Raw genomic sequence first — 115,343 nt, forward strand, 5'->3', positions numbered from 1 at the left:
TCTAAAGCATATGCTGTTAAAGATCCTGATACTGTTCCTGTTTTAAATGCTTCATCTATTGTATCTGCAGCAAATGCAAAACTCGAAGATAATATTACCGCGCTTGTAATAAAACTTAATTTTTTATTCATTTATTTTTTCCTTTTTTTATGTTGAATTTTAGGAGAAAAATTCAATATGTGTGGAATAATAATGAAGTAAAGTTAAAAGTTAGCTTATAATGATTATGATTATCAATATATTAAATATAATGGATAGAAAAAGAATAGATTTGTAGGTCTATTCTTTTTTATTATTTTGAGGTGAGTATTTGAAAAAAACATATAAAACAGCTAGCATAACTACAACTGTCATAATTGACATAAAACTCAGCTCCACTTCTGGACCTGTTCCTCTTTGGTAATTCTTAGGCATAAATAAAAACATCGTAGATAGAAGCATAAACGATGATGTTATAACTGCAATTAAATGTGCAAAGACTTTATGTAATTTTTTAATATAAAAATCTTTTACCATTTTCCAAGTTAAAAAACCTGCTGTAAATACTATAACTAATACTACAATTTTTTGATATTGTGGATCCAATATTTTATCCTTTTAAATAAGTTTATTATTTTATGTATTGTGTACTTAAAAAGTACTTATTTTTCTAAATTAAGATTTTTAATAAAATCTTTTAAAATGTCACTATGATCAAAAACTAATTTTTCATATGGAATATCTTCTAATTTATAAATGTATACTTCTTTTGCATCATCGGCAGCTTTTGGTATTCCATAAGCCTTACATATAAAAACACATGAAACACAATGAAATCTTACATCTCTATTAGGGTTTGAGTATACACCTAAAAGTTGTTCGATTTTTACATCAAGTGTAACTTCCTCTTTCATTTCTCTTACAACTGCTTGTTCTACACTTTCTCCAATATCAACAAAGCCACCAGGAATTGCTATCCCTTTTGGTTCATTTAATCTTTGTATTAAAACTATACCTTGAAATTCTTCTTTATCATTATAAAGTTTTATTATTCCATCTGCTGCTAAATAGGGTGTTTTTAATTCAAAATTTGCGATTTTATATCCTTTTTTTAATAACATATTATTATATCTATGTATTTATTAATTATTGACAATTATTTACAATATAATAAATTATATAAAAAGATAAATAATTGTAATATACTATAAAATATTATATATAGATAAAAAGTAGGTCGTTTTTTTTAGTAATTGCCTTAACTTTTTAAGTTAGAAAAAACAATAGATACAAATGAATAAAAAAGGATTTTTATGGAAGAAATGAATATACAATGTCCATATTGCTTACAAGCAATTACTATCTTACTTGATACAGGTGTTTATGAATACACAACATTAATTGATGATTGTGAAGTATGCTGTAGACCTATTGAAATATCATACAATGTTGAAGATGGTGTAGTTTCAAGTATTTCTTATACTAGTATGGATGGTAATGAATACTAATTTTTAAGTTGCTAAAATAAGTCAACACTTGAAACTTGTTCTGTTTTGAATCTTACTACTTGATTTCTTCCTTGATTTTTTGCCTCATATAAGGCTATATCTGCATTTTTAATAACAGATTCAAATGTAGATGAATCTTCAGGATACATTGATAAACCTATACTTACTGTTTTTCTTAATTTAGTTCCTGCGTATATGTCAATCTCATTATCTTGTACTCTTATTCTTATTTTTTCAGCTACATTAAATGCATCTTCTTCTGTTTTAACATTTACAAGTAAAATAACAAATTCTTCACCACCATATCTTATAACAATATCAGATTCTCTTACTGTTTCATTTAATATTCTAGATAACTCTTTTAATACTTTATCTCCAATATCATGGCCATATTCATCATTTACAGCTTTGAAATGATCCATATCAAGTAATAAAACACCAATATTAAAATTCTCTCTTTTTGCTTGTAAAATTAATTTTTTACTATGTTCTTCTAAGAATTTTCTATTATAAAGTCCAGTTAAACTATCTTGAAATGCTGATTCTTGTAAAGCATTCATAAGAAGTTTAACTTCAATTGAAGGAGTAGATTCATTTATATAACTTTTGATATAAGAAATCTTTTCTTTTAATTCTTCTAATTCTTCTTTTGAATCTAATACAAAATTTATAACCAATTGTATATTTTCTATAATTTCATTACTCAAACAATAATGGAATTTCTCTTTTTCTTCAAAAAAAGCACAACTTGAATGAAAATCAATTGATAATACATCATTTTTTGTTCGAACTGCTCTACATTGTTGAGGATTTTCTTCTAAATGTTTTCTACAATAAAAAGTATCTCCTTGTTGTTTTACAATTTCCATTTTTCTTTTTTGAGTATTAATTTCTATAAATGTGAAATTACTAATGTGAAATTGATTTTGTAATATTTCAGATATTCTATTATATATTTCTTCTTTAGTATTATCTTGTTCAATTTCTTTTTTAAATTGATACAGTGCAGATAAGTTCGTAATTATCTTTTTTGAATCTTCTAAAGAATTACTCTCATTATTAGATTCTTTTCCAATAAAACCTTTTAATTTTTTATCAATATCAGTTGAAGTTTCTTTTAAAGAAACAATTAAGCAATTAAATTTATCCATTAAAGTCATTACATCAGTTGATAGATTCTGAGGATATGAAATTTTTTCAAATTTACCATTAATTGCTAAAGTCAAGCTTGTAGTTAAATTTTCAAATATTTCTAAATATTGATTTAAATTTTTTCTAAAAATAAAATAAATAAATAATAATCCAAGAAAAATAATGAGTGGTATTAAATATAACTCTTCAAACTTAGATTGTTTAATATTAGTTATATCAAATTCTAAAGATATTGCACCTAGAGTATCTCCAGTTAAAACATTATGACACCTAGTACAATCTACTCCATTTTCCCATACGGCTTTGTAGGGAATAGTTATACGAACAAATGATTTGTCTAAGGTATCATTAAAACTATAAATAGTTTTTCCTGTCTTTAATACTTCCTTATCAATATCATCTCTTGGTTTTTTCTTTTCATTTAGTCCAAATTGTTTATTTATTGATTGATTACGTACCATCCATAATTCATTAATATTTTTCATACTAGCAACAGAATTAATAAATGTATCAGATCTATGCATATTTTTATCTATCATATATGCAGTTAAACCATTTTTTATAACCTGAGCAGTAGCTTCTGCACTATTAACTGCAATTTTTATATTATTATTTTTTAAACTGTAAAAACTTAAGACACTAATAGAAACAATTAAAAGTATAGAAATAATTGTAAATTGATAAATAATTTTTTTATTCATTTAAATAACTTTCTTTAAATAATTTGTTGAATTCTTAGATTATAGTCAAAGCTAGATAAATAATGGGTGATTTTAAAAAAAGAATCTTGAATAAAAAAAAGATTTTTTCGAAGATAATGAGTATTAAAATTAATGTAAGAAAAGAAAAAGAGAATAATTGCTAGAATAATAGAAAGCTATTGGATTATTTTGAAAAAATTTATTTTCTATTCTTTTACGACATTTATAATATTGTCAACTATAAGTTTTATACAAATTTATCATAACTTAGATAAATATGAAGTCTCAAGTTACAATAAAAAACAAAAGCAATTAAATCTTATTATAAATGATACGCACAGATTATCAAATGCTTTATTTGATAATGTTATTAATACAAAAAAAGTTATTGATGTATTTAAAAAAGCAAATAAATCCTCAGATGAAGAAAAAATAAAAATTAGAGAAGAATTACATACCTTATTAGTCGATAATTATAATAATTTTAAAAATTATGGTATTCAACAATTGCATTTTCATCTTCCTAATAATGATAGTTTTCTTAGACTACATAAGCCATCAAAATTTGGAGATAGTTTAACAGATGTACGAGCAAGTGTAAAGTTTGTTAGTGAAAATAAAATTCCTATAATAGGTTTTGAAGAGGGTAGAATTTTTAATGGTTATAGATTTGTTTATCCTCTTTTTGATGAAAATGAAGATTATATTGGTAGTGTTGAAATTTCATCATCATTATTGAATTTTAAAATATTGTTTGAAAAAAATAATAATACACATATTGATTATATTTTAAGAAAAGATATTGTTGAAAAAAAAGTTTTTAAAGATCAATTAATAAATTATAAAAAATACTTTTTATTTGATAATTTTTTAATACAAAAAATTATTGCTGATTATAATGTAAATTGTATACATGAAGTTGAAAGAAATATCATATTTAAGAAACTCTCAAAAAATAAAGAGTTTTTGAATAAAATGAATAATCTAGAAAATTTTTATGATATTTATTTTTATGATTTTAAAGTATATTCAATAAAATTAACTCCTTTAATTAATGATTTTACATCTAAAAAAGTTGGATATATTATAATGTTTTCAGAATCTGATTATTTTAAATATATTTTGGATTCATATATAATTATTATATTAATTATTGGAATGTTATCAATTTTAATTGCTTATATTGCTTATAAAAAAGATAAAGAAAAAAAGTTAACTGTCGGACTAGCAATGCATGATCAATTAACTAATATTTATAATAGACACTATTTTAATATAAAAATTAAACAAGAATTTAAAAAAATGCAAAAGCAAAATATTCAATTGTCTCTTATAATGTTTGATATTGACCATTTTAAATTAATAAATGATACTTATGGACATAATATTGGAGATGAGTCATTAATTTATTTAGCCAATCTTATACAAAATAATATTAGAGTAAATGATATTTTTTGTAGATGGGGAGGAGAAGAATTTGTAATCCTTTCTAAAAAACCATTTGATAAAACAATTATTATGGCTGAATATCTTAGAAATACAATTGATAATAAAACAAAAGACAATGAGAAAATACCTCACTTTACTTGTAGTTTTGGAGTTAGCTCATTAAATAATGTAACTAGTATAAATGAAGGACTTGAAATAGTTGATAAACTACTTTATAAATCTAAAAAAAATGGTAGAAATAAAGTAAGCTTTTAAATTATAAATTTGCATCTTTATATATGTTTTTATATGTGTTTTTGCTAAAATAGTTATAATATTATATTTAAAAATTTTATTTGTAATTTAAAGTAGAGGAAGATAAAAAATATGAGTTTTGAAGAACAAGGTTTTTTTGATAAAGTTTATCATAAAGACGGTAGATTATATAAAAAAGTAAATAAAGAAAGTATACAAGAAATGATTGATAGGGTTAATGATAAATCATTTTCAAATAAAGATTTGTTAATTGTAGATATTACTGATGAAAAAATTAGAAACTATAAAAAAATGTTAGAAATATTAGAATCCAATAATATTGAAGAATTATCAGTTAAATTGGATAGATTAAAATATAAAGTATATTTGAGATTAAAAATTAAAGATTAAAATAATGAAATATTTTTAAAGAATTTAAAGAAATTGGCATAATTTAATATGGATTAATTTATATGGGTATTACACTTTAACTGTGAATTGATATTTGGTAAAATATAAAGGAAGCAAGTAGTTATAATCTTTGTTAGATTAAATTGAATCATATATTGGTGGAGATGTCCGGGATTAAAGTTTACCTATATGTAGGATTTGTTCAGAGTATTTTAAAAATATATCCCTAAAAAATACCCTAAAATAAAGAATGATATATTAAATTTTCTAGATTTTTATTTTATATCTAGAATAATTTTATTAACAATATCTATCAGTTTTTGAATTTCATTTTTTGAAACTTTATAAATAATTTCTGCATCCATATCAAAATAATGATGAGATAATATATCTCTAATTCCTTTTACTTCTTTCCATGGAATCTGTGGATAGTTCTGCAAAAGAGTGTTATTGGAAAGTTTATCAATATTTTTAAAACCTTCTCCAATAGCTACTAATCTCATAGAAATACTATCAAGTTTTTCTAAACCAGATTCATTAGTTAAAAAGTCATCTGATGAGTTTATATCTTTAACTCTATTTTGGATTAATTTTAGTGAATATTGAATATCTTCTAGTGTAGAAAGAATTAATGCTTTGTTATGCATTAATTAAATCTTTTTTTATAGTTTGAAGTAGAAAAGGTTTGATATTTTTATGTTCTCTTATGATATCAACTTTTTTATCTAAATCATGCTCAATTTGATTTTTAATAGCTACCATATCAAATAAAGATGGCTTCATTTTTACAAAAATATCTATATCACTATCTTCTGTTGCTTCATCTCTTGCATAGCTTCCAAATAGTCCTATTTGTTCTACACTATATTTATCTTTAAATTCGGAATAATGCTCTTTTAAATAGTTTAATATATTTGTTTTATTAACATTTTGTGACATATTCATTATCCTTTATTCTAATTTTTATAAATAATTATAGCATAAAATTTTTTATAGTTTTTCTTTCATCCAATAATCAATTCTTGCTTCTTCCCAAACTGTAATTCTGGGACTTAATTTAATTGGTTTAGGAAATTTATTTTCACTAACCCAAAGCCATATAGTACTTTTAGCAATACCCGTTTTTTTCATAACTTCTTTTATTCTTAAAAAATTGTTCATAATTCTTTTTCCCTTTCTTTTAATATTTAAAAGAGGGAACTAAATCCCTCTTTCTCTTATAATCCATAAATAAATAAAATGCTATTTTCTTCAATAGCAAATACATATTCTTCATAACTTTTTATATAATGCTTATGTCCATAAATGCACTCTGCATATAGTTTATTTTTTCTTATTGCTTTATCAATTTTTAACTTATGAGAGATAGCAAACTTCTCTAGTTTTTCTATTAATTCTTCATCATTCATTTTAGTACCTTTCATTTGCTTCATGAGGACTAATATCTAAAACTAATCCTCTTTTCATAGCTTCTTTCAAAGCAACCTCATAGATATGTTTATTCTTAGTTGATAAGTTTTGTTTTTCTCTTACTTTGTCTAAGTAAGTTAATAGATCATAATTTTGTAAATTAGCAACTGTTTCAATTGATAAGGGTTTAATTAAATTACCATCTTCTAGTAATCTAAACTTCTCAATATTTCCTTCTTTATCTATTATCTCAACTTCTGTATATCTTTTTTTCATACTTGTATTTGTTTGAGTTTTATTAAGTGATTCTTTTCCCTCTTGGTAGAGTTCTTCTAAATAATCAGTATTAATGTTCAATCTATTAACTAAAGCACGTCTTATCAAAGCTATGTACTCTAATTTAAACTTATAATCATCATATACAGATACAGCTCTTTTAACTTTTGTTAATGGCAATTGTATTTGTAAAAAATCTTTTAATTCATATTCTTGTTTTATCTCTTCCCATATAGCTAAAGTTTCACCTCTATGTTTATTATTATGCTCAACTGCATTTTCAGAAAGAGTTGTAATATCTATTAGCCGTATATCGTCCATAGATGACTTAAATAGATTAACTGCATTAGTAAGTAAATCTTCAATAGTTAAAATACTAAAGGTCTTTAAATAGCTTCTATGCATCTCAAACTCAACATTAAAAATGTCTGCTTCTAAATCAAAGTCATTATTTGCAAAGTACTCATACATTAAGTCTTTTTTCCTTGATTTTTTTAACTCTTCTTTCTTATTGTAAAGTCTTAATTTAAAAGGCTCTTTACCTACATATATTGTTTGTAACTGTGTTGAACTTCCAATCTCACTAATAGTTGAATATTGTTTCTTTCTTGATACAAACATTTCTTTTGTAACAAAGCTAAAATCATATTGAATAAAACAATTTAAATCTGCTCTTGTAATTGGATAATATCCTGTAACTACATCTTTTAATAAGATGTTATTAATAAAATCAATTAAACTTTTTATACCAATAGTATAAATACCAATTCCTAATAGTTGGACTCTAATATCATTTAAACCTCTGTTTTTATACTTATCTTTAAAACCTATTTTAAAGTAATCATTAATATCTTTAAACCAATGGTAACCTTCTGCGCGACCAAGAAAATTTAAAGGAATATCATTTAAGTTTATATGAATATCATTATTTTCAAACTCAATATCTTTCTTCTCAAAATTACCTTTTACTTCTTCTACCTGGTCTAACATTTCTATATAATAATCATCATAATTTTCATTTGATTCACAAAAGTAATAAAGTGAATCTATACCAAATATCTTTTTAGTACTTGTCATTTATTTTCCTTTTGACGTATAGTAAGGGGTATTACTAATAACCCCTTTTAAACTATTTGTTGTCACAAAGAAAAAAACATTGCATCCGTCCCTCCGCAATGTTTCTTTTCTTTTTAGACACCGTAATATTTAACATCTCCAATTACAGCAACATCTACTTCTACAATTTTTCCAATTCTATCTTTTGTGAAAAGGTTTACTTTTTCATTTGGAATACTTACATCTAGTAAAGTAATCTTTGTAGAACCATTTTTCATAACTTGTTTACTTAGTAATTGTAATTTTGTTTTACCTATTGTAATAACACCTGTATTTTTATCTGTAAAATCATTTGATTTATAGATTCCCATTAACTCTGCTTTTAAAACTAACATTTTTTATCCTTAAAGGATTTATCTATTTGTTTAAATAGAAAGTTTAGTAAACGTCTTTACTGTTATATAAATTTATATGACATTGTTTGTCAATTGATAGGGGAAGTTTAATTGGTTTTGATTTTTTTTGAAAGTGAATTTCACTAGTTGGTCAATAGTGAATTTATAATTCTTTAAATATTGGATGTTCTTTATAGTTTCTTTTCGTTCTAAATTCTAGTATTTCTAAGTCATTAAAAGTATCTTTTAATTGGATTTCTTTTTTTAAATGGCTTGCATTTAAATTAGATTCAAACTCATAATCAAAGAATGAATTCATTAGAATATTAATATATTTAACTAAGTTCTTATCTTGAATAGTATCATTTATATTTAATGACTTATTTATTAAATTTATATCTTTATAGATAGAAAAACTATGTATTTGACAACTTTTAAATATATGAGTATCTTGTAGTTTTGTAGCTGAATTAAGATAAGTTTCTTGCTTTAATATAGTATCTACTAACTCTTTTTCTTCTCCTATAAAAGTAGGTTTTGGAATGGAATTAATACTTTGATACATTGCTCTTATTTCTAATGGATTTTTTAAGAAGTCTTCATATAGATTTATCATTAGTTTAGATTCTTTTGAATCATTAAATTGTTGATAATCTTTAAATGTTTTTATTCTTGGAATAATTGCATCTTTTACAATTGGATGACTAGTTTTGGCAATACCTTTTTTTTTAATATCTTCTTCATATTCTAAATTATTTAAAACTTCTAAAGTGTATAAATGTTCGAATATCTTTACTAATAATATATTTAATCTATAAAATATTTTATATTTATCATATATTATAGATTTATCATATTTAATTAGTTCTTTAAATACTTTTATTTGTTCATCTTGAAATTTATAATCAAATTGATTTAGTGTGCTAGATAATATTTCTTTTTCTTCCTTTTTGTCTTGTACTTGTGTAAGTGTTTTTGAGGCTTTTATTTGAGAGAATACAATTGTTTTTAATTTTGAAAAATCTATTTCTCCTTCAAGTTCTTTTATTTGATTATCAAAAAAAATTTCTACTACTTTTTCTATATCTTTTGTTTTAATATATAATCTAGCTATATCTTCAATTATTTTTTTTATATTGATTTTATCATTCATAATAAATTATATAGAAAACTTAATTAGTAAAAAGAACTTTGTGAAGTTTTTAAATTAATTTTTTCCATAGTTTTAATAATTATAGAGATATCTTCTATTTTAATCTACTGGATAGTAATAATAAATCATAAATTGACAATGTAATAACCAACATAGTAATAAAAACTGATATAAAACCAGTAATATTTAATATAAAATTCATTGAACAAATATTTGAACTTGATAGTAGCATATAAAATAAACTAATTGTAATTGATGTGAAGATTAAAATTACACTCATTTCTACATTTGTAATCAAAAATTTCTTATAATCAATATTACTGTTTGGCAAATTCTTAATACCTTGAGTTAGTAGTACTGTTAAAGATAAGACAAGAAACGCGGTAATTACAGAGTTTGTGGATACTAGTATTGTTGCTATATCTTTATGATTTATTTTATCCGCAAAATTATAAAAAATTACATTTACAGAAATTGCGAAAATAAGTGGAAAGAGAATTTTCCAAAAATAATGAAAAAAATTGTGAACATTCAACTCTTTTCTAAATTGAATATAGTCTTTAAATATTTTATTTATCATAATTAATTCCTTAAAAAGTCAAATAACTCCGTTACATAATTTGCACTCTGAATCTCAATTTCACGTCTTGCAGGTTGTTCCCAGCTATTTGTATTAGCATTATTTTCTAGTGTTGCAATTCTACCATTTGAATCTTCACATTTAATTACATATCTTGCAATACCTCTACCTCTTATTCTATTTTGAGCAAATTCTAATACATTTGCAAATGCACTATCTATTTTAATACTATACAAGGTTCTACCACTATTAATAATTTCTCCACCTTCTGTATTTGAATCCATGTATAAAACTATTTGCTTACTTCTTGTTGATGTATCAAAAACTTCTTCATAATCTGTTGTATTAAAATCCATACCAAATTCAAAGTCATCACTATTAAATACATTATCTAAGACATCTATGTTTAAAAAAGCCTCTTGAACAATATTTCTTAGAAGTTTATAAATAATTGCGTTTGGCAATGCATGATACTGATATTCAAATCCAAACTTTATCATATTATCATATAATACACAAAAGACATTTAATGTATAAGCTGGTCCTTCTTCATTATTTAGTTGGTTAAGTTCATTCCAGTTAGTCACATTTACAATTGCCTGATTATCACTTGTTTTAGCATATATTATTTTAAACTTAAATAATTTTCTATTTTCTCTTTCATCAATTAAAATAGGTTTCGTATATGTTGCAATTATATATTGATATGAGGCATAGTCCAAATCATATTCAAGTGGTGCTTGATTATAAATATCTAAATCCTCATTTGATATTGTTTTTTGTGTATATAGCTCATTATCAATATTATCAGAACTAAATACACCTTCCATTTCATTATCTCTTGTTCTTAAAAGATATCTTTCAAAGTACATAAATCTCCTAATAAATTATTTTAAAAATATTATATATTATATTTATAAAATTTAGAATTAAGTTCTCATTTTTTTCTTTTAGCTTTTAACAGAGTCTACTTTTTCTAAAAAATCATTATCAATATATAATGGTTCATAATAAAAATCACTTTCTAAAGATTCTTTCCATATTAAAGAAGGATTATTTATATCTATGGAGCTATTCAATAATCCTTTGTTTTTTAAAGTAGACATAATTGTTAAGTCTAGGATACTCATATCATATAATGTAATCCATACATGAACATCTAGTTCTTTATTTAATGATTTTCCTTCATTTATTATTCTTTTTAGTTTTTGTTTTGATAGATTATATATATTTTCTTTTTTATAGTAAACGTTCCCTACTGTTATATATGCGTACTCTTCCATATCATAATAGGAAAGTAGTTCTCTAAAATTATCGGAATGTAGATGACATTTATTGACTAGATTTATTAATCCAACACTTTGATAATAAATAATAACTAGTTCCTTAATCATTTTTTTAAAGTCTAAGTTTTTATTATTGTAGTTTAATAATAATTCATTTTTAACTTCATCAAAATTTGAAAACTGTTTTTTCATTTGTTTATTAGCTTTTATTGAGTTAATAAAATTGTTTATATAGTTAATTTCCATTTTTTACCCTTTTAGTAATTGTTAAGTATTTTTCATACCATTCAATTAATCCTCTCATAGATTTTTTATAAGAGGCACGATTATAGGCCTCTTTAACTTTATTAGATTCTTTATGAGAAAGTAAAGCTTCAATAACTTCTCCACTATATCCATGTTCTTCCATATTCTCATAAGCAATCGTTGAAAACATAGCTCTAAAACTGTGAGGTACGAACTCTTCTTTTGTATATCCCATTCTTCTTAATGCTCCAATAAGAGTATTATCACTCATTGGTTTGTCTTTTGCTCTAAAGCTTGGAAATACATATTGACCATTTCCCGTAAATTGTTTTACTTCTTCTAGTATTTCAATTACTTGATTTGGTAGTGGAAGTATAAATTCTGTTTTAGTTTTCATTTTTGAAGCTGGTATTATCCATTCTTTTTTATCAAAGTCTATTTCAATCCATTCACAGTATCTAATATTATAACTTCGTACAAATACATAAGGAAGCATTTTTAAAGCCATCTTAGTTGTGTAATCTCCTGAATAATCATCAATAGCTAATAGTAAGCCTTTTATATCTTTTTCTTTTGTGAAAGTAGGGTAGTGTTTCTTTTCTCTTTTTCCTAAGATATTCTTTTGTTCTATATCTGCTACTATATTATGAGGTACATATTCTAAAGTAACTGCATACTTATATATTTTATTTATTATCATTAGAACTCTACTTGCAGTATCTTGTAAATCTCTTTCTTTTAGTATTTTAAGTATTTCAATTAAGTCTAATCTTGTTACATCTTCGATTGGTTTATCTTTCATATATTTATATACATAGTTTTCTAATGCACGACCTAGTTTTATATGATAGTTTTCTGATACTTCTGTTTGATAATTTTCGTGCCATTCTTGAGAAACTTTATAAAATGTATTTTCTTTTTTCTTTTCTACTTTTAGTATCTCTTCTTTTTTTTGTTTCTTTTGTTCATTTGGGTCTATATCATTTGCTATTAAAGATTTATACTCTTCTCTTTTTGCTCTTGCATCTTTTAGAGATAAACTTGGATATGTTCCTAGAGCTATAATTTTTTCTTTATTGTTAAACCTATATTTGAATCGCCATCTTTTACCACCAGTTTTTGCTACTAATAAAAAAAGTCCTCCACCATCAAAAAGTTTATAATCTTTTTCTTTTGGTTTAGTAGTCTTAATTTGTGTTGCAGTTAGTGGTAGGGTACTTCTTGCCATTTGATGATTCCTTTTAGGGGTACTTTTTTATTTGCTTAGGGGTATTTTATCATTGTATCCCTAAATATGCCCCTAAAGGTTTTAGATTTGATGGTATTTGCTTAGACTGTATTGGTTGACAAAGTGGTTAAAGTATCGATAAATTGGTGTCTGAATAGACTTTGTGAGGTTTCTTTAGATTATATATTGGTGGAGATGTCCGGGATTGAACCGGAGTCTTAAAACATATCCGCATAGCGTCTACATGCTTAGAAGAGGTTGATTAATTTCACTTTACAAAAACTCAACCTGCAAGGCTTCTGTAAAGCTAAGATTTGAAATGTCTCTTTAAAAGTAAATCACCTTTTTAAAGATAAGCTATTAGGGTGAGCCCATTTAGATCTACTTATATAGCATCAGTAGAATGAGCCTCCTAGTCTCGACCCAATTAAGGGGAGTCTAAATTAAAACTTACGCTGCTGCGTAAGCTGGAGAATAATTAGTATTATTTGCGTTTAAAAATTATGAACCGTATAACGGCGTGTTCAGGCCGACATGCAACTAGACTTCAATGCTCTAATCGAAGCCAAATCATCCCCATATATTGTTTGCAACTTTAACAAATTTTTACTTAAAATATAATATAATCAATACAATATTAAATAAAAGAGGTAAAGATGACAAATACTAATACTGGTATTTTAATTATTGGAGCTGGTGGCGTAAGTCGTGTAGCAACTACAAAGTGTGCTATGAACATAGATACATTTGAAAAGATTACTTTAGCATCAAGAACTGTTTCTAAATGTGAAACAATTGCAAATGATATTAAAAAAAATCAAAATGTAGTTATAAATGTTGCATCAGTTGATGCTGATGATGTTCCTTCTTTAGTAAAACTTATAAAAGAAGTAAACCCAAGAGTTGTGTTAAATGTTGCTTTACCTTATCAAGATTTAACAATTATGGATGCGTGTACTCAAGCTGGTGTTGATTATGTTGATACTGCTAACTATGAGCATCCAGATGAGGCAAAGTTTGAATACAAAGAACAATGGGCAAAACAAGAGCAATTTGAAAAAGCGAATGTAAAAGCATTATTAGGTTCTGGTTTTGATCCAGGTGTTACAGGTGTATTTTGTGCTTATGCTCAACAAAACTTATTTGATGAGATTAATTATATAGATATTATGGACTGTAACGCAGGTGACCATGGTTATCCTTTTGCTACAAACTTTAATCCTGAAATAAATTTACGAGAAGTTTCTGCAAACGGTAGATATTGGGAAGAGGGTAAATGGATTGAAACAAAACCTTTAGAAATAAAAGTTGAACACGATTATCCAGAAGTTGGAGTAAAACCATCTTATCTTTTATATCATGAAGAGTTAGAATCTTTATGTAAAAATATCAAAGGTCTTAAAAGAATTAGATTTTTTATGACATTTGGAGAATCATATATTCAACATATGAATTGTTTAGAAAATGTAGGAATGTTAGGTATTAAACCTATTATGCACAAAGGTGTAGAAATTATTCCTATTGAGTTTTTAGCAACATTATTGCCAGATCCTGCATCACTTGGTCCAAGAACTGTTGGGAAAACAAATATTGGTTGTATTATTGAAGGTTATAAAGACGGTAAAAAGAAAAAAGTATATATTTATAATACTTGTGACCATCAAGAGTGTTACAAAGAAACAGGAGCTCAAGCTGTTTCATATACTACAGGAGTTCCTGCAATGATTGGAACTAAGATGATTTATCAGGGTATTTGGGATGGAAAAGGTGTGTTTAATATTGAAGAATTTGATGCTAAACCATTTATGGATGAATTAATGATTCAAGGTTTACCTTGGAAAATATTAGATTTACCTGTTATTTAAGAAAAAATAAAATAAAATTATAAAACTAGTTTTTTAATTAAGTGCTTTTAAAATTAATAAACTTGTATAATATTTAAATTAAAAAGTAGGAGTTATTATGCAAAAATATATATGTACAGTATGTGATTATATCTATGATCCAGCGATTGGTGACCCTGATTCTGGGATTGAACCTGGAACAGCTTTTGAAGATCTTCCAGAAGATTGGGAATGTCCAGATTGTGGTGTATCAAAAGAGGAATTCGAACCTTTTGAAGAAAATTAAAAAAATTGTAGATAGTTTTGATAAATTACCAAGTCCTAGTTTTGTATGTGAACAAGATTTACTTGAAAAGAATTTAAAATTATTAAAAAGAGTTCAAGATGAAGCCGATGTTAATATTCTTTTAGCATTAAAAGGCTTTTCATTATATTCAACATTTGATTTATGTAAAAAATACTTAAAAGGATGCTGTGCTTCAGGACTTAATGAAGCTATTTTAGCTCGCGAAGAGTTTGGTGGAGAAGTACATACTTATTCACCTGCATTCAAAGAAGAAGAATTTGATCAAATAGTAGGACTATCAGATCACATTGTTTTCAACTCTTTTAATCAATTAAATCAATTTAGAGAAAAAGCAAAAGATAACGTTTCAATAGGTTTACGTATTAATCCTGAATACTCAAGTGTTGAAGTAGACTTATATAATCCTTGTGCTGTAAACTCAAGGTTAGGTATCACAAAAGTAAACTTTGATGAAAATAATCTTGATGATGTTGAAGGTTTACATTTTCATGCACTTTGTGAACAAAATGTAGATGCTCTTGAAGGTGCATTAAATGCATTTGAAAAAAACTTTTCTCAATATTTTTCTCAATTAAAATGGGTAAATTTTGGAGGAGGTCATCATATTACAAGAAGTGATTATGATGTTGAAGGTTTAATTAAATTATTAAAAGAATTTAAAATTAGATATCCACATTTAAAAGTATTCCTAGAACCAGGTGAAGCAGTAGGTTGGCAAACGGGTTACCTTGTTGCAACAGTTTTGGATGTAATTAAAAATGGAATGAATTTAGCAATACTAGATACTTCAGCAGAAGCACATATGCCTGATACTCTTGCAATGCCGTATCGAGCAGAAATTAGAAATAGTGGCATTGCAAATGAAAAAGAGTTTACCTATAGACTTGGTGGAAACACGTGTTTAGCAGGAGACATTATTGGAGATTATTCTTTTGATAAGCCCCTAAAAATTGGTGATAAAATCATATTAGAAGATATGATACATTATACAATGGTTAAAACAACAACCTTCAATGGGATTAAGTTACCTGCAATTGTAATAAAGGTATCCAACAAGTGTTATCAAATTGTAAACATCTTTGGCTATAATGAATATAAAAGCAGACTTTCATAAAGGATAGAAATTAATGATGGGGAAAGACAGAGATATTATAGGTGATGAGATAAAAGATTTAGAAGATTTAAACTCTTCTTTAGAAAAAGAAGATTGTAAAGATAGTACTCCTGATATAAAAAAGAAAAAGCCTAAAAAAGTCCAAATTTGGGTTAAAAAAGAAACTTTAGAATATGAACAAGAGCTTACAAAATTACAAATTGAATTATTAAAATTGCAAAATCATGTAAAAGAACAAGGTCTAAAAGTTCTTATGATTTTTGAAGGTAGGGATGCTGCTGGTAAAGGTGGAACTATCAAGAGAATTACTGAGCATTTAAATCCTAGGGGTGCAAGAGTTGTTGCATTAGAAAAACCTAGTGATATTGAAACATCTCAATGGTATTTTCAAAGATACACACAATATCTTCCAAGTGCAGGAGAGATAGTATTATTTGATAGATCATGGTATAACAGAGGTGGTGTTGAACCAGTAATGGGATTTTGTACAACAGTAGAACATCATGAATTTTTAAAAGAAGTTCCAGAATTTGAGCAAATGCTTGTAAAATCAGGAATTATTTTAATGAAATTTTATTTTTCTGTATCTAAAAAAGAACAAGCAAAGAGATTTAAAAAAAGAGAAGTAGATCCGCTTAAACAATATAAACTTTCACCTGTAGATAAAGAATCTCAAAAATTATGGGATAAGTATACAATTGCAAAATTTTCTATGCTTATGGCTTCAAATACTGATATTTCACCTTGGACAGTTATAAAAAGTGATAATAAAAAACAAGCAAGAATTAATTGTATCAAGCATATTCTAACTCATGTTGATTATCCAAATAAAATTGATGTGAATGATATAAAAACTGATGATAATATTTTAATATCTGGTACTGAAGAGATTGAAAATATGGAACAAGAAAATAAATTTGCAAGGTCTATTTGATTATGAATTTAAGTGATTTCGAAAGAACGAACCATAGTGGATTATATATTTCTAAAGTTGCTCATCCTATCTTTGGGAAAAAATATATAGCAAGATTCCAATATGAAAGAAAAAGATATGTTAAAGTTTTAGGTTATACAAAAAAAGATAATTTAACTAAGAAATCTGCATTAGATTTAATGCAAAAATTTAAAGATTCTATAATGTTAAAAGAGGATAAAATCGAAACTGTAATAAATAAACCAGTTGCTACTAAAGAAAATAGTTTTGAAAATGAACAATTATCAAAACTAATTAAAGAAAATGAACAATTATTATCAATATTAGGTGATTATAAAAAACTCGATACTGATATTTTAAAAGAGGGTGTACAAAAGATATATGATCTTGAAGAGTTAAAAAGATATCAAATTGAATTAATTAAGCTTCAAAATCATTTAGAATCAAATAATCAAAGAATGATTGTTCTTTTTGAAGGAAGAGATGCTTCTGGAAAAGGTGGTGCTATTAGACGAATGACTAGGTATATGAATAATAAACATTACCGTATCGTTGCGCTTGGTAAACCAAATGATACACAAAGAACACAATGGTTCTTCCAACGATATATTGAACATTTTCCTACAGGTGGAGAAATAGTTTTATTTGATAGATCTTGGTATAACAGAGCTATGGTTGAGCCGATTTTTGGATTTTGTACAAAAGAAGAACATGAAATTTTTATGGAAGATGTTGTAAATTTTGAGCAAGATTTAGTAAGACAAGGAATGATTCTAGTTAAACTTTATTTTTCTGTTTCAAAAGAAGAGCAAAAAAGAAGATTTGATAGAAGAATTCAAGATCCATTAAGACAATGGAAATTCTCAGAAGTTGATATGCAAGCACAAGATTTATGGGATGAATTCTCTGAAAAAAAATATGAAATGCTTAGACGTACAACTTCGCGATCTGCTCCATGGCATATTGTAAGAAGTGATAATAAACATAAAGCTAGACTTGAAGCTATGAAAATTATTTTAAATTCTGTTGATTATGATGGTAGAAATTATTCACTTGATTATGAACCAGATGAAGCAGTTAATATTTCTGTTCAAAGAGAGTTACTTCAAATGAGAAAATCTAAAAACTATTAGTTTTTAGATTTTTCCATCTTTATATTTTTTAGGAAATTCTTACCAAGGATTTCCTTCTAACTCATTCCCTTCTTTTTTAGATTCCATTTTTTTCATAAGTGGATTTGTTTTTTGATTTTCTAATTGTTCTAACCATTTTTTTTCTTCTAAATCTGATATTTCATTTTGTTTTGTTTTTTGGATATTTTTTTCTTTAGTATTTTTTTGTTCTTTTTTCTTTTGTTCTTTTTGCTTTTGTTTATTTTGCTTTTTATTTTCTTGCTTCTTTCTATCTTGACTTTTATTTTCTTCTGGTTCTCTTAATGCTTTTTTCACTAATTCTAAATTTTCTTTTGTTTGTTTATCATTTTTTAATTTTAAGGCATTTTCATAAGCTTTTTTTGCTTCTTGTAGATTTTGTGTTTTTACATATGCATTTCCAAGATTGTGAAATCTTTTATAGTTTAAATCTTTATCATCACTTTCTATACTCTTGTAGATATTTATTGCTTCTTTAAATTTTTTATCTTTATATAATGAACAAGCTTGATTATATTTAGCTTGAGGACTTTTATTAACTTTCTTGTACTCTTCTACTGCTTTTTCATAATCTTTAGCTTTATAGGCTTTATTTGCATCTTCAATTGTCTGAAAATCAAATGTTGCAGCATTTATTTTATCTAGGTTGAAAAATAAGATTAAGAAAAGAATTGATTGTATAGTTTTTTTATTTTTGAAAGATAATTTAGGTAAAGATGAAAATGCAATTAAAAGTAAAAATATTCCAAAACTAAGAGGATAATAAAATAATTCAGTATAAGTTTTAAATCTTTTTTCTTTAAACTCTTGTTTTTTTGATTTAGAATTTATTTCATTTAAAATTTGAGAAATATCATTTGAATCAAGTGAATAATTTATATAAGCTCCATTTGTTTTTAAACTTAGATTTTTTATATGTTCATTTAATCTAACAGTTACAATATTACCTTTTTTATCAACTAAATAATTTCCATTTTTTAACTTTATCGCAGCTCCTTTTTTTGTAGCTGTTGCAATGATATAAATATTTATATTGTTTTTATTTGCAAAGTCTATTTCTTTTTTGAACTCTTTTTTATCAGCACCATCTGTTAATAAAATAAGATTTTTATTTTTGAAGTTTTTTAATAATTTATTTGTTGTTTCAAGTGTTGAATAGATATTTGTACCATTATCAAAATTCATTCCACTGTCTAAATTTTCAATTAATATCTTTAATGATGTAAAATCTTGTGTAACAGGAGATAAAATAAAAGAAGATTTTGCAAATAAAATTATTCCAAATGCATTTGTCTTTGATAATTTAATTATATCTAGTAGTTTTTTCTTTGCAAACTCTAATCTTGTAGGATATATATCATTTGCAAGCATTGATTTTGAAAGATCAATTGCAATTATTACAGCGTTTAATTTTTGTTTTGATTTATGCTCTTTTTCATTAATTACAGGGCGTGCGAGTGCTACTATCATAAATAATAAAGAAATAAATAAAATAATATTTCTTGTTTTATTTGAAAAATATTGATTAGAAACTGAAAGCTTTTCTAATACTTCTTTTGAAAAGTATTTATCAAATGAATTCTTCTTGGTAATTATAAAAAACATTAAAATAAAAGTAGGTATTAGCATTAAATAAATCACATTTATGTATAGAAATTGCAAGTAAAAACTCCTTTAAATATATATTTTATTAAAGCTTTAGTAATTCTTAGATAAAATCACGGTTAAAATTATAACAATCGGAGTAAATTTGATGGAATTCAAAGCAAATAGAGTAGATGAAGCAAATGCAGTAGTATCTGCAACGATTACAAAAGAAACAATTGAAACAAACTTAGACAAAGTAGCTAAACAAGCTGCTAAAACAATGGATATTCAAGGTTTTAGAAAAGGTAAAGTTCCTGTTGCAGTTGTAAAACAAAGATATGCAGATAAATTAAGAGAAGATGCTGAAGGTGATGCATTAAGAGCTATTTTAGCTGATGGTTTAAAAGAATTAAATATTTCTAATGAAGATTTAGTAGGTGAGCCTTCAATTTCTAAATTTGATAAAAAAGAAGATGGTTCAATTGATATTGAAGTATCAGTAGCTTGTAAACCAGTTGTTGATTTAGGTGATTATAAATCATTATTACCAGAAGTTGAAGATAAAGCTGTTGATACAAAAGAAATTGATTCTAAATTAGAAGAAATGGCTGCACAATCTGCTCCTTTAACTGCAATTGAAACACCAAGAGAAGTTCAAGATAAAGATCATGCTTTAATTGATTTTGAAGGTTTTGTTGATGGTGTTGCATTTGAAGGTGGAAAAGCTGAAAAATTCGCATTACAAGTTGGTTCAGGTTCATTTATCCCAGGATTTGAAGAACAAATCATTGGTATGACTTATGGTGAAGCTAAAGATATTACTGTTACTTTCCCAGCAGAATATCAATCAAAAGATTTAGCTGGTAAAGAAGCTGTATTTAAAGTTCTTTTACACGAAATTCAAGAAAAAGCTGCTGCTGAATTAACAGATGAATTTGCTGCTAAAATGTTACCAGGTGAAGAAAATGCAACTGTTGCAACATTAAAAGAAAAACTTGAAGAACAAATGAAAGCTGAAGCAAAAAATAAATATTACAGAGAAGAATTAAAACCTGCATATTTAGAAACTTTAGTTGAAAAATTAACTTTTGCATTACCTGCAACTGTTGTTGATCAAGAAATTAATCAAGCTTTAAATAATAAAGTTAGAGAATTAAGTGAAGATGAAATCAAAGCTTTACAAGAAAATCCTGCTAAAGTTGAAGAAATGAGAGAAGAATTAAGAGAAGATGCGCAAAATTCTGTTAAAGCTACATTTATTGTTGATGCATTAGCAAAAGCAGAATCTGTAGAAGTTTCTGATCAAGAAGTTTCTCAAGTATTATACTATGAAGCAATGCAAATGGGACAAAATCCTCAAGATGTATTAAAACAATACCAAGAAGCAGGATACCTTCCAGCAATTAAAATGTCAATGATTGAAGAAAAAGTTATTTCTAAATTATTAGACGAAAAATTAGGAAAATAAACCTTATAATAGGATAAAAAATGAGTTATATACCATACGTAGTTGAAAAAAGTGGAAGAGGTGAGCGAAGTTACGATATTTACTCAAGACTTCTTAAAGATAGAATCATCATGTTAAGTGGTGAAGTAAATGATCAAGTAGCATCAACTATTGTTGCTCAATTACTTTTTTTAGAAGCAGAAGATCCAGATAAAGATATTTATCTTTATATAAACTCTCCAGGTGGAGTTATTACTAGTGGAATGTCTATTTATGACACTATGAATTATATTAAACCTGATGTTTGTACTATTTGTATAGGACAAGCTGCTTCTATGGGTGCATTTTTATTATCAGCTGGAGTTAAAGGTAAGAGATATTCTCTTCCTAACTCTAGAATAATGATTCACCAACCATCAGGTGGTGCTCAAGGGCAATCAACTGATATTCAAATTCAAGCAAAAGAGATTCAAAGAATGAAAGATAGTTTAAATGCAATGATTGCAGAACAAACTGGAAAAAAAGTTGAAACTATTGCTAATGATACAGAAAGAGATAACTTTATGAGTGCTGATGAAGCTTGTGCTTATGGTCTTATTGATGAAGTTATTGCTAAACATAAGTAGTTTGTAAAATGCTTAGAGAAGTTATAACTTATCCTAATAAATTACTTCGATTAAAATCAGAAGATGTAGTGGAGTTCAATGAAGAACTTCACACTCTTCTAGATGATATGTATGAAACTATGATGGATCATGCAGGTGTAGGACTTGCAGCTATTCAAGTAGGAATTCCTTTAAATGTATTAATAATTTCTTTACCAGATGATGAAGATATTCAAAATAAAGAAGACTTAATTGAAGCTATTAATCCAGTTATTACACATAAAGATGGAGTACAAGTTTTTACAGAAGGTTGTTTAAGCGTTCCAGGTTTTACAGAAGATGTTACAAGAGCTCAACATATTATAGTTGAATATTATGATAGACATGGACAAAAGCAAACAATGGAATCAGAAGATTTCCTAGCAGTTGCATGGCAACATGAAATGGAACATTTATCTGGTCATTTATTTATTGAACATTTATCTTTTTTAAAAAGAAAAAAGTTTGAAAAAGAGTGGAAACGAAAATTAAAAGAAGAGAAAAAATAAATTAATATTTTTTCTTATCTTTTATACTAATTGTAGTTTATGAACTAAATTATATATCATAGTAATAAGTAAACTATTTACTAATATCCAAACTAACCAAAAGAAAAACTTTTCAAATTTTGTAATAAATAAGTTCCTATAGAAATATGGACAAGATTTATATGCAATAACTATAAATACAATCACACCAAAAGCAAAGCTTATTTTATTCATTGATGTTATAACAATAGTTAAAAAAGATATAAATGGTAAAAATACACTAAGTGCAAAAAACTTAGCATATTTAGGTCTTTTATTTGTTCCATTAAAATATCCAACTGTATATCCACAATTTGGACAAACTGTTCCTAATTGTTCTTTTATTTCATGCTGACACTCAGGACATGGCATTAATTTCATAAATTGTTCTCCCTAAAATATATTAAATCATTAGATATATTTATACCTTTTTGTAGTTTGTATTGATATTAAAATTGATTAAATTATAAAATATTTACAGAAATTAGAAAAACAGTTGCTTTTTGACTTTATATAGTATTTTATATTTAAGATTGAAAGATTAAATAACTTGTTATAATAACTATATATATTATTAAAGGAGTTCTATTGAAAATTATAAACTCAGCATCACTAGATGGCATAGATGCTTTAAGTATTAGTGTTGAATCTTCTTTTACAAAAGGTTTGCCTTCTTTTACTATTGTTGGATTGATCTCAACAAGTATTCAAGAGTCAAAAGATAGAGTGAAATCAGCATTATTAATGAATGGTTATAAGTTCCCTCCTTTAAAAATCACGATTAATTTATCACCTTCTGATATAAAAAAGAAAGGTACTCATTTTGATTTAGCTATTGCTTTACAAATTGCACTTTATGATGTAACAAAAGATGTTTTCAAAGATTTTTATGTTTTTGGAGAACTTAGTTTAAATGGTGAAATAAAAGATACAAGTACAATATTTCCAATTGTATTATCTCTTGCTAAAAATAAAAAAATAAAAAAGATATTAGTATGTGAAGATAGTGCTAAGAAAATCTCAAATATTCCAGATTTAGAAATATATGTTGTGAAAAATATAGATGAGGCATTAATATTTTTTAGTAAAGATGATAAAGAACACAGAGAAAAATACAGATATAAATCTTCAAAATTAGACTATGAAACAATAAAAATAAATGATGAAAAATTTTATTATGAAAAAAAATATACAGAAGATTTTATAGATGTAATAGGGCAAGAAAATGCAAAGTTTGCAGCTTTGATTTGTGCTGCTGGTAACCATAATCTTATTTTTGAAGGCTCACCTGGTTGTGGAAAAAGTATGATAAGTAAAAGAATAAAATATATACTTCCTCCAATGTCACTTGAAGAGATTTTGGAAAAAGCAAAACTTCTAGCTTTGGATTATAAAGAAATAGATTTTGTACCAATTCGTGCATTTAGAAATCCTCATCATAGTTCAACAAAATCATCAATTTTTGGTGGTGGAAGTGCAAATGCAAAAATAGGTGAAATAGCACTTAGTAATAATGGTATTTTATTCTTTGATGAGTTACCACATTTCTCAAAATCAATACTTGAAGCTATGCGAGAGCCATTAGAAGATAATAAAATATTAATATCAAGAGTAAATAGTAAAACAGAATATGAAACAAAATTTATATTTATAGCTTCAATGAATCCTTGTCCTTGTGGTAACCTTTTATCAAGTATTAAAAATTGTAGATGTAATGAAGCAGAAATCCAAAGGTATAAAAATCGCCTTTCTGATCCTTTTCTTGATAGAATTGATTTATATGTGGTTATGAATGATACTTCAAATGATTCTAAAAATACAGTTAGCTCAGAAGAATTACATACAAATGTGATTAATGCTTTTAAAAGACAAAAACAAAGAGGGCAAAGTGAATTAAATGGTAAGTTAAAAGATGAAGATATTAAAAAATATTGTCTTTTGGATAATGAATCAAAACCATTACTTGAAAAAGCGATTATCTCTTATGAGCTTACGTTTAGAAGTATAAATAAAGTGCTAAAAGTTGCAAGAACAATTGCCGATTTAAATGATAATGAAAATATAACAAAGAATGATTTATTAAAGAGTTTAAGTTTTAGGAGAAGATAAAATATATAAATAATTAATATAACAATATATTACACTGCCTCATATCGTAAGACTATTTATAGTGATGAATATCGCTCCTATTTTTGTGAAGAGGTTGCAGAGATACACTTTTGAATTTATTGTATAACTTCTAAAAATATTTCTGAAAAAGCTTCTATAGCATTTGGTATCTCTTCATCTAAGAATCCTCCAAATCCCATACATAGAGCATCAAATGTGGCAGTAGAATCATAATGAATATAATAAAGTTTTATTTTTTTGTCATTTGCTAGCTCTTGAAGTTTTTTCCAATTTATGTTTACTGTAGGGATAATAACTAGTGAGAGTCCACTTCCTTCTCTTAATATTTTAATTTTAGTATCTAAATAAAATAATAAAGATTTTTTCATAATATCATGTTTCTTTTTATTTAACATTCGAGTTTTACGAATATGCTTTTCCCAATATCCCTCTTTTATAAAAAGTTCAAGTGTTTTTTGTGTATCAATAGATACCCCAGAAAAGGGATAAGTGAAAATCTTTTTATATATTGATAGTAACTTTGTGGGCAAGACCAGATAACTTACTCTAAGTGCAGGGGAGAGAGATTTTGAAAAGGTCCCTGAATATATAACACAATGATTATCATTAATTCCCTGAAGTGCTGGAATGGGACGATTATTATAACTTAATTCACTATCATAGTCATCTTCTATAATATAGGCATTGTTTTTAGTTGCCCATTGAATAAGTTTAAAACGGTTTGAAATAGGGATAGTTACACCTGTTGGGTATTGGTGTGATGGTGTAACATATAAAAGTTTGCAGTGACTTTTTTCTATATTTTCTAAACGAATTCCATTTGAATCAATAGCTATATTTTCAATTGAATAACCAAGATTTTTAAACACTTGTCTGACTACGGTATATCCTGGAAATTCAATGGCTAGTTGAGTTGTAAAAGATTTTAAAAGAGTTGCAATAATAAACATAGAATCTGCAAAGCCACTAGATACTATGATTTGTTCTGGATTACATTGTACTCCTCGATTGTGGCTTAAATATTTTGATATTTGTAGTCTTAGTGTGAATTCTCCTTGTTTATCAGGATAGCTTCCAAAATCAATTTTGTCTTTCATAATCTTATTGTGTAAGCTAGACCATAGTTTAGTTGGGAAATTATTATTATGCAATTGTGCTGGATAAAAATTATATAATAAATGGGGTATCTTTGGTAAAGCAGTTTGCTTTATTGTTTTTGTAAGTGGTAAATAATTTTTTATATCGCTACTTACAAAATAGCCACTTTGTGGACGACTTTCAATATACCCTTCTGCAAATAATTGGCTGTATGCTGACTCTACTGTATTCTTACTTATTTGATAATCTTGAGCCATCTTTCGTATAGAAGGAAGTTTTGATCCTGCGGATAAATTTTTTTCGATTTCAACTTTCATTTGAGTATATAATTGGATGTATAAAGGTACTGATGAATTGATAAGTTTATAGATAATTGTCCTTTAAAATTATATAAATCTGTACCTTGTCAAAGAGACAGTTGTTTGTTATTATAACACCTGAAAACTTAAATTAATAGTGTTAATGGAGAAATATTTGAAAACAACAATAGCAAAAGTATTATTTATTAAAATAGGGAAAGTCACAACAACAAAGCTAGAAAATAGTAAAAGAAAAGAGATGCTTTCTGGAATAAAAAAACAGCCAGTGTCAAAAGCATTTCTTACAAAAGTAGGTTTTCTAGGAGATAAACAAGCTGATTTATTACATCATGGAGGAGAGAATAAGGCACTTTTCATGTTTTCCCAACAAACTTATGAGGAGATAAATAAACAGTGTAAAACTTCATTTGAAATTGATGGTGTTGCACATTTTGGAGAAAATATTATTCTCTCAAATATTTCAGAAAATGATATTTGTATCGGAGATATTTATAGTATTGGAGAATCAAAAATACAAATAACACAGCCAAGACAAGCATGTTGGAAACTAAGTGCAAACACAAATAAAAATGAGATGACAAAATTTATTTTTGAAAGTGGTTTAACTGGTTGGTATGCAAAGGTTTTAAAAGAGGGAAGTATTTCAAAAAATGATGAAATGAAATTTATAAAAAGAGAAGAATCTGACTTATCAATAAAGATTTTAAATAAGTTGATTGTAAACCCAAGTTTAAATATAAATTTAGCAAAAAAAGCTATTGAATCAGAGTTTCTAGGGAAACCTTTTAAAGAGTCTTTGGGAAAAAGATATAAATTAAAAGAAAAAGATAAACAATTTGAAATCTATCATACTTAAGGAAAGAAATTGAATAAATATTTACTAGATGGATATATAAAATATGATAAGGTGATGGAAATAGCAAATGCTGTTTGTGGTATAAGGAAATGAACAAATTTTTAAAACAATTTAAAAAGATTAATTCAGAACCATTAAAAAAAGCAAATATATTTTGGACTTGGATAGGCTCTTTTTTAGGTATATTAGCTGTTGGATATTTTCATTTGGATATGTTACAAGGAACTGATTTGTCATTGATTATTGGTTCTTTTGGGGCAAGTGCTGTACTTATTTATGGTGCGGTAAACTCACCTCTATCACAACCGCGAAATTTAGTTGGAGGACATTTAGTATCTGCATTTATTGGAGTAAGCGTATATAAAATTTTACCAGATCATATGATTTTATCTTCTGCATTAGCGGTGTCTTTATCTATAATTGTAATGGAATTAACTCTAACACTTCATCCACCAGGTGGAGCAACAGCACTCATTGCTATAATTGGTGGAGAAGGGATACACGATTTGGGATATATGTATATTTTAGCTCCTGTATTAACAGGCTGTGTTATTTTATTGATTATTGCAATTATTGTAAATAATATACCTAAACATAGACACTACCCAGAATCCTTGATAAAGTTTAATAAGAAGTGGTTTTCTGATGAGTAAGCTTATTCATATTTCTGAAAAATTAATCACATACATAAATTTATTTTACCACATTGTAATCACAAAGATGCTAATATTGCGATATATTAGAGCAAAAAAATTGCTTAAGGAGAAAAAATGACTAAATGTGGTTATGTATCAGTAGTAGGACGACCAAATGCTGGGAAAAGTTCACTATTAAACTGGCTTGTTGGTGAAAAAATTGCGATGGTTTCACACAAGGCTAATGCTACTAGAAAAAGATCAAATATAATTGTAATGCATGAAGATGATCAAATTGTATTTGTAGATACACCAGGAATTCATGAAACTGAAAAACTTATAAATAAATTTATGTTAGATGAAGCATTAAAAGCAATGGGTGATTGTGATTTAATTTTATTTTTGGCACCTGTTACTGACCAATTAAAATATTATGAAGATTTCTTAGTTAAAAATAAGAAAAATATAAAACATATTTTATTACTTACAAAAATTGATAATGTTTCAAATGCAGAAGTTTTATCAAAAATGGAAGAGTATGGAAAATATTCAGATAGATATGAATCAATTATTCCTGTATCTATTAAAAAAGCTACAACGCATGCTGATATCTTAGATTCTGTTGTAAAACATTTACCAGAACATCCATATTTATTTGATCCTGAAATTATGACTACTGAACATATGAGAGATATTTTTAAAGAGTTTATTAGAGAATCAATTTTTGAGAATATTTCAGATGAAATTCCTTATGAAACTGATGTTTTAATTAATAAAGTTGAAGAAAAACCAAAAGTTGATGTAATCAAAGCCACTATTATTGTTCAAAAAGGAACACAAAAAGGTATGATTATTGGTAAAAATGCAGAAGCAATTAAACGAATTGGTAAAGATGCAAGATTAAAAATTGAAAAACTAACTGGTAGAAAATGTTTCTTAGAGCTTTTTGTATCAATTAAAAAAGGTTGGACAAAAGATAGACAAGGTCTTAAAGATCTTGGTTATGACATAACATTATAAAGAGAACTTTCTCTTTATAATCAATTCTTAAAATAATAAACTAATATATTTTTTTAATTGAATATATATATTTTTACATTATTATAATTATAAAGATTATTATGATGGTTTAAAAATGGAAAATATTGCAAAAAATTCAGAAATAAAAAGTATACTTGTTGGTGTTTCTGAAAAAATTAGAGATAAAAATATTCTAAATTTTGCAATAACATCTCTAGATTTAAATAATATTGAACATAGTCCTAACGATAAAATTTATTGCACCTTCCTTAAACATTCAAATCAATACCAAATTTTTGTTTTTGATAATAGTTTTAAATATATGATATTTGAACTAATTTATGATGAAAATCCCAATGATGATAATACTTTTACACTTTATATAACAAAAGATTTCTTTGTTATATTTAATGACAATCATTTATATACATACCAAAAAATAAATCAGCAATATTCAAAAGAAGAACTAATTGAGTATATAAGTAAAAGTTTTAATATTACAATTACTAAAGTAAAAGAGATTGATGAAATAAGACTACATGAAATTATGCAAAAGAAAGAACCTAGTATAGATATTTCTTATTTACAAAATATAAATATAAAAGGTAAAAAATCATTTTATTTTTACCTATTTTATTTGCTTATATGTGTATTAAGTATGTTTATTTATAAAAATTATGAAGAAGAAAATTTTAATAAACAAAATCTACATAAACTTCAAGAATCTAAAGAAAAATACTTCAAAATACTTAAGGTACTCAAATATGCTCCTTTTGAAATTGAATATACAAAATTAATTCAGACAATTAAAGAACTTGATTTAAAACTTATATCTTTTAGTTTTACTTCTAAAAATATAAATATTAAGGTAAGTTCAAATAATAAAGACAATATATATTTACTTTTAAATCATTATAGAAAGAGCTTATTAGGAAATAGTATACGTAAGTCTGATTCTTCTGAAAATATATTTATAGGTGTTTTAAATGTTAAAATCAATAGGTAATAATTTTGTAAATAGTAGTATAAAGGTAAAAATACAATTGTATATTTTACCTTTGTTCTTTATATATTTTTATATTTATTTCTACACTGGGACTAATAAGGAATATATTCAAGATAATAGATCTAAATTAGATGGTTTATTAACTAAGAAATTTAATAAATCATATCTAGAAATAATAAAAAAAATAGAAAATTATTCTAATTTAGAAAAAATAAAAATTATTTCAATAGAGTATAAAAATAAGAATCTTTTGATTAAAGGAAAAACAACACTTCTTAAAATTAAAAGTTTAATTAGGAAACTAGAAATTATAAATAACTATTCTAATATTATTTTGGTAAATATTTTAACTAAAGGAAAACGCAATGAGTATAGTTTTGAAATCAATACAGAGTTTAAAAAATATTATATAAAAGATAAAAATAAAACAGAAAAAAAAGATAAAGTTCAAGTAGTAAAAAAGATAAGTAAAGATATTTTTAAACTTAATGCTATTGTTTCAAATTATATATTGTTAAATAATAAGTGGTATACATTAAAAGAGAGAGTTGGAAAATATAAAATTATTGAAATTAAAGAAAAAAGTGTAATTTTAGACTATAAAGGAACAAATTTGAATTTAAAGTTGTATAAAAATGAATAATATACTTATTGATTATAATTTATTTACAATATATGGTAAAGAATATTTTTTAAAGCATAAGATTGTACCTATAAAAGAAGATGATATCTCTTTAGACTTATTAGTGTGTAAAGAATCAAAATTAACAAATATAAATAATGATTTTAACAAAGTGTTAAAATTTAAAGAAATAGAAATTAATGATTTATTATTTTTATTGAGTTTTATAGATATAAAAATAAATTTGTATGAACTTGCCAAAAATTCAATAAGTAAGATTAATAGTAATGATCTATTTGTAGAAAAGTTTTTAAAAGTAATAGTAAATTTATGTATTGAAACAAGAGCAAGTGATATCCACATAGAGAAATACTCTAAGTTAGTATTATTTAGGTTTAGAGTAGATGGAAAACTTAAAATATTTTTTACTTTTAATATAGAATTATTAAAAGTACTATCTTCTCATATCAAACTTATTTCAAATCTAGATATTACACAAACAAGATTGCCTCAAGATTCTAGATTTTCAATTAATATTAATAATGATATTTATGACTTTAGAGTTTCAACAATGCCAACAATTGATTCTGAATCAATTGTTATTAGAATATTGGATAAAAAGAATATTAATAAATCAATAGAAGATTTAGGCTTATCAACAAATGTATTTTCAATATTAAAAGATGCTTTGAAATTAACGCAAGGCTTAATTCTTATAACAGGACCAACGGGTGCTGGTAAAACAACAACTTTATATTCAATATTACAAGAATTAAACTCAAATGAAAAGAAAATTATAACAGTTGAAGATCCAATAGAATATAAAATTGATTCAATATCACAAATTGCAGTTAATACAAAAGTAGGGCTTAGTTTTGAACTGATTTTAAGAAATATTCTAAGACAAGATCCTGATATTATATTCATAGGTGAAATACGAGATAAGTTTTCTTTAGATATGGCTTTACAAGCTTCTTTAACTGGGCACTTAGTATTAGCTAGTATTCATTCAAATAATGCAGTAGAAACAATCTCACGGCTTATGGATTTAAATGCAGACCCTTTTTTGATTTCATCTACATTAAAATTAGTACTTGCACAAAGACTTGTTTTAAATTATTGTAAGTTTTGTGATGCTAAAGGATGTGAAAAGTGTAATTATACAAAATATTATGATAGATCTTGTCTTGCTGAGGTCTTAAGCATAGATGAAAATATCTCATCAATGATATTTAAAAAAGAAGATATAAATGAAATTAAAAAATATTTAAAAAGTATAAATTTTAAAACTATGATTGATGATGGAAAGCAAAAAGTTTCACTAAATATTACATCTATTGAAGAAGTATTTAAAGCAGTGAATTACTAATGAAAAAGTATAAAATCAGTTATCAAAGTAATATTGGAATTGAAACTATAATAATTGAAACAGAAGATATTTCAAAAGAAAAATTACCTACAAATATATTAAGTATAAAAGAGATAAAAGATTTTAATTTAGCTGAGTTATTTCAAAATAAAAAAGTAATAAAAGAAAAAGATTTAATCAATATTTTTTATGAATTAAATCTTATGTTATCTTCAAATATTACACTTTCTGATAGCTTAAATATACTAATTAAAAATAGAAAAGATAAAAATATTTTAGCTTTTCTTAACACTTTAAAAAACTCTTTAACAAGTAGCAAAAAGATTTCAGAAGAATTAAAAATATATAAAATCAATTATTTAGTAGGTTCTTTTTTTGATATATCTCAAGAAAATGGAAATATTGCAGCAAATGTAAAAGCATTATATGAATTATTAAAAGAATCAAGTGAAATAAAGAAGAACTTTTTAAAATCAATTACTTATCCAATAATTTTATTAATAAGCTTTTTCTTTTCGCTTATTTCAATTTTTTATTTTGTAATACCAAAGTTCAAACTAATTTTTGAACAAACAAAAGCAGAATTACCTTTGGCTACAAAAATTTTATTAAATGTACAATATTTATTTGAAAACTACTTGGTACTTATTTTAATTATAATGTCACTTATTTGTTTCAGTATTTTTTTATTTTACAAAAAAGATGAAAAATTTCAATATTTTATTCATAAGATTTTAGTCAGAAATATTTATATAATAAAAGATGTTTATCTAAATATGCAACTTTACAAATTCTTTTTACTTTTAGATATTATGCTTAAATCAAAGTATGAATTTCATAAGTCTTTAATCTCAACAAAAGTTTTAATAAAAAATAAATACCTTTTAGATAAAATATCGCTTATTGATAATTTACTACAAAATGGTAAAACTATTAATTTCTCTTTTTCAAAAGCAGATATATTTGATGACATAGTTTTAAATTTAATTAATACTGGTGAAATATCAAATTCATTAGATATTACAGTTGCTGAAATAAAGAAAATATATAAAAATAGATTTAATGAAAAAATTAATTTATTAACATCGATAATTGAGCCATTTTTTTTACTTGGTATTATGAGTTTAATTCTGTGGATAGTTCTTGCAGTTTTTGTACCAATTTGGGATATGGGAAATTTGATAAAAGGTTAAAGGAAATATTTTATGGATAAAAATGTAGAGTTCGAAAATTCTATTAAAAAAATACTAGAGCATTTAGGTGAAGATCCAAATAGAGAAGGTTTATTAGATACTCCAAGTAGGGTGAGGAAATCACTTGAGTTTTTATGTAGTGGTTATAAAGAAGACCCAAAAGAAATTCTTCAAAAAGCACTTTTCACTTCTACAAATGATGAAATGGTTGTAATAAAAGATATAGAATTTTATTCTCAATGTGAACATCATATGCTTCCAATTATTGGAAAAGTACATGTTGCATATATTCCAAATGGAAAAGTTGTTGGACTTTCTAAAATTCCACGAGTTATTGATGTATTTGCACGTCGTCTTCAAATACAAGAGCAATTAACTGAGCAAATTTGTGATGCTTTAAATGAACATTTACAACCAAAAGGTGTTGCTGTTATGATTGATGCAAGACATATGTGCATGGAAATGAGAGGTGTTCAAAAGATTCGTTCTACTACTGTTACTTCAGCATTAAGAGGATTATTTAAATCTAATAAGAAAACAAAAGATGAATTTTTATCTATTGTTTCTTCTTCTTTAAGAAAATAAGTATTTATATATTATAGTAGAGAGTTTTAACTCACTACTATAATAAAATCACTTTTGCTAACATCAAAAATGAGAAAAACCCAACTATATCAGTTACTGTTGTAAGTAAAACAGTACTTCCTACAGCTGGGTCTATATCAAACTTTTTAAGTACTAATGGAATTGATGCTCCAAAGAATCCTGCTGAGAATAAGTTTAAAATCATTGATATCCCAATTACTAAACCTAAGAGTTTTTCATCGAACCAAATCCATGCAATTATTCCCATTAAAATTGCAAATAATAATCCATTAAATAAAGAAACAATTACTTCTTTTTTAACTGCATCTTTTGCATTATCAAGTTCAATATCACCTAAGGCTAATTGTCTAACCATAACAGCTAGTGTTTGAGTCCCTGCATTTCCACCCATTGATGCAACTATTGGCATTAAAATAGCAAGAGCAACATATGATTGAATTGTTTCATCAAAAATTCCAATTACTAAGGAAGCTAAAATAGCAGTACATAGATTTAAACAAAGCCACATAGCTCTTTTTTTTGCAGTTGAAAAAAGATTATCATCATTTTCAAAATCGTGATCAACACCTGCTAATTGGTACATTTGCTCTGTTGCATTATCTTCAATTACATCTAATATATCATCAGATGTAATTCTTCCCATTAGCATTCCTTGATATCCTGTAACTGCAACAACATTTAAATCATATTTTTCAAATATTTTTGCAACATTATCAATATCATCTTTATCTTGTACATCAAATGCTTTAAATTTATTTTCATCATATTCACTTAAAACTTCTTCATAAGTTTTTTTAAAATCAATAATGATTAAATCTTCTAATAATATTGATGCAATTAATTTTTTATCATCATTTACAATATATACTTGGTGAATATTTTCTAATTCATCTGATGCTTTACCTTGCGTTAATCGATCAAGTGATTCTTTAATAGTTTCTTTTAAGTTTGCTGAGAAAAGCTCGGTTTGCATATATGAACCAGCTTGATCTTCTTCATATGTTTTAAGCCAATGAATCTCTTTTTGATCTTCAACTTCAAGACCATCAAAAACTTCTTTAGCTTTTTTTTCATTATGTTCTTCGAGTTCTTGAATAATATCTGTTTGGTCATCAGATTCTAGTTCGTCAAGGGCATCTGTTAATTGTTCACTTGAAAGTTCAGCATAGGCATCATCTCTTAAATTATCAGGTAATTCAAGTAGTACTTCTCCTAATATTTCATCAGGAAGTTTTTTAAGAACAAAGAAAAAGTCATCTTCACTGTCTTTTTCAATTTTTTTAAGACTATTAGCTATATCACTTGGATGTAGAGCCTCAAGTTCTTCTAAAAGTTTATTAGGGTCTTTTATTATTACATCTTGAGGCATGGACTTTTATCCTTATATTTTTTTTAGGTCACTTTTATATGCTATTCTATCTAATTTTATTACTTTTGTTTTATTTCCATTTGTTATTTCATCTTCAAATTGATTAATTATTTTCTTTGCATTTGCAATAAAAGTTACTTTTCTTTGTCCTTTTAGTCCATTAGTTTTAGGTCTTTTTATTACTTTCATAGGATCTATTGCATTTCCATTTTTATAAAGTCCTAAGTGTAAATGAGGTCCAGAACTAAGACCTGTAGTCCCAACATATCCTATATGTTGACCTTTTTTTACTTTTTGACCTCTTCTTAAGCCTTTTTTGAAACCATTTTGATGTGCGTATAATGTCTTATATCCATTATGATGATTGATAATTATAGTATTACCATATCCACCTTTACGACCTTTAAATTCAACTGTACCATTTGCTGCTGCATAGATTTTTCTACCTCTTGGTGCTGCAAAATCAGTACCTAAATGAGCTCTATATCTTTTTAATACAGGATGCCATCTTTTTCTTGTAAATTTACTTGAAATTCTTTTATAAGTTAAAGGAATTCTAAAAAAATATGTTTTTGTGAAACCTTTTGCTTTTTCATTATAATATTTGTCATCTTTTTTATTTTTGATTCTATAATACTTCTTCCCTCTAACTTCAACCATTGCTGCATCTATTTCAGGTAATCCAAGACGTCTACCTAGAAGACTTTTTTTAGTATATTTCAAGGCAATAAAATCACCTTTTCTCATCTTTCTAAAATCGACTGAGCCTTTAAATAAAGATTGTAATTGTATTGCTAAGGTTACATCTCCTGTTGCTTTTTTTATATCATATGATACAGATTTAGTTATTGGAATGGCTATTGATTCTGTATATTCTTTGTAATTAATAGGTAGAGTTTGGAATTTGTATTTTCCATTACTTTGTTGATAAATATGAATTTGTATATCTTCTGATACTGGAATTAATACTTGATTAAAAGTTCCATCATCTTCGGTATAAAGATAAAATCTTCTATTTGCAACAATCTCTGAACATAACTCTTTATCTTCTTTCTCAAGGTCAAAATATAGTTTTTGAGGAATAGAATATTTCTCTAAAAATGTAAGAAAGCTTTCGCCTTTGGGCCACGATAGTTCTTTTACTTCTGCAGAATGCAAAAAGCTTAAGAAAATAATAATACTTAGGATGATTTTTTTCACTGGTAATTCACTTTTTATTTAGAAATTAGTACAAGTATTATACAATTGCACAACTTAAAAAAGAATATGGAGAAGCAATTGAATAAAATCATAATTTTATTATGTATGGTTATAAATATTTTTGCAACTGATTTAGTAGATTTATATAGATTAAAAGGTCTTAATGCAGTTGAAGAAAAACTTGAAAACAGCTTAAGAGATAAAGAATATTGGGATTCCTATTTAAAAAATAAAGATGTAGAATTAGGTTACTATGAAACTAAAAAATACATTATATTAACACATAAAGAAGAGTCAGAACTAGAACTATACAAAATTGATAATAACAGACTAAATCTTATAACAAGAAATAGTGTTATTGTTGGTGAAAAAGAGGGTGATAAATATTTAGAAGGTGATAAAAGAACTCCTGAAGGAGTATATGACTTAATTAGTAAAAAAACAAAATTAGATCAATTTTATGGTCCTTTTGCACTAGTAACTTCTTATCCTAATACTTTTGATAAATCATTAAATAAAAAAGGATATGGTATTTGGATTCACGGAATGCCATTAGAAAATGTAGAAAGAGAAAAATATACAAAAGGATGTATTGCTTTAGATAATCATGAACTTGAGAAACTTGATAAAAATATTGATTTAAAAAATGCAATTTTATTAACAAGTGATAGAGAATTTAAAAAAGCAAAAAGAGAAGAAATATCTTTAGTTTTATCATCTATTTATAAATGGAAAGATTCTTGGAAGAAATCGGATATTAAAAGATATCTAAAATATTATTCTCCAGAGTTTAAAAAAGATGATGGAAGTGATTTTAAAATATTTTCTGAGTATAAACATAGAGTATTCTCAAAAAAAGAAAGAAAAAAAATCAAGTTTTCAAATATTAATATAACTCCATATCCAAATTCATTAAATAAAAGAATGTTTAAAATAATAATGGATGAAAGATATGTAAGTCCATCAGTTAATTTTAAAGGTAAAAAAGAACTCTTTTTAGAAATTGTAAATAATGAAATTAAAATTTTAGCCGAAGGTTAAAAGAAAACTTAACTCTTTTTTAGATATAATCGCCTTAACTATAATAACCATATTTAAGGCTAAAGATGCAAAAAAAAGACATGAACCTAGAAGAGTTAGCACTTGCTCACTCTTTAACACTTGAAGAATTAGATAATATTAAAGAAATTTTAGGAAGAGAACCAAACTATGTAGAAATTGGTATCTTCTCTGCTATGTGGTCTGAACATTGTTCATACAAATCAAGTAAAAAATACTTAAATGGTTTTCCTACAAAAGCTCCATGGGTAATCCAAGGTCCAGGTGAAAACGCTGGTGTTATTGACATTGGTGATGGATATGCTGCTGTATTTAAAATGGAATCTCATAATCACCCTTCATTTATTGAACCTTATCAAGGTGCAGCAACTGGTGTTGGTGGAATTTTAAGAGATGTATTTACAATGGGTGCAAGACCAATTGCAAATATGAATTCAATTAGATTTGCAGGTATTGAAGGCGATAGCGAAATTGCACAAAAACATAGATTCCTTTTACGTGGTGTAGTAGCTGGTATTGGTGGATATGGTAACTGTATGGGAGTTCCTACTATTGGTGGAGAAACTACATTTGAAGAATGTTATGCTGGTAATAACCTTGTAAATGCATTTACTATTGGTTTAGCAAAAGCTGATGAAATTTTCTTAGGACTTGCAGAAGGTCTTGGAAATCCTGTAATGTATGTTGGTTCTAAAACAGGTAGAGATGGTTTAGGTGGTGCAGTAATGTCATCAGCTGCATTTACAGAAGATAATGAAGCAAAAAGACCAACTGTTCAAGTTGGAGATCCTTTCACTGAAAAATTACTTTTAGAAGCTTGTTTAGAATTATTTAAAGCTGATTTAATTATTGGTATTCAGGATATGGGTGCTGCGGGACTTACATCTTCTGCATTTGAAATGGCAGGACGAAGTGATTCTGGAATGATTATGCATTTAGATAAAGTTCCAGCACGTGAAGAAGGAATGACTCCTTATGATTTCATGCTTTCAGAATCTCAAGAAAGAATGCTTATTTGTGCAAAAAAAGGTAGTGAACAAGCTATTATTGATATTTTTGAAAAATGGGAATTAGATGTTGCAGTAATTGGTGAAGTTACAGCTACTGGAAATATGGAATTATTCTGGCATGGTGAAAAATGTGCGGAAGTTCCTGTTCAACCAGTATCAGAACAAGCTCCTATTTTAGATAGACCAATTAGTAAACCAGCTTATTTAGATGGTTTAGATCAAATTAAACTTGATAGAGAAATTTCAAATCAAGTTGCATTTGATGATTTATTTTCTGATATGGAAGTAGTTGATAAATCTTGGGTTTATTCTCAATATGATTCAATGGTACAAACAAATACTATTAAAGGACCTGGTTCGCTAGATGGTTCATCTATTAGAATTAAAGAAACAGGAAAAGCATTAGCAATGAGTGCTGATTGTAATACAAGACTTTGTTATATCGATCCAGAATTAGGAGCAGCAGCTGCTGTTATGGAATCAGGAAGAAATGTAGCAATGAGTGGTGCTGTTCCAAAAGCAATCACTGATTGTCTTAACTTTGGTAATCCAGAAAATCCAGAAGTAATGTGGCAATTTGCAAACTCTTGTGAGGGTATTAAAACTGCTTGTAAAGAATTAAATACTCCTGTAATTGGTGGAAATGTTTCACTTTATAATGAAACAAATGGTGTGGGTGTTTTCCCAACTCCTTCAATTGCAATGGTTGGTGTTAATGAAGATGCAAATAAAGTTTTACCTTCTTGTATTCAAGAAGAAGGAAATATTTTATATATTTTAGGAGATACTAAAAGTGAATTTGGTGGATCTTTATATATGAAAAAAATGTATTCAGTAGTAGCTGGTTCTCATCCTGAGGTTAACTATGAGAATGAGTTAAAATTATGGGATACAGTAATTGAAGCAAATAAAGCTTCATTATTAGAATCTGCAAAAGATGTTAATGTTGGTGGAATTGCAATTGCATTAGCAAAAATGGCAGTTGTTGGTAAACATGGAGTTGAAGCTAGTATTTCATTAAATGATTCAAAAGATATTTTCTCTGAAACATTAAGTAGAGCAATTGTTGAAGTTAAACCAGAAAATTGTGAAGCATTTGAAAAACTTGCTAATAGTAAAAATATTTCTTGTTCTAAATTAGGTTTAGTTCAAGGTGATAAAATTTCTATTAATGATGTATATAAAGAATTAGATGTTGCATCTGATATTTATTTTAATAAATTCCAAAGAGTTATTGAACAAGATTTATAAAAAACAAAAGAGCATAAGCTCTTTTGTTTTTTTATAATTAAAGTTTCTAAAATCATAATCTTCATTACTTACATAATCCAATAATTATAGCTACAACTATTTCTTCAAAAAAATAAAGTGAATAAAAAGGCTTAATAATGCAATTACAAAACACAACTCAATATGCAATTAGAATATTAAGTTATATAGCAAAATATGGGAATTCTAGATTGTATTCTGCAAAAGAGTTATCAGAAATATTAAATATTTCGTATAAATTTTTGACAAAAATTATGGCTAAATTAGTTAAATCGGGTTTTGTATATTCAATAAAAGGAAGAGAAGGTGGATATAAATTATCAAAACCTTCCAAAGAAATTAATGTTTATGATATCTTAGCAGCTTTTAGAGAACTTGAAGATGATACAAAATGTGTTTTGGGTATAGGTGAGTGTGATAGTAATGATAAATGTGCTTTACATGACCAATGGATTAAACCAAGAGATCTAATTCGTAAAATGTACAAAGATACTAGCTTAGATAAATTAGATGGACAGGAGTTTAAAATGTAAATACTTTATTCCTTCCATTCTCTTTTGCTTCATATAATGCATTATCCGCATTTTTAAACACTTCTTCAAATGTCTGTTCTTTTGTTTTAAAATTACTAATACCAAATGAAGCTGTAATTTTTCCTACTATAGGAAATTTTTCTTCTTGGATATCCTTTCTTATTTTTTCAGCTATATTTTCTACTATTTCTAATTGCAGAATATTGATTATTAGTATAAATTCTTCTCCTCCCCATCTTGCAAATATATCATTTTTACGAATTCTTTTAGATACGACAACTGCTAAATGTTTTAGAACTTTATCTCCAATATTATGACCATAGGTGTCATTAACTAATTTAAATTTATCAATATCAATTATAACAATAGAATATTTATAATCTAAGAGTTTAGTTTTCAAGTATTCTAATAAACCTCTTCTATTTAAAATTCCTGTTAATGAATCATTATAAGCTTTTTTTTGTAAATTTTTATTTGAACTTATAAGTACTTCATTTTTTTGTCTTAATTGACCTAATAAATGATTAAAAAATTTTGCAACAATACCAACTTCTGTATCTCTTTCAACGTAAACTTTTTTTTGTATATTACCTGTTTTCATAATAGTAATAATACTTTCAATAGTTTCAACCCATGGGAGTTTAGCATGATGCTCACTTACATTTAGTCCTATAACTTCATGTTTTTTTCTAACTCTTAATAAATTAAGTTTAAATAAAATAAAAAATAAAATTAATCCTAAAATAAAGGCAAAAGCAAAGGCTGTAATTACACCTATCATTTGCACATAAATAAATTCCAATCTAGTTAATTCTTCTGGAACTTTTGCAAATATACCAACTGCAATCGTTCCCCAAACACCTGCTATTCCATGTATACTAACTACACTTAGTGGATCATCAATTTTAAGTTTTTTGCTAATAAATTGATCAGAATAATACATAAAAATTGCAGATGAAAATCCTACAATTGCAGATTGTACTAATGTAAATTCAAAACATCCAGCTGTTATTCCTACAAGACCAGATAATATACCAAAACTAAACACTTCAACTGCAACTTTTTCTTTGTAAAAGAGTGTAATTATCCAAGAAGCAAAACCACCAAAAACTCCAGATATTAAAGTATTTAATAAAATCGAAGTAGTATTAAAATCAAATTTGAATAAACTTCCTGCATTAAAACCAAACCATGAAAAAAATAATATAAAAACACCAAATACAATAAAATTGTGATTACTAGGTGCAAAATGTTTGACTTTCCCATTTTTGAATTTTCCTAGTCTTGGACCTAATATTATAGTTCCAGCTAGTCCAACCCAAGCACCAACAGAATGAACTACTGTCGAACCTGCAAAATCTATAAATCCCATTTGAGCTAACCAACCGTTCTCATTCCATGCCCAATGACCATATAAAGGATAGATAATAGCACTAACAATTATAGAAACAATAATATAGCCATTAAATTTAATTCTCTCTGCAACTGCACCTGAGACTATTGTAATAGCAGTTGCTGCAAACATAGCTTGAAAGAAAAAAAGTGCATTTTCTTCTAAATCTTTGCCATTTATTAAATAACTAGTTGTACCAAATAATCCAAAATTATCAGCTCCAAACATTATTCCAAAGCCAATTATCCAAAAAAAGATAATTCCAAAAACTGTATCAATTAGATTTTTCATAGCTACATTTATTGTATTTTTTGTTCGTACAGTTCCTGTTTCAATTAATGCAAATCCTAATTGCATTAAAAAAACTAGAAAAGAACTAATTAAAATCCATAATAAATCAATATTTGTTAATGTATACATTTATTAACTCCATAGTGTTAAATATAGTTATTTTATCAAAATACATAAGGATATTTACTCTTTTTCTAGTTATTATATAGTCAATTATTTTTTTAAAATTAATATACATAAATTATAATATTTTATTGTAAAAGCAAGTACTAACTAATAATTTTATATAATCGCATAAACAAAGACAAGTATTTTAATATATCAAAGGGATAGGTGTACATGAGAGCATTAATTAGTGTAAGTGATAAAAGTGGTGTAGAAAACTTTGCAAAAGAGTTAGTATCATTAGGTTATGAAATTATATCAACAGGCGGAACATATAAAAAACTTCAAAGTGCTGGAGTGGAAGTAATTGAAGCAAATGAAGTTACAAAATTTCCTGAATGTTTTGAAGGTAGAGTTAAAACTTTAAACCCATATATTCATGGTGGAATTTTACACAGACGTGATAAACAATCACACTTAGATGAAGCTAAAGAATTAGGTGTTGAAGGCATTGATTTAGTATGTGTAAATCTTTATCCTTTTAAAGCAACTATTGAAAAAACGAATGATTTTGAAGAAATTATTGAAAATATTGATATTGGTGGACCTGCTATGGTTAGATCTGCTGCAAAAAATCATGATTCTGTAATTATTGTAACTGATGTTGTTGATTATGACTTAGTTTTAAATAATCTTAAAAATGATACAAATACACCTGAATTTAGACGTGATTTAATGATTAAAGCTTATGAGCATACAGCTGCTTATGATTCTATGATTGCTAACTATATGAATAAAAGATTCAATAATGGTATGGGTGCTAAACAATTTATTGTTGGTTCTAAAGTATTTGATACAAGATATGGTGAAAACCCACATCAAAAAGGTGCTTTATACGAATTTGATAATCACTTATCAAATAAATTTATTACATTAAAAGGTGAAGCAAGTTTCAACAATATGGGTGATATTAGTGGAGCTGCTAAAATCGCATCTGCATTTGGTGATGATAATGCTGTTTGTATTGTTAAACATGGTAATCCTTGTGGTTTTGCTATTAAAGATACTTTATTTGAATCATACACTAGTGCATTAAGATGTGATCCAATTTCTGCTTTTGGTGGAGTTGTTGCGGTTAATGGTGTAATTGATTTAGAACTAGCTGTTAAAATGAATGAAATTTTCTTAGAAGTTGTATTTGCTGCTGATTTTACTCCTGAAGCGGAAGTTGAATTAAATAAAAAGAAAAGAATCAAATTATTTAAACAAGGTACTAAAAAACTTGAATTATCAAATGATGCATTTAACTTTAAAATGCTTGATGGTGGATTTGTATATCAAGATGCTGATAAAGTTGAAGATGATGAAGTTGCAAACAGCGAATTAAAATCAACAAGAACAGCTACAGCACAAGAAGTAAAAGATATGGAAATAGCTTATAAAGTTGCATCTTTAACAAAATCTAACTGTGTTGTATATGTAAAAGATTCAGCAATGGTAGCTGTTGGAATGGGTATGACTTCAAGAGTTGATGCGGCAAAAGCAGCATTAAGAAAAGCAGAAGATTTAGGTATTGATGTATCTGGTTCTGTTTTAGCTTCTGAAGCATTCTTCCCATTTAGAGATAGTATCGATGCTGCTCAAGAAGCAGGTGTTAAATGTGTGATTGAACCAGGTGGTTCTATTAGAGATGATGAAATTATTGATGCTGCTAATGAATTTGGTATGGCTTTATACTTCTCAGGGAAAAGACACTTTTTACATTAATAAATATAAAAAAGGCATCTTTATTATTTAAGATGTCTTTTTAACTTCAAAATTACTTTAATTAATTAAATAAATGGTAAAGTCTATATATTTAATCATGTTTTATTAAACATGATATATATGATTTTATAAAAAGGTATTTATTTGTTTTTAAAGTCTTCATTTTTAATTTTACTCCTTACATGTTCTTCGTTATTTTCTAAAGAATTAAAATCTGTAACTATACAATTATCCTGGTTTAATCAATTTCAATTTGCAGGTTATTATATGGCAAAAGAAAAAGGATTTTATAAAGACGCAGGACTTGATGTAACAATTAAACCTTTTGTATTTGGTATTAATATTCCAAAAGAAGTAAGTCTAGGTAATATAGATTTTGCTGTAGGACGAGAAACATTACTTCTAGAAAGTAAACAAGAACAAAAAATTGTTGCTCTTTATGCTCTCTTTCAAGCGACACCACTAATATTATTAAGTACAAAAGAATCTAATATTAATAAAATAGAAGATTTTGTTGGTAAAAGAATAATGACAACAATTGATGATGGAAGTGAAGTCTCTTTAAAATCGATGATAAGTTCTCATAATATAAAAATTGATGATTTAAATTTTATAAAACATACTCATAATATAGAAGATTTAATTAATAAACATACTGATGTTATATCAGGCTATTTATCCAAATCACCATTTGAATTAGAAAAAAGAGGTATTAAATATAATATATTTGATCCTAAAAAATATGGTTTTGATATGTATAGTGATTTTTTATATACAAGTGAAAAATTAATTAATGAAGATATTTCAACTGTTGATGCATTTAAAGAAGCGTCATTAAAAGGTTGGGAGTATGCTTATTCAAATATATCCCAAAGTGCTGATGTAATTATTGATAAATATAATACTTTAAAATTAAGTAAAGAAGCTTTAATTTTTGAAGCTAATGAGTTAAAAAAACTATCTTATTTTAAAACAAGTAAACTAGGGGATATTAAAAAAGAAAAAATACAAAGAATCTATGATTTATATAATGTTTTAGGCTTAACTACGGATGATATATCTATTGATGATTTTGTTTATTATGATAAAAAAATAGAAAATTTGAAGTTTACAGAAAGTGAAAAAGAGTATTTATCAAATAAAAAACAAATAAAGATTTGTACTGTTACTAATATGATGCCTTATACTGATTTCAAAAATGGGAAATTAATTGGTATCACTTCTGATTATATTAATTTGATTGAAGATAAACTAGGTATACCAATATTTCCTGTAAAAACTGAATCTTTTAGTCAAAGTTTGGAATATATTAAAACAAAAAAATGTGATTTTATTCCAGGTATAGCAAAATCAGAAGAAAGAGAGAAAGTTCTTGATTTCACACAAGGTTATACAGATATACCTTATGTATTAATTACTAAAAAATCTATTCCTTTTATTTCTGATGTTAAAAATATACATAATAAAAAAATTGCAGTGATAAAAGATTTTTCTATTTTTGATATTGTAAAAAATAAATATAAGAATATAAACTTAATTGGAGTTTCAAATTTACAAGAGGGTTTACAAAAAGTGCAGAATAAAGAGGTATTCGCATATATTGGAACAAATGCAACTATATGGTACAAATTACAAACTGAATTGATAGATGGTTTGAAAATATCAGGAAAGCTTGATGAACGTTCTGTTCTTAGAATTGGAGTATCAAAAGATGAAAAAACTCTAAGTAAAATTTTAAATAAATTAGTTATGTATATTGATAAAGATACAAAAGAAGCTATTTTAAATAAATGGTTAAGTCTTCAATATGAAAAAGAGTTTAACTTTATGATTATTTGGGAAATAGTAGCAGTTATTTCTCTAATATTATTAGCTATTTTATATAGACAAAGACTTTTAAGTAAAATGAATAAATCTTTAAGTATAAAAGTTGATAAAAAAACAAAAGAATTAATATCTATTAATAATGAATTAGAGCTTAGAATTAAAAAAGCTGTTGATGAAAATATTAAAAAAGATAGAATCTTATCTCAGCAATCCAAAATGGCAGCTATTGGTGAGATGATGGAAAATATTGCTCATCAATGGAGACAGCCTTTATCGTTGATAACTACAGCTTCAAGTGGTTTAAAAATTAAAAAAGAACTTGCTATTTTAGAAGACAAATTTTTATTAGAAACATTAGATACAATAATTAGTTCTGCAACTGACCTTTCAACTACTATTGATGATTTCAGAGACTTTTTTAAACCTACTAGAGATAAAGAGGAATTTTCAATATTTGAGTGTTGCAATAAAACATTAGATTTATTAGATTCTAAATTAAAATATAAAAATATAAAAATAATAAAAAATATTGAAAATATAAATATTGTAGCTTTTGAGAATGAATTAATTCAAGTTATAATGAGTATTCTTAATAATTCTAAGGATGCTTTTGGTAATAAAGAAAATTATTTAAGAATTATTTTTCTAGATATAAGCAAAGATAAGGATAAAGTACTTATAAAAATAAAAGATAATGCAGGTGGAATTAAAGAGGAATTATTGCAAAAGGTTTATGAACCTTATTTTACTACTAAACATAGATCTCAAGGGATAGGAATTGCATTATATATGTGTGAAGAGATTATTACAAAACATATGAATGGAAAAATAGAATCATTAAATAGAAAATATATATATGAAGATATAGAATATAAAGGTTTAGAAACTATAATCACCTTACCTAGGTAAAGTAATTATAGTTTTGAAAATAATTTAATACTATGCCATCGCATTCATAATAAACTCTAAGCCATTTACTCCACCAAATATTAACCAAATAAATAAAATAAATGCTAAGTAAAATGGTTTAGCTCCTACTTCTTTAAATTTTGAAATATGTGTTTGTAAACCTAAAGCAAACATTGCCATTGTTAATAAGAAAGTATCAAAATCATTGATTACTTCAATATATTTTCCAGATATAAATCCAAAAGAATTAAAGCAAATTACTACACAAAAGATTACAGCAAACCAAGGTATTACAATTTTTCTTTTTACAGCTTTTCCACCTTCTTTTGAATCATTTTTCATCCAAAAGAAACTTAAAACAATTAAAAATGGTGCAAGTAAAATAACTCTTATCATTTTCTCAATTACAGCACTATTTGCTACATCTGTATTTACTGCATTTCCTGCTGCAACTACGTGAGCTACTTCATGTAAAGTTCCACCTATATAAATACCAAATGTATTTAAATCAAGATTGAAAACATTATATTCATATAAAAGCGGATATAAAACCATTGCAATACTTCCAAAAATAACTACAGTCGAAACAGCAACTGCACTTTTATAAGCAGGTGTTTTTATAACAGATTCTGTTGCTAATACAGCAGCGGCTCCACAAATTGAGCTTCCTACACTCGTTAAAATTGTGATTTCTTTATCCATTTTTAGAAATTTTGTACCTATTATATAACCTATGATAAAGGTACTTGATACAATAAAAATAGCAAATATTAAACCTTCTAATCCTACTTCTGTTAAGTTTTGTAAAGTTAATCTAAATCCATATAAAATAATACCAAATCTCAAAACGTACTTCGTACTAAAATTAATAGAATCATTTAAATATTCTTTAAAACTATGTTTAAAAAGATGTGATAAAACTGTACCTAATACAATAGCAATAATTAATGGACTAATATGTATTTGTTTTATTACTTCAATTTGTGTACTTAATACTGAAATTTCAGTAAAAATTCCTAAAATTATTAAACCATAGATTAAGTTATTCTTTATTTTCATTGTTTCCCTTTATTTTTTGTAAGTATATGCTTTTAAATTTAATTAGTAAAATATATTAAATATAATATAATCATTAATATTTTTAATAAGGAAAAATATGACATTCAAAGAATTAAACTTTTTTTATCACCTTTGTGAGAAACCACAAGTAACAAATTTAGCAAAAGAATTAAATATAAGCCAATCAGCAATTTCTTTAGCAATAAAATCATTAGAAGAAAAACTAAATGAAACGCTATTTGATAGAATTGGTAAAAAACTTATTTTAAATGAAAGAGGGCGATATTTTAAAGAGCAAACTTATGAACATTATTTAGCTCTAAAAGATGCTCAAACAATTTTCCAAAAAAATAAATTAGCAGGAACATTAAAAATATGTGCAAGTAAAACAATTTCAAATTATATTATGCCAGATATATATTATGATTTTTTGACATTACATCCTGAAGTTTCTTTTGAAATTGATTCGTTTAATTCAACACGTATTATAAATGAAGTAGTAGAAGGAAATATTGATATTGGACTAATTGAAACCAATCTAAGTCATTCTAATATCATAAAAAAACACTTATGTGATGATGAATTAATAATTGTAACATCAGATGAAAAATATCCTAAAAATAAATATGTTGATACAATAGATAAAAAATGGATTTTAAGAGAATCAGGTTCAGGAACAAAAGAGATATTTATAGATTGTTTAGGTGCAAAAGCTTTGGATTTAAATATTTTCATGCAACTTAATAGCTTTGAAGAGATAAAAAAAATTGTCCTAGATAATACTGATACAATAACTGCAATATCAAGAGTTGTCGTAAATAAAGAATTAAAAGAAAAAGAACTTTTTGAAATAAAACTTATTAATATTTCATTTAAAAGAGAATTTTCATTAATCTATAATAAAGCTAAAACACCAAATCTTTTATTTTTAGATTTTGTTACTTTTATTGAGCATAGAATTTCTTCTAATTATAAGGATATGAATTAACTTTTGCTATAATATTTAGATAATTTTAGAAGATAGGACAATATTTGAATTGGTTAGAAATAGATAAAAAACACGTTTGGCATCCATATAATTCGCTTCCTTCAAGGAATGAACTTCTTCCTGTAAAATCTACTAATAAAACTAGTATTTTTTTACAAACAGGTGAAGAATTAATTGATGGTATGAGCTCGTGGTGGAGTGCTATCCATGGATATAATAACCCAAGATTAAATGAGGCTTTAAAATCACAAATAGATATTATGCCACATATTATGTTTGGTGGAATTGCACATGAAAAAGCATCAATACTTTGTGAAAAACTAGCAAAACTTACAGGACTAAATAGTGTGTTTTTATGTGATAGTGGTTCTGTATCTGTTGAGGTTGCTTTAAAAACTACAATTCAATATCAAGAAGCAAAGGGACTTAAAAAATATAAGTTTATAGCACTAAAAAATGCTTATCATGGAGATACATTAGCTGCCATGAGTGTATGTGACCCTGATAATTCAATGCATAGTATTTATGGTTCATATTTACCAAAGCATATTTTTACACAAGCACCAAAACTTGGCTTTGATGCTGATTGTTCGGAGTCTTTAAAAGCTTTGGAAGATACATTTGAAAAACATCATAACGAAGTTGCTGGTTTTATTCTAGAACCAATTGTTCAAGGTGCGGGAGGAATGAGGATTTATAATCCTGATTTCTTGAAAAAAGCTAGAGAATTGTGTACTAAATATGATATTTTATTAATTGCTGATGAAATAGCAACAGGATTTGGTCATACAGGTAAAATGTTTGCTTGTGAATGGGCAGATATTAAACCTGATATTATGACAGTTGGAAAAGGCTTAACAGGTGGTTATATGACAATGGCTGCGATGATTACATCAAAAAAAATATCAGATACAATTAGTAATTCACAGCTTGGTATTTTAATGCATGGACCAACTTTTATGGGAAATCCATTAGCTTGTAGTGTAGCAATTGAAAGTTTAAATTTATTAGAAGAGGGTTCTTGGAAAAGAAATGTTCAAAGAATTGAAGAAATATTTACAAAAGAGTTAGAAAATGCTAAAGAATTAACTTTGGTAAAAGATATTAGAAATATAGGAGCAATTGGAGTTATTGAATTAGAAGATGACTGCTATGCCCAAGAAATACAAGACTATTGTGTTAAAAATGGTGTATGGATAAGACCTTTTGGTAAGTTAATTTATTCAATAGTTTCATATACTATAAAAGAAGAAGATTTAACAAGAATTATAAGAACTATGATTCAAGCAATCAAATCAATAAAGATAAAATAATGAAAAAAGAAAATATAAAAAAATTAGCACTTAATTTACCCAAAAGACCTGGAGTATTAGGACGAGATAGATTTTTTAATTCAGCTGTGTTAATACCACTTATTAAAATAAAAGGTGAGTATTTCTTACTTTTTCAAAAAAGAGCAGCGCATATTAGACAAGGTGGAGATATTTGTTTCCCAGGTGGTGGATTTGAAAAAGGAATTGATAAAAACTTTAAGCAAACAGCTCTTCGAGAAACCTATGAAGAGTTAGGAATAAAAGCAAAAGACATTAAAATAATTGGAAGACTTGATACTTATGTTGCACCAATTGGAGCAATTATTGAGCCTTTTGTTGCAAAAATAAAGAAAAAAGTATTAAAAAAAATGATTGTAGATAAAAATGAAGTAGAAAAAACTTTGTTAATTCCTATATCTTTTTTCAAAAATACACAAGCTACAGAATATACATTAGCCCATGAAATACATCCTTATAAAATAAATGATAAAGGTGAAAAAGAGATTTATTTTCCAGCAGATGAATTAGGTTTACCATTAATGTATAAAAAACCATGGGGAAATAAAAGGCATAAAGTTTGGGTTTACAAATATGAAGGTGAAACTATTTGGGGGATAACTTCTGTTATTATAAATGATCTGTTAGAAAAATATTAATAAAAGTTTATTTACTACACAATAAGTAAATATTGTTTTTATATAATTTGGAATATTAATTAGCATAAAGGACAGATTATGATTAACAAAATCAATAATATTTCAGAAAAAATTCTACAAAACTTTCAAAGTATATTCTTATTACTTGCAAGACTTGTAATAGCTTATGGTTTTTTTGAACCTGCATTAAATAAATGGAAAAGTATAGAAGATACTGCTGCGTGGTATGGAACTTTAGGTATTCCTTTTCCTTTATTAAATGTTTATATTTCAGCTACTGTTGAAACACTTGGAGTTGTTTTATTAGCACTTGGTCTATTAACAAGAGTTATTTCTCTACCATTAATTGGAACAATGGTTGTTGCAATTTTAACTGTACATATTGGTAATGGATTTAGTTCAGGTGATAATGGTTTTGAAATACCATTATATTTCTTATTATTCTTAGGAATCTTTGCTTCATTTGGAGCTGGTAAATTCTCACTAGATAACTTTTTTTCTAAAAAGTAATTTATTTAGCAGTTTAACTCTTAGTAATTATGACTATTTTGATAAAATGAATAGTTATAATTATGAAAAGAGGTTAAGAAAAAAATGAATAAAATATTAATAGATAATAAAGAGATATATCCTTCAAAAGTTTTTTGTATCGGTCGAAACTATACAGAACATATAGCCGAACTAAACAATGAAACACCAGATGAAATGGTTTTTTTTATAAAACCAAATTCAGCAATCTCAAATACTTTAGTTTTTCCAAAAGGAAATGAATCTTGTCATTATGAAGCAGAAATTTCTTTTGTACTAGAAAAAAATCAAATAGTAGCAGTTAGTTTTGGTTTAGATTTAACATTAAGAGAAATTCAAACGAAACTAAAAACAAAAGGTCTACCATGGGAGAGAGCAAAAGCTTTTGATGGAGCAGCTGTTTTTTCAGAGTTTAAAGCTTTTAATGGTGATATTAATAAACTATCAATACAATTATTTATAAATGGTGAGTTAAAACAAGATGGAAATGTTTCAATGATGATAAATAAACCTTCTGAAATAATAAAAGAAGCTAATACTTTTTTAAGTTTTGAAGATGGTGATATTATAATGTCAGGAACTCCAAAAGGTGTTGGAAAATTTGAAATAGGGGATAAATTCCTAGGGAAAATTTTGTATGAAGATAAAGTATTAATTCAAAAAGAATTTATAGTTTCATAAAAGGAAAAAAAATGAGTTTTAATAAATTAACAGAAGAAGAAATAAGAGTAATAGAAAACAAAGGTACAGAAATGCCTTTTACTGGAAAGTTCAACGATTTTAAAGAAGAAGGAACATTTATATGTAAAAAATGTAATACACCTTTATACAGATCAGACAGTAAATTTTCTTCAGGATGTGGATGGCCAAGTTTTGATGATAACTTAGAAAATGCAGTAAAAAGAGTACCAGATAAAGATGGAAGAAGAGTAGAAATAGTTTGTAGTAACTGTGGTGGACACCTAGGTCATGTATTTGAAGGTGAGGGCTTTACAGCTAAAAATACAAGACACTGTGTAAATTCTGTATCACTTGATTTTCAAAAGTAGAATATAAATTTAAAATATCCTAAATGTATTTGAACTATTTAGGGTATTTCAAATCATAGATTAAATAAAATAGTACTCCAAGAAACAACAAATATTACAATACTAAAAAATACAGCGGTACTTCCTGCATCTTTAGCACGTCCTGCCATATCATGGTGTTTTAGCGTTACTAAATCTACAACTCTTTCAATTGCACTGTTTAAAGCTTCCATAAGTGGCATAAGCATAAGAGTAATAAACATTATTAGTTTGTTTGTTATTGTTGTATCAATAAAGATGATTATAGGAATTAATAAAATAACTATAAGTAATTCAATTTTAAATGAACTCTCAGTTTTCAGTAAATCTTTTAATCCTTTTAGTGCATATGTTGTATTTTTAAAAAAGTTGTATTTAGGTTGATTTCTCACTTTTGTTTCCTTTATATTTATATATGATTTTAGCAATAATTAAAATTTCAATCCACGCAATAAGCATAGTAATAATTGTATGACTTAAAAAATGATCACCAATTAGCATTTTATATAATCCCATACTCCAAGCTAAAACAAAAGAAAATGAAACAATTAAAATTTTATTCTTTCTCTTTTTAAATAAGAAAAATAAAGATAACAATGCAAAACCACCAGAAGCATGACCAGCAGGCCAGCACTTTGCTTTTTTCTCTTGTACAAAATTTGAAGGATATGAATCAAAAACTTTGATATTTGGATAATTTCCTCCAAAAAATTCAATGTTTTTAGGACATGGAGTATTTGAAACAGCTTTTAATGAACCAATTGTAATAGGAACAATAATAGCAGATAATAAAACAATAATTAAGCCTTTTTTATATTTTTCAATTGTTTTATTTTTTCTTAAGAAAATAAGCATAAAAAGAATTGAAACAGCAAATAATATTAATGCTTTTTTTAATCCATCATAAAGTAAAAACTTTAATATAGGTTCATTTTTATCTAGTATCCATTTTGAAGTATCAAAATTATAAAAATAGTTTTGAATAAATATATCGAGATTTGTTAACTCAAAAAGTGAAATCACCACTATTAATAAAATAGCGGTGATTATAATCTGAAAATTAATCGATTTTTGAGTCATAAAGAATATCCATATCTTTTTTGTAAACTTCACTATTTACTTCAAATAAACCAAGTAAGGTATGAAAAAGGTTATCATGTGAAAACTTTTTATTTGAAATAGATTTTAATTTATTTATATCATAATCATTTCTCATATCACCATCACCCAACCATAAAATAGCTGGAATATGTGTTTGTTCTTCAGGAGCCATAAAATAAGGCATTCCATGTAAATATAGTCCATTTTCACCTAGGCTTTCACCGTGATCACTCATATAAAGCATAGCAGTTTCATGAGTATTAGAATATGGTTTTAAAAAGTTAATAACTTTTGATAAAAAATAATCAGTATACAAAATCGCATTATCATAAGCATTACTAACTTCTTCTTTTGTACAATCTTCTAGTTGATTTGTTTTACAAACGGGAGTAAATTTTTCAAACTCTTTTGGATATCTTTTATAATAAGCAGGTCCATGATTTCCCATTTGGTGTAAGATGATTAATATGTCTTCATTTTTATGTTTTTTAATATATTCATCAAGCCCTACAATCATTCCTTCATCTCTACATTCTCCATTTTCACAGATTGTATTTGTTTTAGGTGTTTTATAATCTTCATAATCAACTCTAAGTGCAACACCTTTTGAAGATGAGTTATTATCTCTCCATAAAATATTTATATCTTTTGTATTTTTTAATACATCAACAATATTATTTGTAGAAACACCTTTTTTATAATCATAATCATCAATATCAAATACTGAAAACATACAAGGAACAGAAACAGCTGTTGAAGTACCACATGAAGACATATTGGAGAAATTTATTATTTCTTCTTTTTTTAATAATGGATTAGTTTCTTTTTCATATCCATTTAAAGAAAATCTATCCGCTCTTGCAGTTTCACCTACAACCATAATAATTAACTCTTTTTTATGATCTTGTTCTTCTATTACCTTTGAATCTTTTCCTATTTCTTTCATAATAATAGGACCAGAACTAGCCGTTTTACTTATATATTTTCCTACACTATACATCCAATAAATAGGATTTACTGTATATCTTAATGGTTTATGCTCTCTAAAAAATGATGCATAAAATTTACTAAAAGATAATATAACTAAGATAATAACAAGTAAAGAAAGAATAAGTGTTTTTACTTTAGAAAATAACTCTTTTTTAAAAGGTTTGTATGAAATCTTCATTTTATATATTAAAAAAGAAGGTATTAATCCTAAAAATATAATATAAGCCAATAATTTTAAACTAAATAAATCAGAGGATTCTGATAAATTTGTTTGAAGAGTATTTCTAATCATTTCAACATCAATGACCAAATGATACGTATCCATAAAATAAGCACAAACAGATGAAACAATAAGTATTAAAATCAAAATAGCTTTTGTTGTATATTTTGAAGAAAAAAGAGTAAATAAAAATACCAATAAAGCATATAAAACAATAGCAATTGAAAGTATATAAATAGCATTCATATTTTCAAAGCCATAATTGCCTAATAGATTTTTAAAAAAAGAGAAATTGAAAAAAAGTGTAAGTAAAAGTGATGTAGTTAAAATTAGTTTTAACTGAGAGATTTTCATTGATAACCTTTGTTTTAGTAAGTTAATTATAATTGTAATTATTTAATAATCAGTTAATAATTAGTAAATGAAAAAAGATGATTAGATGAAAAAGAAATGATTGAAAATGTTATTAAAGAATTAACTAATAAAGGTTTTAAAGTAGCAACATCAGTATATGAGATGGTTCCATTTTATGAAGCTGAAGATTATCATCAAAATTACTATGAAAGACACCAAAAGGTGCCTTATTGTCATAGTTATAGAAAAATATTTTAAACTGTTCCCAAAATATAATAAATAGGTTTTTTATCTAATTGTTGAAGTTTTACATTGTATTTATTTGCCCAATTTGAAACTTCTTCGTGAAATCCTTTTAGAACTTCAGCTGCATCGTTTTCGTCACATTTGATTTTTAAATAGTCTGTTTTATTTGATAATCCAACATATGCATTCATTTTTTTTAAATTGTCATTAAGCGATAAAATGTGTTTTGAAAATTTATCAAAATTATCTGTAGATGAGATCATTCTTTCTGCTTGTTGTAATGATGAATCACTTTTAGAGTAACCAAGTTGAGATAATATTACCTCTGGTGATACAGTTATTTGCATTTATATTCCTTTTTATTTATGTAAGTATATTTTATCAAATTATATTAAAAAATAGTTGAATTTTCATTTTATAATATATACAATATTTTCTTGAAATTTTTATTTAAAACTTATTATATTTATTATAAGGGATTAAAAGACTATAATATTCTGAATTATTTCAGTAGAGTATAAATTATTAATAAAAGGGCATAAAATGAGTGTATTATTAAATATGGCAATGTTTCCATTAGATAATAGTGAAAACAAAAGTAAAAGCAAAGAAGTATCAGAGATTATACAAATTATAAGAGACAGTGGTTTTAAATATCAATTAACATCAATGGCTACGAATATCGAAACAAATACATTACGTCAAGCTTTAGATTTGATTGAGAAGTGTTATAACAAACTAGAAGAAATAGGTTGCAAAAGAGTTTATTCTACATTAACTTTTGATATTAGAAAAGATTGTGATAATAGAATTGAAGGCAAAGTCAAATCAGTTGAAGAACATATTGGGAAAGTATCAAAGTAACTCAAAACAACTTAAAATAAGTTCTTTTGAGTACCAATTTTTTCTTCACCTAAGGCTTTGAGCCTAAAAGTATATCGGTGTTCTTCACACCTTCCAAACTCTTTGATTTTTTCAACATGGGCTTTTGTTCCATAGCCTTTATGTTTGTCAAAATCATAGTTTGGATATTTGGGAGAGATTTCACACATATATCTATCTCGACTAACTTTTGCAAGAATTGAAGCAGCACTTACTTGTTCAACTGTTGCATCAGCTTTTATTTTATGTTGTAAAGTACTTATGCCAAATGAAGTATTTCCATCCATTAGATATTCATCTGCTTTTACATTTTTCATAATTTCTTCAATAGAAGACTTTAAACAATAGCTTAAACCTTTTTCATCAATTTCTTTGGCACTTTTAAATACTATATGATAATCACAAGCTTCAATAATAAGAGGAAATAACTCTTCTCTTTTCTTTTGGCTTAATTTTTTTGAGTCATTTAATCCCTTAACTTCTTTTTTTATGACAACTCCAGCAACAACTAAAGGTCCAGATAAAGGTCCCCGACCTGCCTCATCAATACCACATAACATATAAAATCCTATTTTTTTGTAATAGTATATTATCTTTAATAAAAAGGTGCTTTAAATTTTTTTATTAAAAACACTTGACAAACAAGCACTCAAGGTGCTATAATTTTATTAGCAGTTAAACTAAAGGAGTGCTAAATGAATAAATTATTTGAGAAACTAACAAACCAATTAAGTGAAACGATAGATTCATCTATTGCTTTGGCCTTACATAATAAAAATCAAGAAGTAGAAGTAATCCATTTACTTTGGGCTTTATTAACAAATACAAACTCTGTATTAAACCAATTATTAAATAAAATGAATGTGGATAAAGCAGCAATTGAATTAGAAGCTAAGTCACATGCTTCAAAATTACCAGCAGTATCTTCTGTAACTAAAGAGACTATAAAATTATCAAGAAATGTAGTTAGAAGTATAGAAAAAGCTGAAGGACAAGCAGCGAAACTTGGTGATAAATTTATTGCTATTGATTCATGGCTTATTGCAAATTTTGATTCAAAAGAGTTAAAAGAAGTATTAGGTAAATATATAGATTTAAGAGAAGCCGCAAAAGAGCTTGAAGCTATGAGAGCTGGAAGTACTATTGATAGTGCAAGTAGTGATGATAACTTAGAAGCTTTAAATAAATATGGAATTGATTTAAATAAAATGGCTATTGATGGAGAACTAGATCCCGTAATTGGTAGAGATGAACAAATTACAAGAATGATGCAAATCCTGATTAGAAAAACAAAAAACAATCCTATATTATTAGGAGAACCAGGAACTGGTAAAACAGCAATTGCAGAAGGCTTAGCTCAAAGAATTGTAAATAAAGATGTTCCTACAAGTTTATTAAATAAAAGAGTAGTTACGCTCGATATGAGTTCACTAATAGCAGGAGCAAAATATAGAGGTGAATTTGAAGATAGATTAAAATCTGTAATTGATGAAGTTAAAAAAGCTGGAAATATTATACTTTTTATTGATGAAATTCATACAATAATTGGAGCAGGTGCTTCTGAAGGTTCTATGGATGCAGCAAATATTTTAAAACCAAGTTTAGCACGTGGTGAATTACATACTATTGGGGCAACAACTTTAAAAGAGTATAGAAAGTATTTTGAAAAAGATACAGCAATGCAAAGAAGATTCCAACCTGTAAACGTAGATGAACCAAGTGTTAATGAAGCTTTACAAATTTTAAGAGGTATTAAACAAAAATTAGAAACTCATCATAATGTAACTATTAATGATTCAGCTCTAATAGCAGCAGCAAAATTATCAAATAGATATATAACAGATAGATTTTTACCTGATAAAGCTATAGATTTAATTGATGAAGCAGCAGCAGAGTTAAAAATGCAAATAGAATCAGAACCAACTGTTCTTTCAAAATTAAAAAGAGAAATTCAAACTATTAACGTAGAAAAAGAAGCTCTAAAAATGGAAAAAAGTAAAAAGAATGATGAAAGATTAGAAGAAATAGGAAAAGAGCTTGCAAATTTAAGTGAAGAAAGACAAAATCTTGAAGCAAGATTTGAAAATGAAAAACAAACTTTTAACGCAGCAAGTGATTTAAAAGTAAAAATTGATGAGTTAAGAACAAAAGCAGAACGAGCAAAAAGAGAATCAAAATTTGAAGAAGCAGCTTCTATTGAATATGGAGAAATTCCAAGTTTAGAAGCTAAAATCAAAGAGAATGAAGAAAAATGGAATAGAATGCAAAAAGAAGGAACACTTCTTAGAAATTCTGTTGACGAAGATGCAATAGCAAGTATTGTTTCAAGATGGACTGGAATTCCTGTAAATAAAATGATGGATTCAGAAAAAGAAAAAGTTTTAAAAGTTGAATCAGTATTAAAACAAGATGTAGTAGGGCAAGATGAAGCTTTAAAAGCAATTTCAAGAGCAATTAAAAGAAATAAAGCAGGTTTAAGTGATGATTCACGACCTATTGGTTCATTTATGTTCTTAGGACCTACAGGTGTTGGTAAAACAGAAGCTGCTAAAACTCTTGCTAAATTCTTATTTGATGATCCAAAATCATTACTTAGATTTGATATGAGTGAATATATGGAAAAACACGCAGTTTCAAGATTAATTGGTGCAGCTCCTGGGTATGTTGGATATGATGAGGGTGGACAGTTAACTGAAGCAGTTAGAAGAAAACCTTATTCTGTAATATTATTTGATGAAATTGAAAAAGCTCATCCTGATGTATTTAATATTTTATTACAAGTTCTTGATGATGGAAGATTAACAGATAACAAAGGTGTTACTATTGATTTTAAAAATACTATCATTATTTTAACTTCAAATATCGGAAGTGCTAAGATTATTGAAATTTCTGATAAAGAAGAGCGAAGAAAAGAAGTATTAAATGATTTAAAATCATATTTTAAACCAGAGTTTTTAAATAGACTTGATGATATTGTAATTTTTGAACAATTAAACTTAGAAGCAATTACAAATATTGTAGATATTATGTTTAATACTATAAAAGAAAAATTAGAACAAAAAGATATTCATATTTCTTTAACTGCAAATGCAAAAGCATATGTTGCAAAAGCAGGATTTGACCCCGTTTATGGAGCAAGACCACTTAAAAGAGCAATCTATGAAATTGTTGAAGATAGACTTGCTGATTTAATTCTTGAAGATAAAATAACAGAAGGTTCAAAAGTAGAATTTGATGTAGTAAATGATGAGGTAATTGTAAATATACTTAATTAATAAGTGATTATAATATTGAAGTATAAGTATGCTTTTTATAAGTATGCTTATACTAATTTCATTAAAAAAATAAAAAAATACATAAAACTAAAGAATACTTAAGCTTCATTTAACTATAATCCCCAACTTAATTAGTGAATATACATAGAGGAACTACTAACATGAAAAGAACATATCAACCGCATAACACTCCTAGAAAGAGAACGCATGGTTTTAGAATCAGAATGGCTACTAAAAATGGTAGAAAAGTTATCAAAGCAAGAAGAGCTAAAGGTAGAAAAAGATTAGCTGTTTAAGTAAAAGATATCGACTAAATAGCTCGAGAGATTTTAATAAACTATATAAAAGCGATAAACGATGGCATACGTCATCATTTATCGCTTTTTTTGGTTCTAATAACAACTTACAAGCTGCTTTTGTAACTTCAAAAAAAGTTGGGAATGCTGTTTTAAGAAATAAAGCTAGACGAAGAATGAGAGCTTTATTTGCTACATATGAAAATCAAATCAAATCAGGTAAATATATTTTTGTTGTTAAAAATACAATACATGATAAAAGTTTTTTACAATTAAAAAAAGATTTTGATTTTGCACTAAAAAGACTTGAATTACTAAAATGAAGATAATTTTTAAATACTTAATTAAATTTTATCAAAGGTATTTAAGCGTAATTTCATTTGGATCTTGTAGATATTATCCCACTTGTTCACAATATGCCCTGTGGCAACTTGATAATAATACATTTTTTAAGGCTATTTATTTTACAATAACACGCGTATTAAAATGTAATCAACTTTTTGCTGGAGGAATAGACTATCCAGTAATAAAGTTGAACAAACTTCAAAATGTAAATTTTGAAAAAATCAAAATAATCTACTGGTATGTACCAGCAAAAAACAACAAATATTTTGTAGTTAAAAACCGGGAGTGGAAAGAGAAGAATGAACAATATGAATCAAAATAATGGTATGCAAAAACGAATGTTAATAATGACAGTAGTTGTTTTTGTATTTTTTATTGCTTATGAGTTTTTAGTATTAAAACCGCAGCAAGAAGCTAAAGCAGCACAAGCTAAACAAGAGCAAGTTCAAAAACAAAATAGTGCTCCTGATGTAAATACAACATCAAATAAAATGGTAACAACAGATGTAAATGGAAATTCACTTGTTTCATTATCACCAAAAGCAATTACTAGTTCTGAAATAGTTTCTGTTATTAAAACAGCTAAAAATATAATTGAAATTGATACTTTAGGTAGAGTTGCACAAGTAACTTTAACTCAAGAAAAATATAAAGATGAAGATTTAAATCAAATCAAATTATTTGAAGCTAATCAATTAAGACCATTAGAGGTTAGATTCGCAGATAGAAACTTAAATACAGAAGCTTTTAAAGTTTCAACTATTGCTAGTTCTTCAAGTGTTGATGCAACAACTAGTGTTCAAGAACTAGTGTTAACTCAAACTTTAAGTAATACAGTTTTAACTAAAAAGTTTACTATTTATCCTGATGGACATTATGATTTAAATGTTACTTCTACAAATGATAAACAATTCTTTATTACAAATGGTTTTAGACCAAATGTATTAGCTGATATGTACGCAGTTCATGGTTTTATTGCAAAATTAAATGATAGCACATTAGAAACAATTCATGATGGTGACTTAGAAAATACTAAAGATATTACAGGTGCAAAATTTATCTCTAATTTTGATAGATATTATACAAGTGTTATTTATAATTTTGATAATTCTTTAAATGTTTCTTTAATGCCTGATTCAGAATCTAATGTTCAAGCATTTATTCATGGTGGAAATAATATTAGTTTTTCTGGTTTTATGGGACCTAAAAATCATAGAGATTTAGAAGCTTTAAATCCTGAATTAACTGATGTTATTGATTATGGTTTCTTTACATTTATTGCTAAACCAATGTTCTTATTATTACAGTTTTTACAAGGTTATATTGGAAACTGGGGTTGGACAATTGTTGCATTAACTATTTTAATTAAATTAGTACTTTATCCTTTATCATACAAAGGTATGGTATCTATGCAAAAATTAAAAGATTTAGCACCAAAAATGAAAGATATTCAAGCTAAATATAAAGATGACAAACAAAAACAATCAATGCATATGATGGAATTATATAAAAAACATGGTGCCAACCCAATGGGTGGATGTTTACCATTAATTTTACAAATTCCTGTATTTTTTGCAATCTATAGAGTTTTATTAAATGCAATTGAGTTAAAAGGTGCACCTTGGATGTTCTGGGTACATGATTTAGCTGAAATGGATCCATATTTTGTATTACCTATTTTAATGGGTGCAACTATGTTCTTACAACAAAAAATTACACCAAATACTATGCAAGATGAAATGCAAAAGAAAATATTCCAAATGTTACCAGTTATTTTCACATTCTTCTTCTTATGGTTCCCAGCTGGACTTACATTATACTGGTTCGTGAATAACTTATTTACAATCTCACAACAGTATTATATAAATAAAGTATTTGAAAGAAAAAGAGCTGAGAAACAATAGGGATTTATAATGAAAAAATTTGAAGCTAAATGTTTAGAGGAAGTTTACGAATTAGCTACAGCTGATTTTAAATGTTCAATTACTGAATTAGATATTGATGTTATCCAACAGCCAAGCAAGGGATTCCTTGGCTTTGGAAAAAAAACAGCAATTATAAAAGTTTGTTACAAAAATGATTGTAATAAATATGAAAAGAAATCTACAAAACATACATTTAGAAAAAAAGATATAAATATAGAAGAAGTTTCTACTAGAATTGAAAATTCAAATAAAAATGACCAAAAAGCAAAAAATACTAATAAAACAAAAGAGAAAACTATTTTAAATGAAGTTCCAAAAGATACTTCAAAGAATAAAATATTTGAAAACTTTTATAATGAAGAAAAGACTCAAACTGAAATGTCTTCAATTGTTGTAAAAAAATCTAAAGAAGAAATTATTAATGAAATTAGAATTGGTATAGATTCATTATTTAAAAATACTTGTTATTCAATTGATAATATAAAAATAGATTTTTATGATGAAGAAACATTATATATAGAGTTTACAGGTAAAGATTGTGCTTTATTAATTGGAAAAGAAGGCTATAGATATAAGGCCTTATCTTATATCTTATTTAACTGGATTAATGAAAAATATGGATTAATGTTAAGACTTGAAGTTGCAGAATTTCTTAAAAATCAAGAAGCTTCAATTTATGCATATTTAGAGCCAGTAATTGAAATAATAAAAGAAAAAGGTACTTTTAAAACTAAACCTTTAGATGGTATTTTAGTTCATATTGCACTTAAAAAATTAAGAGAAGAGTTTCCAAATAAATATGTTGCTGTAAAAACAAATGTTAGAGGCGATAAATACGTACTTGTAAATGAGTACAGAAGTAAAGAGCAATAATGTTTGATGATGGTACTATTGTAGCTATTGCTACAGCAAATGGAATAGGCTCAATTTCTATAGTTAGACTTTCAGGAATAAATGCACTAAGTATTGCTTCTAAAATTACAAAAAGAACAAATCTAAAACCAAGACTAGCATCTTTGTCTTCTTTATATAGTGTTGAAGATGAAGTAATTGATGAAGCACTTATTATTTATTTTAAAGCTCCATATTCATTTACAGGTGAAGATGTAGTAGAGTTTCAATGTCACGGTGGTTTTGCAATTGCAAATATGATTGTTAATGAGACACTAAAACTTGGTGCTAGATTTGCCAATCCTGGCGAATTTTCAAAGAGAGCTTTTTTAAATAATAAAATTGATTTAACTAAAGCTGAAGCAATTGCTAAGATAATAGAAGCAAGAAGCGAAGATGCTGTTAAGTTGTTAGCACGACAGTTAAAAGGTGAATTAACTACTTTTGTAAATGATATTAGAGAAGATTTATTATTTATGTTAGCTTATACAGAAGTTTCAATTGATTATGCAGAAGATGATTTACCATCAGATATTTTTGAACAGATTAAAAGTAAGATGGAAAAAATTATTGTAAAACTTACAAATACATTAGAAGCTAGTAAAAGACGTGAAGGAATGATTGAAGGCTTTAAAGTTGCAATCATAGGTAAGCCTAATGTTGGTAAGTCTTCACTTCTTAACAAGCTTTTAAACTATGATAGAGCTATTATTTCAGATATTGCAGGAACAACTAGAGATACTATTGAAGAGTCTGTTAAAATAGGAACTCATATTATTAAAATAGTTGATACAGCAGGTATTAGAGATGCTAGTGATACTATTGAACAAATTGGTATTGAAAAATCAATTGAAGCTATTAATGAATCTGATATTGTAATAGCATTATTTGATAATAGTAAAATTTGTGATAGTGAAGATGAAAAAATTATAGAGTTAATATCTAATAATGAAAAAAGAGAGATTATTAAAGTTATAAATAAATCTGATTTACAAAGTAATTTTGATAAATCATTATTAAGTGACTTTATAGAGTTATCTACTAAAGAAGATATTAATCCACTTATAAAAAAAGTTGAACTTATTTTAGATTCAAACACACATAATGATGAAATGACTTTAGTTTCAAAAAGACAAGTTTTTTCAGTAGAAGAGACTTTGTCTCATATAAAACAATCTATACAACCACTTAATACTGGTGAATTAGAGTTTTTTGCTCATCATATCACAGAAGCATTAGAAAATATTTCTAATATTACAAGACCTTACGATAATGACCAAATGTTAGATGTAATGTTTGGAGAATTTTGTTTAGGTAAATAAAAGTATTTATACTTTTATTTACTTATCTGGATAAATATAAGAAACTAATCTAGCATTTTCTTTTGAAATGTCAATCCATGAATTACAATCAAATTCTATTTCCATAATTCCACCTATTTGAAACTTTTCTTTAAAATCAACTAATGTAATTGCTAAAGCTGTTAATGATGGATTATGACCAATTAATATCATATTTTCTACAGTATCAAATGTATATGAAATAGTTTCAAGTAATTCATTTACAAATGCCATATACAAAACTTCATTATACATAATTGATTTATTGTAATCTAATACATCAGCAAATATTTCAGCTGTTTGTTTTGTCCTAAGTGCTGGACTTGATACAATTAAATCTGTCTTTTCAATTTTATTAGAGAGTTGTATAGCCATTTTCTTAGCTTCATCTAAACCTTGTTGACTTAATTCTCTATCATAATCATCTTGACCTGATTTTGCTTCTGCTTTATTTGTATGTCTTACAATATATAATTTTTTCATATTAAATCTCTTTATAGTTAGTAACCTTGATTTTAAATGAAAAAACCTTTTTTTATTATAAAAGATAAAAACTATTCTAGATAATCAATTGCAGTGTGTAATTTTTACAAGTTTTCATCAGAAAAATTAACAATTATTTTATTATTTACAAATAATAACATCTATTTTTTCTTTTTTAATATATTCTCTTAAAAATATTTATTTTATAGTTTAATATTTGTATAATACTAAAAAAATTAAAGTTAATAGAATTGTAATATAATTTATAATTATATTTACAAAAAATTTATCGTATAAAATAAATAAAAGGAAAAATTATGGAACAAGCAAAAACAGTATTTTTACTAACATCATTAACAGTGTTATTTGTATTTATTGGATTCTCTTTTGGTGGAACTTCAGGTATGCTAATTGCTTTTTTATTAGCAGGAGGAATGAATTTTTATGTATATTATTATTCGGATGAACAAGTTTTAAAACATTATAATGCAACACCTCTAGAAGATAAGCGTCATAGAGTTTATCAAATTACACAAAAACTTGTTAAAAAAGCAGGTTTACCAATGCCAAAGGTTTATTTAATAGCTGATCATACACCAAATGCTTTTGCTACAGGAAGAAATTATGAACATGCAGCAGTTGCTGTTACTACAGGTTTATATGAGATGTTAAATGAAAAAGAACTTGAAGGTGTAATTGCTCACGAATTATCACATATTAAACATTATGATATTTTAATTGGAACTATTGCAGCTGTATTTGCAGGAGCTATTGCGATGATTGCAAATATGATGCAATTTGGTGCAATGTTTGGAAATAATAGACAAAACTCAAATCCTATTATGATGATTATAATGGCTATTCTTTTGCCCTTGGCAGCTTCCATTATTCAAATGACTGTAAGTAGAAGTAGAGAGTTTATGGCTGATGAAGGATCTGCTAGAATGACTGGAAATCCTGCTGCTTTACAAAGTGCATTATCTAAGTTGGAAAATTATGCAAGAAGTGGTCATCAAATACATAATGCAACAGAAGAAACAGCGCATATGTTTATTATTAATCCATTTTCAGGCTTAAAATCAACATTTGGTTCATTATTTAGAACACATCCAACAACAGAAGATAGAATAGCAAGACTTGAAGAATTAAAAGAAGAACTTTAATAATAGATATAAATAAAAATTAGACATAAAAAAAGCAACCCTTGACCAAAGAGTTGCTTAAGAATTTGATTATATATAAAAGTGGTTTAAACTATTCTTTATTTAGAATATACTTTTTTTACATTTTCAATTTTTGAAGACATATTTAGTAAAGCCATATCAGCTAATACTAAAGCCATCATTGATTCAGCAACCACTGAACCACGAACAGCAACACAAGGATCATGTCTTCCTTTTAATTCACAATCAACTTCATCGTTATGAATATCTACTGTTTCTTGTTTAATAAAAATTGATGGAGTTGATTTAAAATAAACTTTTACATTAATATCATCACCATTTGAAATTCCACCAAGAATTCCACCACTATGATTTGTTTTAAATCCATCTTTTCTTATTTGGTCATTATTATCATAACCTCTAACTTTTGAGCTAAGAGTTCCATCACCAATTTCTACAGCTTTAACTGCATTTATACTCATCATAGCATTTGCTATTTGTGAATCTAATTTAAAATAAAGTGGTTCACCTAAACCTATGGGTGCATTTTTAACATTTATAAGAGCAACTCCACCAACAGAATTGTGTTTATTTTTTGCTGCTAAAATAGCATCTTTTTGCTCTTGTTCAATATTTTTATCTAAAGAAAATATTTCTGATTCAGTAACACTTGAAAAATCATACTCTTTTGCTTCAATTCCATCAATAGCACAAATACCACTTTGAACTTGAATATCTAATTCTTTAAGCATTAATTTTGCAATGGCACCAGCTGCAACTCTTGCAGCTGTTTCTCTAGCACTTGATCTTCCACCACCTCTATAATCTCTTGTTCCATATTTATTGAAATAAGTAAAATCAGCATGACCTGGTCTAAATAAATCTTTTACATTTGTATAATCTTTACTTTTTTGGTTTTCATTAAAAATTATCATAGAAATAGAAGTACCTGTTGTAATTCCTTCAAATACACCTGAAAGTATTTCAACTTTATCACCTTCTTTTCTAGATGTTGCATATTTGTTTTTACCTGGTTTTCTTCTATCCATTTCATTTTGGATAAATTCTTCATCAATTTTTATTCCAGCTGGTACTCCATCAACGATACAACCTAAGGCTTTACCATGACTCTCTCCAAATGTGGTAAATCTGAATCTATGTCCAAAAGTATTCATTATTCACTACCCTTTAAAATATCTATTGCAATTTTAGCAACAGCTTGCTGTGCTAATTTTTTACTTTTACCTTTTGCTTTTCCATAAGTTTTATTATCAATCCAAATTGATACTTCAAACTCTTTTTTATGGTCAGGACCAAAAGATGCTTCAATTCTATATTCAGGAATAGAAGCAAATCTAGCTTGTGTAATTTCTTGAAGTGCTGTTTTATAATCAGAAAATAAAACATCTAAATTTATTTTCTCATATGATTCATCTAATAATTTTAGAATAATTGGTTTTAAAGCATCTAATCCAGATTCTAAATAAATCGCCCCCATGATTGCTTCAAAAGCATCTGATAATATAGAAGCTTTTGTTCTTCCTTTATTTCTTTCTTCAGCACTTGAAATAAAAATATAATCACCTAGTTTTATATCATTTGCTAATCTTGTGAAACCAGTCTCATTTACAAGTGATGCCCTTATTTTTGACAATTCACCTTCATTAGATTTTGGAAATTTTAAAAATAAAAACTCTCCTACAATTAAATTTAAAACTGCATCGCCTAAAAATTCTAATCTTTCATTATTATATGGTTTTTTAAAACTTTTATGTGTAAGTGCTTCGATTATCAGGTTTTTATCTCTAAACTGATAATCCAAACACTTTTCTAATTTTGAATAATCACTCATTGTACTACTTTCCTTAATTTTTACATTATTATTAATTTTATAATTAATCGCAAGATTATAGCACATCTTTTATTATGAAAATAACAAAAGAAGATTTTTGTTTTATTATTGTAATGATTGAACAGCTTGATCTAATGATTTACTTAGCGTATGATTTACGCTAAAAGTTAAAATATTATGACAGTGTGGACATCTATTCTCATAAATAGGGTGTGTTTGTTTACATGATGAACATACAAATTCAAAATCTAAAGTTGCTTTTACTTTTTTTGAATGTTTATGTAATAATATTAAAATATCAAAAATAAAATCTTCACTATGCTCTAAATTATTTAAATAACCTTTAGCATTGTATAATTCAAGTAAAAAATCATTTGTAGAAACTTTTTTGAAATTAATATCATCATAATTTAGATACCACATTAAATCAATAAATGATTTAGGGTTAAATTCTTCTAGATGATTCCAAAAATATGTGCTATTAAACTGTAATAAAAATTGTACAAACAATCTTTGAATACTTTTATCCTTTTTATATATTTTATGAAGAAGTTCAATTCTTTTATCATAAGAAGAAAGAGGATCATTTAATATGATGAGTGCATCTAAATAAGTTTCATCTTTTGATACATTTTTATCTAATTCTTTTAAACAAGATGTTATTTCTTTAGCTTTTTTGAAATCTTTTAATTTTTCATGGATTATTAGTAAATATGTTAAGGCTTTTTTATTTCTTGGAGAAAATTTTAATATTCGCATAAATACATCTTTTGATCTTTGTAAAAAACCACATTTGAAATATGTAATTCCAAGTAATTCTAAAAGTTCTTCTTTTTTCACTCTATCATTTACATGTTCTAGAAGTGTTAAATATACATTAATTGCTTTATTGTAATCACCTTTATGTAAAAAAGATGAAGCTAATAAAAGTATTGAGTCAAAAGGGAGATTATAAGTTTTATATAAATGTACATAATCTTCTTCTTTTAATTTTCCAAGTTCAAATCTGCGGGATAGTTTTCTATAGTCTTTTCGTGCTATTCGTTCTCTATATATTCCATAAGAATACGCAAAAAATGATATGACAAATACAAGTGCAACAAGTATTATTATACTAAACAATGGGTCTCTATATTCTAAAACTATATTATCCATTAAAAGCCTTGTTCTTTATCTTTTTAAGAAGTGATATTATCATAAAAGTACATATAAAAAAATAAAGTGATATAATCCGAAATGATAAAAAAAGAGTCAATTGAAAATTTAAAAAATAATCTTGATATTGTTGATGTTATTTCACAATTTATAGAAGTTAAAAAATCAGGTGCTAATTTTAAAGCATGTTGTCCTTTTCATGGAGAATCGACACCTTCTTTTGTAGTAAGTCCCGCAAAACAAATATATCATTGTTTTGGATGTGGAGCAGGTGGTGATTCTATTAAGTTTGTGATGGAATATGAAAAACTATCTTATCCAGAAGCTATCGAAAAATTAGCTTCAATGAATAATATAAATCTTGAATATGATAATGTTAATACAAAAAAACAAGATATTAGAGTATTAGAAGATGTTAATAAATTTTATCAAAGATTATTTGTAAATAATCAAAAAGCAAAAGAGTATATTTTAAGTAGGGGAATTTCAGAATTCTCAATTGAAAAATTTGAAATAGGTTATGCTCCTGCATCTGCTGATACAATTAAATATTTAAAATCAAATCATTATAATTTACCTGATGCTATTGATTTAGGAATTATTGATACGGGTGCAAATGGATTATATTCAAGATTTATTGAAAGAATTACTTTTCCTATTTATGGAATAAATGGGAAAATGGTTGGTTTTGGTGGACGAACAATTACTGGACACAATGCAAAATATGTAAATTCTCCTCAAACAAAGGTATTTAATAAGTCAAGACTTTTATATGGGTATCACTTAGCAAAAGAGTTTATTTATAAAAAAAATGAATTAATTGTTTGTGAAGGTTATCTCGATGTAATAATGTTACACCAAGCAGGTTTCAACACAGCAGTAGCAACACTAGGAACTGCATTAACAAAAGACCATTTACCACTTATAAGAAGAGGCGAACCTAAAATTATATTAGCTTATGATGGAGACAAACCAGGACTTGCTGCTGCTTTTAAGGCTTCAGTTATGTTATCTCAAAGTGAGTTTGAAGGTGGCGTTGTAATCTTTGGAGAAGGTATAGATCCAGCTGATATGGTAAAAGATGGAAAAACTGAAGAATTAAATAATATATTTAAAACACCAATACCTTTTATTCCCTATGCAATTGATTATATTATTTCTAAATATGAAATAAACAATCCATCACAAAAACAAAAAGCTTTAATAGAAGCTAATGATTATTTACAGTCATTAGGTGTGATTTATCAAGATGAGTATAAAAGATATATTGCACAAAAATTAAATATACGAGAAAACTTAGTAAAAGTAAGTAATAATTCTTTTGAACGAAGAGATGATGCAAATTTATCAAAAATTGATATAGCTGAATTATGTATTATTAAATCAATTTTAGAAAAACCATCAAGATTAGATGCTGTTTTAGATATTGTTGATTCATCAATGTTTGAAACACATAGAAATCAATTTGAGTTATTATTAAATGATATAGATAATATTTCATTAAATGCTATTAGTTTAAATGAAAAACTAGAAAATTATGATGATGAAAGATTAAATAAAGAGTTACTTACATTACTATATAAATTTTATACAAATAAATTAACTGCCATATCATATGATAAAAATTATGAGTTTAGAGAAAAAGTGAATATGATTAGAAAAATAAAAGATAATATTTACCAATTAAGACATGGGAAATTAGTTAGTTATAATTTATAATTTATAATTAATTTATAAGTTTAATTTCTATTCTAGATTGTTTTTTGTAGAATACGAAAAAAGTTTTTAAAAATTAAAGAGGAAATAATATGAAATTAATTCAAAGTGATAATTTACCCTCAGCAATAGGTCCTTATTCGCCTGCTGTTAAAGTTAATGGTTTGGTATATACATCAGCGCAAGTTCCTATAACTTTAGATGGTACAATGGTTGAAAGAGATATTAAAATTCAAACTAGACAGGTATTATCAAATTTAAGAACATTACTAGAAGATTCAGATAGTGGAATGGAAGAAGTAATAAAAGTATCAGTATATTTAGAGAATATTGATGATTTTGGTGTTGTTAATGTATTATTTGCAGAAGCTTTTGGTGATCATAAGCCAGCAAGAAGTACAATCTCAACAAATGGATTACCAATTGGATCGATGATTATGGTTGATTGTATTGCAACTGCATCAGATTATAGATAAAAGGTAATTGTCTTAAAGAAAGTTTAAACTAACTTTAGATACTATTCACGTTCAAAATAAAGTTAGCATTAATAAAAATGAAGTTAACACAAGAGAAGTTAATTTAGAGGAAAAAAAATGTACGCAATTATCAAATGTGGTGGAAAACAGTATAAAGTTTCTGAAGGTGATATTTTAGATATTGATTATACTGGTAAAGCTGCAAAAGAAACACTAGAAATTACTGATGTATTAGCTGTAAACAATGGTGAGTTAGTTACAGGTGATGCTGTATCAAATGCAAAAGTTGAAGCAGAAGTAGTATTAGATGGTACAGGTGTAAATAGAGACAGAAAAGTTATCATTTACAAAAAAAGAAGAAGAAAAGATTCTAAGTTAAAAAGAGGTTTCAGAAAAAGCTTCACTAAAATTAGAATTACTAAAATCGCTGCATAAGCATAAATAAGTTAAAGGAGATAAACTATGGCACATAAGAAAGGTCAAGGAAGTACGCAGAATAATAGAGATTCAGCAGGTAGAAGACTTGGTGTTAAGAAATATGGTGGTGAAGTAGTAAGATCTGGTAATATTATTATTAGACAAAGAGGTACTAAAGTTCATGTTGGACAAAATGTTGGTATCGGAAAAGACCACACAATTTATGCTTTAATTGACGGTGTAGTTAAATTTGAGATTAAAGATAAAAAAAGAAAAAAAGTTTCAGTTTACGCTTCGTAATTCTGAACTTTTTTGGTTTTTTAAAAGGGTGTTGGCAAATTTGCTAGCACCCTTTTTTTATATGTATAATATGGAAAATAAAAAGTTAATAGAGTATTGATTTTTTATTTTTCACAAAGGTGAGGTTAAAATGTTTATAGATAATGCTAGATTCGTAGTTCATTCGGGAAAAGGTGGACAAGGTTGTTCATCATTCAGAAGAGAAAAGTTTGTTACAAAAGGTGGTCCTGATGGTGGGGATGGTGGAAAAGGTGGAGATGTTTACTTTTTAGTAGATTCTAATACTGATACATTATCAAACTATAAAGGGCGAAAATTATTTAAAGCTGATAACGGTAAAGCAGGTATGGGATCAAGAATGACTGGTAAATCTGCTGATGAGTTAGTTTTAGTTGTACCACCTGGGACACAAGTTATTGATGATGATTCAGGTGAAGTTTTACTTGATTTATTAGAAGAAGGTCAAAAAGTTAAAATTCTTGAAGGTGGGAAAGGTGGACTTGGAAATGTTCATTTTAAAAACTCAAGAAATCAAAGACCGACATATTTTCAACCAGGTCTTCCAGGACTTAGTAAAAATATTAGATTAGAATTAAAATTAATTGCAGATGTTGGACTTGTTGGTTATCCAAATGTTGGAAAATCAACATTAATTTCTACTACATCAAATGCAAATCCTGAAATTGCAAATTATGAATTTACAACTTTAACTCCTAAGTTAGGTGTTGTTGAAGTTGGAGATTATAATTCATTTGTAATGGCAGATATTCCAGGAATTATTGATGGAGCAGCTGATGGTAAAGGATTAGGATTAGAGTTTTTAAAACATATTGAAAGAACTAAAACTTTACTATTTATGATTGATGTTGCAAATCATAGAACTATGCTTGATCAATATACTGTATTGAAACAAGAAGTTTCTAAATTTTCAAATGAATTAGCTGGAAGAAACTATGCAATTGCTTTAAGTAAAATTGATGGATATTATGGTGAAGATTTAGAAGGTGAAATTAAACAATTTATTACAGATATTGGACTTGAATGTTCAACATCAAATGAGTTTGGTTTTGATAAAGAATATCCATATTATGCTCAAGATTTAACTTATTCAAGATTTGATAATAGTAAACCATTTTTTGTATTACCAATTTCTTCAGTAACAAGAAAAAATACAAAATCAATTACTTATGCACTTTATAATTTATTGGAACAAAACAAATGAAACGATTAGTTATAAAAGTTGGTAGTGCAGTATTAAGAGAAGGTACTGAATTAGCTATTGATAGACTAAATAACTTGGTTGATTTTATAGCTAAACTAAAAAAAGAGAAAAATTTTGAAGTGATTTTAGTATCTTCAGGCGCCGTAGCTTCTGGAAATACTAAGTTAAATTTAGATAGAACAAAAATTTTAAATAGACAAGCATTGGCTGCAATTGGTCAACCTTTGTTAATGAAATATTATAAAAAAAGATTTGCACAACATAATATTAATTGTGCTCAAATGCTTTTAGTTGCAGATGATTTTGATTCACGTAAAAGGTCAGCAAATGCAAAATCTGTAATGGAAATATTATTAGAAAATAATGTTGTTCCTATTGTAAATGAAAATGATGTTATTGCAAATGAAGAGCTTTTATTTGGTGATAATGATCAATTAGGTGCTCATGCAGCATATTTTTTTGATGCAGATATGCTAGCAATTTTAAGTGATGTTGATGGATTTTATGATTCAAATCCTCATGAAAATGAAAATGCCAAAATGATAAAAATCATAAATTCTATAGATGAAGAAGAACTTAAAGTAAAACATAATCCAAATTCAGAATTTGCAACAGGTGGAATTGTTACTAAATTAAAAGCTGCAAATTTTTTAATTAAAAGAAATAAAAAGATGTATTTATCATCTGGATTTGATTTGAAAAATGCTTATGATTATTTACTTTATGATAATCATAATAGTGGAACTCTTTTTCAAGCTAAAACTTCAATTTAAGGAAAAATAATGAGTAAAAAAATACTTTTTATGGGTACTCCAGATTATGCAACTAGAATATTTCAAGAATTAATTAATAGTTCTTATGAAATTGTAGGACTTTTTACTCAACCTGACAAGCCAGTTGGAAGAAAACAAGTTTTAACAGCTCCTCATATTAAACAATTTTGTATTGATAAAAATTTAGAATTTCCAATTTTTCAAGCAGAAAGATTAAGAGGAAATAATGAAGCTGTTTTACAAATAAAAGAGTTAAAACCAGATTTTATAATTGTTGCTGCTTATGGGCAAATATTACCAAAAGAGATTTTAGATATAGCTCCTTGTATAAATCTTCATGCTTCACTATTACCTAAATATAGAGGAGCATCTCCTATTCAAGAGTCACTTTTAAATGATGATTATTTTACAGGTGTTACTTCTATGTTTATGGAAGAGGGTTTAGATTCAGGTGATATTTTAGGCTTACAATATTTAAAAATCACTCCTACTATGGAAGTTGATGTTGCATTTGATAAATTATCAGATATTGCAGCTAAACTTACTATTACAACTTTAGATAATTTTGAAAATATACAACCAAAAAAACAAGATGAAACTGAAGTTAGTTTTTGTAAAAAAATTAAGAAAGATGATGGTTTAGTTGATTTTTCATCAGCAAAAGCACTTTTTTTGAAATATAAAGCTTATTCTTATTGGCCTGGAGTTTTTCTAGCTTCTGGATTAAAATTAAAAAATATTGAATTTATTGAAAATGAATCTTCTAATATTGAAGGTTCAATTTTACAAATTGAAAAAGATTTTGTTTTAATTGGATGTACAAAAGGTAGTTTAAAAATAAAAACTTTACAAGCTCCATCTAAAAAAGCTTTGAATTCTTCTGATTATATTAGAGGTCAAAGATTAGAAAAAGACGATATTTTAAAATAAATATCGTTTTTCATCTTTTATCCTAAATAACTTGTATATGCAGTTATTGTTAAAAGACTTGCTAATACTCCTAATACAAGAGAATTTATAGCAACATTCTCATCTAATCCACCTTTTATAGCTAAAACAGTTGCCATAGTCATAGGTGGCATTGCAACTTCAATAATTGTAACTTTTACCCAAGTTTGATCTATTCCATAGAAAAGCTGAAATCCAATAAGTACAATAATTGGAACAATTACCATTTTTAATATCATTGCCATTGAAACAATATGAAATTTTACAAAAATATGTTTAAGTTCAAGTTTCATACCAATTGCAATCATAGCAATAGGAACAAGTGTTGCTCCTAAAGTTTGACTTGTTAAAATTAAAAAATTTGGTACTTCAAAATTCTTAGCTATTATTGTTATAAAAAACATAAGTGATGGCGGAAATAGTAAAACACTTTTAAATATTGATTTAGTATCATTTTTTCTTCCACTTCCCCAAGTAATAATAAACATACCAACTGAAACTAGTAATAAAAATGAACCAAATAAATCATAAATAAGACCATATACAATATAATCTTGTCCATAAAAAGCATCAATATATGAAAAACCAATAAAAGAGGTATTCCCAAAAGTGGACATAATCATAAAAGTTGCTAACAATAATTTATTTAGCTTCATTAATCTACCAATAAAATAAGAAAGTGCTAAATTGAATAAAATAAAACATATAAACATTAAAATTAATCCAAATATTTTTTCATCTAATGTTAATGGATAAATTTTTGAGAATACAATAGCAGGAAGAGAAAAATATATTATAAACTCAATTAATTGTTTTGAATTATCGTGAAAAACTAGTTTAAATAAATAACCTAGAAGAAGATATATTGCAATTGGTAAAACTGGATCTAACATAATAGCCTTTTTGTAATTATATTTAATATTATCTTGTAAAGTTATTATGTATACTTTTACAATGAGAATAATTAAATTAAATGAAATTGATTCAACACATAGATATTTGAAAGATTATATAAAAAATAATTCTTTTTCACAAACACTTTGTATACAAACAGATAATCAAACTAATGGAATAGGAAGTCGAGGAAATTCTTGGCAGGGAACAAAAGGTAATTTATTTTTTTCTTTTGTTATATCTAAAAATGATTTACCAAATGATTTACCAATTCAAAGTGCATCAATATATTTTTCTTATCTATTAAAACAAGTTTTAAAAGAAAATAAATCAAATGTATGGTTAAAATGGCCAAATGATTTTTATATTAATGATAAGAAAATTGGTGGAACAATTACAACAATTTCTAATGATTTAATTTATTGTGGAATTGGATTAAATTTAATATCTGTAAGTGAAGATTTTGGTAAGTTAGATATAAATATAAATTCAAATAAAATTTTAGAATTATACTTCGATAAATTAGAAAGAAAATATTCATGGAAGCAAGTTTTTAGCGATTTTAAGATAGAATTCGAAAACAGTAAAAAGTACCAAGCTAGCATTGATAATCAAAAAGTTTCATTAGAAAATGCGATATTAAATGAAGATGGGTCAATAGAAGTCAACAATAAAAAGGTATTCAGTTTAAGATGACAGAAATTATAGCAATAGCTAATCAAAAAGGTGGAGTAGGTAAAACTACTACTGCTGTTAATTTAAGTGCTGCACTAGCGTTAGAAGGTAAGAGGGTATTACTAATTGATGCTGATCCTCAAGCTAATGCAACAACATCTCTAGGTTTCCATAGGGATACTTATGAGTACAATATTTATCATGTAATGTTAGGAACTAAAGAGTTAAATGAAATTATTCTAGATTCAGAAATTGAAAACTTAAAAGTTGCACCATCGAATATTGGACTAGTAGGAATTGAAAAAGAGTTTTATAAAAATACAAAAGAGAGAGAATTAGTCCTAAAAAGGAAAATCGATCCAATTAAAAAAGATTTTGATTATATTATTATTGATTCACCTCCTGCTCTTGGACCAATTACAATTAATACATTAAGTGCTTCAAATTCTGTACTTATTCCAATCCAATGTGAGTTTTTTGCATTAGAAGGTTTAGCACAATTATTAAGTACTATTAAATTGGTAAAACAAACAATAAATAAAACTTTACAAATAAGAGGTTTCCTTCCTACAATGTATTCTTCACAGAATAATTTATCAAAACAAGTGTTCGCAGATTTAGCACAGCATTTTGAAAATAAATTATTTAAAATAGATGAAAGTTCATATGTAGTAATTCCCCGAAATGTTAAACTTGCAGAAAGTCCAAGTTTTGGGAAACCAATTATGTTATATGATGCAAGTGCAAGTGGTACTAAGGCGTATATAAATCTTGCTCGTGCAATTACTGCATAGTTTATAAAATTAAAATTAATATTACAACTAGGAAAACTCATGGCATTAGGTAGAGGATTAGGAGAGTTATTAGGTGAAGTAGAATCAGCTTATGGAAATAATAATAAATATGATTATACTTCAAAAGTAATAGATTTAGATGTGTCTTTAATACAAGCTAACCCAAATCAACCCCGAAAAATATTTGATGAAGAAAAACTAGAAGAATTAAGTTCTTCTATTCTTGAACATGGTTTATTACAACCAATTACAGTAATTCCAAATGATGATGATACTTTTACTTTAGTTTCAGGGGAAAGAAGATTAAGAGCTCATAAATTAGCAAATCTAGAAACTGTAAAATCTATTGTTTTAGATATTGATACTTTTAAATTAAGAGAATATGCATTAATTGAAAATATTCAAAGAGATGATTTAAATATTGTTGAATTAGCATATTCATATGCTCAGTTAATAAATGAACATAATATTACACATGAAGAATTATCAAAAAAAGTTTTTAAAAGCAGAACCTCAATAACAAACACTTTAAGATTGTTACAATTAGACTCATACGTACAGCAGTTTCTTGCAAATAATAAGATTACTGCAGGGCATGCTAAAATTATGTTAGGTTTAAGCTCAAATGAACAGAAAATGGTATGTGATTCTATAATTGGACAGAAGTTGTCAGTTAGAGAGACAGAGAAGCTTGTAAAAGAGTTAAAAGAAAAGAATAACCCTAAAGTTAAGAAAAGCAATAAAAAGGCTAATTTTGATTTTAAACCATTAAGTAATGTATTATCAAAACTTCAATCAAATAACCTAAAAGTCAAGGCTGAGAAGAATTATTTTAAAATAGAAATAAATTCACAAGATGATATTGAAAAGATTTCGTCTTACTTTAAGTTACAATAGTAACAAAATCTAAAAATTTATAATCTAATTTTTTCCTTTAATAAAATTTTATAGTTAACTTTGCTAAAATATATAAGTTTTAGTTAAACTAAACTGTAAAAAATATGGAGGAATGAATGTTAGACATAAGTCCTGTATTATTGCTTAGCTCTGGTGTGATCTTTCTTTTAGTTCTTGCTAGACTGAACAGCTGTCTATTCAAACCATTACTTAAGCATATGGATGAAAGAGCAGCTTCTATTTCTCAAGATTTAGAAGATGCAAAATCAAACGGTGCTAATGTTGATGGAATGATTGCCGAAGCAAACAATGTGATTGCTCAAGCAAAAAAAGAAGCAGCTATTATTAGAGAACAAGCATATAAGGAAGCCAAAGAGAGTGCTGATGCAAAACTTGCAAGTGCTAAATCTGATTTAGAAGCAAAATCTTCGGAATTTGCTAAAAACTTACAAGATGAAACTAAAGCTCTAAGAGATTCTTTAGTATCTACTATGCCTCAATTTAATGAGAGCCTAAAAGCTAAGCTTAGCTCAATTTAAAGGGAAATGGAAATATGAAAAGAATTTTATTACTTGGATTCGCTTTAGCCCCTCTTGCATTATTTGCAAGTAGCGAAGGTGCGGTTGAAACAGATATTGTTCAAAGAACCGTTAACTTTATAATATTTGCTGGAATTTTATGGTATTTACTTGCCGATAAAATTAAAGCATATTTTGCTGAAAGATCTTTATCTATTCAAGCAGAACTTGATAAAGTACAAGATACTTTAAAAGCTTCTGAAGATAAAGTAAATGAAGCTAAAAAACAATTAGAAGATGCGAATAAAATTGCAGCAGAAATTGTTGAAAATGCAAAAAAAGATATAGATTCTGTTAAAGAAAAAGTATCTGTAGCTGTTAATGCTGATATTGTTAATCTAGAAAAAAATTTAGAAGAGATGATAAAAGTTGAAACGTCAAAAGCTAAGAAAGAAGTTGTTAGAGAAGTTCTTGAAGAGTTATTAAAATCTGATAATATCAAATTATCTCAAGATGAGTTAGTTAATATTGTTTTAAAAAAGGTAGCTTAATATGAATGATTTAGTAGCAAAAAAATATGTTAAAGCTTTAGTTGATGGAAGAGAAGCTAAAAATATTACTTTAATTAGTAATAATTTAAATAGTATTTCTACAGCATTTTCTAATGCAAAATTTAATTCGATTATGTCTTCTCCTGAAGTAAAAGATAGTAAAAAAGTTGAATTAGTTCTTTCTCTTGTAGGAAAAGCTGATAAAACTTTAACAAATTTTGTTAAATTACTTGGTGAAAAAAGAAGATTAGAATTATTACCATTTATTGCAGATGAACTTAATGTTCAAATAGCAAAAATGAATAATACTTATGTTGGTGTTGTTTATACAAATAAAGAACTTAGTTCTGATTATGTATCTTCAATTGAAAACCAATTTAGTAAAAAATTTGATGTTAAATTATCATTATCTCAAGATGTTTGTGATTATGATGGTATTAAAGTAGATATTGATGGATTAGGTGTTGAAATTTCTTTCTCGAAAGAGAGATTAAAATCACAAATGATTGATCATATTTTAAAAGCAGTTTAGAACTTAACAAAGGAGAAATTGAATGGGTACAAAAATTCAAGCTGATGAAATCAGTTCGATCATAAAAGAAAGAATTGATAACTTTGAATTAAACGTAGATGTAAATGAAACTGGTAAAATCATCTCTTATGCAGATGGTGTTGCACAAATTTATGGTCTAAAAAATGTTATGGCTGGTGAGATTGTTGAGTTTGAAAATGGAGACAAAGGTCTTACATTAAACTTAGAAGAATCTTCAGTTGGTGTTGTTGTTCTTGGTAGAGGTAATGGTTTAAGAGAAGGAAGTTCTTGTAAAAGACTTGGTTCTTTATTATCTACTCCTGTAGGTGCAGCAATGGCTGGTAGAGTTGTTAATGCAATTGGTGAACCAATTGATGGAAAAGGTGCAATTGAATCAACTGAAGATAGATTAGTTGAAGAAAAAGCTCCTGGAATTATGGCTAGAAAATCAGTTCATGAACCATTACAAACTGGTATTAAAGCAATTGATGCACTTGTTCCAATTGGAAGAGGTCAAAGAGAGCTTATTATTGGTGATAGACAAACTGGTAAAACTACAGTTGCTATTGATACTATTCTTAACCAAAAAGGTGAGAATGTTCAATGTATCTATGTTGCAATTGGTCAAAAAGCATCAACTGTTGCATCTGTTGTAAGAACATTAGAAGAAGCTGGAGCAATGGAATATACTACTATTGTAAACGCTGGAGCTGCTGATTCTGCTGCATTACAATTTTTAGCACCATATACAGGTGTTACTATTGGTGAATTCTTCAGAGATAATGGTCAACATGCATTAATCGTTTATGATGACTTAACTAAACATGCCGTAGCTTATAGAGAAATGTCTTTATTATTACGAAGACCTCCAGGTCGAGAAGCATTCCCAGGGGATGTATTTTACCTTCACTCAAGATTACTTGAAAGAGCTGCTAAAATGTCAGATGAAAATGGTGCTGGTTCTATGACTGCATTACCAATCATTGAAACACAAGCAGGGGATGTTGCAGCATATATTCCAACAAATGTAATTTCTATTACAGATGGTCAAATTTTCTTAGAAACTAACCTATTTAACTCAGGGATTAGACCTGCAATTAATGTAGGTTTATCAGTTTCAAGAGTTGGTGGAGCTGCACAAATTAAAGCTACTAAGCAAGTTGCTGGTACTTTAAAATTATCTTTAGCACAATTTAGAGAATTAGAAGCATTTGCACAATTTGCATCAGATCTTGATGAAGCTACAAGAAAAGAACTTGAACTTGGTCAAAGAATGGTTGAAGTACTTAAACAAGGTGTAAGTTCACCTTTAGTAATTCAAAAACAAATTGTAATTCTTTACGCTGGTGTAAAAGGTTACTTAAATGATGTTGCTGTTGGTGACGTTGTTAGATTTGAAGCTGAATTACATGCATTCTTTGAACAAAAATATACTAATATTTTAGATGCAATTAAAGCTAAGAAAAAGCTTGATGATGAAACTGAAGCAGAATTAAAAGCTGCATTAGAAGAGTTTAAAACTATTTTTAGTGCAAACTAAGGATTAGTTCATGGCTAACTTAAAAGAAATTAAATTACAAATTGGTAGTGTGAAAAACACTCAGAAGACAACTAAAGCTATGAAGCTTGTATCTTCTGCAAAACTAACGCGAACTAGACAATTGTCTGATCAAGCTAGAAGTTATGCAGGTAAGATAAATGATGTTCTTTCTGATATCGCTGCTAAAGTTAGCAAAGTTCAAGACGAGGGAAATATCGGTAAGGCATTTATTGCAAATGATAATCCAAAAACAGTGGATATTGTTTTTGTAACTGCTGATAAAGGACTTTGCGGTGGTTTTAATATGGCAACAATTAAAACTGTTAGTAAAATGATGGACGAATATAGTACAAAAGGTACAACAGTTAGATTAAGAGCTGCTGGGAGAAAAGGTGTTGATTACTTTAACTTTCAAGGTGTAGAATTACATCAAGCAATTTCTGATTTATCTTCAGCTCCTGAGTATGATAGAGCGGCAGATTTTATTAAAGATGTTGTAGAAGACTTTAACAATGGCATTACTGATAAAGTAATTGTTATTTATAATGGATTCTTAAACATGTTAACTCAAGAAATTAGAGTTAGAGAATTGTTACCAATTAGCTTAGATAATGTTGATTTAAAAGAATCAAGTTCTATGTTAAATATTGAACCAGATGATGATGAAGAAGTGTTAAATGAATTAACAGGTAAATATATTGATTTCAATATGTATTACGCTCTACTTGACTCTTTAGCTGCTGAACATTCTGCAAGAATGCAAGCAATGGAAGCTGCAACTAAAAATGCAAAAGAGAAAGTTGATTCGTTAACAGTAGAATATAACAAAGCTAGACAAGCTGCAATTACAACAGAGTTAATTGAAATTATCTCTGGTGTAGAATCATTAAAATAATATAAAGGAGCATCGCGTATGAAAGGTAAAGTTATTCAGGTAATGGGTCCAGTTGTTGATGTTGAATTCGACGGCTACCTACCAGAAATAAATGAAGCTATTGATGTAGTATTAGCAAACGCTAATTCTGACAGATTAGTATTAGAAGTTGCTGCACACATTGGTGATAGTAGAGTAAGAACTATTGCAATGGATATGACTGAGGGTTTAACTAGAGGTCAAGAATGTATAGCTACAGGAGGTCCTATTAAGGTTCCTGTTGGTGAAGCTGTATTAGGAAGAATTTTCAATGTAATTGGAGACCCTGTTGATGAGGGTGCACCTGTTGCTGAAGATACTCCTAGATGGTCTATCCATAGAGAAGCTCCAGCATTTGAAGAACAATCAACTAAAACAGAAATGTTTGAAACTGGAATTAAAGTAGTTGATTTATTAGCTCCTTATTCAAAAGGTGGAAAAGTTGGTTTATTCGGTGGTGCTGGTGTTGGTAAAACAGTAATTATCATGGAATTAATCCATAATGTTGCTTTCAAACATTCAGGATACTCAGTATTCGCAGGTGTTGGTGAAAGAACAAGAGAAGGTAACGACCTTTATTACGAAATGAAAGATTCTAACGTATTAGATAAAGTTGCACTGTGCTACGGTCAAATGAGTGAGCCTCCAGGTGCCAGAAATAGAATTGCACTAACAGGTCTTACAATGGCAGAATACTTCAGAGATGAACAAGGTCTTGATGTATTAATGTTTGTTGATAATATCTTTAGATTTGCACAATCAGGTTCAGAAATGTCTGCATTATTAGGTAGAATTCCTTCAGCAGTTGGTTACCAACCAACACTTGCTTCAGAAATGGGTAAGTTACAAGAAAGAATTACATCTACTAATAAAGGTTCAATTACATCTGTACAAGCTGTATATGTTCCTGCGGATGACTTAACAGATCCAGCTCCTGCTTCTGTTTTTGCTCACTTAGATGCGACAACAGTACTTAACAGAAAAATTGCTGAAAAAGGTATTTACCCAGCAGTTGATCCATTAGATTCTACTTCTAGAATTTTAAGTGCAGAAGTTTTAGGTCAAGAGCATTATGATACTGCAAGAGGTGTTCAATCAGTTCTTCAAAAGTATAAAGATTTACAAGATATTATTGCTATTCTTGGTATGGATGAGTTATCAGAAGCTGATAAACTTGTTGTTTCAAGAGCAAGAAAAATTGAGAGATATTTATCTCAACCATTCTTCGTTGCAGAAGTATTCACAGGTTCACCAGGTAAATATGTTGAATTAAAAGATACTATTGCTGGATTCCAAGGAATCTTAGAAGGTAAATATGATGATATTCCAGAAATGGCATTCTACATGGTTGGTGGAATTGACGAAGTTTTAGCTAAAGCTGAAAGCTTAAAATAATAATTAACCATTAAGGCATAACATGGATACAATTAAACTATCAATAGTTACACCTAATGGAGAAATTTTTAATGATGATGTAAAAACCGTAACTCTTCCTGGAAAAGAGGGAGAGTTCGGAGTTTTACCTGGACACTCATCATTAGTTTCTTCACTAACAGTTGGTGTAATTATTATTGAAAAAGCTGACTCTACTGAAGCTGTTGCCATTAACTGGGGACATGTTAAAGTAGATGAAAAATCGGTTGATGTTCTAGCAGATGGTGCAATTGCACTAACTTCTGGAGAAGATTCAAAGATTGCTAAAAATATTGAAGCTGCAAGAAAATTAGTTAATTCTGTTAAAGATTCTAATGTTTCAGTTGCCTCAGTTGAAGCAAAAATAAACTCATTCGCATAATAGCTTATGACTGATACAATACTAAATTATTTGACTAATAGTAGTGCTATAACTTATATAGTTTTAGCACTATTGTCAATCTACTTAATCATTACAATATGGATTTTCTTATATAGATATTTTTCAATTACAGCACTAATTAAAAATGAAGAAAAATCACTAGAATCTTTAACTTCAAGAGAAGCTACCTTTTCACCTTTATCTGCATTAAATAAATGTGCAAATAGTTCAAATTCAAAAGAATTATTATATGCATGTGAATTAAATATTATTAAAGAAGCGAGTGAAGGAATTTCTTGGTTAGCTATTATCTCATCTACATCACCATTTATTGGTTTATTTGGTACAGTTGTAGGAATATTAGAATCTTTTGCAAAATTTTCTACTCATTCAAAAGTTGCTTTTTCAGTTATTGCACCAGCAATAAGTGAAGCTTTAGTTGCAACAGCTGCAGGTATTTTTGTAGCAATTTTTGCTTATACTTTTCACCAAATTTTAGTAAGAAAAGTTTATGAGTTAAATACTTATATTAAGGCTCAATCTCAAATATTAATTGCTAAAGGTTAATACTAGTGTATGATTTTAATCAAAAACCAGACTTAAATATTACACCTTTAGTTGATATTATGTTAGTACTTCTAGCTATTTTAATGGTAACTGCACCATCAATAGAGTTTGAAGAACCAATAAATCTTCCAACAGGAAGTAAATCAAAACAAGTTTCAGATTTTAAAAAGATAGATATATTTATTACAAAAGATAGAATTGTAATTATTAATAAAAAGAAATATGAAATCAATAATTTCCCAGATAGTTTTTTATTATTTGTTAATGGTAAGGACAAAAATACGCCCGTGCATATTAGAGCTGATAAAACATTACAATATGATGATATTATATTTGTTTTAAAATCGGTAAAAGAATCTGGATTTTTTAAAGTTGCTTTAGTAACTGATGGTTAATTTATGCAAAAAAAATCCTCTTTTTTAATCTCAGGAATAATATCTTTTTCTTTTTACATTTTTATTTGTTTCTTAGTTATTTACTATGTTTCAAAACCTCCCGTAAAAAAATATGCAACTAAAATAAATACTACCGTTTTAGAACTTGATGTAATAGTAGAAAAAAGCGATAAGAAAAGAATAGAAAAAAAAGAAGATATAAAAAAAGAAAAAGAAGAAGTAGTTGAAATAAAAAAGTCAGCGTCAAAAGCAGCAGAAAAAAAACCTGATCTAAAGTCATTATTTGCTAATGTTAAAACAAAAACAAAGAAAGTAGCAAAAAAAGAAATTAATAAGGTTGAAAAATCAATTGATCCTAAGAGATTTAAATCAAAATTTGAAAAACAAAAAAAATCTTCTAATATAAAATTAGATAAATTATTAAATGATAAAAAAACTACAACAAATGTTAGAAGTTCAAGTAAGAGTAAAAGTAAAGAAAGTGATGAATACTTTTCTGAGGTTTCGGCATTATTAGATGCTTGGGTTCCTTTAGTAAGAGATGATAATGTTAAGGCAACTATTCTTGTTAGTATTAGTGCAAATGGAACTTTTGATTATAAGTTTGAAAAATATTCAGGAAATACTGATTTTGATATTTCATTAAAAGCTTTTTTAGAAGAACAAAAAAGTATAACGTACCCCAAACCAAAACTTGGTAAACCTATAACTATTGAAGTTGAATATAAAACAAAAGGATAAATATGAAAAAAATATTATTAATTACACTATTAATGATAAGCACATTATTTGCAGCAGTTGATGCAAAACTTGAGATTGTTAAAAAAGCTAATACATTACCGAAAATTCTTATTTCTATAGCGAGTGATACTTCTGAAATTAGTACACTTACAAAAATTAAAGATTTGCTTTCTAAAGATTTAGAAATAACTGGACATTTTGAAATATTAAATATTCAAAATATTATAAGATATGATGATTTACCTGATATTAATACCTTATCAAATGAAGGTGTAGATTTATTTCTAAATATATCTGCTACAAAAGATACCTCAGGTGCTTATAGTTTACGTACAAAATTATATGATATCAATGCTCAGGCTATGATTTTAGAAAAGAGTTTTACTTCATCAAGAGAAAATAGATATCCTTTTTTAGCTCATAGAACTACAATATCTATTAACGATTATTTTAAAGCTCCAAGCGTAAAATGGATGGATAGATTTGTTATATATTCTGTATATAAAGGTGCAGGTAAATCTGATATTATGATTGCAGATTATACATTAACATATAAAAAAACAATTGTAAGTGGTGGTTTAAATATTTTCCCAAAATGGGCAAGTCCTAAACAAAGAAGTATTTATTATACATCATATAACTATTCTAAACCAACTTTAGTTAAATTAAATATTTTTAATAGAGATAAAAAAATTATTATGAGTTCAGATGGTATGATTGTTTGTTCTGATGTAAATCATGATGGTTCAAAATTATTAATTACTGCTTCTCCAAATGGACAACCAGATATTTATTCTTATTCTGTAAATACAGGTAATAAAACTAGAATTACAACATATAGTGGTATTGATGTTGGTGGACAATTTATTGAAGATGATAAAAAAATTGTATTTGTTTCAGATAGACTTGGTAGTCCAAATATTTTCGCAAAGAATATTAATTCTAGAGGTGTTGAAAAATTAGTTTATCATAGTAATAATAATTCTTCAGCAACAGCTTTTAAGGATAATATTGTTTATGTAAGTAAAGATAAAAATAATGAATTAGGAAATAGATCTTTTAATTTGTATTTAATGTCTACAAAATCAGATAATTTAAAAAGATTAACTTCAAGTGGTACAAATCAATTCCCAAAATTCTCAGCAGATGGTGAATCACTTTTATTTATGAAAACATTTAATGGTAGAAGTTCTATTGGAATTGTAAGGTTAAATTTTAACAAATCTTATTTATTTCCATCTAATAATGGTAGAATTCAATCAATTGATTGGTAATTAAGTTATGATTTTGTAAAATCATAGTAATTTTTAATTTAAGGATAAATTTATGAAAAAAATTAGTATTTACTCTTTAGTAGTGGCGTCTGTTTTATTAACAACAGGTTGTAGTGAAAAAAATGTTGATATGGCTGTAGACAATACACCAAAACAAGTTGTTGACAATAGTTCTGAATCAGCTTTAAACACTATTCCTGATACAACAATTAATGAAATTACTGATGGTTCATTTTCAATGGCTGGTGAAGCTGACAATGGAGTTTATTATATTATAAACGGTAAAAAAGTGTTAATTGAGAATGTATATTTTGGATTTGATAAGTATGATTTAACAACTTCTATGAAAGATGTTGTAATGACAAATGCAAATAAGTTATCTGCTGTAAATCCTAGTTCAACTGTAAAAGTTACTGGAAATACAGATGAGTGGGGAACTGATGAGTACAATTATGCATTAGGATTAAAAAGAGCTAAAGTTGTAAAAGATGTATTAATTAATAATGGTGTTAATGCTAATATCTCTTTAGTTACATTAGGTGAAAGTAATCCAGCTTGTACTGCTAAAACAACTGCTTGTTGGCAAAAGAACAGAAGAGTAGAGCACGCTCTTATTAAATAATTTTATGAATAAATATATTTTATCTTTTTTAATCACTAGTTCATTAGCTTTAGCCCAAGAGGTTTCAGTTTTTGGGGCTGGTGATTTGAATTCAAAAAATCCTTATGGATTAAACTCTTCTGAAAAGTATATTCTTAAGAATCAAAAGAAGTTAAATACATTAACTTCAAAAGTTAGTGATGTAAAGTTATTAATTGATTCATTAAATAAAAGAATAGAAGGTTTAGAATCTATTTACGAAGGCGATTCATCTAAGTTAAACTCTACAGTTTTAAAAATGAATGAGTTAATGCAAAAAGTTGATTTGTCTTCAGATATTGTTTCTAAGAATAGTAACGATACAGAAGAGATTAAGAATGTTTCAGAGCAACTTTTAAATATGAAAGAAGAAACTGATAAAGAAGTTAAAAGAAGTATCAGTACTTTAAAACAAGCAGTTTCTAAACTTTCTAAATTAGTTAATAAAATTAATTCTCAATACATTTCAGAAAGTGAATTAAAAAGTAATATGAATCAATTTGTTACTAAAAGTGAGTTTGAAGCTTTAAAAAAAGCAGTAGGTGTTAAATCTACTCCTATTGTACAAACTTCTTCTACTCAAGTAAAAGAAAAAAAAGAAGTTGTAACAAAAACAAAAGATTTAAGTGCAGCAGATAGAAAGAACTTATCTCTAAGTGCAAAAGAAGATTATAATAAAAAATATTTTACAAGTGCAATTCCAAAGTTTGAACAACTTGTATCATTAAATTATAAACCAGCTGAAGGTAATTATTATCTTGGTGAAATGTGGTATGTAAGAAAGAAATATGACCTTGCAATAAGTCATTTTAAAAAATCTGCTATTCTTTATGATCAAGCAGCTTATATGCCTACATTATTATTGCACAGTGCTATTTCATTTGAAAAAACAAAAGATAAAGAAAATGCAAAAAGTTTTTATAGTACTTTAATAGATCTTTATCCAAATTCATCTGAGTCAAAAATAGCTAAGAAAAATTTATCAAAATTATAAAATCATAATAAGGAATATTTATGTCAAATAAAGTTATTGGAATAGAATACAATTTAAAAGATGCTAAAACAGGTGAGCAATTAGACTCAAATCTTGGTGCAGCACCTTTAGAATTTATTACAGGAAAAGGTCAAATTATCCCAGGTTTAGAAGCAAAAGTTGAAACAATGACTGCAAATGAATCTGCTGATGTATTAGTTGAACCAAAAGATGGTTACGGTGAATATAATGAAGAAGCTATTCAAACATTACCAACTGAACAATTTGCTGGTATTGAATTAGCTGAAGGTATGTCATTATATGGAACTGGTGAACAAGGTGAAACTGTTCAAGTTCTTGTAAAATCTTTTGATGATAAAGAAGTTACAATTGATTATAATCACCCAATGGCTGGAAGAACTTTAATGTTCTCAGTTACAATTCTTTCTTTAAGAGATGCTAGTGAAGAAGAAGTTCAAACTGGTGTTGTTGGTGGAATGGCTGCTATGGGTGGTGGTTGTTGTGGTGGAGGAAGTTCTGATGAATCTGCACCTCAATCTGGTGGTTGTGGTTGTCATTAATAATTACTATATTAGTAAATTATTTTAATGAATAAAAATATTAGTTTGCCCAAGTGTATTTATGCACTTGGGCAAAACTATTTTTTAGGGCTACACTTTTAACTTTAAAAAATAGTTTTAAGACAAAACTACAAATTTAAAAATTTAATAATAAGAAGGTATTACAATGAAAAAAGTTGCTTTTATTTTTCCAGGACAAGGTTCACAATCTATAGGAATGGGAAAAGATTTTTTTGAAAATAGTGATATTGCTAAAGATATGATTTCTAAAGCAAGTAAGCGATTGGGAGTTAATTTCGAAGAATTATTATTTACAGAAAATGACAACTTAGGTAAAACTGAATTTACACAACCTGCAATTTTGTTAGTTTCTTCAATTGCAAATGCTATTTTTAAAGATAGATATAATATAGAACCTGAATTTGTTTTAGGACATTCATTAGGTGAATTTTCTGCCTTAGTATCAGCTGGTGGACTTGATTATTTAGATGCAATTGAATTAGTACATAGACGTGGTTTATTTATGGTTGATGCTTGTTCAGGTGGTGGTGCTGGAATGATGGCATTAGTTGGACTTGATGATAAAGTTGTTGAAGATATTTGTGTAGTACAAAGAAAAGAAGGTAAACAAGTTTGGCCAGCAAATTATAATATGGATGGACAACTTGTTCTTGCGGGTCTTAAAGCTGATTTAGAATCACTTGTAGATACATTTAAAGCAGCAGGTGCAAAAAGAGCAATTGTTTTAGATATGTCTGTAGCTTCTCATTGTGAGCTATTAACAGCTGCTGTTGAAAACTTAAAACCATACTTAGAAGAGTATTTAAAAGACGAATTTTCACCTGTTATTTCAAATGTAACAGCTGAAAGTTATACTACTAAAGATGATGCAATTGAATTATTATCATCTCAACTTACGTCACCTGTTAAATACAAACAATCAATTTTAGCAAATACAAATGTAGATGCATTTATTGAATTTGGAAATGGTGCTGTTTTAAAAGGTTTAAATAGAAAAATTTGTAAAGCAATTCCTACTTTAAACGTAAGTGATTTTGCATCACTGGAAAAAACAATAGAGGCTTTAAATGACTAAACTAGCTATTATGGGAGCAATGGAAGAGGAAATAGAACCTCTTTTATCGCACTTTAAAGATGTGAATATAGTAGAATTTGCAAATAATAAATATTATGAAGTTTCGTATAATGGTTTAGATATTGTAATTGCATATTCAAAAATTGGAAAAGTATTTGCTAGTTTAACTGCTACAACTATGATTGAAAAATTTGGCTGTGATACTTTATTATTTTCAGGTGTTGCAGGTGCTATTAATCCTACACTTAAAATAGGTGATTTAATCATTGCTGATAAATTATGTCAACATGATTTAGATATTACTGCTTTTGGTCATCCAAATGGTTTTGTTCCAGGTGGAAGCGTATTTGTAAAAACATCTAAAGAGTTAAGAGATACTGCTATAGAAGTTGCAAATGAAAATGATTTAAAAGTTATTGTTGGTACTATTGCTACAGGTGATCAATTCGTACATTCTGCTGAGCGAAAAGAGTTTATAGAATCTACTTTTAAAGCTGATGCTCTAGAAATGGAAGGTGCAAGTGTTGCTGTTGTTTGTGATGCTTTAAATGTACCATTTTTTGTATTACGTGCTATTTCTGATAGTGCTGATATGGATGCTGGATTTGATTTCGATGAGTTTTTAAAATCAAGTGCTGTTAACTCTGCAAACTATCTAATTAAAATAGTTGAAAAGCTAGAAAAATAAGTTATTAGAAAGAGAGAGATATAATACAAATATAAAAACTTTTATTAAGTATTATATTTGTATATATTTCTTATAAAATATTTTATCTTAATTTCTCTTTTAAAATAATTTTCCCAGCTTCAACGCCAGGTTGGTCATATGTATTAATCTGTACAAAGCTTCCTACTATTGATGTAAGTAATTCATATGAATACATTAATTTTCCAATATTATATTCATCTTGAGCTTCAATTGTAAGAACATCACATGGTATATGTTTTAGATTTTGTATTGCTTCTATTGTTGCATCTGCTTGTTTATTTATCATATTTTTAAATTTGATATTATTTATATAATCTAAACCTTCTAATCCTGGTAGTGAAATATCTGGAATTACTAAATCATTTTCAAAATCAGCTACCTTTATAAACGTAACAGTTTTGTCTCTTTTCCCTTCCATTATTAATTGTAAAAAAGAATGCTGGTCTACTGGTCCTATTAATCCTATTGGTGTTAGAGCCTGTTTTGTTTTATTTATATTTATTTTTCCTAAACTCTCACCCCATAATTGAACGTACCATTTATTAAAACCTTCAAGTAATGATGAATAAGAAAATACTACATTTATATTAAACTTATTTTTATTTTCAACCATAAATCTAGCTTTTTCCATAAGTGTTCTATAATATTCACCTTTATCAAAATAGTCATCATAAATTGTTTTACAACCAAAAAGAATTCTATCTATATCAAGTCCCATAATAGCTAAAGGAACTAATCCTACATTTGAAAATACTGAAAATCTTCCACCTACATTTTTAGGTATATTAAAAGTCTTCATCTCATTTGCAATTGCAAAATCATTTAGTTTACTATCATTTTCTGTAATACAAATAGTATTTGATTTATCTATTGTAGTAATACTATGTAAATATTTTAAAATACTTACAGTTTCTATTGTAGTCCCTGATTTACTTATAATGATAAAAAGTGTATCATTTAAATCAACTTTACTTGTTCTTCTTTGTAAATCTAAAGGGTCCGTAGATTCTAAAAAGTGAAGTTTTTTCATATTTTCTTTATGTTGTAAAAATTTGTGAATAGCATAAGTTCCTAGTGAACTTCCACCAATACCAACAACAACAATATCTTGTTGTGTTACAGTTTTAGCATATTCTTTTATAGAACTTGTATCTTGAAATGGAAGAGAATAGTAACCAATTGTTTCTCTTTCTTTTGATATCTTTTCAAATATCTCTACATTTGATTTTATTTGGTAGAAATTTTTAGTATAATTCATTATTATTCCTTATTTTTTTTATAAAAATGGTTAGTTGCTTTTACAAAGCCATCAATACTACCACAATCAAATCTCTCTCCCTTAAATTTAAAAGCTAATACCATACCTTTTTTTGCTTGAGTAAGTAGTGCATCAGTTATCTGGATTTCACCACTTTTCCCAGGTTTTGTAGCTTTAATAATATCAAAAATATCAGGAGTTAAGATGTACCTTCCTATAATAGCTAAATTTGATGGAGCATCTTTGGGATCTGGTTTTTCTACCATATCTTTTATCATAAAAATTCCTGGTTCAATTTCTTTACCATCTATTACACCATATTTATATGTTTCTTCTTTTGGTACTTCTTCAATAGCAACTATTGAACAATGATATTTCTTATAAAGTTCACACATTTGTGATAAGACACCTTTTTTTGCATCACATAAATCATCTGCTAAAATTACTGCAAAGGGTTCATTTCCTATTAAAGTCTCACCACCTGTAAGAATAGCATGTCCTAAACCTTTCATTTCTATTTGTCTAGTATATGAAAAAGTACACCTATTAATAACTTCTCTAATTTCAGTTAAAAGAGGTTCTTTACTTGTACCTTTAATTTGGTGCTCTAACTCGTAAGAAATATCGAAGTGATCTTCTATTGCTCTTTTACCACGACCTGTTACTATTGCCATTGTAGTCATTCCAGCTTCAATAGCTTCTTCAACTCCATATTGAATTAAAGGTTTAGTTAGAACTGGTAGCATTTCTTTTGGTGTAGCTTTAGTAGCAGGTAAAAATCTCGTACCATATCCTGCTGCTGGGAATAAACATTTTTTTATCATTTCTTAATTTTCTCCTATACTACTTAATAATTTCATTAATATTTCTTGATATATTTTTGCTTGGGCTTGAGTATCTGCTTCAAATCTAGTTACAAGTTTAGGTGTTGTATTTGAAGCTCTTATTAATCCCCAACCTTTATCAAAGATAACCCTTACACCATCGACTTCTATAATATCTTTGATAGGTTCAAAATATCTTGGAGGATTTTGAAGTGCAACTTTTAAATCATCAATAATTTTAAACTTTGTATCTTCTGTTACTTTTATATTTATTTCAGGTGTTGAATATACTTTTGGAAGAGCATCATATTCAGAGTCAAAATCAAAGTTTTTATCTATTAATTCTAAGGCTCTAAATGTAGCATAAATAGCATCATCATATCCAAAATATCTATCATTAAAAAATAAATGACCTGATACTTCTGCTGCGAATGAAGCATTTAATTCTTTGATTTTTACTTTTAAGTTTGAGTGACCTGTTTTATACATAATAGCTTTACCATAAGTATTGATAGTATCATACATAACTTGAGAACATTTTACTTCTCCAATAACTACAGGATTTTCTATAAACTTTGAAAAGAATATAGCTAATATATCACCTTTAAAGTTGTTCTTTTTTGAAAGTAGGGCAATTCTATCTGCATCTCCATCATAAGCAAAACCAAAATCAAATTTGCCTGTTGAGAGCTCTTTTTTAATATCTACTAGTGTTGATTCATCACTTGGGTCTGGATGATGATTTGGAAAGTTTCCATCTGGTTGTTCAAAAAGTATATGATGTTTGATATTTAATTTATCAAGTATCTCACGAAGAACTACACCTGCAACTCCATTTCCACAATCAAAAACAAATTTTTTGCCTTCTAGTTTTAAATCTTTGAAATGATTTACAATATAGTCGATATATCTTTCTTTTGCATTAATTAAAATTGTTGTGTTATTATCAGGAATAGTAGAATCATCTTTTAAAATATCTCTTCCCATAGAGTATATTTGCTCACCAAAAAATGGATTTTTATTTATAGTAATTTTAAATCCATTATATTCAGGTGGATTATGTGAACCTGTAATCATAATAGAACCATTTGAAGATAATCCATTAAAATCTACAAAATTAGAAAAATAGTTTACAGGTGTTGGAACCATTCCCATATCAAGTACTTTTAGTCCTGCATGATTAATTCCTGAAGCTAACCAGTTTTTAAGTTCTATGGAATGAAGTCTCGCATCATATCCAACTGAAATAAATGAAGCATTAGGAACTTTTTTGATTAATTCTTTAGCAAAATAATAACCAATTTTTTTCACAATGTTTTCATTTAACTCTTTTTGGAATATTCCTCGTATATCATACTCTCTAAAAATAGATTTGCTCATTATATTTTCTCCTGTTTAGTGCTATTTTATATGATTATAATATAAACTTTCTTATTCCATTGTAAATAATATTATAAATTATTGATATTAAATTGAAGAGATTAATAATGATATTTTTGGCATAAAAAAAGGCCAGAAGCAAAACTTCTGACCTTTTTAATTTATAAGCTGTGTGCTTTTGATATTAACCTAAGAATGGGTTTGCGTATAAAACAATCATAGCAACAACAAGTGCATAAATAACTTGTGCTTCAATCATCGCTAAAGCAATGAACATAGTTGTCATTAATTTTCCACCTAAACCTGGGTTTCTAGCAGTACCAGCAATAGTTGCAGCAGCAGTATTACCCATACCAATAGCACCACCAAGTGCAGCAAGACCTAAACCAATACCTGCAGCAACTACAGAGTAAGCTTTTAAAGTTTCGTTTGCAACATCACCATCAGCAGCAAAAGCAGCTACAGCAATTGAAAGCATTAATAAAACGATTTTTTTCATTTGAAATTCCTTAAAAAATATTTTGATAAAGTCTTTTCGGATAGCGTAACTTTGCTAAAAATAACAAAGCAATACCTACATAAATGCAAATATTTCCCTACTAATTACTTTAATCGTTTGGATTATATTAAAAAAAACATTATAAATAGATAAAATATCAATAATTCTATTTTTTATTTAAAAATTGCTATAATAATTCTAATTATTAATTTAAGGGTTTTTATGAAAAAGTTTTTTTTTAGTTTAACAATATTGATTATACTCATTATTGCTACAGTTTATGGTGTTTTATTTACAAAACCGGGGAATAATTTTGTTGCTTCTTATATTGAAAATAAAGTAAATGATGAGCAAAAGGATGTACGATTAAAAGTAAATGATTTTACATTAACATTTAATACTATTAATTTTAATGCAGTAATTAATGACAATTCTAATATAAATATTTCAGGTGATTTAGAGATATTAAAAAAGAAAGTTGATGTTAAATATGATATTAAAATTAATGAATTATCTAAGTTAATTAATTTGACAAAGCAAAAATTAAATGGTCCTTTTTCTACATCTGGAATATTTAAAGGTGATGCAAACTTCTCTGAAATAAAAGGTATTTCTAATGTTGCTCAAAGTGAAACATCATATGATTTGAAACTTGTTAATTTTGAAGCAAAAAATATCAATTTTCTTATGAAAAATGCACGGATAGAAAAACTTTTACATCTTGTTAACCAAAAAAGTTTTGTAAAAGGTGATATTACATTAAAAGGCGATATTAAAGATGCAAATATCTCAAATTTAGATGGTAATATTCTTATAAATATTATCGATGGAAAAGTAAATAATGATGTTATTAATAAAGAATTTAAACAAAATATATCTTCATCTATTTATTTTAAAAGTGATATTAATGCAAAATTAACTCCCAATAAAGCTACTATAAAATCTGATTTAATTACATCATTAGTTGATGTAGTTACTAAAAAAACAGAGATAAACATAGATAGTGGAAAAATTTTAAGTGATTATAAATTAGATGTTAAAAACCTTACAAAACTTGAAGGTATAATTGGAAAAAAATTAAATGGTAATTTTATTACAAAAGGTAATGTTCTTGTAAATGAAGGAAAAATAAATATTGATGGAGATTCTGATATTTTTGATAGTTCAACTAAATATTCTATTGGATTTGATGATACAAAAATTGAATATGTAAAATTCAATATTACGAATGCTAAAATTGATAAATTATTAAATATTTTAAATGAACCTGTATATGCAGATGGTATTTTGAATATTAATGCAAATATTACTGATGCAAGAGAACAAACACTATCTGGTGATATAAAAACAGAAATTTTAAATGGTAAAATAATTAATCCTGTTGCAAATACTGTATTTAATTTGAATTTAAAAAAAGAGGTAATATTTAAGGCTAATATGATAACTTCATTACTTCCAAATCAAGCAATTACTAATAGTACAATTACAACTTCATTAGCAAATTTAGATATTAAAAAAGCAGTATTTAATTTTGATGATGCTTCATTTAATTCAGATTATTTACTGAACTTACCTAATCTTAGTAATTTATATGGTGTTACTGCTACAAAAATGAGAGGTTCTCTTGATATAGTTGGTGATTTATCAAATAAAAATAAATCACTTTTATTAACAGGAAAATCAGAACTTCTTGATGGAAATTTAGATTTTTATTTAAAAAATGATGACTTTCATGCTGATATAAAAGAAATCCAGATTAAAAAATTAACACATATGCTTTATTATCCAGATGTTTTTGATTCTACAGCTGCATTAGTATTGGATTATAATCTTCTTAAAAAAAGAGGAGAACTAAAAGGTAATCTTTTAAATGGTCATTTTATAAAAAATGATTTTTCAACTCTTTTAGATCAATTTGCAAAATTTGATATTACAAGAGAAGTATATGAAACAGTTGATATAGATACTGATATTAATAAATTACTTTTAACATCAACTGTTAATATGAAAAGTAAAAATACAACTATAAATATAGATAAATCCTTGTTAGATTTAGAAAAAAGTACAATTGATGCATACATAGATACTAAAATTAAAACTACTGAATTTGCCTTAAAAGTAAAAGGGAATACATCAAAACCTAAAATTTCAATTGATTCAAAAGATTTAATTAAAGGTCAAGTAAATAAACAACTTGATAAAAATGAAGAAAAAATAAAAGAAAAACTAAATAAAGTTTTAAAAGGTAAATTAGGAGAAGATGGAGCTCAAAAAGTATTAGAAAATTTTAAATCACTTTTTTAAAATAAGGTTTTATAACCTTATTTTAAATTTATTTCTCTTCAAATATAAACTCTTAATTAAATACAAATATATAATCACCAATAATAGTTATGATAATAATTATCAATTTAATATTCTTTTAAGTCTTTTTTTGTTTTAATTTCATTAATGATAATTGATATTAAAATTAAAAGGAACATAATGTTAAATAAAACAAAATTTTTTGCAGCTTCTTTATCTATTGCAGCAGCAATAGCTCTTACTGGTTGTTCATCAACAAATGCAAATGAGACAATGAGTAAAATAGAGACTGTTAAAGAAAAAGGGATTTTAAGTGCATATGCAAATTTAGCATTAGCTAATTATACAGATGCATTAAATGATGCAATAGTTTTAGAAAAAGCCATAAATGTATTTGCTTCCAATCCAACTACTACAAATTTTGCTTATGCTAAAAAAGCATGGTTGATTTCTAGAGAATCTTATGGTCAAACAGAAATTTTAAGACTTGCAAATGGTCCTATTGATGCAGAAGAAGGTTGGGTTGCTAATACTTATGGTTCTTTAGAAGGTCAACTTAATGCTTGGCCATTAGATGAAAATATGATTGATTATACAATTGATGCAAATGGAGCTAAAACTTCAGGAAATATTATTGATACAATTGGTTCATTTAATCCAGGTGGAGAAGATGCACAAACTGTAAATGTTGAAACAATTACTGAAGATTCATTAACTGCTTTAAATGAAAATGGTGGTGATGCAAATGTATCTACAGGATATCATGCAATTGAATTTTTATTATGGGGACAAGATCAAGATTATTCTAACTTCTTAAAAGATTCTGTAACTCCTGGTGCTTTAACAGCAGGACAAAGACCATTAAGTGACTTTACAACTGCTAAAAATGCAGATAGAAGATTAGCTTATTTAAAAGCATCTGCATCTAAAATTGTTAATGATTTAAAAACAGTTAAAAGTGCATGGGAAAAAGATATAAATGGTAATACTGGTTTATATCAAGCTGCATTACAAGGTAAATTAACAGATGCCAATGCTTCAAAAAATATTGATTCAAAAGAAGCTTTAAAACAAATTATTGCAGGTATGGGTGTATTTATGAAATCAGAATTAGCAAATGAAAGAATTGCTGTTGCTGTACTAACTCCAAGTGAAGAAGATGAGCATTCTTGTTTTTCTGATAATACGCATAGAGATATCTTAAATAACTATTTAGGATTTAAAAATGTACTAACTTCAACTTATAAAGGTCAAAAATTTGGTGCATCTTTATTAGATAGTGTTGATGTAGATACTAAAGCAAATATCTCTTCTTTAATGAAATCTATTGAAGAAAAAATCAATAGTATTGATGAAATTGCAAAAACAAAAGAACACTTTGATTATCAAATTAAACCTACAAGTCCTCAATCAAAAGTTATTGTAAAACTTAAAAATGAGATGAGAAAACTAGGTGATGAAATGGTAAATGTTGCAAAAGCAAATGGTATTGATTTAACTAGTGATGATGTAACTGATGCTGAAGAAACTCAAATTTAATTCTTTCTTTTTAAAATTAATTTTGATAAAAAGCCTGGTAGTATTTTTTACTACTGGGCTTTTTGCGCTTAATATTCCTACTATAAAACCATTAGATGGAATGAGTGATGAACAGTATGATAAATTTATTTTAGGAAGAAGTTTTTTTGTAATTCCTTGGGTTGAAGCTCCAAGTGCAACAAGTGCAAGAGATGGATTAGGTCCTTTATTTAATGCGAATACTTGTATCTCTTGTCATGCTGCAAATGGAAGAGGGACTTTATATAATAAAAATAAGAATACATCGCGTTCTTTAGTTGCAAGATTATCAATTCCTTCTAATGGTTCCAAAGAACATAAAAAATTACTATACAAAAATGGCTTTATACCCAATGAAGTTTATGGTACTCAAATATCAATAAATGGAATACATGGTGTTGATTATGAAGCTAGAATAAATTTAGACTTTGAAGAAATAAAAGTTAAATTTCCAGATGGGGAAATTGATACAATATTAAAACCTAAGTATAAACTAATTAATCAAAATTATGGAAATTTATCAAAAGATACAATAATCACATATAGAATAGCTCCTTCTTTACATGGCTTAGGCTTAATTGGAAAAATACCAAATGAAGAAATTTTGAAAAATGTTGATGAATTTGATAAAGATAATGATGGAATATCAGGAAAAGCTAATATAGTTTATTCTCCTAAAACTTTAAAATATGAATTAGGGAAATATACTTGGAAAGCTAGTTCACCTTCTGTATTAGAACAATCTGCCTCAGCTGCAGTTACAGATATGGGTTTAACTAGTTATCTTTTTAAAGAAGATAATTGTACAAAATTTCAAGATGATTGTAATAATGCACCAAAAGCAAAAGATTCAGAAGATATAACACCAATAAGATTAGAAGCTATTACTTATTATTTAAAACACACACAAATTCATAAGCCTAAACAAACACAAGATTACAAAGAAGGCTTAGAAGTTTTTGAAAGTATTGGTTGTGTGAAATGTCATACAAACAATTTTAAAACAAAAAACAATAAAATCATTTCTCCTTACTCAGATTTTTTACTTCATGATATGGGTGAGGGGTTAGATGATGGAAGAAGTGAATTTTCTGCAAGTTCAAGTGAATGGAGAACAGCACCTTTATGGGGACTTGCATTACATGAAAAGATAAATAAGAAAAAACCAAGATTATTGCATGATGGAAGAGCTAGAAATTTCCAAGAAGCAATTCTTTGGCATGGTGGGGAAGCTAGTAAAGTTAAAGAAAACTATATGAACTTATCTAAACAAACAAGAGAAAAATTACTTAATTTTTTAGGAAATATTTAATGAAAAAAATTTTATTTATGATGATGATTTTAGTATCAACAGTTTTTGCAGATCAAACTGCATTAAATTCAATATTAAAAAATATATCAATACCAAATGTTGATAAAACAATAAAAAATGCAAATGTGTTAAAAGAAAATTTAAATGAGCAAAATTTTAAAAAATTTCTTAGTTCATGGAAAAAAGTTGAGGCATTATATTTTGCAGGAGAAATAGATAATGACTATCTTGATACTCCTAGATATATTGATGTGTTTCATAATTTGAAAGAAGATTTAAAAGAACAAATGCAAAGAGTTATTGCTTCAAAAGATGAGCCAAATATAGCACTTTTTAAAAATTCATTTAAAACAATTAATGCATTAGAGTATGTATTATTTAATGATGATAAAATTACTAAAAGAGAAAAGCTTTTAAGTCTAGCAATTCTTGATTCTATTGTTTCTCATTTAAATGATATTAAAGGTGTTTATACACAATATTTAAGCTCAAAACCAAAAAGTGAAACTTGGGAAAATGCAATGATTATTAATAGTTTAATTGCAAGTACTTATAGATTAAAAGAATGGAGAATAGGAGATCCTAGTGGGAATTCTTCAAAATACAAAGACAATGCTGATAATAAAAGAGCTGAGTATTTTTTAAGTAAAAGTTCATTCTTAGCTATAAAATCAATTTTAGATGCACATGAAGAGATTATGGGTGAGAGTAAATATCTTAACTTTGGGAAAATGGCAGTACAATCAGGTGCAAAAGCTGAAGTAGCAGAAGTTGAAAATGCAATTCATAATAGTTTAAATGAGTTAAAAAAACTTAAAAATGATGATTTCTCAAATGCAAAAGATTTATATGAAGATGTAAAGTCATTACATAATGCATATTATTTATCACTAATTGAACAACTAGCAATTACCGCAAAAATTTTAGATGCAGATGGTGACTAAGATTGAATGATTTTTTTGCATTAGAGTATTTAATAAACCCAAATAAGAGAATTTTTTGGGTTTATATACTCTCTTCAATTTTAATTACAATAATATATTTTTATTTTAATTCAAGAAGTAAAAAAGTAGTACTAAGTTCTAAACTTTGGTTACATCCTAGTGCTAAACTTGATTATTATTACTTTTTTATTTCATATTTTGTAAAAGTATTTATGTTGATTCCTATTGTAGTATCTGCAAAAACAATTGCTTTTTTCGTTAATAAACATTTATATTTACAATTTGATTATTATGAAAATACTTTTTTTTCTTATGAAGTTGTAATTGTGATGTATACCTTATCACTTTTTTTAATAAGTGATTTTTCAAGATATTGGCTTCATAGATTTTTACATAAAATTCCTTTTCTTTGGGAATTCCACAAAGTACATCACAGTGCAAAAGTTTTAACACCAATTACTTTTTATAGAGTTCATCCTATTGAAAATCTTCTTTATGGAATAAGATATTCATTAAGTATTGGTTTTGTAACTGGTATATTTATATACTTTTTTGGTGCAATGATTGATATTTATTCTGTTTTAGGAGTAAATATTATTGTTTTTGTTTTCTCTATTTTAGGAGCTAATTTAAGACATTCACATGTTCAAGTATCTTTTGGAGAAAAAATAGAAAAATGGTTCATTTCACCAAAACAACATCAAATTCATCATAGTCGTAGGCATTTTAATAAAAATTATGGAGGGACATTAGCCATTTGGGATAGATTATTTGGTAGTTTAAGCCTTTCAAAAGAAGTAAAAATATTAAAATTTGGTTTAAGAAAGAATCAAATGAATGATTATCTAAGCGTTTTTGACTTGTTAATCAAGCCATTTAAACTTTTGATATTAAATAAAATATTAAAAAAAAGGAAATTAAAATGAATAATTTTAAATCAACATTATTAAGTGCATTTGCACTTTTTTCTGTTTTATTATTTACAGCTTGTTCAAATGATAAAGTATCAAAAGCAGAACTAATACAAAAACAGCAAGAAAAGGAAAACTTAGGTCAAGTTCTATTTTTTGATGTAAATCTTTCAAAGAATAGAACTCAATCTTGTGCAACTTGTCATAATCCTGATACTGGTTTTGTAGATAATAGAAACAATGGTGTAAATAGTATGGTATCACTAGGTGATGATAATATATCTCTTGGTGATAGATCAGCCCCAACGGCTTCTTATGCAATGTTTTCTCCAAAGTTTCATTATGATATGAAAAAGAAAAAATACATTGGTGGACAGTTTTGGGATGGTAGAGAAGATGATTTAGCAGGACAAGCAGGTGGACCACCATTGAATCCTATTGAAATGGGTATGAAAGACAAAAAAGAAGTAACAAGTAGATTACAAGAAAATCCATATTATGTTCAAAGTTTTAAAGATATTTATGGTGATGATATTTGGGAAAATGATAATTTAGCATTTAAAGCAATGACAGAAGTAATTGCAGCTTTTGAGCGAACAGAAGTATTTGCACCTTTTGATTCTAAATATGATAGATATTTAAAAGGCGAATATGATTTAACACCTTTAGAAGATTTAGGTAAGTCGATTTTCTTCTCAAATAATAATAACTCTTGTTCTACTTGTCATGTACTAAAAGGTGAAGATAAATTAGGTGAAACATTTACAAATTATGAATATCATAATATTGGAGTGCCTATAAATGAAGAATTAAGAGCTAAAAACGGTGTTACAGTTATTGATGGTGGTTTATTAAATAATCCAAAAGTTACAGATGTAAAAGAAAAAGGAAAATATAAAGTTCCAACTTTAAGAAATGTAGCTGTAACTGCTCCTTATATGCATAATGGAGTATTTAAAGATTTAAAAACAGTTATGGAATTTTATGATAAATACAATGATGTAAATAGAAAAATAAATCCTGAAACAAATAAACCTTGGCGTGAACCTGAAGTAAAAGAAACAGTATCACTAGAAGAACTAAGATCAAAAAGACAAAGTGATAGAAAAATAGAAGCTTTAGTTGCATTTATGAAAATTCTAACTGATAAAAAGTATGAACATCTAATAAAAGAAGATTAATAAGTAAAGAAGATAAAAATCTTCTTTACTTCTCATAGTTTTCAAATTCTTTTAAATTAAAACTATTTAAATTAAGAGTATTTTTTCTATTTTAAGAGTTAAGAAATTAAACAAATCTAAATCTAAATTAAACTAATATAAATACAAACTAATTAAATATTATATGCAAAAGGAAAAAGTATGGCAAAAAGAGTATTAATAACGGGTGGAAATAGAGGAATTGGTTTATCAGTTTCTCAAGCAATGCTAGATCTTGATTATGAAATTATTGTAGTAGCAAGAGAATTCAATGGTTTTGCCTTAGGTGGACTTCCTAGTGTTTTTGAGTATGAATATGATTTATCAAATATTGATGGTTTACAAAAATTAATAGAAAAAATAGGTCATGTTGATATTTTAATTAATAATGCTGGATTTATGCAACCTAAATATTCATATGATAATTACCCAAAAGATGCAAAAGAAAATATTATGAATGTTGACTTATATGCACCTGTAGAATTAATGAATTTAGTATCAAAAAGTATGAAAAAACAAGGTTCTGGTAAAATTGTAAATGTTGCATCAATTGCTGGACAAATAGGACATCCTGATGTTTGGTATGGAATAGCAAAAGCTGGTTTAATTAATGCTACGAAAATATATGGTAAATTATTAGGTTCTCATGGTATTACAGTTAATTGTGTAACTCCAAGTCCAACTGAAACAGATATGCAATCATCTAATTCAGAAGAGCGAAAAAAAGAGTTTTTAAAAACTGTTTCAACAAAAAGATTTGCACAACCAGATGAGGTAGCAAAAGCTATAGTTTGGCTAGCAACTGATTGTCCTGATTATATAAATGGAACTACATTAGATATTAATGACTGTTCATATCCTAGATAAATAATTTTAATTATTTACCTATTTTTTTAAATAGGTAAATAAAAATAGTAAAAAAATTACTAAAATAATAAATATATTTGAAAATAGTAGAATTATTCCAAATAATATACTTAAAATAATAGCACTAATTTTTAAAAATCCTTTTTCAAAAAGTATAACGGCTGTTATAAGACCAATTATTGCATTTGCAATAAAAAATCCATCAGCAAATGCTACTAAATTATCCAAAGTTAAAATCTTAGAATATACAAGTAAAAGAGTTATTATATAAATAATAGATAAAAGGTTTAATGCTCCAATTGGTGTATTATTAGATAAATGCTTTGAGGTATATGTTGTTAGGTTTAATGATGAAATAAGACGTGCTACTCCACCTACAAAAAGAATAAGAGTACCAATACAAAGTATTATTGAAACTGTGGCTAGAATTGCATTTGAGAAATCTGTAAAAATAGGTTTGATTATCCAAACGAGTTTGAATTCTTCATCTTTGGGAAAATCACCAAAACATATTGCAATAGCTGTTAATATATATACAAGTGAAATAATTATTGCTGATAGTTTAACTGCATTTGTTAATGTTTTAGTTTTTTCTACTTCTTTTGAATAGTTTCCTATAACTTCCCATCCTACAATAGACCAAAATACAATTATTAGTGAATGACCAAATTCATTTATTGATAAAGTTGGTAAGGTAAAGTGAAAGTTATTTATATTTAATATGATATTTATACTTGAAATTAAAAATATTAGTGTAATAACAGAGCTTACTATTAACATTAATTTACCAAGAAAATTTATTTTTATAAGTAAAAATAAATAGGTTAATATATAAATAAAAAAACCTAATAATTCAAGTGAAACATTTGGAAAGTAGGGTTTGATAAATTCTGCTGCAATTATTAAAACAGCAACAGGTCCAAAAAATACTGCACAGATGAGGTAAAAAGAAGTTAGAAGTTGGTATTTCTTCCCCATTGCTTCTTTTGTTGCAAGACTAACTCCACCATCTCCTTTATATAAAACTGCAAGTTTCCCAAAAATAAGAGCAAATATAAATCCTAAAGTTAAAATAATAGCCCATATAATTAATGAAAAGTTTCCAACCATATTATAAAGCAAAGGAGGGAGTAAAATTAAACCAGAACCTAAAATTGGACCAATTATTAGTCCTGATAGTGTAAATGTATTTAATCTATTTGAATTATGACTCAATTTTCTTCTTTTTAAATATAATAATATTATTTAATATCTTAACTGCAAATAAGGTAAGTATTACACCAATAATAGTTGTAATATGTACTTCTTCTTTTAAAAATATTATACTAAAAACAATGGCAAAAAATGGAACTAAAAATATGAAAGAACTAACTTCATTTGTTCCTAGTTTTTCAATACCAATAAAATATACAGTTGTCGCAAAAGTTGTAGCAATTATCGAGAGAATTAAAATATTTATCCAAAAAATCGAATCAAAAGTTTCAAAAGGAATTGCTTTAAAATCTACAAAAAATAAACTAACCATTATTGTTGAAATAATATACATATACATAGAAAAAACCATTGGAGATGTATGTGTGATTTTTGAACTAGTAATTGTTAAAGCAGGCCATAAAACAGACGCACCTAAGAAGTACATATTTTGAGTTGAAAATATTTGTTCATGTGAAAAAGACCAGATATTTAGCATTGTTAATACCCCAATTGCTCCAATTATTAAAGCAAATATATCTTTTTTAAGTATCTTTTTACCCCAAAATAAAGCCATAAATATAAATGTATTAATAGGAATTAAAGTAGTAACTAACGCACCGCCAAGTGATGCTGTACCATGTTTTGTACCTAAAAAATAACATTTTAGATAGACAATCATAATTACAGATGCTAATACTGCTAATAAAAAACTACGTCTGTTTATATGGAAATATTTTTTTGTAATAATTAAAACAGGTGCAAGTGTAATAATAGTAAAAAAGTTTCGTAGGAATATCATTTCATATTCATTTACATAAGAGCTTAATACTTTTGCATTAACCCATGATGCACCCCATCCTGCCATTGCAAATATCATTAAGATATAAAAAATATTTTTATTTTGCTGTGTCATTGTAGATTCTTTCAATTTATCAATTTTATAGTAGGAGTTTAGTATAAAAGAAAAATAAATTATAGAATAATATTGCTATTCTTTTGTAATAATGAAGGTGTATATCCAAAATATTTTTTGAAATTTCTTGCAAAATGAGATTGGTCATTAAAACCAACTTGAATGCTAGCTTCACTTATAGAAAGCCCACTTTGTATTAAACTATTTGCTCGATTTAATCTCTCATTTACAATAAAAGCGTGAGGAGTTAAGCCAAACTCTTTTTTAAATAATCTTAAAAAGTGATATTTACTAAGGTTTACATTTGAAGCTAGATTTTCTAAAGTGAATTTTGTATCAATCGAGTCATTTATAAATTCATATGTATCTTTAATTATTTTTTTATCTTCAAAAATATCTTTGTATGATTTTGTATATATTACAGAAGTTAAAATCAAATTTGATAAGGCATCAATTAAATTACTTTCAATTAAAATATCATCTTCTCTACTAAAATATGAGTTAAAAAAAGTATGAAGTTTTAAAAATAGTAGTTTATTATCAATTATATGTCTTCTAAAATAGGGTATCTTTTTTTCTAGAAATATTTGTTCATAAAGATCTGTCATTACTTCTGTAGTTGGATAAAAGTTTACATGAGACCAATCTTTAGATTCTCCGGCATGTACTTCTCCAGGGTTATTTATTCTTATTGAATATTCATAAGATTCATAAGATTCATATGAATTATAAGATTTTAAAACACCTTTATATGTTAATCCTATTGTATATGTATCATGATAATGTTTAGTAAAATTTTTTGTTGAATGTGTAACATTTTCAAAAAGAATATTATGTAATAATTTTGACATAAGTGATTATATCTAAAAGAAAAAAAAGAGTATCAAAAAAGTATAGAATTAACTATACTTTTTTTAATCTTAGAATTAATATAACACCAACTATTGCTGCAATAAATGAAGCTGCAAAAACTCCTAGTTTAACTGCTGCAATTATATTTTCATCTAAAAAGGCTAAGTGCGTGATGAAAATTGACATTGTAAATCCAATTCCACCTAAAAATCCAACTGCTATTACTTCAGCCCATGAAATATTATCAGGTTTTTTAATTATATTTAATTTTGTTGCAAGATAGGTAAATCCAAATATTCCTATTGGTTTTCCAATTATCAGACCAAATACTACACCTAAAACAATCATTAAGTTTGCACTTACTGTTGAAAAATCAATTAAAACACCTGCATTTGAAAAAGCGAATAAAGGCATAATAATAAAGGCTGAAAGACCATGTAAATCATGTTCTAATCGTACAAGTGGGTTTTGAACTTTATCATAGTTATATCTAATATTTTCAAGTGAATCTATTTGATGATGGTTTAAAATAGGTTCAGGAGTTATATGCCCCTCAAACTCATCTACATCGTCTCTAATTTCTTTAACAAACTTTTTATCATTTAGTTTTGATCCAATTGGAATAGCAAAAGCTAGTAAAACTCCTGCAATTGTTGCATGAATTCCTATTGCGTGAATATATACCCATAAGGCAACACCAAGTACTAAGTATGGTAAAAGTTTAGTAACACCTTTAAAGTTTAAAGCCCAGATTAAGGCATAAACAATAAGAGCAGGTAAAAAGTATTGAGTTTGAATATCGCTTGTATAAACAGTTGCTACAACTAAAATTGCACCTAAATCATCAACAACAGCAAGGGCAACTAAAAATAGTTTTAATGCAGGATTTACTCTTGATCCTAAAAGCATTAAAATACCAAGTGCAAAAGCAATATCCGTAGCCATTGGAATACCAAATCCTAATGGATTATCAGGATTAAGTCCTACATAAATAAGTGCAGGGATTATCATCCCTCCAATTGCAGCAATAATAGGAAAAGATGCTTTTGCTACAGATGAAAGTTCACCAATTAGCATTTCTCTTTTTATTTCAAGTCCAACCATTAAGAAAAATAATGCCATTAATGCATCATCAATCCAATATGTTAAAGTCATTGAAATTTTTAAATCACCTATATTAATTCCTAATGGAAGATGCCATAAATCATAATAAGCTTGTCCATAACTTGAATTAGCAACAATTACAGCTGCAATTGTTGCAACAAAAAGTAAAATTCCACTCAATGCTTCTTTATTTATAAATTGATTTAATGCAACCAAATTTTTTAACATCTATTTTATCCTTTATTTTTTAAACATTTAGGGCAAATACCCTTTATAATAATATTATCTACTTGATAATTTGCAAGATCAAAATCAAGTTTTTCATGTATACATTCTATTGCTGAACAGCTAGTACAAATAAAGTGAGAATGCATAGTTTTTTGAATCTCAAAATATCTTTTTTTATCATTTGATTCAAAAGAATTTATTATATTCTCTTCTTCGAACTTTGTTATATTTCTATAAAAAGTTGCTTTATCCATTGAAAGTTTATCTTTTATATCTTCATAAGACAAAGGTTTATCTGAATTAATTAGTATTTCAAGTATAACTTTTCTCGCACTAGTTAATTTTATATTTTTTTTATTCGTTAATTCTTCTATGTTCATATAATATTATATCTTTTTTTGTTTAAAGTTCTTTTACAACTAAGTTGCATTAAAGAAAATATTCATTAAAATTCAGATAAAGCAACTAAGTTGCAAATTTTAAAAAAAAGATTAGGGAAAAAATGAATAAGTTAATATTAGTAGTTTTAATGATGTTTACATCATTATATGCAGTGAAAAAAGATGTAACGGTAAGTATTGTTCCTCAAAAATATTTTGTAGAAAAAATAGCTGGGGATAAAATAAATGTAAATGTAATGGTTAAAGAAGGTTTCTCACCTGCTACATATGAGCCAAAAACTTCACAAATGAAGAAATTATCAAATTCAAGTATTTATTTTGCAATTGGTGTACCTTTTGAGCATATTTGGCTTGATAAATTTAAGAATGCAAATAAAAATATGCTAATTGTTCACACAGATGATGGAATTGAGAAACTTAAAATGTTAAAACATTCACATCATGAAGAAGAACATCACGATGATGAAGCTCACGATGATCACGAAGGACATGAGCATGAAGCATCTCATGAAGCATCTCATGAAGGACATAATCATGAAGACGGATTAGATCCACATATTTGGAATGACCCAATTTTAGTAAAAAAACAAGCTACAAATATTTATCAAGCTTTAATAAAAATTGATAATGAAAATAGTGCATTTTATAAAACAAACTATGAAAACTTTTTAAAAGAATTAGATATTTTAGATGAAAAAATTTCAAAAATATTAAAACCTTATGAACATAAAGCTTTTATGGTATTTCATCCATCTTGGGGATATTTTGCAAAAAGATATTCTTTAGAACAAGTTGCTATTGAATCAGAAGGGAAAGAACCTAAACCAAAAGAATTAGTAGAATTAATCAAAGATGCTGCTGAACATAAAGTAAAAATAGTATTTGTAGCTCCTCAATTTTCACAAAAAAGTGCAAAGATTATAGCTGATAATATAAAAGGAAATGTTCTTATTATTGACCCATTAGTTGCTAATTGGGATACAAATCTTATATATACTGCTGAAAAAATTGCTAATACTTATAAGTAGATGATTAGATTTCTAATTATATTTATATTATTTAAGAGTGTCCTTTTAGGATGCTCTTTATGCTCTATTTATTCTCCTCGAACTGACATTTCAATTAACATAAATGCTAATAAAGATTTTATAAAAGATGCAACTTTTAAATGGACTTTTTCTAAAGAATTTAGTGATGAATTAATTCAATTATATGATGCTGACCTTGATGGCAAATTTAATGAAAAAGAACTTAAACCTATTGAAAATTCTTTATTAGTATATATTGAACCTCTAAATTATCTAACTTTTTTATCATATTCAAATGTAATTGAAGAAGAAAGTAAGATTTTAGATGTTAAAAATTATAAATTGTCATTTAAAAACAATATTTTATCCTTTGAATATTTTGTAAATTTAAATTATAAGATTGTAGATAAAAATAAACTTTATATTCGTATTCATGATGAATCAGGTTATTTCTCAATATTTTATGATGAAATGAATCAAACATTTACAATTCCTTATAACTTTAAAAAAGATATTACAGAAAATACTATTACATATACTATTAATGATTCTTCAATAAATAGTGAAAAGATTAAAAAAGAAGAAAAAGAGTTAATCTCAAATACATTCAAAGAAGAAAATCTTGAAAAAGTGGATGATAATAAAAGAGAATTAAAACCTCTTGATAAATTTGTTCAAAAAATAAAAGAGTCTTTATTAGAAATTGAAAAAGGTGAAGATAAATATGCAATATTCTTTTTACTTTTTGCATCTTTTATTTATGGGGTAATTCATGCTTTAGGACCAGGTCATGGAAAAGCTTTAGCATTTTCATATTTTAGTTCAAGAAAAAGTTCTTATTCTCAAGCTTTTGTAATATCATTTTTTACTGCATTTATTCATATTGTTGGTGCTTTGGTATTAGTTAGTATTTCTATTTTTATTATTGAGGGTATTTTTAGCAGTTTCCTAGATGATTCAATTACATATATTACTAAAACATCAGCAGTTTTAATAATGCTTTTATCTTTATATATTTTATATAGAAAACTAAAAAAGAAGTCTTGTGCTTGTAGTGCTTGTAATATTCCTGATACAAAAAATCAAATGTTTTCGACATCAGCTACAAAATCAAATTTTGTATTTAAGAATTCTAATAATATTCATACACAAACTAAGAATAAAAATGAAAATCTATTTTTTGTATTAACAGCTGGTTTAATTCCTTGTCCTGGAACGGTGATATTATTTGTTTATGCATTTATTTTAGAGACTTACTTTTCAGTATTTTTAGCTAGTATTTTTATTAGTTTAGGTATGGGAGTAGTGATTTTTGCTTCGTCATTTTTAGGTGTTTCTTTACATAAGGTATCTGCAAAATCTTCTAAGTTTACAAATATTTTAGAAATAGCTTCTCCAATATTTATGTTTTTCTTAGGACTTTTCCTCTTGCTAAATTGGCAAACAATATAAAAAAAGCTTAGGAATTTAATCCTAAGCTTTTATAATAAAAAGGTTTTTTACTAGAATAACCAAAGAATATTAGCTCTTCCTAAAGTTTCATCTTCTAATCCATCAACTTCTAATTGTCCCATTCTAACATATGCGCTAAGACCTTTTGTAATTTGGTATTTAACTGTTGCATACATTTCTTTTTCATCTGCTGCTGATTCTATTTCCATATCTGCATAAGTTGCAGAAAGATTTACTTCAGGTATTATATCAACATTTAATCCAACTTTTGTTAATTTTGCATCTTTTTTCCCTAATAGACTTACTTTCCAACCTTGTAAGTTTAAAGAAGCATCATCGTCATATGTAACCCAACCACCTTCTTCGTTTGTTTCTCCATATGCTACTTCTGCACCAACAATTCCATATTTAGCTTTAACTCCAGCTTTCCATAAACTTTGGTCATCATCTATTCCATCAATATCAGCAGCTGTATATCTTGCAAATGGTGTAATCATTCCATTCCCAACTTTAATATTACCTTTTAATCCAATTGTATATGAATCATATCTATCTTCCATTGTTGTATACCAAGCATCAACAGATAGCGCTCCTATATTTGTACTAGCTCCTATATTTACATAAGACTCTCCACCATCAATAGCAGTAGTCCCTGGGAATAATCCAACTGCATCACCTAATTCGAAGTTTGTATTTGCAAAATAAGCAGCTGTTAAATTCACATTTCCAAGTTTAGTTGTTACACTAACACCATTAGCTTCAGATGTTGCTGTTGCTGGATCATATACAACTGTATATGGTGTATCAACACCTTGTTTACCTGCAGCAATAGAAGTGTTTTTGATTCCTGTATATGTAAAGTAATTATATACCATTAATAAGCTTGAATAATCTGCTGATCCATTAGTAGGATCAATTTCTAAATTTGCTCCTGCAAACATATAACTAATATCATCAGTTAATTTACCACTAGCACCTAGTACTTCTTTATGTGTATAGCTTGAACCTTTTGTATCACTATCATCATATCTTACTTGTGCATAACCGAATACATCAAAATTACTTGCAACTTCTGTTAAAGTATTGGCACTCACATTTGAAGAAAATCCTGCTAATGTTGCTGCAGCTACAAGACTCATTTTTACAAATTTTTTCATTTCTTATTCCTTAAATAAATAATTTTTTGTCAATAAATAAAAAGTTATTTTTTAGATTTACCTTTAAAAATATAACTTTTATTATGAAAACATCAGGAAAGTTTACATGCTTATTTTTAAAGTTTCCTTAGTGCTATACTCAAGCTATAAAGCCCATAACTAAGGCTATATTTGTGCTATACTAGTGCTATATTCAGGCTATAAAAATCTTATTTTTCGTCTTTTTTTATTATAAAATCCCTATATTTGAAGAATATTATAAAAATAATTTATTTAAAAAGAAAATTTAAAAATTTTATGATAATATCATTTAATAAATATTTTAAAGGAGAAATAAAATATGAATAATTTATCAAAAATTGTTTTATTAGCTACATTTTCAACATTAGGGTTTTCAGAGGTTACAGTTTGTTTTAAGAAAAATCTTCAAGATATGACAAAGATTGAAGAAACAAAATTAGATGGTGGTTTATGTAAAGGAGATAAAAATCAAAATGAGATGATTGAAAATGGATGGAAACTTCTTAATCTTAAAATTACAAATGATGATTATCTTTTTGTTTTTAAAAAAAATGAGTTAGCTATAAAAGAAGAAACAAAAAGTTCTTTGAAAAAAGAAATAATAGTTGAGCTTGAAAATAAAAAGAAAAAAGAAGTAGAAATTACAGAAAAAGAAATAAAAGAGAAAAAATATAACAAAGGTGAAAAAATTTATACTAATAAATGTTCTTCATGTCATGGAATTAAAGGTGAAACAAAGATTTTAAATACAACATCTTTAAATTTAATTGATTTAGAGCAATTTAAAACAGCTATTAAAGGTTATAAAGTAGGTTCTTATAATTTAGGAAATGGATCTGAAATGAAACCTTATGCTATAGGTTATACATCAAATGATGTTGAAGATATTTATGAATATATAAACAAAATAAATAAGTAATAAAAATAGAACATATTAGGAGTATATGTTCTATTTTAAATTAAATTCTTTTTACATAAACTGTCCAAAAATCGCAAAAAATCAAAACACGTTATATTATAAGAAAATAAAAAGGGATAAAATATCATAAGATTAGCAACTTAGATATTTCGTAATGAAAGTATACTTTTATATTATAGCCCTCATATAGCCAAGAGCTAATTTTTTTATAAATTGTAGAATTTTCTTTTTTTATCCTATTTTTCTATCTTTCTAATCTTTTAAATTCATTAATAATATCATCAATGTTTTCACAACCAACGGAAATACGAAGTAAGTCAATTGGAAGTTCAATTTCTTCTAAAAATTTATTTCCTTCTTTACTTGAAACTAAATCCCAATGAGCTAAATAAGTATAAGGCATAAGAAGTGTAAATTCAGTTCCTAAGCTTGGACCTTTTGCAAAGTTTAAGTTGTCATATATATCTTTAAAAGCTTTTGTAAATGTTACAGATACAATTCCTGTTAAGCTATTATCATCACACATTGTTTGTGAATAGTTTTCCTTATTTTCATCGCTTAAACAATAATAAACTTCTTTTATATAAGAACAAGTCTTGAAGTATGCAACTAATTGTTTTGTATTTGTAGATATTTTTTTCACTCTTTTTTCATAATCTTTTATCTCAAAAGCAAGTCTTTGAATATCTTGTATATAAACAGGTTCACAATGTTTGAAAAATTCATAATTCATATGTGAAAGATTATGTTTCTTATTTAAAATAATTGCACCCATTAAAACATCTGCATTTCCACAGGCAAACTTTGTAAGTGATTCTACAAAAATATCTGCATAGTTTGTTAAATCAAGATTATAAGGTGTTGCAAAAGTTGTATCTATTACTAATGGAATATTATATGTATCACATAAGCTTCTTAATCTTTTAATATCAACAGTTTTAAGTAGTGGATTAGTTGGCATTTCTGTAATTATTGCACTTACTTTATTTCCATCTATTTTTAAATAATCTTCTAATAAATCAAGATTTAAAATATCTGTAAATACCTTTGATTGATTATAATGATGATTTACAATATTCATAGTATCAAGATAAAGCCATCCAAATTGAACTAATATTGTTCTTGCATTATGATTTTGAATTGAATTTAGACCTCGTATAACTCCATAAATTGCATTCATTCCAGAAGGTGTTAAACATACATTTTTAGAAGGTTGATTATAAGCATTTGCCAAAGTATTGATTACAATATCTTTTGCTACTTTTTTATCTTCAAGTTCTTCTTTATGAATAGAATCTAATAATCCTAAATCAAAAAGGTAGTTTTGAGCAAATCTTGAAGATAAATTACATCCAACGTGTTGAATATATGTTAGAACCTTTTGAAGTTGACAAGTGCCTTTTTGAACTAAAATAACTCCAAAAGGCTCATTTACTTCAATTTTATTGTGAATAAAATATTTATCACTAATTAACTCAACTGCTTTTGTTGAAGATAAAATTACAACTTCAAAATCATCACAAACCTTATATTTATCTTTTATATAAAGTGCAAGTTTTTTTAAATATGGATGTAGCACAAATCTTGGATAAGCACTTTTTACTTTTTCCAATATTTCTGGTGTTTGTTTTTCATAACCAATAACATCATGAAGTGTAGGCATTGAAACAGAAACCGCATGTATATTGTTTACAGGTAATGTTTCTCCACAATCTATATGTTCAAATTTTTTTTTGTTCATTTGTTTTTTTCTTACTTTTTATTTTATTGCTTGTTCTATATCTTTTATTAAATCTTCAACATTTTCTAATCCAATAGACAATCTAACTGTACTATCACTAATTCCAATTGCTGCTAATTCTTCTTTTGAGAATGTTGCATGAGAAATTTTTGCAGGAATTTCTACTCTTGAATCTGGACTACCAAATGAACATTTTTCACCAAAGATTTTTGTTTTTTCAATAAATTGTTCGGCTAATTTAACGCTTTTAAAATCAACACAAAATAGTCCTGGAATATAATCCATTTGCTCATTTGCCAAATCGTGTTGAGGGTGTGATTTTAAACTAGGGTGTGTAACTTTTACAATATAGTCTTGATCTTCTAAATATTGTGCAATGATAATTGAGTTTTTTTCATGTTCTTGCATTCGCACTTTAAGTGTTGGAATTCCTAGTGTGATTAAATACACATCCATAGGATTTTGGCTTCTTCCACCTGCATTTGCATAGTAGTGAATCTCTTTTGCTAATTCTTGTGTTTTTGCAACAATTGCACCAGCAACAACTGCTCCATGACCTGAAATATATTTTGTAGTTGAAAATAGTGAAAAATCTGCACCTAATTTTAAAGGTCTTTGAGAAATAAATGTTGCAAGAGAGTTATCAACTGCAAATAGTGCATTATTTTCTTTTGCTAATGCACCTACTTTTTTTAAATCAATGATTTTTAATCCAGGATTTGTAGGACTTTCACATAAAACTAAATCAATTGGATTATTTTTTAGAATATCTTCAATTTTATCAAAGTCTAAAAAGTCTGCAAAATGAACTGTAACATTATACTTTTCTTTAAATATTTTAAGTAATCTAAATGTTCCACCATAACAATCAGCTTCTACTAAAATATGAGAATTTGCTTTTAACACAGTTTCAAAAAGAAGTGCAACAGAAGCAATACCTGTATGAGTACAAACACAACCAGCACCACCTTCAACTTCAGTAAAAAGGTTTTCTAATGTTTCTCTT

At 26.6% G+C, this 115,343-nt stretch carries 120 protein-coding genes and 1 other RNA gene (1 of these 121 running past the window's edge); 77 read left to right on the forward strand and 44 right to left on the reverse strand.

Going from position 1 to position 115,343, the window contains the following annotated elements:
- Positions 1-279: 279 nt before the first annotated feature.
- Together D9T19_RS08325 and D9T19_RS08330 are read right to left on the reverse strand one after the other, a co-directional pair.
- A complete protein-coding gene (locus D9T19_RS08325) occupies positions 280-585 on the reverse strand; it encodes a hypothetical protein (protein ID WP_121627777.1) in 306 nt (101 codons plus the stop codon).
- 56 nt (positions 586-641) lie between these two features.
- Complete coding sequence (locus D9T19_RS08330; protein ID WP_121627778.1) at positions 642-1,100, reverse strand: NUDIX domain-containing protein; 459 nt, start codon at positions 1,098-1,100, stop codon at positions 642-644.
- Between the two features lie 192 nt (positions 1,101-1,292).
- Between D9T19_RS08330 and D9T19_RS08335 the strand changes: the two genes are divergently transcribed.
- Positions 1,293-1,487 carry a zinc ribbon domain-containing protein gene (locus D9T19_RS08335; protein ID WP_121627779.1) on the forward strand — a complete coding sequence of 65 codons (195 nt, stop codon included), beginning with the start codon at positions 1,293-1,295 and terminating at the stop codon, positions 1,485-1,487.
- Between the two features lie 11 nt (positions 1,488-1,498).
- Here D9T19_RS08335 and D9T19_RS08340 read toward each other — a convergent pair whose 3' ends face one another.
- Positions 1,499-3,340 carry a GGDEF domain-containing protein gene (locus D9T19_RS08340; RefSeq protein WP_121627780.1) on the reverse strand — a complete coding sequence of 614 codons (1,842 nt, stop codon included), beginning with the start codon at positions 3,338-3,340 and terminating at the stop codon, positions 1,499-1,501.
- 189 nt (positions 3,341-3,529) lie between these two features.
- Between D9T19_RS08340 and D9T19_RS08345 the strand changes: the two genes are divergently transcribed.
- Both D9T19_RS08345 and D9T19_RS08350 read left to right on the forward strand, forming a co-directional pair.
- Complete coding sequence (locus D9T19_RS08345) at positions 3,530-5,044, forward strand: diguanylate cyclase (RefSeq protein ID WP_121627781.1); 1,515 nt, start codon at positions 3,530-3,532, stop codon at positions 5,042-5,044.
- 111 nt (positions 5,045-5,155) lie between these two features.
- Entirely contained in the window at positions 5,156-5,434 is a 279-nt protein-coding gene (locus D9T19_RS08350) for a hypothetical protein (protein WP_121627782.1), read from the forward strand.
- 275 nt (positions 5,435-5,709) lie between these two features.
- Here the strand turns inward: D9T19_RS08350 and D9T19_RS08355 are convergent, their stop codons facing one another.
- The 12 genes from D9T19_RS08355 to ssrA form a co-directional block, all read right to left on the reverse strand.
- Entirely contained in the window at positions 5,710-6,081 is a 372-nt protein-coding gene (locus D9T19_RS08355) for a HepT-like ribonuclease domain-containing protein (protein ID WP_121627783.1), read from the reverse strand.
- Positions 6,074-6,373, reverse strand: coding sequence for a nucleotidyltransferase family protein (locus D9T19_RS08360; protein ID WP_162984567.1), 300 nt, complete (start codon positions 6,371-6,373; stop codon positions 6,074-6,076). The genes D9T19_RS08355 and D9T19_RS08360 overlap by 8 nt, the downstream gene beginning before the upstream one ends.
- A gap of 51 nt (positions 6,374-6,424) precedes the next feature.
- Positions 6,425-6,595: a helix-turn-helix transcriptional regulator gene (locus D9T19_RS08365; RefSeq protein ID WP_121627785.1), complete on the reverse strand. Its 171-nt coding sequence runs from the start codon at positions 6,593-6,595 to the stop codon at positions 6,425-6,427.
- Between the two features lie 56 nt (positions 6,596-6,651).
- Positions 6,652-6,843 (reverse strand): hypothetical protein, encoded by a 192-nt coding sequence (locus tag D9T19_RS08370; RefSeq protein ID WP_121627786.1) that lies wholly within the window; start codon positions 6,841-6,843, stop codon positions 6,652-6,654.
- Between the two features lies 1 nt (position 6,844).
- A complete protein-coding gene (locus D9T19_RS08375; protein WP_121627787.1) occupies positions 6,845-8,197 on the reverse strand; it encodes a hypothetical protein in 1,353 nt (450 codons plus the stop codon).
- A gap of 113 nt (positions 8,198-8,310) precedes the next feature.
- A complete protein-coding gene (locus D9T19_RS08380; protein WP_121627788.1) occupies positions 8,311-8,571 on the reverse strand; it encodes a hypothetical protein in 261 nt (86 codons plus the stop codon).
- A 163-nt stretch (positions 8,572-8,734) separates the two neighbouring features.
- Complete coding sequence (locus D9T19_RS08385) at positions 8,735-9,724, reverse strand: hypothetical protein (RefSeq protein WP_121627789.1); 990 nt, start codon at positions 9,722-9,724, stop codon at positions 8,735-8,737.
- 94 nt (positions 9,725-9,818) lie between these two features.
- Positions 9,819-10,304 carry a hypothetical protein gene (locus tag D9T19_RS08390; RefSeq protein ID WP_121627790.1) on the reverse strand — a complete coding sequence of 162 codons (486 nt, stop codon included), beginning with the start codon at positions 10,302-10,304 and terminating at the stop codon, positions 9,819-9,821.
- Between the two features lie 2 nt (positions 10,305-10,306).
- Positions 10,307-11,176, reverse strand: coding sequence for a hypothetical protein (locus D9T19_RS08395; protein ID WP_121627791.1), 870 nt, complete (start codon positions 11,174-11,176; stop codon positions 10,307-10,309).
- A gap of 78 nt (positions 11,177-11,254) precedes the next feature.
- On the reverse strand, positions 11,255-11,836 hold the full coding sequence (locus D9T19_RS08400; protein ID WP_121627792.1) for a hypothetical protein: 582 nt from the start codon (positions 11,834-11,836) through the stop codon (positions 11,255-11,257).
- Complete coding sequence (locus tag D9T19_RS08405; protein ID WP_121627793.1) at positions 11,826-13,064, reverse strand: tyrosine-type recombinase/integrase; 1,239 nt, start codon at positions 13,062-13,064, stop codon at positions 11,826-11,828. Before D9T19_RS08405 ends, D9T19_RS08400 begins: the two co-directional genes overlap by 11 nt.
- A 187-nt stretch (positions 13,065-13,251) precedes the next feature.
- Positions 13,252-13,642, reverse strand: a transfer-messenger RNA (tmRNA) gene (gene ssrA / locus D9T19_RS08410).
- 78 nt (positions 13,643-13,720) lie between these two features.
- Here ssrA and D9T19_RS08415 point away from each other — a divergent pair.
- The 5 genes from D9T19_RS08415 (at position 13,721) to ppk2 (D9T19_RS08435) (ending at position 18,396) form a co-directional block, all read left to right on the forward strand.
- A complete protein-coding gene (locus D9T19_RS08415; protein WP_121627794.1) occupies positions 13,721-14,929 on the forward strand; it encodes a saccharopine dehydrogenase family protein in 1,209 nt (402 codons plus the stop codon).
- A 97-nt stretch (positions 14,930-15,026) separates the two neighbouring features.
- On the forward strand, positions 15,027-15,194 hold the full coding sequence (rd, locus tag D9T19_RS14680; protein ID WP_121627795.1) for a rubredoxin: 168 nt from the start codon (positions 15,027-15,029) through the stop codon (positions 15,192-15,194).
- The gene (gene nspC / locus D9T19_RS08425) at positions 15,190-16,329 is read left to right on the forward strand and encodes a carboxynorspermidine decarboxylase (protein ID WP_438942775.1); all 1,140 of its coding nucleotides are present in this window, start codon (positions 15,190-15,192) and stop codon (positions 16,327-16,329) included. The genes rd and nspC overlap by 5 nt, the downstream gene beginning before the upstream one ends.
- Before the next feature lie 16 nt (positions 16,330-16,345).
- Positions 16,346-17,263 carry a polyphosphate kinase 2 gene (ppk2, locus tag D9T19_RS08430; protein WP_121627958.1) on the forward strand — a complete coding sequence of 306 codons (918 nt, stop codon included), beginning with the start codon at positions 16,346-16,348 and terminating at the stop codon, positions 17,261-17,263.
- A 2-nt stretch (positions 17,264-17,265) separates the two neighbouring features.
- The gene (gene ppk2, locus D9T19_RS08435) at positions 17,266-18,396 is read left to right on the forward strand and encodes a polyphosphate kinase 2 (protein WP_121627797.1); all 1,131 of its coding nucleotides are present in this window, start codon (positions 17,266-17,268) and stop codon (positions 18,394-18,396) included.
- A 39-nt stretch (positions 18,397-18,435) separates the two neighbouring features.
- Here ppk2 (D9T19_RS08435) and D9T19_RS08440 read toward each other — a convergent pair whose 3' ends face one another.
- Complete coding sequence (locus tag D9T19_RS08440; RefSeq protein ID WP_162984568.1) at positions 18,436-20,076, reverse strand: VWA domain-containing protein; 1,641 nt, start codon at positions 20,074-20,076, stop codon at positions 18,436-18,438.
- A 91-nt stretch (positions 20,077-20,167) separates the two neighbouring features.
- Here D9T19_RS08440 and tig point away from each other — a divergent pair, with 91 nt between their 5' ends.
- The 3 genes from tig to def are packed head-to-tail and all read left to right on the forward strand — an operon-like array spanning position 20,168 to position 22,601.
- Positions 20,168-21,469 carry a trigger factor gene (gene tig / locus D9T19_RS08445; protein WP_121627799.1) on the forward strand — a complete coding sequence of 434 codons (1,302 nt, stop codon included), beginning with the start codon at positions 20,168-20,170 and terminating at the stop codon, positions 21,467-21,469.
- 20 nt (positions 21,470-21,489) lie between these two features.
- The gene (clpP, locus tag D9T19_RS08450; protein ID WP_121627800.1) at positions 21,490-22,074 is read left to right on the forward strand and encodes an ATP-dependent Clp endopeptidase proteolytic subunit ClpP; all 585 of its coding nucleotides are present in this window, start codon (positions 21,490-21,492) and stop codon (positions 22,072-22,074) included.
- 8 nt (positions 22,075-22,082) lie between these two features.
- Positions 22,083-22,601 (forward strand): peptide deformylase, encoded by a 519-nt coding sequence (gene def, locus D9T19_RS08455; protein WP_121627801.1) that lies wholly within the window; start codon positions 22,083-22,085, stop codon positions 22,599-22,601.
- 21 nt (positions 22,602-22,622) lie between these two features.
- On the opposite strand, the gene D9T19_RS08460 is transcribed toward def, so the two are convergent.
- Complete coding sequence (locus D9T19_RS08460; RefSeq protein ID WP_121627802.1) at positions 22,623-23,000, reverse strand: hypothetical protein; 378 nt, start codon at positions 22,998-23,000, stop codon at positions 22,623-22,625.
- A 207-nt stretch (positions 23,001-23,207) separates the two neighbouring features.
- Here D9T19_RS08460 and D9T19_RS08465 point away from each other — a divergent pair, with 207 nt between their 5' ends.
- Positions 23,208-24,728, forward strand: coding sequence for a YifB family Mg chelatase-like AAA ATPase (locus D9T19_RS08465; RefSeq protein ID WP_121627803.1), 1,521 nt, complete (start codon positions 23,208-23,210; stop codon positions 24,726-24,728).
- A 116-nt stretch (positions 24,729-24,844) separates the two neighbouring features.
- On the opposite strand, the gene pdxR is transcribed toward D9T19_RS08465, so the two are convergent.
- Positions 24,845-26,221 (reverse strand): MocR-like pyridoxine biosynthesis transcription factor PdxR, encoded by a 1,377-nt coding sequence (gene pdxR / locus D9T19_RS08470; protein ID WP_322900275.1) that lies wholly within the window; start codon positions 26,219-26,221, stop codon positions 24,845-24,847.
- A gap of 100 nt (positions 26,222-26,321) precedes the next feature.
- Here pdxR and D9T19_RS08475 point away from each other — a divergent pair, with 100 nt between their 5' ends.
- The 8 genes from D9T19_RS08475 to folE all read left to right on the forward strand — a co-directional run bounded on the left by D9T19_RS08475 (position 26,322) and on the right by folE (position 33,453).
- Positions 26,322-27,023, forward strand: coding sequence for an MOSC domain-containing protein (locus D9T19_RS08475; RefSeq protein WP_121627805.1), 702 nt, complete (start codon positions 26,322-26,324; stop codon positions 27,021-27,023).
- Between the two features lie 89 nt (positions 27,024-27,112).
- Entirely contained in the window at positions 27,113-27,676 is a 564-nt protein-coding gene (locus D9T19_RS08480) for an HPP family protein (RefSeq protein WP_121627806.1), read from the forward strand.
- A 117-nt stretch (positions 27,677-27,793) separates the two neighbouring features.
- Entirely contained in the window at positions 27,794-28,678 is an 885-nt protein-coding gene (era, locus tag D9T19_RS08485) for a GTPase Era (protein WP_121627807.1), read from the forward strand.
- 115 nt (positions 28,679-28,793) lie between these two features.
- Positions 28,794-29,684 (forward strand): hypothetical protein, encoded by an 891-nt coding sequence (locus D9T19_RS08490; RefSeq protein ID WP_121627808.1) that lies wholly within the window; start codon positions 28,794-28,796, stop codon positions 29,682-29,684.
- On the forward strand, positions 29,665-30,327 hold the full coding sequence (locus D9T19_RS08495) for a hypothetical protein (RefSeq protein ID WP_121627809.1): 663 nt from the start codon (positions 29,665-29,667) through the stop codon (positions 30,325-30,327). The genes D9T19_RS08490 and D9T19_RS08495 overlap by 20 nt, the downstream gene beginning before the upstream one ends.
- On the forward strand, positions 30,320-31,675 hold the full coding sequence (locus D9T19_RS08500; RefSeq protein WP_121627810.1) for a GspE/PulE family protein: 1,356 nt from the start codon (positions 30,320-30,322) through the stop codon (positions 31,673-31,675). Before D9T19_RS08495 ends, D9T19_RS08500 begins: the two co-directional genes overlap by 8 nt.
- Entirely contained in the window at positions 31,675-32,868 is a 1,194-nt protein-coding gene (locus tag D9T19_RS08505) for a type II secretion system F family protein (protein ID WP_121627811.1), read from the forward strand. The genes D9T19_RS08500 and D9T19_RS08505 overlap by 1 nt, the downstream gene beginning before the upstream one ends.
- 12 nt (positions 32,869-32,880) lie before the next feature.
- Positions 32,881-33,453 carry a GTP cyclohydrolase I FolE gene (gene folE / locus D9T19_RS08510; protein WP_121627812.1) on the forward strand — a complete coding sequence of 191 codons (573 nt, stop codon included), beginning with the start codon at positions 32,881-32,883 and terminating at the stop codon, positions 33,451-33,453.
- A 37-nt stretch (positions 33,454-33,490) separates the two neighbouring features.
- On the opposite strand, the gene mgtE is transcribed toward folE, so the two are convergent.
- A complete protein-coding gene (gene mgtE / locus D9T19_RS08515) occupies positions 33,491-34,843 on the reverse strand; it encodes a magnesium transporter (RefSeq protein ID WP_121627813.1) in 1,353 nt (450 codons plus the stop codon).
- 12 nt (positions 34,844-34,855) lie between these two features.
- Positions 34,856-36,043 carry a peptidoglycan DD-metalloendopeptidase family protein gene (locus D9T19_RS08520; RefSeq protein WP_121627814.1) on the reverse strand — a complete coding sequence of 396 codons (1,188 nt, stop codon included), beginning with the start codon at positions 36,041-36,043 and terminating at the stop codon, positions 34,856-34,858.
- Positions 36,044-36,121: 78 nt separating this feature from the next.
- Here D9T19_RS08520 and D9T19_RS08525 point away from each other — a divergent pair, with 78 nt between their 5' ends.
- The 3 genes from D9T19_RS08525 (at position 36,122) to D9T19_RS08535 (ending at position 39,914) form a co-directional block, all read left to right on the forward strand.
- Positions 36,122-37,084 (forward strand): L,D-transpeptidase family protein, encoded by a 963-nt coding sequence (locus D9T19_RS08525; RefSeq protein WP_228197994.1) that lies wholly within the window; start codon positions 36,122-36,124, stop codon positions 37,082-37,084.
- A 65-nt stretch (positions 37,085-37,149) separates the two neighbouring features.
- Positions 37,150-39,363 carry a phosphoribosylformylglycinamidine synthase subunit PurL gene (purL, locus tag D9T19_RS08530; RefSeq protein WP_121627816.1) on the forward strand — a complete coding sequence of 738 codons (2,214 nt, stop codon included), beginning with the start codon at positions 37,150-37,152 and terminating at the stop codon, positions 39,361-39,363.
- Positions 39,364-39,500: 137 nt separating this feature from the next.
- Positions 39,501-39,914: an RrF2 family transcriptional regulator gene (locus D9T19_RS08535; protein WP_121627817.1), complete on the forward strand. Its 414-nt coding sequence runs from the start codon at positions 39,501-39,503 to the stop codon at positions 39,912-39,914.
- On the opposite strand, the gene amt is transcribed toward D9T19_RS08535, so the two are convergent.
- Positions 39,904-41,727 (reverse strand): ammonium transporter, encoded by a 1,824-nt coding sequence (gene amt / locus D9T19_RS08540; protein WP_121627818.1) that lies wholly within the window; start codon positions 41,725-41,727, stop codon positions 39,904-39,906. The two genes, D9T19_RS08535 and amt, sit on opposite strands and share 11 nt — an antisense overlap.
- 210 nt (positions 41,728-41,937) lie before the next feature.
- Here amt and purH point away from each other — a divergent pair, with 210 nt between their 5' ends.
- A complete protein-coding gene (gene purH / locus D9T19_RS08545) occupies positions 41,938-43,470 on the forward strand; it encodes a bifunctional phosphoribosylaminoimidazolecarboxamide formyltransferase/IMP cyclohydrolase (RefSeq protein WP_121627819.1) in 1,533 nt (510 codons plus the stop codon).
- Positions 43,471-43,614: 144 nt separating this feature from the next.
- The gene (locus D9T19_RS08550; protein WP_205588706.1) at positions 43,615-46,206 is read left to right on the forward strand and encodes an ABC transporter substrate-binding protein; all 2,592 of its coding nucleotides are present in this window, start codon (positions 43,615-43,617) and stop codon (positions 46,204-46,206) included.
- Positions 46,207-46,236: 30 nt separating this feature from the next.
- Here D9T19_RS08550 and D9T19_RS08555 read toward each other — a convergent pair whose 3' ends face one another.
- A complete protein-coding gene (locus D9T19_RS08555; protein ID WP_121627820.1) occupies positions 46,237-47,265 on the reverse strand; it encodes a YeiH family protein in 1,029 nt (342 codons plus the stop codon).
- 97 nt (positions 47,266-47,362) lie between these two features.
- Here D9T19_RS08555 and D9T19_RS08560 point away from each other — a divergent pair, with 97 nt between their 5' ends.
- From D9T19_RS08560 to D9T19_RS08585, 6 genes are all read left to right on the forward strand, one after another.
- Complete coding sequence (locus D9T19_RS08560; protein ID WP_121627821.1) at positions 47,363-48,253, forward strand: LysR family transcriptional regulator; 891 nt, start codon at positions 47,363-47,365, stop codon at positions 48,251-48,253.
- Between the two features lie 44 nt (positions 48,254-48,297).
- Positions 48,298-49,566, forward strand: a complete 1,269-nt coding sequence (gene bioA / locus D9T19_RS08565) for an adenosylmethionine--8-amino-7-oxononanoate transaminase (RefSeq protein WP_121627822.1) — start codon at positions 48,298-48,300, stop codon at positions 49,564-49,566.
- Positions 49,566-50,222 (forward strand): NUDIX hydrolase, encoded by a 657-nt coding sequence (locus D9T19_RS08570; RefSeq protein WP_121627823.1) that lies wholly within the window; start codon positions 49,566-49,568, stop codon positions 50,220-50,222. The genes bioA and D9T19_RS08570 overlap by 1 nt, the downstream gene beginning before the upstream one ends.
- Before the next feature lie 78 nt (positions 50,223-50,300).
- Positions 50,301-50,732 carry an HvfX family Cu-binding RiPP maturation protein gene (locus D9T19_RS08575; RefSeq protein ID WP_121627824.1) on the forward strand — a complete coding sequence of 144 codons (432 nt, stop codon included), beginning with the start codon at positions 50,301-50,303 and terminating at the stop codon, positions 50,730-50,732.
- Positions 50,733-50,816: 84 nt separating this feature from the next.
- Complete coding sequence (locus tag D9T19_RS08580) at positions 50,817-51,431, forward strand: fumarylacetoacetate hydrolase family protein (RefSeq protein ID WP_121627825.1); 615 nt, start codon at positions 50,817-50,819, stop codon at positions 51,429-51,431.
- An 11-nt stretch (positions 51,432-51,442) separates the two neighbouring features.
- Positions 51,443-51,799, forward strand: a complete 357-nt coding sequence (locus D9T19_RS08585; protein WP_121627826.1) for a methionine-R-sulfoxide reductase — start codon at positions 51,443-51,445, stop codon at positions 51,797-51,799.
- 53 nt (positions 51,800-51,852) lie between these two features.
- Here D9T19_RS08585 and D9T19_RS08590 read toward each other — a convergent pair whose 3' ends face one another.
- From D9T19_RS08590 to D9T19_RS08600, 3 genes are read right to left on the reverse strand one after another with little or no spacing between them, the layout of a single operon-like run.
- On the reverse strand, positions 51,853-52,209 hold the full coding sequence (locus D9T19_RS08590; protein ID WP_121627827.1) for a diacylglycerol kinase: 357 nt from the start codon (positions 52,207-52,209) through the stop codon (positions 51,853-51,855).
- The gene (locus tag D9T19_RS08595; RefSeq protein ID WP_121627828.1) at positions 52,193-52,897 is read right to left on the reverse strand and encodes a phosphatase PAP2 family protein; all 705 of its coding nucleotides are present in this window, start codon (positions 52,895-52,897) and stop codon (positions 52,193-52,195) included. The genes D9T19_RS08590 and D9T19_RS08595 overlap by 17 nt, the downstream gene beginning before the upstream one ends.
- A complete protein-coding gene (locus D9T19_RS08600; protein WP_121627829.1) occupies positions 52,878-54,482 on the reverse strand; it encodes a phosphoethanolamine transferase in 1,605 nt (534 codons plus the stop codon). The genes D9T19_RS08595 and D9T19_RS08600 overlap by 20 nt, the downstream gene beginning before the upstream one ends.
- A gap of 96 nt (positions 54,483-54,578) precedes the next feature.
- On the opposite strand from D9T19_RS08600, the gene D9T19_RS08605 reads away from it, so the two are divergent.
- Positions 54,579-54,740 (forward strand): peptide-methionine (S)-S-oxide reductase, encoded by a 162-nt coding sequence (locus D9T19_RS08605; RefSeq protein WP_121627830.1) that lies wholly within the window; start codon positions 54,579-54,581, stop codon positions 54,738-54,740.
- Here the strand turns inward: D9T19_RS08605 and D9T19_RS08610 are convergent.
- Positions 54,737-55,075 (reverse strand): hypothetical protein, encoded by a 339-nt coding sequence (locus D9T19_RS08610; RefSeq protein ID WP_121627831.1) that lies wholly within the window; start codon positions 55,073-55,075, stop codon positions 54,737-54,739. The two genes, D9T19_RS08605 and D9T19_RS08610, sit on opposite strands and share 4 nt — an antisense overlap.
- A 196-nt stretch (positions 55,076-55,271) precedes the next feature.
- Between D9T19_RS08610 and D9T19_RS08615 the strand changes: the two genes are divergently transcribed.
- A complete protein-coding gene (locus tag D9T19_RS08615) occupies positions 55,272-55,592 on the forward strand; it encodes an MTH1187 family thiamine-binding protein (RefSeq protein WP_121627832.1) in 321 nt (106 codons plus the stop codon).
- A gap of 11 nt (positions 55,593-55,603) precedes the next feature.
- On the opposite strand, the gene rnhB is transcribed toward D9T19_RS08615, so the two are convergent.
- Positions 55,604-56,170, reverse strand: coding sequence for a ribonuclease HII (gene rnhB / locus D9T19_RS08620; protein ID WP_121627833.1), 567 nt, complete (start codon positions 56,168-56,170; stop codon positions 55,604-55,606).
- Positions 56,171-56,305: 135 nt separating this feature from the next.
- Between rnhB and D9T19_RS08625 the strand changes: the two genes are divergently transcribed.
- The 7 genes from D9T19_RS08625 to mnmE all read left to right on the forward strand — a co-directional run bounded on the left by D9T19_RS08625 (position 56,306) and on the right by mnmE (position 63,664).
- Positions 56,306-58,885 (forward strand): ATP-dependent Clp protease ATP-binding subunit, encoded by a 2,580-nt coding sequence (locus tag D9T19_RS08625; protein WP_121627834.1) that lies wholly within the window; start codon positions 56,306-56,308, stop codon positions 58,883-58,885.
- A gap of 161 nt (positions 58,886-59,046) precedes the next feature.
- Positions 59,047-59,181 carry a 50S ribosomal protein L34 gene (gene rpmH / locus D9T19_RS08630; RefSeq protein WP_076087857.1) on the forward strand — a complete coding sequence of 45 codons (135 nt, stop codon included), beginning with the start codon at positions 59,047-59,049 and terminating at the stop codon, positions 59,179-59,181.
- On the forward strand, positions 59,169-59,504 hold the full coding sequence (rnpA, locus tag D9T19_RS08635) for a ribonuclease P protein component (RefSeq protein WP_121627835.1): 336 nt from the start codon (positions 59,169-59,171) through the stop codon (positions 59,502-59,504). The genes rpmH and rnpA overlap by 13 nt, the downstream gene beginning before the upstream one ends.
- Positions 59,501-59,848: a membrane protein insertion efficiency factor YidD gene (yidD, locus tag D9T19_RS14810; protein WP_121627836.1), complete on the forward strand. Its 348-nt coding sequence runs from the start codon at positions 59,501-59,503 to the stop codon at positions 59,846-59,848. The genes rnpA and yidD overlap by 4 nt, the downstream gene beginning before the upstream one ends.
- A complete protein-coding gene (gene yidC, locus D9T19_RS08645; protein WP_121627837.1) occupies positions 59,826-61,430 on the forward strand; it encodes a membrane protein insertase YidC in 1,605 nt (534 codons plus the stop codon). The genes yidD and yidC overlap by 23 nt, the downstream gene beginning before the upstream one ends.
- A gap of 9 nt (positions 61,431-61,439) precedes the next feature.
- Positions 61,440-62,324: a Jag N-terminal domain-containing protein gene (locus D9T19_RS08650; RefSeq protein ID WP_121627838.1), complete on the forward strand. Its 885-nt coding sequence runs from the start codon at positions 61,440-61,442 to the stop codon at positions 62,322-62,324.
- Positions 62,324-63,664: a tRNA uridine-5-carboxymethylaminomethyl(34) synthesis GTPase MnmE gene (gene mnmE, locus D9T19_RS08655; protein WP_121627839.1), complete on the forward strand. Its 1,341-nt coding sequence runs from the start codon at positions 62,324-62,326 to the stop codon at positions 63,662-63,664. Before D9T19_RS08650 ends, mnmE begins: the two co-directional genes overlap by 1 nt.
- 18 nt (positions 63,665-63,682) lie before the next feature.
- Here mnmE and D9T19_RS08660 read toward each other — a convergent pair whose 3' ends face one another.
- Positions 63,683-64,165 carry a SixA phosphatase family protein gene (locus D9T19_RS08660; RefSeq protein WP_121627840.1) on the reverse strand — a complete coding sequence of 161 codons (483 nt, stop codon included), beginning with the start codon at positions 64,163-64,165 and terminating at the stop codon, positions 63,683-63,685.
- 317 nt (positions 64,166-64,482) lie between these two features.
- Between D9T19_RS08660 and htpX the strand changes: the two genes are divergently transcribed.
- Positions 64,483-65,328, forward strand: coding sequence for a zinc metalloprotease HtpX (gene htpX / locus D9T19_RS08665; protein ID WP_121627841.1), 846 nt, complete (start codon positions 64,483-64,485; stop codon positions 65,326-65,328).
- Positions 65,329-65,426: 98 nt separating this feature from the next.
- Here htpX and aroC read toward each other — a convergent pair whose 3' ends face one another.
- The 3 genes from aroC to D9T19_RS08680 form a co-directional block, all read right to left on the reverse strand.
- The gene (aroC, locus tag D9T19_RS08670) at positions 65,427-66,503 is read right to left on the reverse strand and encodes a chorismate synthase (protein WP_121627842.1); all 1,077 of its coding nucleotides are present in this window, start codon (positions 66,501-66,503) and stop codon (positions 65,427-65,429) included.
- Positions 66,503-67,180: a ribonuclease III gene (rnc, locus tag D9T19_RS08675; protein ID WP_121627843.1), complete on the reverse strand. Its 678-nt coding sequence runs from the start codon at positions 67,178-67,180 to the stop codon at positions 66,503-66,505. The genes aroC and rnc overlap by 1 nt, the downstream gene beginning before the upstream one ends.
- Positions 67,181-67,285: 105 nt before the next feature.
- Positions 67,286-68,335, reverse strand: a complete 1,050-nt coding sequence (locus D9T19_RS08680; RefSeq protein WP_121627844.1) for a tetratricopeptide repeat protein — start codon at positions 68,333-68,335, stop codon at positions 67,286-67,288.
- 81 nt (positions 68,336-68,416) lie between these two features.
- Between D9T19_RS08680 and dnaG the strand changes: the two genes are divergently transcribed.
- The 7 genes from dnaG to fmt all read left to right on the forward strand — a co-directional run bounded on the left by dnaG (position 68,417) and on the right by fmt (position 74,169).
- Positions 68,417-70,054, forward strand: a complete 1,638-nt coding sequence (gene dnaG / locus D9T19_RS08685) for a DNA primase (RefSeq protein WP_121627845.1) — start codon at positions 68,417-68,419, stop codon at positions 70,052-70,054.
- An 89-nt stretch (positions 70,055-70,143) separates the two neighbouring features.
- Positions 70,144-70,527 (forward strand): Rid family detoxifying hydrolase, encoded by a 384-nt coding sequence (locus D9T19_RS08690; protein ID WP_121627846.1) that lies wholly within the window; start codon positions 70,144-70,146, stop codon positions 70,525-70,527.
- A gap of 117 nt (positions 70,528-70,644) precedes the next feature.
- Entirely contained in the window at positions 70,645-70,962 is a 318-nt protein-coding gene (gene rplU / locus D9T19_RS08695; RefSeq protein ID WP_121627847.1) for a 50S ribosomal protein L21, read from the forward strand.
- Positions 70,963-70,989: 27 nt separating this feature from the next.
- The gene (gene rpmA / locus D9T19_RS08700; RefSeq protein ID WP_121627848.1) at positions 70,990-71,244 is read left to right on the forward strand and encodes a 50S ribosomal protein L27; all 255 of its coding nucleotides are present in this window, start codon (positions 70,990-70,992) and stop codon (positions 71,242-71,244) included.
- A 130-nt stretch (positions 71,245-71,374) separates the two neighbouring features.
- Positions 71,375-72,466 carry a GTPase ObgE gene (gene obgE, locus D9T19_RS08705; RefSeq protein ID WP_121627849.1) on the forward strand — a complete coding sequence of 364 codons (1,092 nt, stop codon included), beginning with the start codon at positions 71,375-71,377 and terminating at the stop codon, positions 72,464-72,466.
- A complete protein-coding gene (gene proB, locus D9T19_RS08710) occupies positions 72,463-73,239 on the forward strand; it encodes a glutamate 5-kinase (RefSeq protein WP_121627850.1) in 777 nt (258 codons plus the stop codon). The genes obgE and proB overlap by 4 nt, the downstream gene beginning before the upstream one ends.
- 9 nt (positions 73,240-73,248) lie before the next feature.
- The gene (gene fmt / locus D9T19_RS08715; protein WP_121627851.1) at positions 73,249-74,169 is read left to right on the forward strand and encodes a methionyl-tRNA formyltransferase; all 921 of its coding nucleotides are present in this window, start codon (positions 73,249-73,251) and stop codon (positions 74,167-74,169) included.
- A gap of 17 nt (positions 74,170-74,186) precedes the next feature.
- Here fmt and D9T19_RS08720 read toward each other — a convergent pair whose 3' ends face one another.
- Positions 74,187-75,080: an AEC family transporter gene (locus D9T19_RS08720; RefSeq protein ID WP_121627852.1), complete on the reverse strand. Its 894-nt coding sequence runs from the start codon at positions 75,078-75,080 to the stop codon at positions 74,187-74,189.
- A 61-nt stretch (positions 75,081-75,141) separates the two neighbouring features.
- Here D9T19_RS08720 and D9T19_RS08725 point away from each other — a divergent pair, with 61 nt between their 5' ends.
- The 19 genes from D9T19_RS08725 (at position 75,142) to D9T19_RS08815 (ending at position 90,251) form a co-directional block, all read left to right on the forward strand.
- The gene (locus D9T19_RS08725; protein WP_121627960.1) at positions 75,142-75,777 is read left to right on the forward strand and encodes a biotin--[acetyl-CoA-carboxylase] ligase; all 636 of its coding nucleotides are present in this window, start codon (positions 75,142-75,144) and stop codon (positions 75,775-75,777) included.
- Positions 75,774-76,550 carry a ParA family protein gene (locus tag D9T19_RS08730; protein WP_121627853.1) on the forward strand — a complete coding sequence of 259 codons (777 nt, stop codon included), beginning with the start codon at positions 75,774-75,776 and terminating at the stop codon, positions 76,548-76,550. Before D9T19_RS08725 ends, D9T19_RS08730 begins: the two co-directional genes overlap by 4 nt.
- A gap of 39 nt (positions 76,551-76,589) precedes the next feature.
- Positions 76,590-77,447 (forward strand): ParB/RepB/Spo0J family partition protein, encoded by an 858-nt coding sequence (locus tag D9T19_RS08735; RefSeq protein ID WP_121627854.1) that lies wholly within the window; start codon positions 76,590-76,592, stop codon positions 77,445-77,447.
- Between the two features lie 116 nt (positions 77,448-77,563).
- Positions 77,564-77,986 carry a F0F1 ATP synthase subunit B family protein gene (locus D9T19_RS08740; protein ID WP_121627855.1) on the forward strand — a complete coding sequence of 141 codons (423 nt, stop codon included), beginning with the start codon at positions 77,564-77,566 and terminating at the stop codon, positions 77,984-77,986.
- Between the two features lie 14 nt (positions 77,987-78,000).
- The gene (locus D9T19_RS08745) at positions 78,001-78,516 is read left to right on the forward strand and encodes a F0F1 ATP synthase subunit B (RefSeq protein WP_121627856.1); all 516 of its coding nucleotides are present in this window, start codon (positions 78,001-78,003) and stop codon (positions 78,514-78,516) included.
- Between the two features lies 1 nt (position 78,517).
- Positions 78,518-79,048 carry a F0F1 ATP synthase subunit delta gene (locus D9T19_RS08750; RefSeq protein ID WP_121627857.1) on the forward strand — a complete coding sequence of 177 codons (531 nt, stop codon included), beginning with the start codon at positions 78,518-78,520 and terminating at the stop codon, positions 79,046-79,048.
- Positions 79,049-79,070: 22 nt separating this feature from the next.
- Positions 79,071-80,588 carry a F0F1 ATP synthase subunit alpha gene (atpA, locus tag D9T19_RS08755; RefSeq protein WP_121627858.1) on the forward strand — a complete coding sequence of 506 codons (1,518 nt, stop codon included), beginning with the start codon at positions 79,071-79,073 and terminating at the stop codon, positions 80,586-80,588.
- 10 nt (positions 80,589-80,598) lie between these two features.
- Positions 80,599-81,483, forward strand: a complete 885-nt coding sequence (atpG, locus tag D9T19_RS08760) for an ATP synthase F1 subunit gamma (protein ID WP_121627859.1) — start codon at positions 80,599-80,601, stop codon at positions 81,481-81,483.
- An 18-nt stretch (positions 81,484-81,501) separates the two neighbouring features.
- Positions 81,502-82,896 (forward strand): F0F1 ATP synthase subunit beta, encoded by a 1,395-nt coding sequence (gene atpD, locus D9T19_RS08765; RefSeq protein ID WP_121627860.1) that lies wholly within the window; start codon positions 81,502-81,504, stop codon positions 82,894-82,896.
- A gap of 22 nt (positions 82,897-82,918) precedes the next feature.
- Complete coding sequence (atpC, locus tag D9T19_RS08770; protein WP_121627861.1) at positions 82,919-83,296, forward strand: ATP synthase F1 subunit epsilon; 378 nt, start codon at positions 82,919-82,921, stop codon at positions 83,294-83,296.
- Positions 83,297-83,368: 72 nt separating this feature from the next.
- Positions 83,369-83,863 carry a MotA/TolQ/ExbB proton channel family protein gene (locus D9T19_RS08775; RefSeq protein ID WP_228197995.1) on the forward strand — a complete coding sequence of 165 codons (495 nt, stop codon included), beginning with the start codon at positions 83,369-83,371 and terminating at the stop codon, positions 83,861-83,863.
- 59 nt (positions 83,864-83,922) lie between these two features.
- On the forward strand, positions 83,923-84,258 hold the full coding sequence (locus tag D9T19_RS08780) for a biopolymer transporter ExbD (protein WP_438942776.1): 336 nt from the start codon (positions 83,923-83,925) through the stop codon (positions 84,256-84,258).
- A gap of 3 nt (positions 84,259-84,261) precedes the next feature.
- Positions 84,262-84,999, forward strand: coding sequence for a TonB C-terminal domain-containing protein (locus D9T19_RS08785; RefSeq protein WP_121627864.1), 738 nt, complete (start codon positions 84,262-84,264; stop codon positions 84,997-84,999).
- A 2-nt stretch (positions 85,000-85,001) separates the two neighbouring features.
- Positions 85,002-86,273 carry a Tol-Pal system protein TolB gene (tolB, locus tag D9T19_RS08790; RefSeq protein WP_121627865.1) on the forward strand — a complete coding sequence of 424 codons (1,272 nt, stop codon included), beginning with the start codon at positions 85,002-85,004 and terminating at the stop codon, positions 86,271-86,273.
- A gap of 52 nt (positions 86,274-86,325) precedes the next feature.
- On the forward strand, positions 86,326-86,895 hold the full coding sequence (locus D9T19_RS08795) for an OmpA family protein (RefSeq protein ID WP_121627866.1): 570 nt from the start codon (positions 86,326-86,328) through the stop codon (positions 86,893-86,895).
- Positions 86,896-86,899: 4 nt separating this feature from the next.
- Complete coding sequence (locus D9T19_RS08800) at positions 86,900-87,907, forward strand: tetratricopeptide repeat protein (protein ID WP_121627867.1); 1,008 nt, start codon at positions 86,900-86,902, stop codon at positions 87,905-87,907.
- Positions 87,908-87,927: 20 nt separating this feature from the next.
- A complete protein-coding gene (locus D9T19_RS08805; protein ID WP_121627868.1) occupies positions 87,928-88,467 on the forward strand; it encodes an FKBP-type peptidyl-prolyl cis-trans isomerase in 540 nt (179 codons plus the stop codon).
- A 166-nt stretch (positions 88,468-88,633) separates the two neighbouring features.
- Complete coding sequence (fabD, locus tag D9T19_RS08810; RefSeq protein WP_121627869.1) at positions 88,634-89,563, forward strand: ACP S-malonyltransferase; 930 nt, start codon at positions 88,634-88,636, stop codon at positions 89,561-89,563.
- A complete protein-coding gene (locus D9T19_RS08815; protein ID WP_121627870.1) occupies positions 89,556-90,251 on the forward strand; it encodes a 5'-methylthioadenosine/adenosylhomocysteine nucleosidase in 696 nt (231 codons plus the stop codon). The genes fabD and D9T19_RS08815 overlap by 8 nt, the downstream gene beginning before the upstream one ends.
- An 82-nt stretch (positions 90,252-90,333) precedes the next feature.
- On the opposite strand, the gene D9T19_RS08820 is transcribed toward D9T19_RS08815, so the two are convergent.
- The 4 genes from D9T19_RS08820 to D9T19_RS08835 form a co-directional block, all read right to left on the reverse strand.
- Positions 90,334-91,530: a glucose-6-phosphate isomerase gene (locus D9T19_RS08820; protein WP_121627871.1), complete on the reverse strand. Its 1,197-nt coding sequence runs from the start codon at positions 91,528-91,530 to the stop codon at positions 90,334-90,336.
- A gap of 2 nt (positions 91,531-91,532) precedes the next feature.
- On the reverse strand, positions 91,533-92,354 hold the full coding sequence (gene galU, locus D9T19_RS08825; protein ID WP_121627872.1) for a UTP--glucose-1-phosphate uridylyltransferase GalU: 822 nt from the start codon (positions 92,352-92,354) through the stop codon (positions 91,533-91,535).
- Between the two features lie 3 nt (positions 92,355-92,357).
- Positions 92,358-93,734, reverse strand: a complete 1,377-nt coding sequence (locus tag D9T19_RS08830) for a phosphomannomutase/phosphoglucomutase (protein WP_121627873.1) — start codon at positions 93,732-93,734, stop codon at positions 92,358-92,360.
- Between the two features lie 184 nt (positions 93,735-93,918).
- Positions 93,919-94,233, reverse strand: coding sequence for a F0F1 ATP synthase subunit C (locus D9T19_RS08835; RefSeq protein ID WP_121627874.1), 315 nt, complete (start codon positions 94,231-94,233; stop codon positions 93,919-93,921).
- Positions 94,234-94,455: 222 nt separating this feature from the next.
- Here D9T19_RS08835 and D9T19_RS08840 point away from each other — a divergent pair, with 222 nt between their 5' ends.
- The 7 genes from D9T19_RS08840 to D9T19_RS08870 all read left to right on the forward strand — a co-directional run bounded on the left by D9T19_RS08840 (position 94,456) and on the right by D9T19_RS08870 (position 103,327).
- Complete coding sequence (locus D9T19_RS08840) at positions 94,456-96,537, forward strand: hypothetical protein (RefSeq protein WP_121627875.1); 2,082 nt, start codon at positions 94,456-94,458, stop codon at positions 96,535-96,537.
- 180 nt (positions 96,538-96,717) lie between these two features.
- A complete protein-coding gene (locus tag D9T19_RS08845; RefSeq protein ID WP_121627876.1) occupies positions 96,718-98,076 on the forward strand; it encodes an imelysin family protein in 1,359 nt (452 codons plus the stop codon).
- A gap of 22 nt (positions 98,077-98,098) precedes the next feature.
- On the forward strand, positions 98,099-99,406 hold the full coding sequence (locus D9T19_RS08850; protein WP_228197996.1) for a di-heme oxidoredictase family protein: 1,308 nt from the start codon (positions 98,099-98,101) through the stop codon (positions 99,404-99,406).
- Entirely contained in the window at positions 99,406-100,350 is a 945-nt protein-coding gene (locus D9T19_RS08855) for an imelysin family protein (RefSeq protein WP_121627878.1), read from the forward strand. Before D9T19_RS08850 ends, D9T19_RS08855 begins: the two co-directional genes overlap by 1 nt.
- 2 nt (positions 100,351-100,352) lie before the next feature.
- Positions 100,353-101,276, forward strand: coding sequence for a sterol desaturase family protein (locus tag D9T19_RS08860; protein WP_121627879.1), 924 nt, complete (start codon positions 100,353-100,355; stop codon positions 101,274-101,276).
- A complete protein-coding gene (locus D9T19_RS08865; RefSeq protein WP_121627880.1) occupies positions 101,273-102,442 on the forward strand; it encodes a cytochrome-c peroxidase in 1,170 nt (389 codons plus the stop codon). The genes D9T19_RS08860 and D9T19_RS08865 overlap by 4 nt, the downstream gene beginning before the upstream one ends.
- Positions 102,443-102,622: 180 nt before the next feature.
- A complete protein-coding gene (locus D9T19_RS08870) occupies positions 102,623-103,327 on the forward strand; it encodes an SDR family NAD(P)-dependent oxidoreductase (protein ID WP_121627881.1) in 705 nt (234 codons plus the stop codon).
- Positions 103,328-103,345: 18 nt separating this feature from the next.
- On the opposite strand, the gene D9T19_RS08875 is transcribed toward D9T19_RS08870, so the two are convergent.
- From D9T19_RS08875 to D9T19_RS08895, 5 genes are read right to left on the reverse strand one after another with little or no spacing between them, the layout of a single operon-like run.
- Positions 103,346-104,542 carry an APC family permease gene (locus tag D9T19_RS08875; RefSeq protein WP_162984569.1) on the reverse strand — a complete coding sequence of 399 codons (1,197 nt, stop codon included), beginning with the start codon at positions 104,540-104,542 and terminating at the stop codon, positions 103,346-103,348.
- Positions 104,532-105,434: a DMT family transporter gene (locus tag D9T19_RS08880; RefSeq protein WP_121627883.1), complete on the reverse strand. Its 903-nt coding sequence runs from the start codon at positions 105,432-105,434 to the stop codon at positions 104,532-104,534. The genes D9T19_RS08875 and D9T19_RS08880 overlap by 11 nt, the downstream gene beginning before the upstream one ends.
- Positions 105,435-105,493: 59 nt before the next feature.
- Positions 105,494-106,285, reverse strand: coding sequence for an AraC family transcriptional regulator (locus D9T19_RS08885; RefSeq protein ID WP_121627884.1), 792 nt, complete (start codon positions 106,283-106,285; stop codon positions 105,494-105,496).
- Between the two features lie 52 nt (positions 106,286-106,337).
- Positions 106,338-107,618 carry a Na+/H+ antiporter NhaA gene (nhaA, locus tag D9T19_RS08890; RefSeq protein ID WP_121627885.1) on the reverse strand — a complete coding sequence of 427 codons (1,281 nt, stop codon included), beginning with the start codon at positions 107,616-107,618 and terminating at the stop codon, positions 106,338-106,340.
- 5 nt (positions 107,619-107,623) lie between these two features.
- Positions 107,624-107,998 (reverse strand): Fur family transcriptional regulator, encoded by a 375-nt coding sequence (locus D9T19_RS08895; protein WP_121627886.1) that lies wholly within the window; start codon positions 107,996-107,998, stop codon positions 107,624-107,626.
- A 122-nt stretch (positions 107,999-108,120) separates the two neighbouring features.
- Here D9T19_RS08895 and D9T19_RS08900 point away from each other — a divergent pair, with 122 nt between their 5' ends.
- Together D9T19_RS08900 and D9T19_RS08905 are read left to right on the forward strand one after the other, a co-directional pair.
- Positions 108,121-109,047, forward strand: coding sequence for a metal ABC transporter solute-binding protein, Zn/Mn family (locus D9T19_RS08900; RefSeq protein WP_121627887.1), 927 nt, complete (start codon positions 108,121-108,123; stop codon positions 109,045-109,047).
- Positions 109,048-110,499: a HoxN/HupN/NixA family nickel/cobalt transporter gene (locus tag D9T19_RS08905; protein ID WP_121627888.1), complete on the forward strand. Its 1,452-nt coding sequence runs from the start codon at positions 109,048-109,050 to the stop codon at positions 110,497-110,499.
- A 50-nt stretch (positions 110,500-110,549) separates the two neighbouring features.
- Here the strand turns inward: D9T19_RS08905 and D9T19_RS08910 are convergent, their stop codons facing one another.
- On the reverse strand, positions 110,550-111,656 hold the full coding sequence (locus tag D9T19_RS08910) for an OprD family porin (RefSeq protein WP_121627889.1): 1,107 nt from the start codon (positions 111,654-111,656) through the stop codon (positions 110,550-110,552).
- Between the two features lie 340 nt (positions 111,657-111,996).
- On the opposite strand from D9T19_RS08910, the gene D9T19_RS08915 reads away from it, so the two are divergent.
- Complete coding sequence (locus D9T19_RS08915) at positions 111,997-112,596, forward strand: c-type cytochrome (RefSeq protein WP_121627890.1); 600 nt, start codon at positions 111,997-111,999, stop codon at positions 112,594-112,596.
- Positions 112,597-112,840: 244 nt separating this feature from the next.
- On the opposite strand, the gene D9T19_RS08920 is transcribed toward D9T19_RS08915, so the two are convergent.
- A complete protein-coding gene (locus tag D9T19_RS08920) occupies positions 112,841-114,337 on the reverse strand; it encodes a PLP-dependent transferase (protein ID WP_121627891.1) in 1,497 nt (498 codons plus the stop codon).
- An 18-nt stretch (positions 114,338-114,355) separates the two neighbouring features.
- A protein-coding gene (locus D9T19_RS08925) for a trans-sulfuration enzyme family protein (protein WP_121627892.1) crosses the window boundary here: on the reverse strand, positions 114,356-115,343 show its 3' portion. Its footprint extends 164 nt past the window's final position; 988 of the gene's 1,152 nt are visible here — the last part of the coding sequence; its start codon lies beyond the right edge, outside the window; the stop codon is at positions 114,356-114,358.

Source organism: Poseidonibacter antarcticus, from assembly GCF_003667345.1.
Classification (GTDB): Bacteria; Campylobacterota; Campylobacteria; order Campylobacterales; family Arcobacteraceae; genus Poseidonibacter; species Poseidonibacter antarcticus.

What these genes read in the sequence shown, in the direction of transcription:
- D9T19_RS08330 (WP_121627778.1), bottom strand. Translation starts at nt 1,100, where the DNA reads ATGTTATTAAAAAAAGGATATAAAATCGCAAATTTTGAATTAAAAACA.
- D9T19_RS08335 (WP_121627779.1), top strand. Translation starts at nt 1,293, where the DNA reads ATGGAAGAAATGAATATACAATGTCCATATTGCTTACAAGCAATTACT.
- D9T19_RS08340 (WP_121627780.1), bottom strand. Translation starts at nt 3,340, where the DNA reads ATGAATAAAAAAATTATTTATCAATTTACAATTATTTCTATACTTTTA.
- D9T19_RS08350 (WP_121627782.1), top strand. Translation starts at nt 5,156, where the DNA reads ATGAGTTTTGAAGAACAAGGTTTTTTTGATAAAGTTTATCATAAAGAC.
- D9T19_RS08355 (WP_121627783.1), bottom strand. Translation starts at nt 6,081, where the DNA reads ATGCATAACAAAGCATTAATTCTTTCTACACTAGAAGATATTCAATAT.
- D9T19_RS08360 (WP_162984567.1), bottom strand. Translation starts at nt 6,373, where the DNA reads ATGTCACAAAATGTTAATAAAACAAATATATTAAACTATTTAAAAGAG.
- D9T19_RS08365 (WP_121627785.1), bottom strand. Translation starts at nt 6,595, where the DNA reads ATGAACAATTTTTTAAGAATAAAAGAAGTTATGAAAAAAACGGGTATT.
- D9T19_RS08370 (WP_121627786.1), bottom strand. Translation starts at nt 6,843, where the DNA reads ATGAATGATGAAGAATTAATAGAAAAACTAGAGAAGTTTGCTATCTCT.
- D9T19_RS08375 (WP_121627787.1), bottom strand. Translation starts at nt 8,197, where the DNA reads ATGACAAGTACTAAAAAGATATTTGGTATAGATTCACTTTATTACTTT.
- D9T19_RS08380 (WP_121627788.1), bottom strand. Translation starts at nt 8,571, where the DNA reads ATGTTAGTTTTAAAAGCAGAGTTAATGGGAATCTATAAATCAAATGAT.
- D9T19_RS08385 (WP_121627789.1), bottom strand. Translation starts at nt 9,724, where the DNA reads ATGAATGATAAAATCAATATAAAAAAAATAATTGAAGATATAGCTAGA.
- D9T19_RS08390 (WP_121627790.1), bottom strand. Translation starts at nt 10,304, where the DNA reads ATGATAAATAAAATATTTAAAGACTATATTCAATTTAGAAAAGAGTTG.
- D9T19_RS08395 (WP_121627791.1), bottom strand. Translation starts at nt 11,176, where the DNA reads ATGTACTTTGAAAGATATCTTTTAAGAACAAGAGATAATGAAATGGAA.
- D9T19_RS08400 (WP_121627792.1), bottom strand. Translation starts at nt 11,836, where the DNA reads ATGGAAATTAACTATATAAACAATTTTATTAACTCAATAAAAGCTAAT.
- D9T19_RS08405 (WP_121627793.1), bottom strand. Translation starts at nt 13,064, where the DNA reads ATGGCAAGAAGTACCCTACCACTAACTGCAACACAAATTAAGACTACT.
- D9T19_RS08415 (WP_121627794.1), top strand. Translation starts at nt 13,721, where the DNA reads ATGACAAATACTAATACTGGTATTTTAATTATTGGAGCTGGTGGCGTA.
- rd (WP_121627795.1), top strand. Translation starts at nt 15,027, where the DNA reads ATGCAAAAATATATATGTACAGTATGTGATTATATCTATGATCCAGCG.
- ppk2 (WP_121627958.1), top strand. Translation starts at nt 16,346, where the DNA reads ATGGGGAAAGACAGAGATATTATAGGTGATGAGATAAAAGATTTAGAA.
- ppk2 (WP_121627797.1), top strand. Translation starts at nt 17,266, where the DNA reads ATGAATTTAAGTGATTTCGAAAGAACGAACCATAGTGGATTATATATT.
- tig (WP_121627799.1), top strand. Translation starts at nt 20,168, where the DNA reads ATGGAATTCAAAGCAAATAGAGTAGATGAAGCAAATGCAGTAGTATCT.
- clpP (WP_121627800.1), top strand. Translation starts at nt 21,490, where the DNA reads ATGAGTTATATACCATACGTAGTTGAAAAAAGTGGAAGAGGTGAGCGA.
- def (WP_121627801.1), top strand. Translation starts at nt 22,083, where the DNA reads ATGCTTAGAGAAGTTATAACTTATCCTAATAAATTACTTCGATTAAAA.
- D9T19_RS08460 (WP_121627802.1), bottom strand. Translation starts at nt 23,000, where the DNA reads ATGAAATTAATGCCATGTCCTGAGTGTCAGCATGAAATAAAAGAACAA.
- D9T19_RS08480 (WP_121627806.1), top strand. Translation starts at nt 27,113, where the DNA reads ATGAACAAATTTTTAAAACAATTTAAAAAGATTAATTCAGAACCATTA.
- era (WP_121627807.1), top strand. Translation starts at nt 27,794, where the DNA reads ATGACTAAATGTGGTTATGTATCAGTAGTAGGACGACCAAATGCTGGG.
- D9T19_RS08490 (WP_121627808.1), top strand. Translation starts at nt 28,794, where the DNA reads ATGGAAAATATTGCAAAAAATTCAGAAATAAAAAGTATACTTGTTGGT.
- D9T19_RS08495 (WP_121627809.1), top strand. Translation starts at nt 29,665, where the DNA reads ATGTTAAAATCAATAGGTAATAATTTTGTAAATAGTAGTATAAAGGTA.
- D9T19_RS08500 (WP_121627810.1), top strand. Translation starts at nt 30,320, where the DNA reads ATGAATAATATACTTATTGATTATAATTTATTTACAATATATGGTAAA.
- D9T19_RS08505 (WP_121627811.1), top strand. Translation starts at nt 31,675, where the DNA reads ATGAAAAAGTATAAAATCAGTTATCAAAGTAATATTGGAATTGAAACT.
- folE (WP_121627812.1), top strand. Translation starts at nt 32,881, where the DNA reads ATGGATAAAAATGTAGAGTTCGAAAATTCTATTAAAAAAATACTAGAG.
- mgtE (WP_121627813.1), bottom strand. Translation starts at nt 34,843, where the DNA reads ATGCCTCAAGATGTAATAATAAAAGACCCTAATAAACTTTTAGAAGAA.
- purL (WP_121627816.1), top strand. Translation starts at nt 37,150, where the DNA reads ATGCAAAAAAAAGACATGAACCTAGAAGAGTTAGCACTTGCTCACTCT.
- D9T19_RS08535 (WP_121627817.1), top strand. Translation starts at nt 39,501, where the DNA reads ATGCAATTACAAAACACAACTCAATATGCAATTAGAATATTAAGTTAT.
- amt (WP_121627818.1), bottom strand. Translation starts at nt 41,727, where the DNA reads ATGTATACATTAACAAATATTGATTTATTATGGATTTTAATTAGTTCT.
- purH (WP_121627819.1), top strand. Translation starts at nt 41,938, where the DNA reads ATGAGAGCATTAATTAGTGTAAGTGATAAAAGTGGTGTAGAAAACTTT.
- D9T19_RS08555 (WP_121627820.1), bottom strand. Translation starts at nt 47,265, where the DNA reads ATGAAAATAAAGAATAACTTAATCTATGGTTTAATAATTTTAGGAATT.
- D9T19_RS08560 (WP_121627821.1), top strand. Translation starts at nt 47,363, where the DNA reads ATGACATTCAAAGAATTAAACTTTTTTTATCACCTTTGTGAGAAACCA.
- D9T19_RS08570 (WP_121627823.1), top strand. Translation starts at nt 49,566, where the DNA reads ATGAAAAAAGAAAATATAAAAAAATTAGCACTTAATTTACCCAAAAGA.
- D9T19_RS08575 (WP_121627824.1), top strand. Translation starts at nt 50,301, where the DNA reads ATGATTAACAAAATCAATAATATTTCAGAAAAAATTCTACAAAACTTT.
- D9T19_RS08580 (WP_121627825.1), top strand. Translation starts at nt 50,817, where the DNA reads ATGAATAAAATATTAATAGATAATAAAGAGATATATCCTTCAAAAGTT.
- D9T19_RS08585 (WP_121627826.1), top strand. Translation starts at nt 51,443, where the DNA reads ATGAGTTTTAATAAATTAACAGAAGAAGAAATAAGAGTAATAGAAAAC.
- D9T19_RS08595 (WP_121627828.1), bottom strand. Translation starts at nt 52,897, where the DNA reads ATGACTCAAAAATCGATTAATTTTCAGATTATAATCACCGCTATTTTA.
- D9T19_RS08600 (WP_121627829.1), bottom strand. Translation starts at nt 54,482, where the DNA reads ATGAAAATCTCTCAGTTAAAACTAATTTTAACTACATCACTTTTACTT.
- D9T19_RS08605 (WP_121627830.1), top strand. Translation starts at nt 54,579, where the DNA reads ATGATTGAAAATGTTATTAAAGAATTAACTAATAAAGGTTTTAAAGTA.
- D9T19_RS08610 (WP_121627831.1), bottom strand. Translation starts at nt 55,075, where the DNA reads ATGCAAATAACTGTATCACCAGAGGTAATATTATCTCAACTTGGTTAC.
- D9T19_RS08615 (WP_121627832.1), top strand. Translation starts at nt 55,272, where the DNA reads ATGAGTGTATTATTAAATATGGCAATGTTTCCATTAGATAATAGTGAA.
- rnhB (WP_121627833.1), bottom strand. Translation starts at nt 56,170, where the DNA reads ATGTTATGTGGTATTGATGAGGCAGGTCGGGGACCTTTATCTGGACCT.
- D9T19_RS08625 (WP_121627834.1), top strand. Translation starts at nt 56,306, where the DNA reads ATGAATAAATTATTTGAGAAACTAACAAACCAATTAAGTGAAACGATA.
- rpmH (WP_076087857.1), top strand. Translation starts at nt 59,047, where the DNA reads ATGAAAAGAACATATCAACCGCATAACACTCCTAGAAAGAGAACGCAT.
- yidD (WP_121627836.1), top strand. Translation starts at nt 59,501, where the DNA reads ATGAAGATAATTTTTAAATACTTAATTAAATTTTATCAAAGGTATTTA.
- yidC (WP_121627837.1), top strand. Translation starts at nt 59,826, where the DNA reads ATGAACAATATGAATCAAAATAATGGTATGCAAAAACGAATGTTAATA.
- D9T19_RS08650 (WP_121627838.1), top strand. Translation starts at nt 61,440, where the DNA reads ATGAAAAAATTTGAAGCTAAATGTTTAGAGGAAGTTTACGAATTAGCT.
- mnmE (WP_121627839.1), top strand. Translation starts at nt 62,324, where the DNA reads ATGTTTGATGATGGTACTATTGTAGCTATTGCTACAGCAAATGGAATA.
- D9T19_RS08660 (WP_121627840.1), bottom strand. Translation starts at nt 64,165, where the DNA reads ATGAAAAAATTATATATTGTAAGACATACAAATAAAGCAGAAGCAAAA.
- htpX (WP_121627841.1), top strand. Translation starts at nt 64,483, where the DNA reads ATGGAACAAGCAAAAACAGTATTTTTACTAACATCATTAACAGTGTTA.
- aroC (WP_121627842.1), bottom strand. Translation starts at nt 66,503, where the DNA reads ATGAATACTTTTGGACATAGATTCAGATTTACCACATTTGGAGAGAGT.
- rnc (WP_121627843.1), bottom strand. Translation starts at nt 67,180, where the DNA reads ATGAGTGATTATTCAAAATTAGAAAAGTGTTTGGATTATCAGTTTAGA.
- D9T19_RS08680 (WP_121627844.1), bottom strand. Translation starts at nt 68,335, where the DNA reads ATGGATAATATAGTTTTAGAATATAGAGACCCATTGTTTAGTATAATA.
- dnaG (WP_121627845.1), top strand. Translation starts at nt 68,417, where the DNA reads ATGATAAAAAAAGAGTCAATTGAAAATTTAAAAAATAATCTTGATATT.
- D9T19_RS08690 (WP_121627846.1), top strand. Translation starts at nt 70,144, where the DNA reads ATGAAATTAATTCAAAGTGATAATTTACCCTCAGCAATAGGTCCTTAT.
- rplU (WP_121627847.1), top strand. Translation starts at nt 70,645, where the DNA reads ATGTACGCAATTATCAAATGTGGTGGAAAACAGTATAAAGTTTCTGAA.
- rpmA (WP_121627848.1), top strand. Translation starts at nt 70,990, where the DNA reads ATGGCACATAAGAAAGGTCAAGGAAGTACGCAGAATAATAGAGATTCA.
- obgE (WP_121627849.1), top strand. Translation starts at nt 71,375, where the DNA reads ATGTTTATAGATAATGCTAGATTCGTAGTTCATTCGGGAAAAGGTGGA.
- proB (WP_121627850.1), top strand. Translation starts at nt 72,463, where the DNA reads ATGAAACGATTAGTTATAAAAGTTGGTAGTGCAGTATTAAGAGAAGGT.
- fmt (WP_121627851.1), top strand. Translation starts at nt 73,249, where the DNA reads ATGAGTAAAAAAATACTTTTTATGGGTACTCCAGATTATGCAACTAGA.
- D9T19_RS08720 (WP_121627852.1), bottom strand. Translation starts at nt 75,080, where the DNA reads ATGTTAGATCCAGTTTTACCAATTGCAATATATCTTCTTCTAGGTTAT.
- D9T19_RS08725 (WP_121627960.1), top strand. Translation starts at nt 75,142, where the DNA reads ATGAGAATAATTAAATTAAATGAAATTGATTCAACACATAGATATTTG.
- D9T19_RS08730 (WP_121627853.1), top strand. Translation starts at nt 75,774, where the DNA reads ATGACAGAAATTATAGCAATAGCTAATCAAAAAGGTGGAGTAGGTAAA.
- D9T19_RS08735 (WP_121627854.1), top strand. Translation starts at nt 76,590, where the DNA reads ATGGCATTAGGTAGAGGATTAGGAGAGTTATTAGGTGAAGTAGAATCA.
- D9T19_RS08740 (WP_121627855.1), top strand. Translation starts at nt 77,564, where the DNA reads ATGTTAGACATAAGTCCTGTATTATTGCTTAGCTCTGGTGTGATCTTT.
- D9T19_RS08745 (WP_121627856.1), top strand. Translation starts at nt 78,001, where the DNA reads ATGAAAAGAATTTTATTACTTGGATTCGCTTTAGCCCCTCTTGCATTA.
- D9T19_RS08750 (WP_121627857.1), top strand. Translation starts at nt 78,518, where the DNA reads ATGAATGATTTAGTAGCAAAAAAATATGTTAAAGCTTTAGTTGATGGA.
- atpA (WP_121627858.1), top strand. Translation starts at nt 79,071, where the DNA reads ATGGGTACAAAAATTCAAGCTGATGAAATCAGTTCGATCATAAAAGAA.
- atpG (WP_121627859.1), top strand. Translation starts at nt 80,599, where the DNA reads ATGGCTAACTTAAAAGAAATTAAATTACAAATTGGTAGTGTGAAAAAC.
- atpD (WP_121627860.1), top strand. Translation starts at nt 81,502, where the DNA reads ATGAAAGGTAAAGTTATTCAGGTAATGGGTCCAGTTGTTGATGTTGAA.
- atpC (WP_121627861.1), top strand. Translation starts at nt 82,919, where the DNA reads ATGGATACAATTAAACTATCAATAGTTACACCTAATGGAGAAATTTTT.
- D9T19_RS08780 (WP_438942776.1), top strand. Translation starts at nt 83,923, where the DNA reads ATGTTAGTACTTCTAGCTATTTTAATGGTAACTGCACCATCAATAGAG.
- D9T19_RS08785 (WP_121627864.1), top strand. Translation starts at nt 84,262, where the DNA reads ATGCAAAAAAAATCCTCTTTTTTAATCTCAGGAATAATATCTTTTTCT.
- tolB (WP_121627865.1), top strand. Translation starts at nt 85,002, where the DNA reads ATGAAAAAAATATTATTAATTACACTATTAATGATAAGCACATTATTT.
- D9T19_RS08795 (WP_121627866.1), top strand. Translation starts at nt 86,326, where the DNA reads ATGAAAAAAATTAGTATTTACTCTTTAGTAGTGGCGTCTGTTTTATTA.
- D9T19_RS08800 (WP_121627867.1), top strand. Translation starts at nt 86,900, where the DNA reads ATGAATAAATATATTTTATCTTTTTTAATCACTAGTTCATTAGCTTTA.
- D9T19_RS08805 (WP_121627868.1), top strand. Translation starts at nt 87,928, where the DNA reads ATGTCAAATAAAGTTATTGGAATAGAATACAATTTAAAAGATGCTAAA.
- fabD (WP_121627869.1), top strand. Translation starts at nt 88,634, where the DNA reads ATGAAAAAAGTTGCTTTTATTTTTCCAGGACAAGGTTCACAATCTATA.
- D9T19_RS08815 (WP_121627870.1), top strand. Translation starts at nt 89,556, where the DNA reads ATGACTAAACTAGCTATTATGGGAGCAATGGAAGAGGAAATAGAACCT.
- D9T19_RS08820 (WP_121627871.1), bottom strand. Translation starts at nt 91,530, where the DNA reads ATGAATTATACTAAAAATTTCTACCAAATAAAATCAAATGTAGAGATA.
- galU (WP_121627872.1), bottom strand. Translation starts at nt 92,354, where the DNA reads ATGATAAAAAAATGTTTATTCCCAGCAGCAGGATATGGTACGAGATTT.
- D9T19_RS08830 (WP_121627873.1), bottom strand. Translation starts at nt 93,734, where the DNA reads ATGAGCAAATCTATTTTTAGAGAGTATGATATACGAGGAATATTCCAA.
- D9T19_RS08835 (WP_121627874.1), bottom strand. Translation starts at nt 94,233, where the DNA reads ATGAAAAAAATCGTTTTATTAATGCTTTCAATTGCTGTAGCTGCTTTT.
- D9T19_RS08840 (WP_121627875.1), top strand. Translation starts at nt 94,456, where the DNA reads ATGAAAAAGTTTTTTTTTAGTTTAACAATATTGATTATACTCATTATT.
- D9T19_RS08845 (WP_121627876.1), top strand. Translation starts at nt 96,718, where the DNA reads ATGTTAAATAAAACAAAATTTTTTGCAGCTTCTTTATCTATTGCAGCA.
- D9T19_RS08855 (WP_121627878.1), top strand. Translation starts at nt 99,406, where the DNA reads ATGAAAAAAATTTTATTTATGATGATGATTTTAGTATCAACAGTTTTT.
- D9T19_RS08865 (WP_121627880.1), top strand. Translation starts at nt 101,273, where the DNA reads ATGAATAATTTTAAATCAACATTATTAAGTGCATTTGCACTTTTTTCT.
- D9T19_RS08870 (WP_121627881.1), top strand. Translation starts at nt 102,623, where the DNA reads ATGGCAAAAAGAGTATTAATAACGGGTGGAAATAGAGGAATTGGTTTA.
- D9T19_RS08880 (WP_121627883.1), bottom strand. Translation starts at nt 105,434, where the DNA reads ATGACACAGCAAAATAAAAATATTTTTTATATCTTAATGATATTTGCA.
- D9T19_RS08885 (WP_121627884.1), bottom strand. Translation starts at nt 106,285, where the DNA reads ATGTCAAAATTATTACATAATATTCTTTTTGAAAATGTTACACATTCA.
- nhaA (WP_121627885.1), bottom strand. Translation starts at nt 107,618, where the DNA reads ATGTTAAAAAATTTGGTTGCATTAAATCAATTTATAAATAAAGAAGCA.
- D9T19_RS08895 (WP_121627886.1), bottom strand. Translation starts at nt 107,998, where the DNA reads ATGAACATAGAAGAATTAACGAATAAAAAAAATATAAAATTAACTAGT.
- D9T19_RS08900 (WP_121627887.1), top strand. Translation starts at nt 108,121, where the DNA reads ATGAATAAGTTAATATTAGTAGTTTTAATGATGTTTACATCATTATAT.
- D9T19_RS08905 (WP_121627888.1), top strand. Translation starts at nt 109,048, where the DNA reads ATGATTAGATTTCTAATTATATTTATATTATTTAAGAGTGTCCTTTTA.
- D9T19_RS08910 (WP_121627889.1), bottom strand. Translation starts at nt 111,656, where the DNA reads ATGAAAAAATTTGTAAAAATGAGTCTTGTAGCTGCAGCAACATTAGCA.
- D9T19_RS08915 (WP_121627890.1), top strand. Translation starts at nt 111,997, where the DNA reads ATGAATAATTTATCAAAAATTGTTTTATTAGCTACATTTTCAACATTA.
- D9T19_RS08920 (WP_121627891.1), bottom strand. Translation starts at nt 114,337, where the DNA reads ATGAACAAAAAAAAATTTGAACATATAGATTGTGGAGAAACATTACCT.